The organism is uncultured Gemella sp., assembly GCF_963515875.1.
Lineage (GTDB): Bacteria > Bacillota > Bacilli > Staphylococcales > Gemellaceae > Gemella.
On record NZ_CAUPZX010000002.1, the window covers coordinates 1 to 84,123 of the forward strand.

Annotated in this window: 77 protein-coding genes, 1 other RNA gene, 1 pseudogene and 1 riboswitch; of the genes and pseudogenes, 10 read left to right on the forward strand and 69 right to left on the reverse strand. The window is 30.8% G+C overall.

The annotated features are described in order from the left end of the window. The first annotated feature begins 316 nt into the window (after positions 1 to 316). Positions 317 to 826, forward strand: coding sequence for a GNAT family N-acetyltransferase (locus RWL85_RS00680; RefSeq protein WP_314083837.1), 510 nt, complete (start codon positions 317 to 319; stop codon positions 824 to 826). A gap of 32 nt (positions 827 to 858) precedes the next feature. On the opposite strand, the gene RWL85_RS00685 is transcribed toward RWL85_RS00680, so the two are convergent. From RWL85_RS00685 to RWL85_RS00725, 9 genes are all read right to left on the reverse strand, one after another. Beyond that, entirely contained in the window at positions 859 to 3,198 is a 2,340-nt protein-coding gene (locus RWL85_RS00685; RefSeq protein ID WP_314083839.1) for an endonuclease MutS2, read from the reverse strand. Positions 3,199 to 3,360: 162 nt separating this feature from the next. Next, positions 3,361 to 3,894, reverse strand: coding sequence for a CvpA family protein (locus tag RWL85_RS00690; protein ID WP_314083841.1), 534 nt, complete (start codon positions 3,892 to 3,894; stop codon positions 3,361 to 3,363). Positions 3,895 to 4,022: 128 nt separating this feature from the next. Beyond that, entirely contained in the window at positions 4,023 to 5,672 is a 1,650-nt protein-coding gene (locus RWL85_RS00695; RefSeq protein ID WP_314083843.1) for a DAK2 domain-containing protein, read from the reverse strand. An 11-nt stretch (positions 5,673 to 5,683) separates the two neighbouring features. Continuing rightward, on the reverse strand, positions 5,684 to 6,043 hold the full coding sequence (locus RWL85_RS00700) for an Asp23/Gls24 family envelope stress response protein (protein ID WP_314083844.1): 360 nt from the start codon (positions 6,041 to 6,043) through the stop codon (positions 5,684 to 5,686). Between the two features lie 135 nt (positions 6,044 to 6,178). After that, the gene (locus tag RWL85_RS00705; RefSeq protein ID WP_314083846.1) at positions 6,179 to 7,111 is read right to left on the reverse strand and encodes a 2-dehydropantoate 2-reductase; all 933 of its coding nucleotides are present in this window, start codon (positions 7,109 to 7,111) and stop codon (positions 6,179 to 6,181) included. Between the two features lie 129 nt (positions 7,112 to 7,240). Then, complete coding sequence (locus RWL85_RS00710) at positions 7,241 to 8,287, reverse strand: PTS sugar transporter subunit IIC (RefSeq protein WP_314083848.1); 1,047 nt, start codon at positions 8,285 to 8,287, stop codon at positions 7,241 to 7,243. A 175-nt stretch (positions 8,288 to 8,462) separates the two neighbouring features. Then, positions 8,463 to 9,173, reverse strand: a complete 711-nt coding sequence (gene rsmG, locus RWL85_RS00715; RefSeq protein ID WP_314083850.1) for a 16S rRNA (guanine(527)-N(7))-methyltransferase RsmG — start codon at positions 9,171 to 9,173, stop codon at positions 8,463 to 8,465. Beyond that, positions 9,166 to 11,049, reverse strand: a complete 1,884-nt coding sequence (gene mnmG / locus RWL85_RS00720) for a tRNA uridine-5-carboxymethylaminomethyl(34) synthesis enzyme MnmG (RefSeq protein ID WP_314083852.1) — start codon at positions 11,047 to 11,049, stop codon at positions 9,166 to 9,168. The genes rsmG and mnmG overlap by 8 nt, the downstream gene beginning before the upstream one ends. Before the next feature lie 236 nt (positions 11,050 to 11,285). Next, complete coding sequence (locus tag RWL85_RS00725) at positions 11,286 to 12,686, reverse strand: cation:dicarboxylate symporter family transporter (protein WP_314083854.1); 1,401 nt, start codon at positions 12,684 to 12,686, stop codon at positions 11,286 to 11,288. 287 nt (positions 12,687 to 12,973) lie between these two features. On the opposite strand from RWL85_RS00725, the gene RWL85_RS00730 reads away from it, so the two are divergent. Then, entirely contained in the window at positions 12,974 to 13,420 is a 447-nt protein-coding gene (locus tag RWL85_RS00730) for a flavodoxin (protein WP_314083856.1), read from the forward strand. 42 nt (positions 13,421 to 13,462) lie between these two features. Here RWL85_RS00730 and RWL85_RS00735 read toward each other — a convergent pair whose 3' ends face one another. The 19 genes from RWL85_RS00735 to RWL85_RS00825 form a co-directional block, all read right to left on the reverse strand. After that, the gene (locus RWL85_RS00735) at positions 13,463 to 13,966 is read right to left on the reverse strand and encodes an Rrf2 family transcriptional regulator (RefSeq protein WP_314083858.1); all 504 of its coding nucleotides are present in this window, start codon (positions 13,964 to 13,966) and stop codon (positions 13,463 to 13,465) included. A 79-nt stretch (positions 13,967 to 14,045) separates the two neighbouring features. Continuing rightward, positions 14,046 to 15,173, reverse strand: a complete 1,128-nt coding sequence (locus tag RWL85_RS00740; protein ID WP_314083860.1) for a class I SAM-dependent RNA methyltransferase — start codon at positions 15,171 to 15,173, stop codon at positions 14,046 to 14,048. A 55-nt stretch (positions 15,174 to 15,228) separates the two neighbouring features. Continuing rightward, positions 15,229 to 15,606: RNase P RNA component class B (gene rnpB / locus RWL85_RS00745), an RNA gene on the reverse strand. 54 nt (positions 15,607 to 15,660) lie between these two features. Next, positions 15,661 to 15,858 (reverse strand): DNA-directed RNA polymerase subunit omega, encoded by a 198-nt coding sequence (gene rpoZ, locus RWL85_RS00750; RefSeq protein ID WP_314083862.1) that lies wholly within the window; start codon positions 15,856 to 15,858, stop codon positions 15,661 to 15,663. 9 nt (positions 15,859 to 15,867) lie between these two features. Beyond that, a complete protein-coding gene (gmk, locus tag RWL85_RS00755) occupies positions 15,868 to 16,488 on the reverse strand; it encodes a guanylate kinase (protein WP_314083864.1) in 621 nt (206 codons plus the stop codon). A 134-nt stretch (positions 16,489 to 16,622) separates the two neighbouring features. Further along, positions 16,623 to 17,579: an AzlC family ABC transporter permease gene (locus tag RWL85_RS00760; RefSeq protein ID WP_314083867.1), complete on the reverse strand. Its 957-nt coding sequence runs from the start codon at positions 17,577 to 17,579 to the stop codon at positions 16,623 to 16,625. A 29-nt stretch (positions 17,580 to 17,608) separates the two neighbouring features. Next, the gene (locus tag RWL85_RS00765; RefSeq protein ID WP_314083869.1) at positions 17,609 to 19,267 is read right to left on the reverse strand and encodes an NFACT RNA binding domain-containing protein; all 1,659 of its coding nucleotides are present in this window, start codon (positions 19,265 to 19,267) and stop codon (positions 17,609 to 17,611) included. 281 nt (positions 19,268 to 19,548) lie between these two features. Beyond that, positions 19,549 to 20,322, reverse strand: a complete 774-nt coding sequence (locus RWL85_RS00770) for a TerC family protein (protein WP_314083871.1) — start codon at positions 20,320 to 20,322, stop codon at positions 19,549 to 19,551. A 12-nt stretch (positions 20,323 to 20,334) separates the two neighbouring features. Continuing rightward, positions 20,335 to 21,096, reverse strand: a complete 762-nt coding sequence (locus RWL85_RS00775; protein WP_314083873.1) for an iron ABC transporter permease — start codon at positions 21,094 to 21,096, stop codon at positions 20,335 to 20,337. After that, positions 21,096 to 21,938, reverse strand: coding sequence for an ABC transporter ATP-binding protein (locus RWL85_RS00780; protein ID WP_314083875.1), 843 nt, complete (start codon positions 21,936 to 21,938; stop codon positions 21,096 to 21,098). Before RWL85_RS00780 ends, RWL85_RS00775 begins: the two co-directional genes overlap by 1 nt. A 340-nt stretch (positions 21,939 to 22,278) precedes the next feature. Beyond that, on the reverse strand, positions 22,279 to 23,616 hold the full coding sequence (gene brnQ / locus RWL85_RS00785) for a branched-chain amino acid transport system II carrier protein (protein ID WP_314083877.1): 1,338 nt from the start codon (positions 23,614 to 23,616) through the stop codon (positions 22,279 to 22,281). A 280-nt stretch (positions 23,617 to 23,896) separates the two neighbouring features. Next, positions 23,897 to 25,948 (reverse strand): type I DNA topoisomerase, encoded by a 2,052-nt coding sequence (topA, locus tag RWL85_RS00790; protein WP_314083878.1) that lies wholly within the window; start codon positions 25,946 to 25,948, stop codon positions 23,897 to 23,899. 76 nt (positions 25,949 to 26,024) lie between these two features. Beyond that, the gene (gene map, locus RWL85_RS00795; protein ID WP_314083880.1) at positions 26,025 to 26,786 is read right to left on the reverse strand and encodes a type I methionyl aminopeptidase; all 762 of its coding nucleotides are present in this window, start codon (positions 26,784 to 26,786) and stop codon (positions 26,025 to 26,027) included. Positions 26,787 to 26,797: 11 nt separating this feature from the next. Beyond that, on the reverse strand, positions 26,798 to 27,565 hold the full coding sequence (locus RWL85_RS00800) for a TIGR01457 family HAD-type hydrolase (RefSeq protein ID WP_314083882.1): 768 nt from the start codon (positions 27,563 to 27,565) through the stop codon (positions 26,798 to 26,800). 147 nt (positions 27,566 to 27,712) lie between these two features. Then, complete coding sequence (locus tag RWL85_RS00805; RefSeq protein WP_314083884.1) at positions 27,713 to 28,489, reverse strand: phosphotransferase family protein; 777 nt, start codon at positions 28,487 to 28,489, stop codon at positions 27,713 to 27,715. Positions 28,490 to 28,716: 227 nt separating this feature from the next. Beyond that, positions 28,717 to 30,114 carry a dipeptidase PepV gene (gene pepV, locus RWL85_RS00810; protein ID WP_314083886.1) on the reverse strand — a complete coding sequence of 466 codons (1,398 nt, stop codon included), beginning with the start codon at positions 30,112 to 30,114 and terminating at the stop codon, positions 28,717 to 28,719. A 19-nt stretch (positions 30,115 to 30,133) separates the two neighbouring features. Further along, positions 30,134 to 30,841 carry a 16S rRNA pseudouridine(516) synthase gene (locus RWL85_RS00815; protein ID WP_314083888.1) on the reverse strand — a complete coding sequence of 236 codons (708 nt, stop codon included), beginning with the start codon at positions 30,839 to 30,841 and terminating at the stop codon, positions 30,134 to 30,136. Between the two features lie 5 nt (positions 30,842 to 30,846). After that, positions 30,847 to 32,472, reverse strand: coding sequence for a polysaccharide biosynthesis protein (locus RWL85_RS00820; RefSeq protein WP_314083890.1), 1,626 nt, complete (start codon positions 32,470 to 32,472; stop codon positions 30,847 to 30,849). A 29-nt stretch (positions 32,473 to 32,501) separates the two neighbouring features. Beyond that, positions 32,502 to 32,684 (reverse strand): hypothetical protein, encoded by a 183-nt coding sequence (locus RWL85_RS00825; RefSeq protein ID WP_314083893.1) that lies wholly within the window; start codon positions 32,682 to 32,684, stop codon positions 32,502 to 32,504. A gap of 235 nt (positions 32,685 to 32,919) precedes the next feature. Between RWL85_RS00825 and RWL85_RS00830 the strand changes: the two genes are divergently transcribed. Both RWL85_RS00830 and glnA read left to right on the forward strand, forming a co-directional pair. Continuing rightward, positions 32,920 to 33,303 (forward strand): MerR family transcriptional regulator, encoded by a 384-nt coding sequence (locus RWL85_RS00830; protein ID WP_314083895.1) that lies wholly within the window; start codon positions 32,920 to 32,922, stop codon positions 33,301 to 33,303. A gap of 33 nt (positions 33,304 to 33,336) precedes the next feature. After that, positions 33,337 to 34,674, forward strand: a complete 1,338-nt coding sequence (glnA, locus tag RWL85_RS00835) for a type I glutamate--ammonia ligase (protein ID WP_314083898.1) — start codon at positions 33,337 to 33,339, stop codon at positions 34,672 to 34,674. Between the two features lie 97 nt (positions 34,675 to 34,771). Here glnA and trxA read toward each other — a convergent pair whose 3' ends face one another. The 3 genes from trxA to RWL85_RS00850 all read right to left on the reverse strand — a co-directional run bounded on the left by trxA (position 34,772) and on the right by RWL85_RS00850 (position 37,050). Further along, positions 34,772 to 35,077 carry a thioredoxin gene (gene trxA / locus RWL85_RS00840; protein ID WP_102170221.1) on the reverse strand — a complete coding sequence of 102 codons (306 nt, stop codon included), beginning with the start codon at positions 35,075 to 35,077 and terminating at the stop codon, positions 34,772 to 34,774. An 84-nt stretch (positions 35,078 to 35,161) separates the two neighbouring features. Continuing rightward, entirely contained in the window at positions 35,162 to 36,766 is a 1,605-nt protein-coding gene (gene groL / locus RWL85_RS00845) for a chaperonin GroEL (protein WP_314083901.1), read from the reverse strand. A gap of 8 nt (positions 36,767 to 36,774) precedes the next feature. Next, positions 36,775 to 37,050 carry a co-chaperone GroES gene (locus RWL85_RS00850; protein ID WP_314083902.1) on the reverse strand — a complete coding sequence of 92 codons (276 nt, stop codon included), beginning with the start codon at positions 37,048 to 37,050 and terminating at the stop codon, positions 36,775 to 36,777. Positions 37,051 to 37,381: 331 nt separating this feature from the next. Here RWL85_RS00850 and RWL85_RS00855 point away from each other — a divergent pair, with 331 nt between their 5' ends. Continuing rightward, positions 37,382 to 38,743 carry an FAD-dependent oxidoreductase gene (locus tag RWL85_RS00855; protein WP_314083904.1) on the forward strand — a complete coding sequence of 454 codons (1,362 nt, stop codon included), beginning with the start codon at positions 37,382 to 37,384 and terminating at the stop codon, positions 38,741 to 38,743. A 52-nt stretch (positions 38,744 to 38,795) separates the two neighbouring features. Here RWL85_RS00855 and fic read toward each other — a convergent pair whose 3' ends face one another. The 5 genes from fic to RWL85_RS00880 form a co-directional block, all read right to left on the reverse strand. Further along, entirely contained in the window at positions 38,796 to 39,404 is a 609-nt protein-coding gene (fic, locus tag RWL85_RS00860; protein ID WP_314083978.1) for a protein adenylyltransferase Fic, read from the reverse strand. A 134-nt stretch (positions 39,405 to 39,538) separates the two neighbouring features. After that, positions 39,539 to 39,742: a trp RNA-binding attenuation protein MtrB gene (gene mtrB / locus RWL85_RS00865; protein WP_314083906.1), complete on the reverse strand. Its 204-nt coding sequence runs from the start codon at positions 39,740 to 39,742 to the stop codon at positions 39,539 to 39,541. Positions 39,743 to 39,760: 18 nt separating this feature from the next. Beyond that, positions 39,761 to 40,321, reverse strand: coding sequence for a GTP cyclohydrolase I FolE (gene folE / locus RWL85_RS00870; protein WP_060914163.1), 561 nt, complete (start codon positions 40,319 to 40,321; stop codon positions 39,761 to 39,763). 70 nt (positions 40,322 to 40,391) lie between these two features. After that, entirely contained in the window at positions 40,392 to 40,664 is a 273-nt protein-coding gene (locus RWL85_RS00875; RefSeq protein WP_003144688.1) for an HU family DNA-binding protein, read from the reverse strand. A 178-nt stretch (positions 40,665 to 40,842) separates the two neighbouring features. Further along, entirely contained in the window at positions 40,843 to 41,856 is a 1,014-nt protein-coding gene (locus RWL85_RS00880) for an NAD(P)H-dependent glycerol-3-phosphate dehydrogenase (RefSeq protein WP_314083912.1), read from the reverse strand. Between the two features lie 190 nt (positions 41,857 to 42,046). Here RWL85_RS00880 and RWL85_RS00885 point away from each other — a divergent pair, with 190 nt between their 5' ends. The 3 genes from RWL85_RS00885 to RWL85_RS00895 are packed head-to-tail and all read left to right on the forward strand — an operon-like array spanning position 42,047 to position 43,081. Next, positions 42,047 to 42,250, forward strand: a complete 204-nt coding sequence (locus RWL85_RS00885; RefSeq protein WP_314083913.1) for a hypothetical protein — start codon at positions 42,047 to 42,049, stop codon at positions 42,248 to 42,250. Position 42,251: 1 nt separating this feature from the next. Next, positions 42,252 to 42,458 (forward strand): hypothetical protein, encoded by a 207-nt coding sequence (locus RWL85_RS00890; protein ID WP_314083916.1) that lies wholly within the window; start codon positions 42,252 to 42,254, stop codon positions 42,456 to 42,458. 20 nt (positions 42,459 to 42,478) lie between these two features. Further along, a complete protein-coding gene (locus tag RWL85_RS00895; protein WP_314083918.1) occupies positions 42,479 to 43,081 on the forward strand; it encodes a hypothetical protein in 603 nt (200 codons plus the stop codon). A 113-nt stretch (positions 43,082 to 43,194) separates the two neighbouring features. Here the strand turns inward: RWL85_RS00895 and typA are convergent, their stop codons facing one another. The 20 genes from typA to rpsL form a co-directional block, all read right to left on the reverse strand. Next, positions 43,195 to 45,039, reverse strand: coding sequence for a translational GTPase TypA (gene typA / locus RWL85_RS00900; protein ID WP_314083920.1), 1,845 nt, complete (start codon positions 45,037 to 45,039; stop codon positions 43,195 to 43,197). A gap of 209 nt (positions 45,040 to 45,248) precedes the next feature. Continuing rightward, positions 45,249 to 46,901, reverse strand: coding sequence for an L-lactate permease (locus tag RWL85_RS00905; RefSeq protein ID WP_314083922.1), 1,653 nt, complete (start codon positions 46,899 to 46,901; stop codon positions 45,249 to 45,251). A 535-nt stretch (positions 46,902 to 47,436) separates the two neighbouring features. Next, positions 47,437 to 47,901: an SsrA-binding protein SmpB gene (smpB, locus tag RWL85_RS00910; protein ID WP_314083923.1), complete on the reverse strand. Its 465-nt coding sequence runs from the start codon at positions 47,899 to 47,901 to the stop codon at positions 47,437 to 47,439. Positions 47,902 to 47,912: 11 nt separating this feature from the next. Continuing rightward, complete coding sequence (gene rnr / locus RWL85_RS00915) at positions 47,913 to 50,039, reverse strand: ribonuclease R (protein ID WP_314083925.1); 2,127 nt, start codon at positions 50,037 to 50,039, stop codon at positions 47,913 to 47,915. 94 nt (positions 50,040 to 50,133) lie between these two features. Next, entirely contained in the window at positions 50,134 to 50,364 is a 231-nt protein-coding gene (secG, locus tag RWL85_RS00920; RefSeq protein ID WP_314083927.1) for a preprotein translocase subunit SecG, read from the reverse strand. A gap of 76 nt (positions 50,365 to 50,440) precedes the next feature. Continuing rightward, positions 50,441 to 51,520: a TRAM domain-containing protein gene (locus RWL85_RS00925; protein ID WP_314083929.1), complete on the reverse strand. Its 1,080-nt coding sequence runs from the start codon at positions 51,518 to 51,520 to the stop codon at positions 50,441 to 50,443. Between the two features lie 387 nt (positions 51,521 to 51,907). Next, positions 51,908 to 53,290 (reverse strand): DNA repair protein RadA, encoded by a 1,383-nt coding sequence (gene radA, locus RWL85_RS00930; protein ID WP_314083931.1) that lies wholly within the window; start codon positions 53,288 to 53,290, stop codon positions 51,908 to 51,910. A gap of 2 nt (positions 53,291 to 53,292) precedes the next feature. Next, entirely contained in the window at positions 53,293 to 55,767 is a 2,475-nt protein-coding gene (locus RWL85_RS00935; protein WP_314083933.1) for an ATP-dependent Clp protease ATP-binding subunit, read from the reverse strand. Positions 55,768 to 55,771: 4 nt separating this feature from the next. Next, complete coding sequence (locus tag RWL85_RS00940; protein WP_314083935.1) at positions 55,772 to 56,290, reverse strand: CtsR family transcriptional regulator; 519 nt, start codon at positions 56,288 to 56,290, stop codon at positions 55,772 to 55,774. A 223-nt stretch (positions 56,291 to 56,513) separates the two neighbouring features. Then, positions 56,514 to 57,773, reverse strand: a complete 1,260-nt coding sequence (locus tag RWL85_RS00945) for a nucleobase:cation symporter-2 family protein (RefSeq protein WP_314083937.1) — start codon at positions 57,771 to 57,773, stop codon at positions 56,514 to 56,516. Between the two features lie 136 nt (positions 57,774 to 57,909). Further along, positions 57,910 to 58,011: riboswitch (purine riboswitch) on the reverse strand. Between the two features lie 100 nt (positions 58,012 to 58,111). Beyond that, complete coding sequence (locus RWL85_RS00950) at positions 58,112 to 59,044, reverse strand: dihydroorotate oxidase (protein WP_314083939.1); 933 nt, start codon at positions 59,042 to 59,044, stop codon at positions 58,112 to 58,114. Between the two features lie 331 nt (positions 59,045 to 59,375). After that, positions 59,376 to 59,753, reverse strand: a complete 378-nt coding sequence (locus RWL85_RS00955) for a DUF302 domain-containing protein (protein ID WP_314083941.1) — start codon at positions 59,751 to 59,753, stop codon at positions 59,376 to 59,378. 131 nt (positions 59,754 to 59,884) lie between these two features. After that, a complete protein-coding gene (locus RWL85_RS00960) occupies positions 59,885 to 60,931 on the reverse strand; it encodes an LLM class flavin-dependent oxidoreductase (protein ID WP_314083943.1) in 1,047 nt (348 codons plus the stop codon). Positions 60,932 to 60,980: 49 nt separating this feature from the next. Further along, positions 60,981 to 61,343, reverse strand: coding sequence for a TIGR02328 family protein (locus RWL85_RS00965; RefSeq protein WP_314083944.1), 363 nt, complete (start codon positions 61,341 to 61,343; stop codon positions 60,981 to 60,983). Position 61,344: 1 nt separating this feature from the next. Continuing rightward, entirely contained in the window at positions 61,345 to 61,731 is a 387-nt protein-coding gene (locus tag RWL85_RS00970; protein WP_314083946.1) for a YbgA family protein, read from the reverse strand. A gap of 191 nt (positions 61,732 to 61,922) precedes the next feature. Beyond that, on the reverse strand, positions 61,923 to 62,663 hold the full coding sequence (locus RWL85_RS00975) for a TraX family protein (protein WP_314083947.1): 741 nt from the start codon (positions 62,661 to 62,663) through the stop codon (positions 61,923 to 61,925). 505 nt (positions 62,664 to 63,168) lie between these two features. After that, entirely contained in the window at positions 63,169 to 64,356 is a 1,188-nt protein-coding gene (gene tuf, locus RWL85_RS00980) for an elongation factor Tu (RefSeq protein WP_314083949.1), read from the reverse strand. 123 nt (positions 64,357 to 64,479) lie between these two features. Continuing rightward, entirely contained in the window at positions 64,480 to 66,555 is a 2,076-nt protein-coding gene (gene fusA, locus RWL85_RS00985; RefSeq protein WP_314083951.1) for an elongation factor G, read from the reverse strand. 101 nt (positions 66,556 to 66,656) lie between these two features. After that, complete coding sequence (gene rpsG, locus RWL85_RS00990) at positions 66,657 to 67,127, reverse strand: 30S ribosomal protein S7 (RefSeq protein WP_003144697.1); 471 nt, start codon at positions 67,125 to 67,127, stop codon at positions 66,657 to 66,659. Positions 67,128 to 67,175: 48 nt separating this feature from the next. After that, entirely contained in the window at positions 67,176 to 67,595 is a 420-nt protein-coding gene (gene rpsL, locus RWL85_RS00995) for a 30S ribosomal protein S12 (protein WP_003146927.1), read from the reverse strand. Positions 67,596 to 68,022: 427 nt separating this feature from the next. Between rpsL and RWL85_RS01000 the strand changes: the two genes are divergently transcribed. Continuing rightward, positions 68,023 to 68,766, forward strand: coding sequence for an ABC transporter ATP-binding protein (locus RWL85_RS01000; RefSeq protein WP_204641495.1), 744 nt, complete (start codon positions 68,023 to 68,025; stop codon positions 68,764 to 68,766). 2 nt (positions 68,767 to 68,768) lie between these two features. After that, entirely contained in the window at positions 68,769 to 70,370 is a 1,602-nt protein-coding gene (locus tag RWL85_RS01005) for a hypothetical protein (protein WP_314083955.1), read from the forward strand. A gap of 58 nt (positions 70,371 to 70,428) precedes the next feature. Here RWL85_RS01005 and RWL85_RS01010 read toward each other — a convergent pair whose 3' ends face one another. The 13 genes and pseudogenes from RWL85_RS01010 to RWL85_RS01070 all read right to left on the reverse strand — a co-directional run. Then, on the reverse strand, positions 70,429 to 71,766 hold the full coding sequence (locus RWL85_RS01010; RefSeq protein WP_314083957.1) for a DUF438 domain-containing protein: 1,338 nt from the start codon (positions 71,764 to 71,766) through the stop codon (positions 70,429 to 70,431). Continuing rightward, complete coding sequence (locus tag RWL85_RS01015) at positions 71,766 to 71,999, reverse strand: DUF1858 domain-containing protein (RefSeq protein WP_003144696.1); 234 nt, start codon at positions 71,997 to 71,999, stop codon at positions 71,766 to 71,768. The genes RWL85_RS01010 and RWL85_RS01015 overlap by 1 nt, the downstream gene beginning before the upstream one ends. A 187-nt stretch (positions 72,000 to 72,186) precedes the next feature. Beyond that, a complete protein-coding gene (gene pyrE, locus RWL85_RS01020) occupies positions 72,187 to 72,801 on the reverse strand; it encodes an orotate phosphoribosyltransferase (RefSeq protein ID WP_314083960.1) in 615 nt (204 codons plus the stop codon). Positions 72,802 to 72,835: 34 nt separating this feature from the next. Beyond that, positions 72,836 to 73,534, reverse strand: coding sequence for an orotidine-5'-phosphate decarboxylase (gene pyrF, locus RWL85_RS01025; protein WP_314083962.1), 699 nt, complete (start codon positions 73,532 to 73,534; stop codon positions 72,836 to 72,838). 14 nt (positions 73,535 to 73,548) lie between these two features. Beyond that, positions 73,549 to 74,463 (reverse strand): dihydroorotate dehydrogenase, encoded by a 915-nt coding sequence (locus RWL85_RS01030; protein ID WP_314083963.1) that lies wholly within the window; start codon positions 74,461 to 74,463, stop codon positions 73,549 to 73,551. A 9-nt stretch (positions 74,464 to 74,472) separates the two neighbouring features. Further along, positions 74,473 to 75,237, reverse strand: a complete 765-nt coding sequence (locus tag RWL85_RS01035) for a dihydroorotate dehydrogenase electron transfer subunit (RefSeq protein WP_314083965.1) — start codon at positions 75,235 to 75,237, stop codon at positions 74,473 to 74,475. A gap of 57 nt (positions 75,238 to 75,294) precedes the next feature. Next, positions 75,295 to 78,471, reverse strand: coding sequence for a carbamoyl-phosphate synthase large subunit (gene carB, locus RWL85_RS01040; protein ID WP_314083967.1), 3,177 nt, complete (start codon positions 78,469 to 78,471; stop codon positions 75,295 to 75,297). Positions 78,472 to 78,522: 51 nt separating this feature from the next. Continuing rightward, positions 78,523 to 79,611: a glutamine-hydrolyzing carbamoyl-phosphate synthase small subunit gene (gene carA, locus RWL85_RS01045; protein WP_314083969.1), complete on the reverse strand. Its 1,089-nt coding sequence runs from the start codon at positions 79,609 to 79,611 to the stop codon at positions 78,523 to 78,525. A gap of 31 nt (positions 79,612 to 79,642) precedes the next feature. After that, entirely contained in the window at positions 79,643 to 80,923 is a 1,281-nt protein-coding gene (locus RWL85_RS01050) for a dihydroorotase (RefSeq protein ID WP_314083971.1), read from the reverse strand. Between the two features lie 13 nt (positions 80,924 to 80,936). Next, the gene (locus RWL85_RS01055) at positions 80,937 to 81,818 is read right to left on the reverse strand and encodes an aspartate carbamoyltransferase catalytic subunit (protein WP_314083973.1); all 882 of its coding nucleotides are present in this window, start codon (positions 81,816 to 81,818) and stop codon (positions 80,937 to 80,939) included. Positions 81,819 to 82,012: 194 nt separating this feature from the next. Next, positions 82,013 to 82,537: a bifunctional pyr operon transcriptional regulator/uracil phosphoribosyltransferase PyrR gene (gene pyrR / locus RWL85_RS01060; RefSeq protein ID WP_314083975.1), complete on the reverse strand. Its 525-nt coding sequence runs from the start codon at positions 82,535 to 82,537 to the stop codon at positions 82,013 to 82,015. 425 nt (positions 82,538 to 82,962) lie between these two features. Beyond that, a complete protein-coding gene (locus RWL85_RS01065) occupies positions 82,963 to 83,175 on the reverse strand; it encodes a hypothetical protein (protein WP_314083977.1) in 213 nt (70 codons plus the stop codon). 336 nt (positions 83,176 to 83,511) lie between these two features. Then, positions 83,512 to 83,774: pseudogene (locus RWL85_RS01070) on the reverse strand (sigma-70 family RNA polymerase sigma factor); the annotation flags it as partial. Positions 83,775 to 84,123: the final 349 nt, after the last annotated feature.

Sequence of the window (84,123 nt, forward strand, 5' to 3'; positions counted from 1 at the left end):
AATAGTTTGTCAAGTATTTTTCGAAACTTTTTAAAAATGTTTTTTTGCCTTCATCAGAAGACTTTCATTATTCTATCACTTCAATAAGTTTTTGTCAAGAAGTTTTTTTTATTTTCTTAACTTTAAATTATTATAAATGTTTCATTGTTCGTCTTCTTCTTGAGAAGACTTTTACTATTTTATCATCTGTTTTAGAACTTGTCAACATTATTTTCATATTTTTTCATCTTTATTTCATTATTTCTTTCCATTTACTATTTACAATAAAGTTTTATTGAGATATTATATAAATAACATAGTACAAGGAGAATTTATTATGATTATTTTTAAAGAACCTAAAGATGTTACTTTTGAACAAATATTAGATTACAAAGAAGAATTTGTTCTTAATAATGAAATCATTCAAGGTGCAGCTAATATGACTGCTTTATCTATCCCTGAATGGGTAAAATTTGTAGAAAATACTAAATATAAAGAAACAGTTACTCCTGGATTTGTTACTGCTCATACTTTCTTTGCACTAGATAATGATAAGATTGTCGGTATTATTAACGCAAGGCATGAACTTAATGACTACTTATTAAACTTCGGTGGCCATATAGGCTATAGTGTTAGAAAATCAGAGCGAAGAAAAGGTTATGGTAAGAAAATGTTAAACTACACTTCTAAATTTTTATTTTCACTCGGTCTAGAGAAAATTCTAATTACTTGCGATAAAAATAATATAGCTTCAAAACGTACTATTGAATCATGTGGCGGTATTTTAGAAAACGAAGTAGTAGAAAAATCTAGAACTACATTAAGATATTGGATATATAAAAAATAAGGTTAGGTTGGAATTTAATCCAACTTAACCTTTTATTTCATCTCAACCACAGTAGCTCCCATTCCACCTTCGTTTTGCCCACCGGTTCTATAGCTAGCTACATATCTATTATTTTTAAGATATTCTCCGATATTTTTACGAAGTATACCTGAACCTAAACCATGAATAATAGTAAATGTGTCATATCCTTGAAGTATTACTTTATCCATGTAGTTTTCAATTTCTCTTATAGCTTCTTCTGTATTTAACCCTATTACATTGATATCAATACCTACTTTTTTACTACTTACACTACTTGTGCTTACATATCGTTTGGCTACTTCTGGTTCACTATCAATTTTTCTAACTTCTTTTTTCTTGATACTTAGTTTCATAGCACCCATTTTAATTTGCAGGGTATTTCCTGAAATTTCTAATACAGTCGCTCTTTGATTGTAACTTAAGACAAGTACATCGTCACCAACTTTTATTTCACTATTATTAAACTTAGGTTCACTCTCTAATTTTCTTTGTAATTTTATGTTATTCTTACTCTTATCCATAGAATGAAGTAAATCATTAAGTTCATGTTGTTTTAAAGAAGTATTATCTTTAAATTCTCTATAAATTTCAAGCATCTCTTCTTTTTTCTCTTCTATTTCTTTATTTAACTCTATACTTAAATCATTATACAGACTTTCTTTATACTCCTCATATTTTTGTAAATTAGATTCAAGAGTTTCTTTAACTTCATCAATTTCATCTATAGATTTATTTATATATTCTAATTTATAATCATATTCTCTAATACTCTCTGAAAGTTTATCTATGAAAAGATTATTCTCTTTTATATTAACTTCTAATAACGAACTCGCTTCATCTATAATTGATTGCTCTAAACCTAATTTGGCAGAAATATTTATCGCATTAGATTTCCCTGGTAATCCTATTATGAATCTATACGTTGGTTTTAATTTTTCAAAATCAAATTCCATAGATGAATTTTTATAATACTCTGATTCAAAGCAGTAGTTTTTAATTTCTGGATAGTGCGTTGTACATAACATCGTTGCATTTAGATTCTTGAATTTTTCTAATAACGCAATTGATAGAACAGCACCTTCGCTTGGATCAGTTCCTGAACATAATTCATCTAATAGAATAATACTCTTATCATTTGTTTTATTTAATATATCAATTATATTAGTCATATGTGAAGAAAAAGTAGATAAGTTATTCTCTATAGATTGTTCATCTCCTATATCTACAAACACATCTTCAAAAAAACCAACTTTCGATTCCTCTAAAGCAGGAATATAGAATCCTAAATGAGTTAAATATACACATAAGCCTACTGTTTTTAAAATTACTGTTTTACCTCCCGTATTTGGTCCAGTAATAATTAAAGAGTTACCTTTATTATCAAGAAAAACATCATTTTTTACAACAATATCCTTATCAATTAAAGGATTATATGCTTTCTTTAAATTAAGCTCTTGTGAATTTACTATATTTTGTTTATTAAATCCATTTCTTGTACAAAAATTCATTTTTGAAAAGATAAATTCAATTTGTGAAAAATTCCATAGTGAATTTATAAGTTCATCTGCATTTTCTTTAATAACTTCTGAAGCTTCTTTTAAAATTCTAAGAATTTCTTCTTTTTCTTTACGTTTTAGTATTCCGATTTCATTATTAATCTCTACATTTTCTTTTGGTTCAACATAAAAAGTATTACCCGAAGCACTCTCATCATGGATAATTCCACCAAAATCATTTTTATATTCTGGTTTTACTAAAATAACATCACGGTCATTTCTCTTTGTAACAATTGCTTCAGTTAATTTTTTAACATTTGAACGTAAGATATTTTTTAAAATTTGATCACTTTTATTTTTTAACTTAGAAATATTTACTTTGATATTTTTCAGTTCTAATGAAGCGTCTGGTCTTATATAACCGTCCTCATCTATTATTCTATCTAGATATTTTTCAAGATCACTAAAATCGTCTAGTTTAACTACATATTTCGTTAAACTTGGATATGAAGAATGTTCTTGTAATTTAATACTCTCAAATCTTCTAGAAAATCTATCATAAGTAATAATATTTCTTAGTATATAGAAGAGTTCCTTTTCTGAAAGCACACTATCGACTTTAGCTTTCTTAACACTAGCATTATAATCAAATATTTTTAATTTAAATTCATTTGGATATTTTCTTAGTAAGTCATATCCTTCTTCATTTTCTTTATGAACTTCTACTAACTTACCATAATTTGTTATATATTCTAAATTTTTCACTTTTTCATAAGATAACTCTGAGAAACAATATTTCTCTATATCTTTTAAAACTAAGTCTAAATTAAGTTTCTTTTGAGTAATTTTATTCAATCTAATCTCACTCCTTCTATCTAATTTACATGCTTTATCTTTTTATAACACAAACTATTATACACTAAATACAAGTATTAAACAATTTCTTTCGATTAAAATCATAATCTGGTTTAAGTATATAAAAAATTCGAAGCATCTTGCGTACTCCGAATTTCTCAATTACTTATTAAAAAATAAATTAATAAACTGTTTTGATAACACTGGTGTGTTTTGTATTATATAGTCAGGTAACACCGAATCTTTAAATATAGCTATCTTCCAATCTGGAGTAGGCAATACTGTAACTAAATATAAGACTACAAAAACTATTAAATAAATTTCCACAAACCCTAATATAGCTCCTAAATATCTATCCGTTATTTTTATTAACGGTAATTTTCTTACAACTCCTAATGTTTGTGCTAGAATTTGTATTATTAATCGAATTACAATAAATAACACAATAAACGAAACCACTCGATAATATGCACTTGGTATATTTAGACCTTTATAAATTCCTTCTAAACCCTCTGTTACATCAGTTGGAATTGGAATCATGCTTGTAAATAAATATGCCAATCTTGAACTAAATAACATAGACACTATATAACCTATTACAATAGTTCCTAGATAAAAAATTTGCATAATCAACCCTCGTTTGTACCCTAAATACGCACCTGCAGCTAATAATAATGCTATAATTATATCAACCATGTTTTCTCCTTTCAATTCATATTCTATTTTACTTAAATTAATAGTATATTGATATTCTACTTTATCAACTTTAAAGTAGCATTAATCCATTTTAGACTAATGCTACTTTTTTATTTAACATTTAATTATTATTCAACTCCGATAATATATGGATATACCGGTTGTCCTGATTCAATTAGTTCTACTTCTACATCAGGATATTTTTCTTCTATTAATTGTTCTAAGAAATCAGTATATTCTTCTGTACTTTCTTCACCAAGGTATAGTGTAACAATTTCAGTATCTTCATCGATTGATTTTTCTAATAATTCTTCTAATACTGTATTAAGTGAAAGGTTAGAAACTACAATCTTACCATTTCTGATTCCCATAAATTCATCTTTCTTGATTTCAACACCTTCAATATTGGTATCACGAACAGCATGGGTTACCTCTAAAGTACTTACTGTAGATAATACCTCTTGCATATTTGCAAAATTTTCTTCAGGAGCCGTTTGAGGACTAAATACCATTACTGCTGCTAATCCTTGAGGTGCCGTTTTACTTTCAACAACAAAGACATTTTCTTCAGCTAACTCTGCAGCTTGTTTTGCTGCAAGTTGAATATTTTTATTATTAGGGAAGATAAAGATATTTTTAGCATTAACTTCTTTAATAGCCTTCATAATATCTTCAGTAGATGGGTTCATTGTTTGTCCCCCTTCTACAATATAATCAACTCCCATTGAAGTTAGAACTTTACTTAATCCAGCTCCCATAGAAATAGAAATCATTGCTTGTTCTTTAAGTTCTTTTGGAACAGTTGCTTGTTTTGCTTCTTGTTTTCTAAGTACTTCACGGTGTTGTTCTCTCATATTATCAGATTTAATTTTAATTAGTTCTCCGTATTGTTGTCCATAGTTGAACACATCTCCTGGAGTTTCTGTATGAACATGTATTTTTACATACTCGCTATCCGAAATAACTAGTAATGAATCCCCAAATTTACTCATATCGGCACGGAATTTATCTTCATCAAATTCTTTTTTCTCACCGTCAAGACGAACTGTGAATTCAGTACAGAATCCATATACGATATCTTCTGGGCTCATAAAGTCCATATCATGATCATCTTCAAATTGCATGTCAACAACATTAGTTTCTACAGCTTCCAATCCGTCGATTTTTTCACCTTTTAGTGCTGCTACAAAACCTTGATATACACATACAAGACCTTGACCACCTGAGTCTACTACACCAACTTCTTTTAATATAGGTAGTAAATCAGGAGTTCTCTTTAATGAAGCTTGAGCTTCCGCATAAATTGCTTCCATAACTTCTATTACATTATTAGTATTTTCCGCAACTTTGACACCCGCTTCTGCAGCTTCACGAGCAACAGTTAGAATTGTTCCTTCTACAGGTTTAATAATAGCCTTATAAGCAATACTAACACCATTTTGAATAGCTGCTGCAAATTCTTTTGCATCTATTTCTTTTTTATCAGCTATATACTGAGACATTCCTCTAAATAGTTGAGAAAGGATAACACCTGAGTTTCCACGTGCTCCCATTAATAATCCTTTAGAAAAAGATTTACCTAATTCACCGATGTTCTCAACAACATTTGCTGCTGTTTCTTTAGCACCTGATGACATTGAAAGGTTCATATTTGTTCCTGTATCACCGTCTGGTACAGGGAAAACGTTTAATGAATTTATTTTTTCTGCATTCTTTGCCAAGTTTTTCGATCCTAAATCGATCATTTCAGCTAAAACGAGTCCGTTAATTTTCTCCACTATCTTTCCTCCTATTTATTTACCTTGATGCCTTGAATATAAATGTTAATTTCATTTACCTTAACACCAAGAGTTTTTTCTATTTGATATTTTACTGAAGATTGAACATTGTTAGCTATTTCTGAAATCTTAGTTCCATACATAACTATAATGTATAAATCAATTACTAATCTTTCTTCGTCTTTTTTTACTACTATACCTTTTGCATAATTTTCTTTACGCAAAATTTCTGTAATTCCATCTTTAACCTGATTTTTACTAGCCATCCCTATAATTCCATAGCAACTTACAGCTGCACCACCAGCTACTGATGCAATAACATCATCACTTATAGAAACATGACCAAATTCATTATTAATTTCTAATGACATATCTTTTCCTCCTAATTAAAAATAGTCAAATGAACATACGAACTATTATACCTTTTTTATCAAAAAAATACAAGTAAAACATTGATATTTCTCTATTTAGAGCCTTTTGCAATCTCTTTTTAAAAAGTTTATTTATTACTTATTTTTATTAATATATTCTTTAGAATGAATCATTAATGTAATAACATCACAGACGGGAGTTGGAATATTGTGTTTTTTTCCTAACCTAGAAACTTCTCCATTTAAATAATCGATTTCTGTTAATCTTCCATTTTTCATATCTTGATATAACGATGGATAATGTGCTCCCCCAGTTTCTAAAGAAAATAGATTTTCTATATTTTTTTCTATAACCTCTTGTTTCACCTCTATTCCTTCTGCTTTTCCTACAGCTGTAACTTCACTTAAAACAGCTCTAGTCAATTCAATATTCTTATCAAAACTTCCATACTGATTAATATTGCAATCAATCAAAGTACAATATGTATTTAAAACACAATTTAGTCCAGCTTTATGCCAAATAGATTGATATGTGTCCTCTGAATATTTAATATTTAATCCAGAAGCATTTAATCTATTAACCAAGTCCAAAGTTTTATCTAAATTATCTTCTTTAACCTGCTTTAACTCTATTTTGCCGACTCCATGAGCACTTAGCACCCCTGGTCCTGCTAGACCACTAGTCCACACCGTTACACCTATAAGTATATTCTCTTCTTTTATGTAGTCTTTTAATGTTTGAACATGTCCTAGACCATTTAAGATACAAATGATTTTAGTATCTTTATGGAAAAGGTGTTTTACTTGCTCCAACATTGGTCTTAATTGCATAGACTTTGTTGCCACAAAAACAACATCATATTTACCAGAAACTTGGTCTGGTCTATATATTGGAATATAATAATTTCCTAAATCTTCTTCATCAATAATTACTTTTAACCCGTTATTTCTTATATTTTCAACATGTTCTTCCCAAGAATCGACAAATGTAACATCCTCGTTATTTTTAAACAACATATAGCCAAACCTTGAACCTAATGCCCCTGCTCCTGCAAATAATATTTTCATAATTCTTCTCCTTTAGTGTTTTTTATTCTACACTAATTTTATAACTATATTGAAACTTTGTCAACGTCACCTACTATTTAATTTACACAAAAAAAGATACTCGAAATACTTCGAATATCTTTAAATTTCTTATAAGTTTTCTGGCTTATATGCATCTTTAGTATATAATTTTAACACACCTGAGTAAAATCTATCTGCTACAAATGCTACAGTAAATGGAATTACAAAGAATGCTAATAAAACTGGTAGTAAATTTCCATTATTCATTGCATAAGATTTAGTAGGTCCAATTAGACCGATAATTCCAAATCCTGCACTTTCATGAGTTCCCAAGATTTTTAAGAAATATCCCGAAAGACCCGTTACTGCAGCTGTTGTTAAAATTGTAAGAAGTAGCTGTGGTTTACGTGCACAGTTAGGCATCATTAACTTAATAGCACCCAATATAATTGCAGCACTTGCACCTTTGTAATTAGCTCTATAAGTACCTATCGCTAATACTGCAGCCGCTGATACTAATCCTAATGTAGCTGCTCCTGCTCCCACATAGTTTTCATTAGTGAATAAAATTAATCCCATAGCTACTGTTGATACAGGTGTAACTATTAAGAATGAAAATGCCATTGTAATCAATACACACATTAAAACTGGTTGTAATTTTGTAAATTCAAAAATTACTGATGCTAAAAGTTTTGTTAAACTTTTTGTATAAGGTAAAGTTACTAGACCTAATGCAGCTACTAGTCCACCTGTTATCGGTAAGAAAATAATAGTAACTGCTCCGAATTTATCTTTAACAAGGTTAATTGCTAAAGCACCCACAATTGTTATTAAAATTACGTTAAATAAATCTCCCATTGGAACACCAGTCCATGCTTTAGTTTGAGCATTAAATGTTAATGATCCACTAGCTGCTAGAACTGTTGCCCCTAATACCGCTGATTCTAATGGTTTAAATTTTAAACTTTGTCCAACAATAACTCCTACTAAAACCGGAATAGAAAATTGTAATAAATACATAGCTTGTGTTAATGTTGTGAATACCCCTGGTGCAAATACTGTTCCCAAATATTTAAATAAAGTGCTTAAAACAGCGTTTGGAATTAATCCAGATACAACTCCTAGGGCCGTACCGTTTAAAATTATATTAAGAAAATCCTTTACTGATTTTGGCATAAATATCCTCCTTTTTTTATGTTTTAATGAATATAATAAATATAATAATATAAAATCGAAAAAAAGTAAAGAATTTTTTGAAAATTTGTTGTTTTTTTCTCTCTTTACGTTAATAAAGTGTATACAAAAAGAGAATACGTAGATTTTACTACAATATTCTCCCTTTATTATTCAATTATAGTGGCTTTTTATTGGGTATACCTGCTTTCCTTGGGTATTTATTTGGAGTTTCTTTAGCTTTTCTAATTTCTAGAATATGTCGCTCCTCTCCCTCAAGATCAAATTCTAAATCTCTTTCTAATTTCCCACCTAAAAGTTTAATTGCATTTATTGCTTCTTTTGTTTCCTCTTCAGCTTTTTGTGCTTTCAAGCTTAAAAAATATCCATCTTTTTTTACTAGCGGTAAGCAAAGTTCTGACAACACATTTAATCTTGCAACTGCTCTTGCAGTAACTATTTCAAAACTCTCTCTATAGTCTTTATTTTGTCCGAACTCTTCTGCTCTAGAATGAACAAAATTACAATCAGTTAAACCTAATTCATCCTTTATTAAATTTAAAAATTTTATACGTTTGTTTAACGAATCAACAATAGTAACCTTTAAATTCGGATATAATATTTTTAATGGTATAGAGGGAAATCCTGCTCCACTTCCTACATCACATATACTTTCTATATTCGAATAATCTTTATAAAATGCTAAAGAAATCGAATCAAAAAAATGTTTTGTATAGAACTCTTCTTCCTCAGTAATAGCAGTAAGGTTGATTTTTTGATTCCATTCTACTACTAGATTATAGTATTTATTATACTGTTCTTTTTGAAGTTCAGTTAATTCTATACCAACCTTCTCTTTTACCGCACTATAGAATTGTTCTTTATTCATTATTCATACCTCTTTGTTGTTCTAAATATACTAAAAGTATAGAAATATCCGCTGGATTGACACCTGATATACGAGATGCCTGACCTATAGTTAATGGTAAAACTTTTTTTAGTTTCTCCCTTGCTTCAAGAGCCAAGCTTGGTACTTCATCATAACTCAAATCAGCAGGAATTTTCATCTCATTCATTTTTTTAAGTTTTTCTACTTGTTGGATAGATTTTTTTATATACCCTTCGTATTTCACTTCAATTTCTACTTGTTCTATTACATCTTTAGGAAGAACAGTTTCATCATTTGCCAAATAAAGTACATTAGCATGAGTTAGTTCTGGTCGTCTTAGCATATCTATTGCTAGTATACCGTCACGAATTTCAGCACTATTTAATTCAACTAATTTTTCTAATGTTGCAGCTGTAGGGGTAATTCTAAAAGTTTTTAATCTTTCTATTTCATCAGCAACCATACTACGTTTTTCACAGAATTTATTATAGCGTTCTTCTGGTATAAGACCATAGTTATATGCTTTCTCTGTTAATCTCATATCCGCATTATCATGACGTAATAATAATCTATGTTCAGCTCTTGAAGTAAGAAGTCGATATGGTTCGTTTGTTCCTTTTGTTACTAAGTCATCAATAAGAACTCCAATATATGCTTCATCTCGACCAAGTATCATCGGTTCTTCACCCAGTACTTTACATGCAGCATTTATTCCCGCCATAATTCCTTGACCTGCAGCTTCTTCATAACCACTAGTACCATTAATTTGACCAGCAGTAAATAATCCATCGATTAATTTCGTCTCTAAAGTTGGCCAAAGTGTTGTTGGATTTACAGCATCGTACTCAATAGCATAGCCATTACGCATAATAACTGCATTTTCTAATCCCGCAATACTTCGAACCATTTCTCTTTGTACATCATCTGGTAAAGAAGTTGATAACCCTTGTACATAGATTTCTTTTGTATTTCTACCTTCTGGTTCTAAGAAAAGTTGATGTCTTTCTTTATCATTAAAACGCACATACTTATCTTCAATACTTGGACAATATCTTGGACCTGTTCCTTTTATTACTCCAGAGTACATTGCAGAACGACCTAAGTTTTTATCAATAATTTCATGCGTTGTTGTATTAGTATAAGTTAACCAACAAGGAACTTGATCTTTTACAAATTCTGTAGTTTCATAACTAAATGCATGCTCTTCATCATCACCAGGCTGTATAGATGTTTTTGAAAAATCTACACTATCAGCGTTAACTCTTGGCGGTGTTCCTGTTTTAAATCTAACTAAGTCAAATCCTAATTCTTCTAATTGTTTAGCAAGATCAATAGATGGCATTTGATGATTTGGACCTGAAGAATATTTAATATCACCTATTACTATTTCTCCCCTTAAGTATGTTCCTGTAGTAATTATAATTGCTTTAGCTTTATAAGCTGTACCAAGCATCGTTCTTAAACCAACCACTTTATTATTTTCAACAATTAGTTCGCGTACCATCGCTTGCTCGATATCTAAGTTTGGCGTGTTTTCTAAAACTCTCTTCATTTCAAGTTGATATTCAACTTTATCAGATTGCATCCTTAACGCCCTTACAGCTGGTCCCTTTGCAGTATTCAACATCTTACTTTGAATATTCGTTTTATCAGCTACACGCCCCATAAGTCCACCTAATGCATCGACCTCACGAACAACAATTCCTTTTGCTGGCCCCCCAACACTAGGATTACATGGCATAAAACCAATAGTATCTAAATTAATTGTAATCATTAAGGTTTTTACACCTTTTCTACTTGATGCATGAGCTGCTTCTATACCAGCATGCCCACCTCCAATTACAATAACATCATATTCTTTTAAAAATTCAGTCATAGTACCTCCATATATTTTAACGTAATTGCAAAATAATGCTTTGACCAAAATTTTGATTGATTACTAAATTTTTACTTTTATAATATTATCATATTGAGAACAAAAACACTAATAATATACATAAAAGAAAGTAAAAAAACTTACTTCACAAATTTTTGTCTTCTAAAAAATTTTATTTTCACAAAACTATATTTAATTAAAAAATCGCAGTACAACTTGCACTGCGATTAGATTATCTATTCTGAAATTTTTTCAAACTTATTAAATTCTTCTTTATTAAATAAACCTAAATGTTTATCTACCATAATTGAATTCGTCATACCTCCACTTACGTTTAAGCATGTACGTCCCATATCTAAAATTGGATCTACTGCTAAAATTGGATTAATTTGATTAAATAGCGCTCCAAAACCTACTCCATTTACAGATACCGATGCTGCTGTAATTGATGTACCAGGTACCCCAGCTATACCAACAGACCCTAATGTTACAACTATCACAGTCATAATAAATAATGTTGTATCAATTGTTATTCCATTAGCATTTGCTAAGAAAACAACTAACATAGTTGGATAAATACCAGCACATCCTTGCATTCCTGCTGTAGATGAGAATGAAGCTACAAAATTAGCTGTTGATTGGTTAACTCCCATTTCTTTAGTAAGTGTACTAATAGTAAGAGGTAACGTACCTGCACTTGAACGTGAAGTAAATGCTAAGACTAATGGTTTACTAGCTTTTTTAAAATAAGTTATAGGTGAAACACCATGAAGAGCAATAAATAACCCTTGAATTATAAATTGAATTACTACTGCTACATATAATAAACCAATAAATAATAAAACATCTTTAATCGATTTCAATCCTCTTTGTGCAATCGTGTTAGCTAATAAAGGTATTACTGCGTAAGGTAATAGTCTAATTATTAGAACAGTCATACGAGAAACAATTGCATGTAAACTAGAAATATAGTCTACAAATGTTTTAACTTTATTTTCATCTTTATTTTGAATATATCTTGCTGCCAATCCTATAAACATCGCAAAGATTACTACACCGATAACATTAAATTCAACCATTGCTTTAATCGGATTTGAAGGAATTAATTCTCGTAAAATTGTTACAACATTCTTCACTTCTTTAATTTTACTATCACCTTTTCCTAAGACGATTGAACTACTTCCAAGTTTAAATACTGCTGAAACTACAAATCCAACAATTGAACTTATTGCAACCATTCCTAACGTTATAATCAATGTTAGTCTTGTTAATTTTTTCACATCAGTGTTTGCATTAATATTTACAATGACATTAATAATCGAAACTAATACTAATGGTACGATTAACATCTTAATTAAATCAATAAATCCATTACCAAATAATGAATACCATGTAGTTGTCTCAGCAACATATTTTATCTTCATGGGTTCATCGCTAAAACCTGAGTAGGCTTGAATTCCAATCCCTAAAAGTAAACCAATTGCTGTAGATAATAACGTTCTTTTTGAAGAACTAACTCTTTTTTTTGCTAAATAATACATTAAGTAAAATAATGCAAATAGTACTACTAAAAATAATAAAGTTTCTTTTGTAGAAATCATTATAAATTTCTCAAAAAATGTAAATTTGTTTTCCATTGTCTATCCTCCAAATGAGTATATTACTCATCTTCTTTTATTTTGTAAAATTTTAGTCTTAAATTTTACTCCATCTACAGATAGAATGAAAAAGATTTAAACCTTTTTCCATATTATACCTCCGTAATGTAAAAGATACTACAATTAAACTATAATTTTCATTCATTTTCAATAGTTTTGCTCAAAAAAATATACTTTTACAGCCTTTTTTTATTTACTTAATATTTTTAATACGTTATAATTATCTTTAGTTATTATTTATTTACAAATAGAATGGAGGGATTTTTTTGAATATTAAATTAGTTTATGCGAGTCTAACTGGTAATACTGAAATGTTATCTGATTTAATTATAGAAAAATTCGAAGAAGAAAAAGGTTTAGAAATAGAAAAATTATTCATTGAAGACATGGTAGATTTTGATTTTCTTGATGACGCGGATGCTTTTATAGTTGCATCATACACATATGGTGAAGGTGAATTACCTGAAGAAATGGAAGAATTTTTTGAAGCACTTGAAGACAAAAATTATGAAGGAAAAATATACGGTGTAATTGGCACTGGTGATACTATCTATGATGAGTACTGCGTTTGTGTAGATCAATTTAATGAACAAATTGCTAAAACAGGTGCTACTAATCCAACAGAAAATCTTAAAATTGAAATCGAAGCTGATACTGATGAAGATTTTGAAAATATAGAAAAATTTATCGAAGCATTTTCTAGTGCTTTGTAATATAAAAAATCGATTATGAAACTTTCATAATCGACTTTTTTTTTATCCTTTAAAGAAGACATTTACTCTCTCAAATTCTTCTTCCCAGTTATTCCAATCTAATCTAATCTTAGAATTCTCCTCTAAAATGTCTTCTACTAGATTCTCTATTGTAATGTCTTCTAGAGAAGATTTGATTGCCTTATTAATAGTATTTACTTTTTTCAGATATTTGCTATAACGTTTATCTACTGCTAAAGCTCCCTCAAAAATTTTTGAAACATAATCTGTCTTTAGTGCAAAAATTTCTACCTCATCATTAAGGGCTACATATATATCATATAGTGTAACTTTTTTATTAGATTTATACTTATATCCTCCACCAATACCTGTATTAGCTTTCACTAAGTCATTAACAACTAGCTTTCTCATAATTTTTTTCAGATATGTTGGAGAAATATTTAAACGTTGGCTAATTTCCTTCGAATTTAAGAAAACATGCCTATCTTGAAGGTATAACATTACCATAATACAGATTGCTTGTTCAGTACTTTTAGTTAAATGCATAAACTCAACCTCTTTTCTTTTTTGTATATAACTCTACTTACATCCTTATTTTATGATATATTTTTATAATTGTCAAATGTTATTTTAATTTTTCTCCCCAGTATTGATAATAGGTACATTCAATGGAACCATTGAAAAGTTTTCTTCTTTTTGTTGCCTTTTTCCCATATAAATGTTCAAACATTTTATGAGAAGTTAAAAGGTAAAGTGACCAATGTTTTTTATTTTTAAGTTCAGTTCCTAAAAACTTATACATAGCCTCCACTTCTTTTTTCTCACCTAAACGTTCTCCATACGGAGGATTGGCAATTACGCATCCAGTTTCCTTCTTCGCTACAAAATCAAAAACTGACATCTGTTTAAACTTAATAACTCCTGCTAATCCAATTTCTTCGGCATTATTCTCTGCAGTTGCTATCATCTTAGGATCAATATCAGAACCATATAATTCTAATTCTTTATCATAATCAATAAGATCTTCTGCCTTATTTCTTTCTTCATCTACTAGACTTTTCGGCATCCATGGCCATTTTTCAAAATCAAAATTTCTATTAATACCCGGTGCCATATTTTGCGCTGCCATAGCCGCTTCTATTAATAAAGTTCCAGAACCGCAGAACAAGTCATACAAAGGCGTTTCACCTTTCCAGTTTGTTAATTTAACCATTGCAGCTGCTAATGTTTCTTTTAACGGTGCAGTACCTTGCTTCGCACGATATCCTCGTTTGTGAAGTCCATCTCCAGATGTATCTAATAAAATAGTAGCAATATCATTTAGCATTATGATTTCTAATCTATATCTTGCTCCTGTTTCTGTTAACCATCCTGTTATGCCATAACTTTTCTTCATTTTTTCTACAATTGCTTTTTTTACTATAGATTGACAGTCTGAAACACTAAACAATGTAGATTTATGACTACGTCCATCTACAGGAAATTTAGCATCAACTGGTAAATATTTATCCCATTCTATTGCTTTTGTTTTCTCAAAAAGCTCCTCAAAGGTATATGCAGGAAATTGTGCAACCACAATTTTAACTCTATCCGCACATCTTAACCATAAATTAGAACGTACTATTGCTCTTTTATCCCCTGAATAATATACTCTCCCATTTTCTACTTTTGTTTCATAACCTAATTCCTGTACTTCTTTAGCTACAATCGCTTCAATTCCCATAGGTGTTGTTGCTACTAAATTAAAATTCATTTCTTCCTCCTTAAAAAAGAGGCTCCAAAGAGCCCCTAGAACTAGTTGTTTTTCTTATCATAAGCCATATTCTGTATCTACCTTACTCAATCGAGACTAGTCTACTCTCGTAAAAATAGCTGTGATCATCTGTCTAAATATATACATATTTCCTATTCCTACATTCATTTTTGTGGAATAAGTGCTTCTACCAAAATTTGAATTGCTCACTCAAGGGGTTTACCGCGTTCCACTTCTTATATTTCTATAAGAACTCCGTCACTGTGGCACTTTCAAGACATATAACCATATAGAAACCTACTTAGGTCATATTATCTGCCGTCACCTAAAGGTGCCTAAACTTATTTTTTCGTTTAGCATTGAACACTACAGGCATCTCAGCCTGTGTGAGTATGGACTTTCCTCAGCATTACTGCCGCGATCACTCAAAGAAAACACTTATATTACTTTACACTAAAAAAATTATTTTGTAAATAAAAAATTAAAACTATTTTTCTAAAACCGAAATTTTACCTTCAGCAATTTCTTCTAATGCTTTTCCTACTTCTTTGTGTGAAGTATACTTTTCTAATTTTTTCGTTTCAGGATTAGCAAATAATTCTCTTGCTCTTTTACTTGCTAAAGATACTAGCATATACTTTGAATTTACTTTTGATTTTAATACATCTAACTTTGGATATAACATTTTTTTCTCCTACATTTCTTCTAATTCTAATAACGCTCTTCTATATTTCATCTCAATACGTTCACGTTTCAAATGTTCACTTAATATAATAGCTTTAATTCTTTCTACAGCTCTATCTACTTCATCATTTTCAACAACGTAATCATAAAGATGCATCATATTTATTTCTTTTTTAGCTTTTGCTATACGAGATTCTATGACATCATCACTTTCCGTTCCGCGACCTTTTAATCTATCTTTCAGATCTGCTATACTTGGAGGGGCTAAAAATATAAATAAAGCATCTGGTATTTTACTCTTTACTTGACCAGCACCTTGAACTTCTATTTCTAAAAATATATCTTTTCCTTTATCCATAGTCTCCCTTACATATTTAACGGGAGTTCCGTAATAATTATCAACATATTGAGCATACTCTAAAAGCTCTCCTTGTTGAATTAAATTTTCAAATTCTTCTTTTGTTTTAAAGAAATAATCAACCCCATCTACTTCGCCAGGTCTCATTCCCCTAGAAGTCATTGAAATTGAATATTCGAAGTCTACATCATTACTTTCAAAAATTCTCTTTCTAACAGTCCCCTTACCAACTCCTGAAGGTCCTGAAAGAACTATCAATAATCCTTTCTCCATTTTTCGTATCCTTTAATTATGATTTATTATCTTTTTATGATACCACAAAATAGAAAAAATTTAAACAATAAACATGTATATTTAAGTTGAAAATTAATTTACTAGTATTTTTTAAAAATTCTCAATTTTTATTTTTAAAATACAAGTCTAATAATCGCTAGTGACACTATTCCTATTAGAACTATTACTAAAAGACTTTTTGAAATAATTGCACTTAATACCATAGGTAAAGAAGCAAATAGATTTTCATAATTAATTTTAGGAAGGTATCCAATCTTTTGTATAAGTAGACTGTCAAACCACAAAGCTGACATTATTACAATCGGCACTAAGCTAAGATATTCTGTAACCGCTTTAGGTAAATCAAATTTTTTCAACAATATAAATGGAAGTATCCTGGATAACCAAGTTACAATTGCACATCCTATTAAAGTAACCACTATAATTAATACATTACTTGGAATAAAAATCATTCCAAAATACACTAAGAAGAATACAACAACAATTACTAGAAATTGTACTTTTTTCTTAATAGTAATATCTGATATAACTTGTAAGTATAATAACCCTATAAACATAGCAACTAAAGCAAAATCTAAACCTAGTGCCTTTGGATTTTTAACTATTCCTCCTAATAAGCCCCCTATCACAGAGGAAACCACCCATGTAAAATAAGATACTAAATTTACAGCATTAAACCATTCATAAGTCAATATTCCTCTTGTATAATTTTGTTTATTCATCCCTAACGCGAAGCTCTCATCTGTTAAGAGAGTACCAATAGAGATATTTTTATATATGCTATATTTTTTAAAAAATGGAGCAACCGCCATACTCATTAAAATCATTCTTGAATTAATTAGAAATGTTGCAATGATAATTGAGAGTATCGGAAAACCACTCGAAAGCATACTTACTGTTACAAATTGAGCTCCTCCGGCGTATATAAATAATGACATTGCACCTACAAAAAATGGGTTAAGTCCTATCGAACTAGCAATAATTCCGAAGGCCAATCCTATACCTATATAGCCAAAAACTGTCGGTAATGTGTCTTTTACACCTGTCTTTACATCTAATTTATCATTCATATATTCATCATCCTTGACTACCTATTGTTTTATTTTAATAAAAGCTGTCTAATAAGAACTTTATCTATCTTTTGCTTAACCGTTTTTTGCCCAGTGTAAGTCACTAAGCCAGGTTTACCACCTGATATTTTTTTTACATTTTTTATAAGTGTCCTATCGACATTAACATACTCTTCATTTTTAAACTTCGAATAATACGCAGCTAACATTGATGCAACTTCTATTGTCTCTTCACTAGGGTTATTATCAAAGATTACTACGTGACTACCAGGTATGTCTTTAGCATGAAACCATAAATAATCTCTTCTTGCTAATTTATTTGTAATAGCATCATTTTGAAGATTATTTTTTCCAACATAAATAGCCGTATTATTATGATTAACTACAAAATAATTACTCTTATTTTTTTTCTTATTTGACTTAATCTTCTCTTTCAGTATTCCATTAGCAATCAATTCCTCTTTGATTTCTGCAATATCAGTTTTATCAGCATTTTCAAGTTGGAACTTAATAGTCTCAAAATAACCTAAATCGTGCTTAGCAATCTCAATTTGCTCAATTAGATTCTCAATTGTTCTCTTATTCTTTTTATATAAACTAAAGTATTTCTCTGAATTTTTTTCAATAGTTAAATTAGGATCTAACTCTATCTCAATGTCCGTTAAATCTTCACTATAAAAGTTTTGTAATGATATAGTCTCAGGTATTTTATTTTTAAATAAATAAATATTTGAAATTAAAAGCTGTCCCTTTAATTTATAATCATCTCTATTATTAGCTTGTTCTAGTTCATTTTCTAAAATATTGATTTTTTTATTCAATCTGTTAATTTTAGAATTAATAAAGTTAAATAGTTTTCTATCAGTATTCTTATTAATTGACTCTCTGATTATATCCATATAATAATAATCAAGTAATTGTGATAATGATTCAAAGTTCTTACTATAACCATTGATATCAAAAAAGTAGAAATCCTTTTTACCATTTTCTTCTATTATGACTGGTTTATAATATTTTTCAAATTCCTTACAAAAACTTATAAAAGAATTTTTCATATCTTCTGCTGATATTTTTTTAAAATAATTATTTAACAAAGCTGAAACTCCATAGAAATTTTTCATTAAAAACTTCTTATCTTCTATAGAAAACTCAACATTAGTATAATCATTGAACTCAAAAGGATTAATTTTTTTTGCCGTTGGAGGTAATGTATATTCCATATTAGAAATAGTTGATCTCTTGTACTCTAAACTATAACTATTTTTTAGCGATTCCAAAATAATATTATCCTCATTAGTTAGTATTATATTTGAATGTTTTCCCATTAATTCTGTAATTAGATAATAGTACTTTTCATAACCTAAATCATCAAAATTTTTAATTTTTAAAATTACTATACGATCGTTATTAACCTGACTAATTTCTAATATTATTCCACCAGTTAAGTATTTTCTTAAGACAGAACAAAAATTTGAAGGTGTTGAAGGATTTTCATAACTATTATTTGTTAACTGTATTCTAGACGTATTAGAATTTGCAGATAAAAAAAGCTTTAAGTTTTTCCCTTTTCTAATAGAAAAAACAAATTCATCCGTTGATAAATTATTTATTTTATTAATTCGTCCATTAAGAATATTTTCTTCTAATTCCTCCACCATCTTTTTTACAAAAAAACCATCAAATGCCATTTTAATCCTCCTTAATATTTTTTGATGCTCAACTTAGAATTATAACACATAAAATATTATGTGTATATGAAAATAATATTGCCATTTTATAATAAAAAAAGGCGTGACTTAATAAAATCGCGATTTCATAGAAATTGATTTTATCGAGTCACTACCAATAAGTTTATTAAATTATCCAAAAAATATTTATAAAACAAATTTAGATATTAATAAACTACTGTATCTATAATTTATTATATAAACTCTTTTTATAGTTTAGGGCTGCAGGATCAACCAACATACTATTTAGATTTATCCTCTTCAAATTTTTTTGAAACCAATACTCCCCAAACTAGTAATCCTAATAATACTATCCAAAAAATAGCAGTCCAAAGAGTTGAATGTGGAAATTCATGTGGTATTAAAGCTAATTTCTCATGAGCAGCAGCAATTACAAATAATTTAATACCTACCCAGCCTACAATTAGAAATGCTGCAATTTCTAAACCTGGTTTTGTTTCTAATACTTTTATAAATACATTAGCAGCATAACGCATGATAATTACTCCTACAAAACCTCCAATCACCATAACAGCAAATTGACCAAGATTAATTCCGCCAATTGATGTCTCCGAAATATGAGGTAATGTTATTGCAATTGCAACAGCTGCTAATATTGAATCTATAGCAAATGCTATATCAGTTAGTTCTACCTTTATAACAGTAGCCCAGAATCCACTTTGCTTCTTAGGTTCAAATATTTCTTCTGTAGCTTCCCCTTCTTTTCTTTTATCAAAAAATTCTTTTATATGAACTCCAGCCATATATACCAAATACAATCCACCTAACACTTGAATCTCCCAATATTGGGCAAGAATCGTGATTAAAAATATCGCTATAACTCTAAACACTAGTGCACCAGCAAGACCATACATTAACGCGTGCTTTTGTTCTTTTGGAGGTAAATGTCTAACCATTACCGCTAGAACAATCGCATTATCTGCTGATAATAATCCTTCCAATAGTATTAAACTCAATAATACTATTACATATTGAATTAGAATCTGTGTATCCATTAAATTCTCCTTCTATCCTATTATTTTTTTCATTAATTTAACAATTAAGATAACAATTATTAAACCAGCCATATTTAATAATAAAGGTAAATAATTGCCAAAACTAAGTGTTATATTTTGATTTAAATTATTAAATGACTTCGTAAAAATTGTCAATACACTATTATCAATTCTTTCTACGGGAATAGCCACTCTATCTTTAATCATTTTGGCAATTACATCTCCTCCAATAAAGAATAATAAAGAAAATGATATTGCTAGATTAGTATTGTTAAATAAAGTTAAAGCTAATAAATAAATAATATTAGCAAATAGTAATAATAATATCAAAATTGAAGCATATGCTACTGATGTATTTACATTCATCATTATTACTTTCAATTCTTCAAAAATATCTCTTTTACGTAAGAATAAAAATCCTACTAAACACGACACTATAATAGCAAAATAAACTAAAAAATAAATTATGTTTGCTATAAGGGCAGAAATATCACGAATACTTTTCTTTTTTCTCATTTCTAAAAGAACATTGACTTTAGAAATATAATCTTCTCTGTATGAATGAATATAATTAATCCCCATTACAAAAAGAAGTAATGCTAAATTCACCTTTAAAATAATATTAAAGATAATATTGATTATCGAAATATCAAAATAGGCAGAAAGTGAATCTAATTTGTAAACAAAAACAAAGTTCATTAAAATAATTATAACTAAAAATAAATAATTAAATTTACGTCTAAATAACTTCCCAAATTCAATAGTTAAAAGCATTATAAATCAGCCTCTCCCTCATATAATTTAATTTTTTCACCTAAATTACGAATCTGATATACTTCTATATTATTTTTTAATAACGCATATACTACTTTTTCAAGACTTTCTTCTCTCACTACAATTTCATTATCGTGATAAAGGCTGTATTGATAACCTTCTAAAATCAAATCAAGATTATCCTGACTTGATACATTAATAGCAGTTAATGTTTTTAATACTAATAAATCTTCAAGATTACCAAAATATGATTTAATACCATCCGAGATTACTAATACTTTATCTGCAATACTATTATGTTTATTTAACATTGTATCTAAAATTATTACATTAGAATTATTTGATTTATCTAAAATCAGATCACTTATAGCCTCTTTATCCTCTAAAGTTAAAGATTTTTCCGTATTATCAACTATTAAAACATTCTGATCAACTAGGATTGAAAATAATGTATGATATTTAGTCACTTCATTACTTAATAACTCTTTATATTTAACTTCTGAATTTAGATTTAAAAACTCTAAATCCGCTATTAACTCTTCATCGGCATACCCAATATTAAATAAAGACAACCCTTTCTTTAAATTATTCAATAACGTTAAATCACTATAAAAACCAAAATCTCTAGAAAATAATAATGTTTGTTTATTTATATTTTCTTTATCAAAAAGTATTTCTCCTTTAAACTTTGTTCTTTGTCTAAAAGAATCCTTTAAAATATCTAAACTGGCTGTACTATTATTTACAATAGTTAAAATTTCGCCAGTATCCACTTTGAAATCTAGTTCCAAAATAGTATCCTTTTTTATTTTCTTTGTATATTCTTTAAATTCTAAAACCATTATTTCTCCTATTATAAACAATATAATTTGTTAAATCACTTCATTTTATCAAACTACTAACTTACCTTCTCTTATAAATTAATACTATATCTTATTATAATACCATTGCTTTAACTTAATGTCAAAACAATAATCATAAAAAATAAAAAGAAGGGAGTGACTCAAAAATCGTGATTTCTAAGAAATCAATTTTGTCGAGTCACTCCCGCACAGTCTATTAGATATCTTAAAAGCTTCTATAAAGCGAATTTAAATATCAATAAACCACTGCGTCTATGAGTTATCATATACACTTTTGTAAAATTTATGACTTTTAAGTAAGTCTCAATCTATATAATAATTATTTACTTTCTTTTTTCACAACAAATGTTAACACAATTCCTAGTACAAATCCCACTAGAGCGTAATTTAACCAAGCAAAATCCGCAGGTACTGGAAGGAAGTTTACTTTAGCCAATGCATTATCAACTGTAGGCACTACAAGTTTAAATGTTGAAGTTACAGTAGAGTATAAACTGAATAATCCAGTAAATAGTACTGTTGAAGTATAAACAACTTTTCTTCCACCAAAAAAATTATTTAAGAAACCAAGTAAGATTAATACCATTGTTAATGGATAAAGTAATACTAGCACTGGAACTGCACCTTGAATAATCGCTGCTAAACCATAATTACCAACTGCAAAAGAGAATAAAGTTAAAGCAATTGCATATGTTTTATAGCTAATCTTATCATATAATCTTACAAAGAATGAAGAACAAGCAGTTACTAAACCAACACTTGTAGTTAGACAAGCTAAAAATACAATAACAAATAATAATAATTTACCAACATTACCAAAATAGAATGTAGTTGCACCAGTTAATACTCCAGCACCAGTTTTTTGTAATCCTAAAACAGAAACTGATGTAGCACCAATATTAGAAATAAAAATATATACTAACGCTAATAAAACTGCTGCAATTACTGCTGATTTTGCACTATTATTAAATACCTCTTGTTTAGTCTTAGCACCGTAAAGTTTAACTGAGTTAATTACAATTATACCAAATACTAATGAAGCTAGTGCATCCATCGTATTATAACCTTCCATTAACCCATTAGTAAATGCTAGGGCTGTAGTTGCATAACCTTTTGTAGGTTCTTGTGCAGATCCCATAGGATTAACTAATGAAGCAATGATTAAAACTACCATTGATAATAGTAGAACTGGAGTAATAATTGTTCCGATTCTATCAACAAGCTTATTAGGGCTTATAGCTAACCACAGAGTTAATCCCATAAAGAAAGCTAAGAAAATGGCTTGAGCAACAAAAGTATTTTCTGGTGCTACAAAACTTGATAAACCTAATTCATAAGTTGTTGTTCCTGTTCTAGGAATAGCAAAGAAAGGCCCGATTGTTAAGTATAATAAAGTCGTAAAAGCAATACCGAATCCTTTTCCTGCTCTGCTAGATAAGTCTAATAAGTCCTCAGCTCCTGAGTACCCCATTACAATAACTCCTAATAGCGGTAATCCTACCCCCATAATTATAAATCCAATCATCGCTGTAGATAAGTTTGTTCCAGCGTTTTGTCCTAAGAATGCTGGGAAAATTAAATTACCAGCACCAAAAAACAGTGCAAATAACATAAGTCCAATTGAAATATAAGGATTTTTCTTTAAAAATTTCAACATTTCATCTCCTCCAAAATTTATTTTTTTAAGTATGTTATATACGATAATATATTTATTGATTTTTGTCAATAGATTTTTAAAAAATATTCGATTTTTTGTTGAATAATTGTGTAAAATTTTCTGATAATTAATCTAAATTATAAATAAACTGTATCGTTTACAAATTTATTATATCTATATTGGAATCACTTTCTATGTCTTTTATAATATTGCTCAATCAAATTCAAATTTTACAAAATAAGGATTTGATAATTGAAAACACTTATCAAATCCTTTCACATTATTTTTTTATTTCTTCTTTATAATCGCAATTTCCACACATAACACCTTTTTTCCCTTCATATAAAAGATGATTACATTTTGGACATTGACGATTTATTGGTTTGTCCCAAGAAACAAAGTCACAGTTAGGAAATCCTTCACAACCATAGAATAATTTCCCCTTTTTAGATTTTTTCTCTAAAATTTCATGCTTTTTACATTTCGGACAAACTACTCCTACTTTTTTCTGGATTGTATTTGTATACCTACAATCTGGGAAGTTCGAACAAGCTATAAATTTACCAAATTTCCCTAATTTAAACACTAAAGGAGATGAGCATTCTGGGCAAGATTCACCAGTAAATTCTTGTTTAATTTCAACCTTTTCCATCTCAGATTCAGCTTTTTCTACATCTTTTCTAAAATTTCTATAGAAATTATATATTGTATTTTCCCAACCAACCTTACCTTCTGCTATATCATCTAATTGACTTTCTAAATTCGCAGTGAATTTTGTGTTGATAATATCAGGGAAATATTGCTCTGTGATTTTACTAACTAGGGTTCCTAATTCAGTAGGCGTGAAAACTTTATTTTGAAGTTTTGCATAGTATCTTTTTTGTAAAGTATCTACTATTGTTGCGTAAGTTGATGGTCGACCTACTCCTAACTCTTCTAATTCAGCAATTAGTTTTGCTTCTGAGTAACGGGCAGGAGGTTGTGTAAAGTGTTGTTCTTCTTTTAATTCTTTTACTTTCGCATCTTCACCGACTTCAAATTCAGGTGCAAGTTTCACTTTTTCTTTTTCTTTTAATACTGATAAAAATCCATTAAAAAGCAATTTAGAATACGCTCCACGATACACTACATTATTATTTTCAAATGTTGTAGTACTCGTTTCGTAAACAGCAGCACTCATACGACTAGCAACAAATCTTTCCCAAATAAGTTTATAAAGTTTATATTGATCATTAGATAAATATTCTTTAATACTATCAGGTGTGAATTCTATATTTGTTGGTCTAATTCCTTCATGAGCATCTTGAACATTTTTATTGTTTTTTTTCAATTTAAATGCAGTAGCCAAGTATTCTTTTCCAAAGTTTTTAAGAATATACTCATTTGCTATTTTTATCGCTTCATCTGAAACCCTTGTTGAGTCAGTTCTCATGTAAGTTATTAATCCTGTAACTCCACCTAATTTTTTCAGATTAATACCTTCATATAATTCTTGAGCTACACTCATAGTTTTACGAGTTTTAAAGTTTATTTTTCTTGAAGCATCTTGTTGCATCGTCGATGTAATATAGACATTAGGTGCATTCCTATTTTTCTTGGTTTTAGCTACATCGATAACTTTAAATGTATCACCTTTTATAGCATTTTTTATATTTTCTACATCTTTTTTACTTTCAAGTTTTAATTTTTCACCTTTATATGAGTAAAAATTAGCAGTCAAAACTTTTCTATCTTTTATAAAATCAATAGGCATTGACCAATATTCTTGAGGTACAAACTTTTGAATTTCTTCTTCTCTGTCGACTATTAATTTTAATGCTGCATTTTGTACCCTACCAGCTGATAATTTAGGTTTTACTTTTTTCCATAATACTGGAGAAATATTATAACCTACAAGTCTATCTAAAATTCTTCTCGCTTGCTGTGATTGTACCAAATCCGTATTTATTTTTCGTGGATTTTTAATTGCTTCTTTCACAGCATCTTTCGTTATTTCATTAAAAATAATTCTATTATCGGAATTATTATCTAATCCTAAAATGTATGCAATATGCCATGCTATTGCTTCTCCTTCTCTATCGGGATCGGATGCTAGGAAAACTTTTTTTCCTTTAGCCTCTTTTTTTAAAGCTTTAATTACATCGCCCTTCCCTCTTATAGAAATATAATCAACATCTATATTTCCATTATCTAGTACTTCTACTCCCATTCTACTTTTAGGAAGGTCTCTTACATGACCTTTTGAAGATATTACTCTATATTTTTTCCCTAGATATTTTTCAATAGTTTTTGCTTTGGAAGGAGATTCGACTATTACTAAATTTTCTGCCATTTTCTTCTCTCCGTAGTTTTTTAATAAGTAGTATCTTAAAACATTTTTATTAACTTGTCAACTTTTTTCACTAAAATTAATCAATTTTTGTTAAAATTATTGGTTCTTGGTTTTCTCTAACTACTATAGTATGCTCATATTGTGCAATATACGAACCGTCCTTAGCAACCAATTCCCAATCGTCTTTATCAGTATTTGTTACTGTTTTAGCTTTTGTAGATACGAAAGGTTCTACGGCTAAACACATACCATCTTTTAAAATTAAATTGTCCCATGGATCAAAGTAATTGAATACATGTTGTGGTTCTTGATGAAGAGATGTACCAATTCCATGACCTGTAAGATTCTCAATAACTTGTAATTTATGCTCTTTTATTTTCTTATGAATATTTTTTCCTATTTGGTTTATTTTTCTTCCTGCAATAGCATGCTTAATACCTTCATAAAAAGCTTCTTTAGCAACTTCACAAACTTTCTCCTTCATTTCGTCATCAACCTTACCGACAACAAAAGAGATTCCAGTATCAGCATAATATCCATCTTTACATCCTGATACATCTATATTTAATAAATCTCCATCTTTTAATATTTTAGTACTCGATGGAATTCCATGAGCAGCCTGATAATTTAATGAAATACATGTATAACCTGGGAAATTATATTCTGTAATTGGAGCTGATTTGGCACCGTATTTTTCGAATAATTCTTTTGCTATATTGTCAAGTTCTTTTGTTGAAACACCAGGTACGGCATTTTTAACCATTTCATCTCTTATAGTTGCACAAATAAAACCTATTTCTTTCATTTTTTGTAATTGTTCTTCTGTTTTAATAATCATTTTTTCTCCTTTTATTTAACCAGTTTATTTAAATTTTCTATAGAATATGTTGGTTTTTTCTCTTTTTTATCAATATCTTTTAGACTCGTAACTCCAGTTTGAACATGAATTGTATCAATACCACTATTGATACCTGACATTATATCAGTATCATAATTATCTCCTACCATAGCTATTAGATCTTTTGAATAATTATATAATTTTATAGCACTCTCCATTATGATTCTACTAGGCTTTCCTATAACTGTAGCAATTGTCGAAGTCGCATATTCTAAATATTTGATCTGACCCCCATTACTAGGGACAAAACCTTGTGCAGTAGGTAGTAACGTATCAGGATTAGTTCCTATAAGTTCTGCTCCATTAAGAATGGCTTTAGTTGCTATTGCCAGTTTATCATACGTAAGTTCTCTATCGAGTCCAACAACTACAGCCTCAACATCTTCCTCAGTGTTTTTATGATTAAAATCACTTAAGGTATTTTTCAAGCCATTTTCTCCTATTATATACAAGTTTTTGTATCCTTTTGACTCCAAATAAATTTTGGTAGCATCACTGGATGTAAAAACATGTTCTTGAGTAGTTTCAATATCGAACTTTTTTAAATGTTCTGCTACTTCTCTTGGTTGTTTTGTAGAATTATTAGTTAAAAACAAATAATCTATATTATTTTCATTTAAATAATCAACAAATTCTTTGGCATATTTTATCTTTTTTTCACCATTATAAATAGTGCCATCCAAATCAATTAGATACAATTTATAGCTTTTTATACTCATTCTGTCACTCCATCAACTACTATTAATATAATATTTTCAACTAGTTGTCCTTTGTAAAACAAACTGAAAATATTATGTAACTATTTCTATTTTACACCGTTTATAAAAAAAATAAAAGCATTAATTAGGTTTTTCCTATTTAATGCTTTAAATAAAATCGTTAAATACACTATTTAAAAAGACTAACCAAGAATTCATCTCAGATAATTGCTTTTTCTCATGATACCATACAATCATAATTACTGACTGTAAAGTTATATACCATTTTAATCTGTTTCTATATTTAATTGTTGGTTCTTGTCCATATATTTCTAACCATTCATGCCAATCTGATTGAGGAATATATCGATATAATACAAAAGAAATATCAATTGCAGGATCACAAAGTATTGAATGTTCCCAATCTACTAAAAATAGTTTCCCTTGATCAGAGAGTAACCAATTATCTTTATGTAAATCTGTATGACAAGGCGTGTACTCTACATCGTCATCAGGTATACAATTTTCTAAATAATTTAGGGCATCTACTATATTACCGTTTTTCCAAAGTTCATCTGCTATTATAGACTTTAAATTTCTAAGCGAACTTGCAGCTGTTTCTTCACTATAACCTTGTGCTTTCATAATTTTTTTTAATTTAGTTGATCCATGAACTTTTTTCAAGATTTCCGGGATACGCTTATCAGTCATATCTTCCTTATTCAATGTTCTGCCATTCTCAAAATCTTGAGCTATTAATACATCTCCATTACTAATACGTTTAGTCCATCTTAATCTAGGCACAATACCTTCTGCCGAAAGAGTTGCAATCATAGGAGTAGTATTCTTTTTTATAAAATAACGTTGATTATCTCTTGAACAAAAATAATCTTCTTTATATGTATCATCTAAAGTCCAGCCCATCTGATAATATTCTCTAGACATATTTTATACTTCTCCTTTCTCCAATCTCTTTTTTAAAATTATAATGCACTATATATTTTACAATCTTTAACCATTTTTTTCAAGATAGTATTTTATAACAAAAATTAAAAATCTCAAAGATATTCTAATTTTATTTTTATAATACAATAAAATATCTTTGAGATTCTTTATTCATCTAATTTTTATAAAACTAAAAACTATATCAAGTAAATATTTTTATAAATATTTTATTCACAGCAAAGTTTATATATTCCTTCTGCATAAATCGCAGTTGCTAATAGTAAGTCTTCTATTTCTAAATATTCATTTGCTTGGTGCATTGTATCTTCTTTCCCTGGGAATAAAAGTCCAAATGCAACACCTTTTTTAAGGCAACGTGCGTAAGTTCCACCACCAAGTACAAAAGCATCATTCTTCGTATCACCTGTGTATTTTTTATATACATCCATTAGAGTCGTTACTAATTCATCATCTTTTGGAACGTAGTGAGCTTCTTTTGTACTAGTAACTTCAATTATAATGTTATCTACTTTAACACTACTTAACTTATCTACTAAATTGAACTTTTTAGGATGACGACAGTCTGTTGAAATCACAGCCAGTTTTTCTTCTAAATTATAATTTAATATTCCATAGTTGTAAGTTGCAGCTCCCATTTCATCATCAGAGTAGTCGATTCCTAATTTTGTACCGAATGGATCATTTGCAAGTTTTTCTACGATGTAACCTACAAAATTTTTACCATTAACGTCTAATCCTAATGTACTTAAAAATTCTGCTAATTTTGTTGCTCCATTTATCCCAAATTGTGGTGTAGAACCATGGGCTGCTTTACCTTTTAGAGTTAACTTAATAGTTTCTGCTACATTAACTTCACCTTCTAATTTCTCTTGACTTAAGAATTTTTCGAATTTTTCCTTAATATCTGCTACTTCACCAACTAATTCGGCTTCTGCACTAGCAATTACCATATTAAGTACTTGTCCACCATTAAATTTAACAAGTTTGTAATCGTATTGTTCAGAATCTTCAACAAAAATCAACTTATGATCGAATGTAGCACGTGCTTTTTCAGCATATACTAGAGGGAACATTGCATCTGGCGTAAAACCTAAAGCTGGTTGTTCTTCATGTTTAAAGTATGATTCAACACATCTAAATCCTGTTTCTTCATCACTACCAATAATTAAACGAACACGTTTATTCCATTTAACTCCTAGTTTATCTAAAAGTTTAACAGCGTAATATGCTGCCATTGTTGGTCCTTTATCATCTAGTGATCCACGAGCATAAATTCTTCCATCTCTCACTTCAGGTTTAAACGGATGACTAATCCAATCCGCTTCAACAACCGGTACTACATCAACATGTCCAAGAATACCAAATAGTTCTTCTCCTTGACCTACTTCTATGTGTCCCGCTTTATTTTCTACTATTTTAGTTTTGTATCCATCGCGTTCTCCAAAAGATAAAATTAAGTCCAAAGCTTCTCTAGGACCGCTTCCAAAAGGTGTTTCATCAGTTATATCAGTCCCTAAGATTGATCGGACGCTTAATAGATCAAAAAGGTCTTTTAGTAAATTCTCCTTGTGATTTAACACTTCTTGTTTAAAATTGATATCCATAATATATCCCTCCGTTATTTTAGTTATTTAAATTTTTTATTTCCTTATCAGTTAAATATCTATATTCTCCTAATTTTAGATTCTTATCTAACTCTAATGTTCCTATAGATAATCTTTTTAAATATGTTACTGTTGTTCCAAGAGCCTTCATCATTCTTTTAACTTGATGAAACTTGCCTTCAGTAATATAAATATACGCAATACTATTCACCTCAGATGATTCAATTATTTCCAACCTAGCGCTTTTACATTTATAACCTTCATCAATAACAAGTCCCTCTTTTACTAATACTAAATGCTCTTCTTTTAATTTTCCACTTACCTCAACATAATACTTCTTCTCTACATCTTTCTTTGGAGAAATTAATTTATGAGCAAGATCTCCATCATTTGTCAGTAACATTAATCCCTCAGTATCCTTATCAAGTCTACCTACAGGAAAGACTTTATATATACGATCTTTTTCTTCTAATAAATCAACTACAGTTTTGTCAATCGCATCATCCGTAGCTGATATAACATTTTGTGGCTTATTCATCATTATATAAACATATTTTTGATAAAATAACCTATCTCCATTTACTATAACCTGATCATTGATTTCATCAATCTTATAATCAGGACTTTTTACTAAAATATCATTAATTAATATTCCCTTTTTAATAATTTTTTTCGCTTCTGCTCTACTTAACGTTGTCGTAGTACTAATAAATTTATCCAATCTCACTATACTTATCTCCTTAGTCGTCTTATAGTTGATAATGTAATTTTTCTACCAAATAAGTACTTATCAAATTTCATTTTGCTTATACTAAAGAAGTAAACTAGCATTCCCAAAATGGCACAGATAGAAATTAGTATCATACTAGAAATTTTAGATTCAATAACAAAATTAGAAGCTATCGATTCATATACAGCCGCCACAGTAATAAACATAATGAAACAACTGCTTAATAGTATTACTAACCTCGATAAAAATTCAACAATTTTCAGTTTAACTTCTCTATTTATAATAAACAAGTTAATTACTATCATTACAATATACGTTGCTATAGAAGAAAAAATCACACCATTAGTTTCAAATGCTATTACAAGCGGAGTAATTGTTAAATATTTAACAACCAGACCAATAGAAATTGCTATAAGATTTAGTAATTGTTTATTTATAGCTTGCATTATAATACTAGTTAAACTATATATAGAATATAAAACTGCCAGAGGTAAATAAAATCTCAGCAAGTCAGCATTAATTGAACTCCTACTATAAAATGCAGAATATATAGGATCCGCTAGCACATACATACCAACTAAAGCAGGTAATACTATCATCATTAAAGATAAAATAACTTTGTTAATTTGACTACTAACAGTAATTCTATCTCCTTGGGCAAATAGTCTCGTAATAGACGGTAAAAAAGTACTAGAAAAAGCCGGTGCTATAGCAACTGCTATCATAACAACCTTATTAACTAATTGCAAAGCTGAAAACCTTCCGTCTACGATGTCTGCTTTTCCAATCTTAGTCATGCCGTGTATAAAATTATGTTGATCAATTATGTTCAATATCGGAAATAATCCCACTATAAAAATAAATGGAATTGAGACAGAGAAAAACTCCTTTACTAAATTAAATGTAGAAATATCTATTACATTCTCATCTTTTTCTTTATTGAAATCTAAATCACCTTTAAACTTAGTGTAAAAAAAGAAGAGTGTAATTAAAGAAAATACAGCACCTACTGCAGCTGCAAAAGTTGCACTAACATTCCCTTCAACTACTCCATACCCTAAAATTCTCATAATAAAATATGTAGCACCAAGCATAAACGCAATACGAGCGACTTGCTCTATAAATTGACTAAGTGCAGATGGTAACATTATCTCATGTCCTTGAAATAGTCCTCTAATTCCAGCTGAAACTAAAACTAATGGAATTCCAAAGCTTAGACTTTTTAAAACTAGTGTACCTTCTTGTGGGGTGAATTTTTGTTGATTACTTATTAAAATTTGTTCTGAAATGATTCCAGAACCAAAAAATAAGATACAAAATCCTAAAATCCCCATCACAACCAATAACCACGAGCCTAGCTTATAAATTCTTCTACTTACACTATATGCACCAATCGCATTATATTTAGCAACTAATTTTGCAATTGCTAAAGGTGTTCCCGCTCCAGATATTTCCAAAATAGTCGCATAATAACTATATCCATAATTGAAAAGCGCCATTTGTTCTTCTCCACCTATTATTTGATAAAATGGAATAAGATACACAGCACCTAAAACCTTTGTCAAAATCAAACTTATACTAAGTATTGCAGTCCCTTTAAACAAAGAATCTTTTTTCAAAATTTTCACATCCAAATCTTTTATTTAATTGTATTTTTTTATAAGTATAAAAATTGATAGCAATACACTAATGCAGCAACTAGACTATACGCAGCCACCAATTTCAATACTTTATCCATACGTCTTCTTTTTATTTTGTTGTTAGCCACCAGTACTATATATGAACCTAATAAAAGCACAAATGTAATAACAAAAACAACAACAGATAAAAATATTGCCATACTATCATCCTTTCTTTTTTATATTAACTATTATTTTATCACGATTTCAAAAAATTTTAAACATTCTTTAATATATTATACAAAAAAACTTTATAATGTATACAACTAGATTTACATAATTTTTAAAATGTAAGATTTTATGACATACACTTTATTTTCTCTATTAATTTTGTTATTATACTATATAGATATAAAATTTTTTTATTTCACAAAATCTAAACAGAGAGGTATAAGTATGGGATTTAAAGAATTACAAAAAAATCTTCCAGTTTTTTCTATAAGTGTAGTAACAAAAATTACCCAACTTACTGCACGTCAAATTAGATACTATGAAGAAAAAAAACTCTTTACTCCAAAACGTACCGAAGGTAATACTAGACTATTTTCATTTAATGATATCGATAAACTTTTAACAATAAAAGACTTACTTACTAAAGGTTTTAGTTTGAAAGCAATCGATGAAATTATTAATGAAAAAGAAGTTTCTGCTGAAACTACTCAAATTAGACAAATTATCCATAACGATATTTTTGCAGGTCCTAGTGGTTTACCTAGAGAACGCTCTATTGGACGTGGTGACTTATCAAGATTTTATAACAATAAAAAAAATAAATTTTAATGTTAGATTTTTTCACGAAAATAAGGAGACGACATGGCTAAAACTATTATTAGAGAAGAGATTATTAAAACAATCAAAGAAGAAAACGTTAAATATATCAGACTGCAATTTACTGATATTACAGGAACAATTAAAAACGTTGAAGTTCCAGTAAGTCAGATTGATAAAGTATTAGATAATAATATGATGTTTGATGGTTCATCGATTGAAGGTTTCGTAAGAATTGAAGAGAGCGATATGTATCTTTATCCAGATTTAAACACTTTCTTAGTGTTTTCATGGGATAGTGAATACGGTAAAGTAGCTCGTTTCATCTGCGACGTATATACTGCCGACAGAAAACCATTTGCTGGAGATCCTCGAGGTAATTTAAAACGTACACTTGAAAGAATGAATAAACTAGGATTTGATACATTAAATCTAGGACCAGAACCAGAATTTTTCTTATTCAGACTGAAAGAAAATGGTGAACCTAGTTTAGAATTAAATGATAACGGTGGTTATTTCGACCTTGCACCTGTAGATTTAGGCGAAAATGTACGTCGTGATATCGTACTTGAATTAGAGCGTTTAGGCTTTGATATTGAAGCTAGTCATCACGAAGTTGCTCCAGGTCAACATGAAATTGATTTTAAATACGATGACGTTGTTTCTGCCTGCGATAATATTCAAACATTTAAACTAATCGTTAAAACAATAGCACGTAAACATGGACTACATGCTACATTTATGCCAAAACCTATCTTTGGTATAAACGGATCAGGAATGCACTGTAACGTATCACTTTTCAGTAAAGGTGAAAATAGCTTCTACGATGAAAGCAGTGAGAATGGTTTAAGTGAAGTTGCAGCGCAATTTATTGCTGGAATTTTAAAACATGCTCGTAGTTTTACTGCTATATGTAACCCTACGGTTAACTCATATAAACGTCTAGTTCCTGGTTATGAAGCTCCATGTTATGTAGCATGGTCTACTTCTAATCGTTCTCCTCTAGTACGTATCCCAGCTGCTCGTGGTAAATCTACTCGTGTAGAAGTTCGATCAGTAGATCCAGCTGCAAATCCATATTTAGCTATGTCAACTATCTTAGCAGCAGGTTTAGATGGAATCGAAAATAAATTAACTCCAGCAGCTGAAGTAAGAAGTAATATTTATGTTATGACACGTGAAGAAAGAATTACAAATGGTATCGATGAATTACCTTCAACTCTTTACACTGCACTAAAAGAACTATCAGTTTCACCTATCATGAAAGAAGCTCTTGGAGATCATATTTTCTATAACTTTATTGAAGCTAAGTCAATAGAATGGGATTCATTTAGAACTCAAGTAACCGATTGGGAAATTGAGCAATATTTAAAAAATTATTAATTACAAAAAAACAAGGATGAACTAAAATTCGAGTTCATCCTTGTTTTTTATGATGTAAAAAAGACTACAGAGATAAATTCTATAGCCTTTTTACGTATTAGTATTTTGATAATAATTCTACTAATGCTTCTTTTGGTTGGTATCCAGTTTTTTCCTCTAGTACTTCTCCATTTTTCATGATCAATAGTGTAGGAATTGACATAATTCCAAATTCACCAGCAGCTTCTTGATTTTCATCAACATTAACTTTGTAGAATTCAATATTAGTTAATTCATTAGAAACTTCTTCTAATACAGGTGCTAACATTTTACATGGACCACACCATGGTGCCCAAAAGTCAAATACTTTTACGCTATCAGTTTTTGATAGTTCAAAAAATTCTTTATCTGTGATTTCTCTCATTGTTTCAATCTCCTTTAAAACTTATAAATTTATTTTATAATATCACAAAGTAATATTCAAATATTTTGTCTTACTTAATTTTTTCTACATCATTGGCATTTGTGGTTGCATAGGTTCATCTTTTGAAACATCAGCTACCACAGCTTCTGTAGACAAGAATAAACTTGATACACTTGCCGCATTTTGCAAAGCAGAACGAGTAACTTTAGTCGGATCAACTATACCTGCTTTAATCATATCAACCCATTCTTCGGTAGTAGCATTGAATCCATACCCTACTTCTACCTCTTTTAGTTTAGCGACAATAACACTACTTTCTAATCCAGCATTTTCGGCTATTTGTCGAACCGGAGCTTCAAGTGCCTTTTTAATAATATTAATTCCAGTTTGTTCATCACCCGTTGCTTCAAGTTTTTCAACTTCAGAAATTACTTGAACAAGTGCTGTTCCACCGCCAGGAACTATACCTTCTTCTACTGCAGCTCTAGTTGAGTTTAGAGCATCTTCAATTCTTAGTTTTCTTTCTTTTAATTCAGTTTCTGTTGCGGCACCAACTTTTATAACAGCTACTCCTCCAGATAGTTTCGCAAGTCTTTCTTGTAATTTTTCACGGTCAAATTCAGAACTTGATTCTGCATAAAGTGCTTTAATTTGTTGTGTTCTAGTTTCGATTTTTTCTTTATCCCCTTTACCACCAACAATAACGGTATTATCTTTAGTAACATTAACTTTAGAAGCTTTACCTAACATTGCAATATTAGCATCTTTCAAATCTAAACCTAAGTCATCGGTAATAAGTGTTCCACCTGTTAGAATAACTATATCTTCTAAGATTGCTTTTCTTCTTTCTCCAAATCCTGGAGCTTTTACTGCTACTACATTAAATGTACCACGAAGTTTATTGACAACAAGTGTAGCAACAGCTTCTTGTTCAACATCATCAGCAATAATCAACAATGGTTTTGCTGCAGCCACTACTTCTTCTAATACAGGTAAAATCTCTTGAACTGCACTAATTTTTTTATCAGTGACAAGAACATATGGATTATCCAAGTCAGCAACCATTTTTTCTGTATCACTTACCATATACGGTGATAGATATCCTCTATCAAACTGCATACCTTCTACAACTTCTAAAGTAGTATCTAATGCTTGAGATTCTTCAATAGTAATAACACCATCGTTACCTACTTTATCCATTGCTTCTGAAATGAATTTTCCTATTTCTTCATCAGCAGCTGAAATAGCTCCTACTTGCGCTATTTTATCTTTAGAATCTACTGTTACACTAATTTCACGAAGACGTTCTACTGCTACTTTCACCGCTCTTTCCATACCTTTTCTTATACCGATAGGGTTAGCTCCGCTTGTAACATTTTTTAATCCTTCCGTTATCATAGCTTGAGCTAAAATAGTTGCGGTAGTTGTACCATCCCCTGCTATTTCATTCGTTTTATTAGCAACTTCAGCCACTAATTTTGCCCCCATATTTTCATATGGGTCTTCTAATTCTATTTCCTTGGCAATAGATACACCATCATTTGTTATTAGTGGTGAGCCAAATTTTCTATCTAATACAACATTTCTTCCTTTCGGTCCTAATGTTATTTTTACAGCATTTGCCAATTTATCTACACCAACTTTCATAGATTGGCGAGCATCTTCTGAAAATTTTAATTCTTTTACCATGTTTCCTCCTATTCTTCAATAACAGCAAGAACTTCTTCTTCATTTACTAAGAAATATTCTTCGTTTTTAAAACTTACTTTTTTATATTTATCTGAAAATACTACTTTACTTCCAGCAGTTAATTCACCTTCATTATCTTTAGATAATAAGCAACTTTCTCCTAAAGCAACGACTATTGCAATATTTGAAGCTTCTTCTTTTGACGCCAACACTATTCCACTAGTTGTTGCTTTCTCTTCTTCTACTTTTTTTAATAGAACATTGTCAAATAATGGTTTAATCATATCAATAACCTCTTATAAAAATTTTCTTTATATTTATTATATTATCTTCTGAAATATATAATAAAACAAAAGTCAAAAAAAGTCAAATTATATAATTCAGAAATTAATCTATAATAGTACTCTGTAAAATTTCAAAATAAATATTTCACAAAATTGTTTATAACAAGAAACATATTTTCTTTCCTAATAAAACGATAACAAAGGCTTTCTTATCATTTTTTATAAGCATATTATTTTTATATTTTAGCATTATATGTTACAATACTACTTGTATAATCATACATTAGTAATTATACAATATAATTTTAATATTGACATAGGAGGAAAATACATGAAATATGTAGTTATTGGAACATCTCACTTCGGTTACGAAGCTGTTCAAACTATTTTAAAAAACGAACCTAACGCTGAAATTCACTTATACGAAAGAGGCGCTGGGGCATCATTTATGGGTTGAGGTAGCCAATCTTATTTAGATGGGACATCTAAAGCGTTATCTGAACTACACTTTGCAACAGAGGAATCTTACCGTTCACAAGGTATTAACATTCACTGTAACAGCGATGTTGTAGGATTAAACTCAAAAGAAAAATATGTTGTTGTTAAAACACCAGCTGGTGAAGAAAAACAATCTTACGATAAATTATTATTAAGTCCTGGTGGAGTTGCAGTTAAACCTCCATTCGAAGGAATTGAATTAGAAAATATCCACACTTTCCGTGGGCCAGAAGATACTCAAGCTGTATACGATTGTATGAAAAACAGTAAAAAAGCTGTTGTAGTTGGTGGTGGGTACATCGGTCTTGAAGTTGCAGAATCTTATGCAAAACACGGTATAGGTGTAACAATCGTTGACTTCGCACCAAGAATTTTAAATACATATTTAGACCAAGAACTTACTGATATCCTTACAGAAGAAGGGGCTAAACACAACCTTAAAGTTCGTGGTGGAGAAAAAGTTCTTTCATTCAAAGGTGAAAATGGAAAAGTTACTTCTGTAGTAACAGATAAAGGTGAGTACGAAGCAGATACTGTTATTGTTTCTGTAGGTGTTCGTCCAGACGCATCTTGGTTAAGTGAAGAATTAGAAATGACAGAACGTGGTTTTGTTGTTACTAACGAATACTTAGAAACATCTGCTAAAGATGTATATGCTGGTGGAGACTCTACTCTTCTTCCATACGCTCCAACTCGCGGAGAATTACCAATAGCTCTTGCTACTTTAGCTCGTCGTCAAGGTGTAGTTGCTGCATTAAACGCTATGGGTACTAAAACTAAAATGCCTGCGGTAAATGGTACTTCAGCATTATCATTCTTTGATTACAAATTCGTAAGTACTGGATTATCTCAAAACGGTGTTTGCCTATACGATGGTAAAGTAGCTTCTAAATATGTAGAAGAAAGAATTTACCCAGACTTCATGAGAAAAGAAAACAATCTGGTTCACATGAAAATCTACTTCGATGAAGATACGCACAGAGTTCTAGGAGCTCAATTAATGTCTAAATATGACGTATCTAGTGCTATCGCAGCTTTATCTATAGCTATCGCATCAGAGTGGACATTAGAACAATTAGCTCTTGCTGATATATTCTTCCAACCAGAATTTGACCGTCCATGGCACTTCATTAACGTACTTGCTATGGCAGCTCTAGACTACAAACTAGGTGGAGCAGATAAATTACTATTCTAGTAAAATGAAAAAAGTTCGCAGAAAAATTTCTGCGAACTTTTTTATTCGGATTTTAAAGTAAATCTTTGGAATTATAAACTATATATCCTTCATAATAATAACTTGCATCAAGCCCCTTCATGTAAATCTCCCTATCATTAATTTCACTTATAAGTGCAGCTCTTAATACATGTTTAATTTCTATATCTCTAATTGGACTGCGTTGCATTGCTAATAAATAATCCTCTTTATCAATCTTATTCCAATCAATTACCTTTTGAATTTTATTCTTTAGTATATGATCTAACCACAATCGTGTAGCGCGACCATTACCTTCACGAAAAGGATGGGCTATATTCATTTCAACATATTTTTCTACTATCTCTTCAAAAGTACCTTGCGGCATTTCATCAATATGTTTTAAAGAAGAATCTAAAAACATAACAGGCGCAAAACGAAAATCCCCTTTTGCTATATTAACATTTCTTACTTTTCCTGCAAAATCATAAATTTCTTCAAATAAACATTTATGTATAAAGGCTAAGGTAGAGAATTTACCTACTTCTTTATTTTTTAGTACCTCATCTGTAAATAATTTAATAGCTTTTTTCTTACTAAGACGTTCTTCTTCACGTGCTAAAACAGAGCTTTCTGTTATACCTAGTTTATTTTCAAGTACCATAGTTCCCCTTTTAAAATGTATTTCAGTATTATCATAATCTATTATATATAACATTTCTTCTCTTTACAATAGTTTCACTATATTTTTTAAAAAAACCTACACAAGCTACTCTTAGCCTGTGTAGGTTCTAAATTTTATTCTGAAATTACTTGATCTAAATTTGATACTATTCTCGCTCTTCCCTGTACTTTAAAGTTTACGATATTATCAAAAATATTTAGAATAATAACTTCTCCCTTATTTAGTATCTCTAGAGCTTCTTCATTATTCGTCTTTTTCGTAATTACTCTTACATTATCAACTTCAGCTCTAATAATAATATAGCTACTTTCTTTCATAATCTACTCCTGTTAATACTATAACTTAATTTTATATTGAATGTCCTTAACTAATTCTGTATCTTCTAAGAAAATACCAGTTTTCTTACTAGTCACTGTTTTTGATCCAATTTTCTTAATTCCACGCATGGCCATACACATGTGCTCAGCTTCAATAATTACATACACACCTTTTGGTTGTAGTTGTTCTTCGATTGCATTCACTAACATAAGTGTCATATCTTCTTGAATTTGAAGTCTACGGCTAGCACTTTCTACAAGACGAGCTAATTTACTAAGCCCTGTTATTTTCTTATTATTTGGAACGTATGCTATGTGACATACTCCATAGAACGGTAACATATGGTGTTCACATAGAGAATAGAACTGAATGTCCTTTACTAAAATGGGCTCGTCATTATCTGATTCAAAAAACGTATTAATTTCCTCTTTCGGGTCTACATTTGTTTTAGATAATAACTCTTCATACATTTTTACACATCTTTTAGGTGTATCTAGTAATCCAGCTCTTGAAGTGTCTTCTCCGATATTTTCTAATAGTGTTTTTATAAGTTCTTGTGATTGTTCTTTATTTTTCAAAACTATCCTCCATTTTTATAAAAAAAAGAGCTACTAAGTAGTAACTCCTCTTTTTTGAATTAAATTGTTATTATTTAACTGCGTCTTTAAGAGCTTTACCAGCTTTGAAAGCAGGAACTTTGCTTGCAGCGATTTCAATAACTTCGTTAGTTTGAGGGTTGCGTCCTTTACGAGCAGCTCTTTCTCTAACTTCAAAGTTACCAAATCCAATAATTTGGATTTTTTCACCTTTAGCTAAAGTTTCTTCAACTGTTTCTACGAATGCTTCGATAGCTGCAGTTGCTTGTTTTTTTTGTAGTCCTGATTTCTCAGCAACTTTTGAAATTAATTCTGATTTGTTCATTAATTCTTTACCTCCATTATTGAGTAACGGTTCTACCGTTTCACTTATTAAATATTACCACATAAATCGCTAATAATCAAGGTTTTATTAACGAATTTTAAAGTTTTTTAGTATTTTTTCTATATTTTTATTATTAATTTTGATTTTTATAGTTTAATTTATAATACGTAAACTCATTTTATTCAAATTTGTTTAATTCTTCAGCCGCCATTTTATTCATTAAATTGTTAACACAATCTTTAATACTTAAGCCTTCATATAAAACTTTATATATATTCTCAGTGATTGGCATATAAACATCATATTCCTTTGATAAAAAATAGCAAACTTTTGTTGTTCTTACTCCTTCAGCTACCATATCCAGTTTTTCTATAGCTTCATCAAGAGTATAGCCTTGACCAATTAAATAACCACAATTATAGTTTCTTGAATGTTTAGATGTACAGGTTACTACTAAATCACCTATTCCACCTAGACCTAAAAAAGTCATTTCATCAGCACCTAGCTTCTTCCCTAATCGTGTTATTTCGATTAATCCACGTGTCAATAACGCCGCTTTTGCATTATCTCCATAAGACATTCCATCAATCATACCACAACCAAGTGCAATTATATTTTTAAGAGCTCCACCTACTTCGACACCCACTATGTCTTTATTAACATAAATTCTAAAGTATCTATTGTGGAAAATATCCTGAGCCACTTTATTTAATTCTTCGTTTTTAGATGCAATAGCAACCACCGTAGGATTTCTTAAAATTAATTCCTCTGCATGAGAAGGTCCACTAAGTACACCAACACCTTTTAACTTATCCCCATCAATCTCATCAGCTATAACTTCTGACATTCTCTTATTAGTTTCCATCTCTAACCCTTTAGATACATGGATAATAAACTTAGGGCTATCTAAATAATTATTTATATCCCTTGCCACATCCCTCATCACTTTAGTAGGAACAGCTATAACTATTGCATCTGCAAATTCGACAGCTTCTTTTAAATTACTCGTTGCCACGACCTCTTCTGGTAAAACAGCATTTTTTAAATACCTACTATTTGTATGATTTTCATTTATTTCATCCCTTGTTTTTTCACTTCGCGAATATAAGCGCAATTCATGACCATTATCTACTACTGCTTGAGATAAAGCAGTTCCCCAACTTCCCGAACCTATCACAGATATTTTCATCATTCTGTCCTCACTAAAAATTATTCTTTATTTAATTATATCAAATTTTCTAAAATTATACATTAATTTTAATTATAAGTATCATAGCTTATTCTCTAAAATTCATTTTAAAATACTCAACAATTTTTACTTTACTATTATTTTCTTAAAAACTATGATATAATTTAATTATAATAATAAAGGAGGTAATTTTATGAATTGGTTTGAAATTACTCTAATCGATGGAAATCGTGGATTAATTAACTTAAATAATATCGTGGATATTTGGAAAGAACTAAACGCTGAATATGCGACGATTACCCAAGTAAATGGTGATGAACTGGAAGTACCAGCTTCTGAATACGATAGACTAAAACGTGCATTAGATATGAAAGGTTACGTATTAGGAGGATTCTAGTATGGCTAAATTTTTAAAAACATTTATTACTTTACTAACAATTACAATTATTGGTTTTGGTCTATATTATTACTTTAATAACAATTCTACTGATGACAATAAAGTAGATGACAAAACTAATATAGAAAATACAGTAAAAAATGAAGCAGGATCTCAAGAAAATATTGAGGGAACTGTCGTTGCCAAACGTAGTACTGAAAACAATTAATTTTGTGAAAGGATAATACGATGAAAAATAATACTATAAAAAGAATTACAAGTGTATTCCTTACTTCTGCATTAATTTTCTCTACAATTAGTGCGTCGAGTGTTAATCTAATTGAAGCTAAAGGAACAGCAGCAAGACCAAGTGCTCCGAGACCTAGTTCTAAACCTAGTACATCTAAGCCATCAAGCACTAACTCTAGTTCAAAACCTACTGCTTCTACATCAAGCAGTAAACCAACTACAAATACTACAAAAAACTCAGGTGGTTCATATAACAAAGATTATAATAGCTACAATAATCAAGGCTATAAAAAACAATATACAGATTATATAAATAATAATTATAGAAGCAGTGGATTCTTCTCAGGTAGCAACATTACTAATATGTTACTATGGTATACATTATTTAATTCAGCAACCTCACATAATCATATCCATGCTAGCGATCAACAAAAAGAATTAGTAGATAATGTAAAAGACTCAAAAGTTCCTGTATATATGTTAGAAATTAAGACTAAAGATGGAGAAACAAAATACGTATCTGTTACTAAAGAACAGTACGAAAAAGTTAAAGAAGGAGATAACATCTCTTTAAAAGACGGTAACTTAGAAATTAAAAATTAATAATAATTAATCTTGTCCAAGAGTATTCGTATACTCTTGGATATTTTTTATTTAACCATATCTTACAAAAAAACTTTCGAAATAGTTTCCTATCTCGAAAGTTCCTTTAAATTTTATTCTTCTGAATATTTAGCTTTACGAGCTGCTTTTTCACGAGCTGCTTTATCTAACTCTTTTTTACGTAGACGAATTGACTCTGGAGTTACCTCTAGGTATTCATCATCACTTAGGTATTCAAGACTTTCTTCTAAAGTCATAATACGAGCTTTTTTAAGTGTTACTGTTTGGTCTTTAGTAGAAGAACGTACGTTTGTTTGAGCTTTTGCTTTAGTAATGTTTACTGTTAAGTCATTCTCACGGCTATTTTCTCCAACAATCATACCACCATATACATCAGTACCTGGTTCAATAAATACTGTTCCACGATCTTCTAAACTTGAAATTGAATATGCTGTAGCTTGACCATTTTCTAATGCTACTAGTACCCCATTACGACGCCCACCAACACGTCCTTTTTGCATTGGTTGGTATGAATCGAATGTGTGGTTAATAATACCATATCCTTTAGTCATAGACATGAATTCTGTAGAATATCCAATAAGCCCACGAGCTGGTACATTGAAGATAAGACGTGTTTGTCCATTTCCATCGGCTTGCATATCGACCATATCACCTTTTCGTTGACCTAATGATTCAATTACTGCACCGACACTTTCATCTGGTACATCAACTTGAACACGTTCAACTGGTTCACAGTCAACTCCGTCAATGTTACGGATAATTACTTCTGGTTTAGATACTTGAAGCTCAAATCCTTCACGACGTAAGTTTTCGATAAGAATGGATAAATGTAGTTCTCCACGTCCACTAACAACCCAAGAATCACTTGTATTAGGTTCAACACGTAAAGAAACGTCAGTTTCTAATTGTTGCATTAATCTATCTTCTAATTTACGAGCCGTAACAAATTTACCTTCTTTACCTGCAAATGGTGAGTTATTTACTAAGAAAGTCATTTGAAGTGTTGGCTCATCAATGTGAAGTACTGGTAATGCTTCTTGATGATCTGTTGGACATACAGTTTCCCCAACGTTAATATCATCCATACCACTTACTGCAACGATATCACCAGCAAAAGCTTCTTGAATTTCTTCACGTTTTAATCCAAAATAACCAAAAATCTTAGTTACACGGAAGTTCTTCACTGTTCCGTCAAGTTTCATAAGAGATACTGATTCTCCCACTTTCATACTTCCACGGAACACACGTCCAATACCAATACGCCCAACATAGTCATTATAGTCTAATAATGCTACTTGGAATTGAAGTGGTTCATCTCTATTATCTTTTGGTGCTGGAACATAATCAATTACTGTTTCATATAAACATTGCATGTTTTCTTCTTGAGCACTTGGATCACTCTCTAATGAAGCTGTTCCATTAATAGCTGAAGCATAAACAACTGGGAATTCAAGTTGTTCATCATTTGCACCTAATTCGATAAATAAATCGATAACTTCATCTACTACTTCTTCTGGTCTTGCAGAGTCTTTATCAATTTTGTTAACAACAACAATTGGTTTTAAGTTTTGCTCTAAAGCTTTTTTTAGAACGAAACGTGTTTGAGGCATTGTTCCTTCATAAGCGTCTACTACTAAAAGAACACCATCTACCATTTTCATGATACGTTCTACTTCTCCACCAAAGTCTGCGTGACCTGGTGTATCTAAAATGTTAATTCTTTTACCTTTATAGTCGATTGCTGTATTTTTTGCTAAGATAGTTATCCCACGTTCTCTTTCTAAGTCGTTAGAGTCCATGGCTCTTTCTTCTACGTGCTCGTTTGAACGGAAAATTCCTGATTGTTTTAATAATTCATCAACCAGTGTAGTTTTACCGTGGTCAACGTGAGCTATAATAGCAATATTTCTAACATCATCTCTTAATTGTACTGACATTTTTTTCTCCTTGTTCTTACTTTATAAAATGTATATAATTTTCAATTCATATAATATTAAATCTAACTTATCAATAATACCATTATTTTTCTATATTGTAAACAAATATACTGTCAAAATAGCTTAATTTAAATATTTTTCTTCTTGAGGCCTTACACGAAGAAAAAGAAGACCGAGTATAACTCGATCTCCTTTTAATATTTTTCTTATTATGGGTGTACTGGAATCATCCATCCAAGTACTCCTGTAGATTGAAGTGCGATGATACCACACACGATAATCAATAGGATGAAACTATGTTTTACAGTGAATTTAAGTAATTCTGGTTCTCTTCCTACTAATCCAACCGCTGCAGCTGCTACTGCGATAGATTGTGGAGAAATCATTTTACCTACTACCCCTCCAGATGCGTTAGCTGCTACTGCTAATAGTGGATCCATTCCAACTTTACTTGCTGTAACTTGTTGCAATTTAGCAAATAGTAAGTTAGCTGATGTGTCAGAACCAGTGATGAATACTCCAATCCATCCAAGAGCTGGTGATAAAACTTTAAACGCTGCTCCTGTTGCTGCTAAAGCATATCCTAAAGTATTAGACATACCAGATGCATTCATAACATATGCAAATCCTACTACGAATGAAATAGTTAATAATGCAATTTTTACTTCCATAAATGTCTGAACAAACGTTGCTGCTGTATCTTTCCAACTAATTTTAATAATAAATTTAGAAATTAATGCTGCAACTAAAATTGCTGTACCAATTGAACCTACTAAATCTAATTTGAATACTGCTGCGATTTCTTTACCAGATACTGAACTGATAATATTATTGTGAATAATTGGTACCTTCGGATTTAAAGCGATAGTTTTGAAGAACGCTTTAGAAGATTTCATTGTCCAAATGAAAATTACAAATGTTAATACAACGAATGGTGACCAAGCTACTAACACTTCATTTAAGCTGTGTTTTGGTTGTACTGTATTTTCATCAACTTCTTTTTCATCAGCAAATCTCCAAGTTGTTTTAGGTTTCCAGAATTGAAGTAAAATAACCATTGATACTAATGATACTAATGATGAAAGAATGTCAGGTAATTGTTCTCCCATATAGTTAGAACTTACGAATTGTGCCAGTGCAAATGATCCACCTGAAACTAACAACGCAGGCCATACTTCCAATGTTTTCTTAAATCCAGCCATAATAAGTACTAGATAGAAAGGAATGAAGATAGACACTAGAGGTAATTGACGACCAATCATTGCTGCGATTTCTACTGCTGCAATAGGCGATCCATTAGCGTAAGTTGTTAATCCGTCCATTGCTGTAACCGGTGCTCCTACAGCTCCAAATGCTACCGGCGCTGTATTAGCGATTAAACAAACTCCAGCTGCATAAAGTGGTCTGAATCCTAATCCTACTAATAATGAAGCTGTGATAGCTACTGGTGCACCAAATCCTGCTGCTCCTTCTAAGAAAGCTCCGAATGAGAAAGCAATGATTAACGCTTGAATACGACGGTCATCTGTTAAAGAAGTAATACTATCTCTGATAATATCAAAGTGACCAGTTTTAACTGTCATTTTATATAAGAATACTGATGTTAAGATAATCCAACCAATTGGCATTACACCATACACCATACCATGAAACGTTGAAAATGCTGCGAATTGGAATGGCATTTTAAAGAATAAGCATGCAACTACAATTGCTACTAATAAAGTCAAAAGACCTGTTAACCACCCTTTAACTTTAAAACCTGCAAGTGCTACTAAATAAAACACAATCGGGATTAATGCAACAAGTGCAGAAACATATAAATTATCAGCCACTGGCTGTAATAACTGAGTGAATTTTTCCATAAATACACTTCTCCTTTGTATAAATATATTTTGTTTGATTTTTGAAAATCTATTATCATAAACAACAAAGTTATATATTAACTAGTAATCAAATATTGAAAAAAATCGTTTTTATTTAATCTATGAATGAATCCTTAACCTCATATTTCAGATATATAACAGTTTTTTATCTGTGTTATTTTTCTCTGTTCAACTATGAGAACTTGTTAATATTTGATAGTATTTATTTAATGATTTTCTTGTTTACATTAAATATTGTAGCACGCTTTCATTTAAATGTAAAGCGTTTTTTTAGTTATTTTTACAACATTCTTAAAAAATCCCTTTATATCAAAGAAAAAAGGATATATTTTTTTGAAAAAACATATCTCATTTTTTTATAACAGTTATTAAAAACTAATTTTATATTTACTATTTATTATTTAAATTAATATTGTATTAATACGTATTTTAAATTAATAATAAAAAATACACATCATATAAGATTTTTTATGATGTGTGTTTTTCTAGATATTATGAAATAATAAATTGTTTTTTAATATTTTTGTTTATCTTTAAGTACTCTGTTAATTTCCTTATTAGCTTCTTTTTGCTTTAATACATGACGTTTATCATAGTTTTTCTTACCTTTTGCAACACCTATTAATAGCTTTGCATAACCATTTTTAATATAAAGTTTCAACGGAACAATACTCATTCCAATTTCATTTTGAATACTACTCAGTGAGGCAATTTGTTTTTTCTTTAATAATAATTTTCTTACTCTTAATGGTTCATGATTAAATCTATTTCCTTCTTCAAAATGTGAAATGTGCATATTATAGACAAACATTTCCCCTAATCTTGTTTGGCAATATGAATCTTTTAAATTTATTCTTCCTCTTCTAATCGATTTAATTTCTGTACCAGTTAAAACTAATCCTGCTTCATATGTTTCTTCTATAAAATAATCATGATTAGCTTTTTTATTTTGAGCTATTACTTTTATTTCTTTATCCATAATCTCGTCCTCTATTTTTTACTAATTAATGATTTGTGTTTTAATATTTTAAAATCTATTTCTTGATTTTCTAAATCAACATTTTCTACTTTAACAATTACTTCATCACCAAGTCTGTATATTTTTTTCTTTCTTCGTCCTACTAATATCATATTTTTTTGATCATATGTATAGTAATCATCATTCATTGCTTTAATATGAACTAATCCCTCGATATTACTTCGCTCTAGAGTTACAAATACTCCAAAATTAGTAACGCTTGATATAATCCCCCTAAAAGTTTTTTCTTGATATTTAAGCATATATTCACATTTCTTCATTCTATCAACTTCTCTTTCACAGTCAACAGCTCTCTTTTCGTATTCAGAAGAACTTTCTGCTAAATCCGGTAATCTAGTAATAAAATTATCAATAGTTTCATCTGACACGTCACCATTAAATAAATATGTTCTAATCATTCGATGTACCAATAAGTCAGGATAACGTCTAATCGGTGAAGTAAAGTGTGTATAATACTTAGTAGCAAGTGCAAAGTGTCCTATGTTATTTACTGAATATCTTGCCTGATTCATAGTTCTAAGAAGAATCGTTGAAAGCATAGTTTCTACAACCTCTCCCTTAAATTTTCTAAGCATATTAGCTAGAATATAAGGTTCTATTTCCTCAATTTTACCTTTTGTTCTATAACCAAGACTTGCAGCAATATCAAAAAATTGTCTAAGTTTTTCTAGTTTAGGCTCTTCATGGATACGGTAAATAAATGGTACTTGCATCCAATAAAAATGCTCTCCAATTACCTCATTAGCACTTAACATGAAATCCTCAATCAGTCTTTCAGATATACCTCTTTCACGCAGTACAATATCAACAACTTCACCTTGTTCATCTACAACCACTTTAGATTCAGGTTTATCAAAATCTATAGCACCTCTTGTTTCTCTATTAGCACGAATTTTGGTTGACAATTCTAATGCTGTCTTCAACATCGGAATGTAATCTTTATATTCTTCAATTACTTCATTATTTTCTGCATAGACCTCATTAACTTTTTTATAAGTTAGACGCCCTTTAGATTTGATTACTGCTGGATATATATCATAACTTTCTGGATTACCTTTACTACTAAAATCAATATCACAACAAATTGTGTATCGCAATACGTGAGGATTTAAAGAACAAATATTATTAGACAACTTCCTTGGTAACATTGGAACAACTCTATCTGCAAGATAAACACTACATCCTCTATTAACTGCTTCTTTATCTAGCGGGCTATCTTCAGTAACATACCTACTTACATCGGCTATAAAGACCTTTAGTCTATATCCTTTTTTAGTTTTCACAACAGAAATAGCATCATCTAAGTCTTTAGCATCATCTCCATCTATTGTAACCACCATTTCATTAGTACAATCCCTATATTTATCTTCAAGCTTAATCTCTTCACTTATATTCTTAGTTTGTTCTTCTACATCTTCAGGAAATTCATGTGGAATACCGTGTTTATATATTACTGAAAGAATATCAACACCAGGATCATCTTTATGTCCTATAGATTTGATAATTATTCCTTTATGATCTTCAAAGCTAACTTTTGAATAATCTGTAATTTCTACTAATACCTTAGTTCCATCAATTAAATTAAAACTTTTTGCATTTGTTATTTTAATGTATTTTACTATATTTTTATCATCACTTTTTACAAAAGAGAAAAATTTAGCATTAGTTAGTGTACCGACTGTATACTTAGTATTTCTTTCTAAAACTTTTTGAACTACACCTTCAAGATTACGATCATCCTTATAAACACTATCAACTTTTACTAATACTACATCTCCAGTCATTGCACTTTGTGTAAATCCTTTAGGTATATACACTTCTATACCTAAATCAGCAGAATAAACAAATGCAAAACCTTTCTGATGTAATCTAATTACTCCTTCTATTTCTAATGATTCTTTAACGTAGAGAAACATTTCATTGGGAAGTTGCGTTATCGCTAGTTTTCTCTCTAATTTACCAACATTTTTTACAAGTTCCACAAAATCCTTTGCCGATTCAATGTTTAACCTTTCTTTTAAATCCTCAATACTCAATACTTTTTCTTTTTTGAATATATTTTCTATTTTTTCTAACATATAATCCTCCTTAAATTAGATTATACAACATACAATTATTTTCTATAAAAATAAACCTAAAATGAATTCCCATTTTAGGTTTACTATGTTTAGTTTATAATTTTAACCAAGTAAGACACACTAGTGATATAAAAAATATTAGTCCTAGTACTACTGTAATTCTTTGTAAAACTAATTCAGCACCTCTTACTTTTTGTTTTCCAAACAGTTCTTCTGCTCCACCAGTTAATCCAGATAAACCTCCAGATTTACTTTCTTGTAGTAATACTACTATAATTAACAGAATACTGCTCACTATTGCCATTGTCATTAAAAAAGTGTGCATACTCTCCTCCTAAAATAATCATTCGTTAATACAATACAACTTATATTACCATATTTTTTCAAAAAAAGCAAATTTATTAAATAATTTTAGTGAAGATAATTCTTCCTGAAGATGTTTGTAATACACTTTGAACTTCTACTTCAACTGTTTTTCCTACAGAACGTTTACCATTTTCTACAACTATCATTGTTCCATCTTCAGTGTAAGCTACACCTTGATTATTCTCTTTACCTTCTCTTAATACTTGAACTTTCAATCTTTCACCTGTTGTTAACATCGGCTTAACTGCATTACTTAAATCATTTACATTTAAAACTTTTATTGACTGTAATGTAGCTAGTTTGTTAAGATTGTAGTCTGTTGTGATAATTGAACATTTGTATTTTAGTGCATAATCTATTAAAAGATTATCTACTCCTTTGTGCTCATTATAGTTATATTTATTATCAATTTCAAGATCAATTTCTTTCATTTTTTGTAGCTGTTCAACACAATCTAAACCTAAACGACCCTTGGCACGTTTTAATGAATCCTCAGAATCAGAAATTAATTGAAGTTCTTTTAATACAAACTCTGGAACTATTATTTTCCCTTCTAAAAATCCTGTCTTTGCAACATCTTGAATACGAGAATCTATTAGAGCACTAGTATCTACAACCTTAGCTAAAACTTTTTTAGTTTTTGTTTTTGATTCTTTTTCCTTTGGCTTATTTCCAAATTTAAATGCTGTAAATATATTTAGAAATTCTCCTTCACGTCTATATCCCAATACTAACCCTAAATATCCAAAAACAATATAAATTACAGCTGAAATAATTCTTCCCATAATTCCAGCACCAGCAATTACATCTACTCCTGATGAAAGTAAACTGGCCAGTAATAATCCTAGAATCAATCCTATTGTTGTGAATATAATTTTTTGAATTGGTGTTTTCGATAGACGATCTTCTAGTCTTTTTAACATTGCTACAAACTTATCTGAAAATAATAAAGACATTAATACAAAAACTGTTGTAGTTCCAATTGTAACAATAACTCTTATCATCGTCTCACTCATTGATGTAAATATATTATAATATATCAATGCATTTGTCGAAAGTGTTCCTATAGTTATTCCTAGAAAAAAGGAAATAATAATTAAAACTTTTTTCAACATTAAAATCACTCCTTTTATTATTTAATTATAAATATAAAAATTATTAAAAACTCATTAATAATTTCTTATTATATATCCAATATAAAGGGATATATAACATCTCTTCTATTTATTCTACTACATATTCCTTAAAATTAACATAAGAAAATTTGAAAAATCTATTTTTTTAAAATCTCACTTAATATATACTACCCTAAAAGACGAATAAGGATGACCCAAATTAACAAAGTGTATATAAGAACTCATAGACGCAGTGATTTATTGATATCTAAATTCGCTTAATAAAAGCTTTTAGATATCTAATAAACTGTGCGGGGGTGACTCAACAAAATCGATTCCTCCGAAATCACGATTTTTGAGTCACTCCCATTCATCTATATTGTAGTATTAAAACACACTACTAAAAGCAATATCTAGACATTCTCTTATATCTTTTACCGGTATTATTTCAATTCCTTCTGGGAAATCAGAATTTTTCATATTTCCAACCGGGACTATTACACGTTTAAATCCATGTTTTTTTGCCTCATTGATTCTTTGTTCGATTCTACTAACTCTTCTGACTTCACCAGTTAATCCAACCTCACCTATAAAACAATCATTCATATCGACTGCTATATCTTTAAAGCTTGAAGCCACTGCCATAACTACGCCTAAGTCTACTGCAGGATCATCAATCTTGACTCCACCTGATACCTTAACATAAACATCTTGTTGTTGAAGTAGATACCCCGCTTTTTTCTCTAAAACTGCCATCAATAAAATTAATTTATTGTACTCTAATCCAGTTGAAATCCTCCTTGGATTATTAAAAGCTGTTGGAGTCGTTAGTGATTGGATCTCTACAAGAAGAGGTCTGCTTCCTTCCATAGTGCTAATTATCGTTGCTCCAGCTAAATTTTTACTACGTTCTTCTAAGAACATCTGCGAAGGATTAGCTAAATCTTCTAGCCCACTATGCTTCATCTCAAAAATTCCAATTTCATTTGTAGAACCAAAACGATTTTTTACTGCCCTAAGTATTCTATAGCTGTGTTGCCCCTCACCTTCAAAATACAAAACTGTGTCAACCATATGCTCAAGCATTCGAGGCCCTGCTATAGTTCCTTCCTTAGTCACATGTCCAACTATAAAAATTGCTATATTTAAACTCTTAGCAATTTTCATAAGCTGTTGAGTACATTCTCTTACTTGAGTAATACTTCCTGGTGAGTTTTCCATATTAGGGTTATAAATTGTTTGAATTGAGTCGATAACTAAAAACTGAGGTTTTATTTTTTTTACAACTTGATATATCAAATTTAAATCAGTTTGAGCATATACATAAAGTTCATCAGTATTGTTTTTCAATCTATCAGCTCTAATTTTCACCTGTCTAACAGATTCCTCACCGGTTACATATAATACATCATGTTCTTTTGCTAAATATGCTGATATTTGTAGAAGTAATGTAGATTTCCCAATACCTGGATCTCCTCCTAAAAGTACTAATGAACCTGCCACAACTCCTCCACCCAGAACTCTATTTAGTTCACTACTATCAGTAAGTGTTCGAGGAACATCCTGTGTAGAAACTGATTTTAATTTCCCAGCTTCTACACGTTCTGTATCATTTGTCTTAACTTCAAACTCTGTATGCTTAGAAGCCTTTTTTGCTTCGACTACTTCTTCCATAGATGCCCACTTTTTACAACTCGGACATCTTCCCATATATTTCAAACTCTGATAACCACAGGCATTACATTCATACTTTACACTAACCTTCGCCATAATTACCTCTTAGTCTTTTTCACAACGAATTGATCATTTTTGTAGTCGACATTGATAGTTCCAGTTAATTCAGGGTTTCTTAGTAATTCTTCACTTAATAAATCTTCAATATTTTTTTGAATACTACGTTTTAATGGGCGAGCACCGTATTCTTTTATGCTTCCGTCTTCTACAATTTTAGCCATTGCTTTTTTCGTAAGCTTAATAGTAATATTTCTATCTTCCAATCGTTTAGATAAACCATCTATTAATAATTCAGAGATTTTTTCAAGTTCTTCTTTTTCAAGAGTCTTGAAAACAATAATATCATCTATTCTGTTTAGAAATTCTGGACGATATTGTTTTTTCAATGCTTCCATCATAGTATTTTGAACATTTTTGTAATCATTTTTAATTGATTCACTTCCACCAAAACCTACGAATTTTTGATCACTTAGTTCACTTACTCCAACATTTGAAGTCATAATTATAATAGTATTTTTGAAGTCCACTACACGACCAGAAGCATCAGTTAAACGTCCATCATCTAAAACTTGTAATAAAATATTAAATATTGATGGGTGGGCTTTTTCTATTTCATCGAATAATACTACTGAATATGGTTTTTGACGAACTTGTTCAGATAATTGCCCCGCTTCTTCATAACCTACATAACCTGGAGGAGCTCCTACAAGTCTACTAATTGAGTGTGGTTCCATATACTCACTCATGTCTATTCTTATCATATTATCTTCAGAACTAAACAATGCTTCTGATAAACTTTTTGCAAGTTCTGTTTTACCTACTCCTGTAGGTCCTAAGAAAATAAAGCTTCCTATAGGTCTATTTGGTGCTTTAAATCCACTTCTCGCTCTTCTAACTGCTTTAGCTAAACTAACAACCGCCTCATCTTGCCCAATAACACGCTTATGTAAAATCTCTTCTAATTTCAGAAGTCTCTCACTCTCAGTTTCTGTTAATTTTGTTACAGGCACACCAGTCCAAGCCGCAAGAACTTCTGCTACGTGATCAGAACTAATCTTAATTTTATCTTTAGATAAACTATCTTGCCAAGAGATTTTAAATTCTTCTATTTTGCTAATTATTTGATTTACTTCATCACGTTTTTTTGCAGCAATTTCAAATTCTTGATTAATTACCGCTCTATCTTTTTCTTTATTTAAACGACTTAGTTCATCTTCATATTCTTTTAATTTTTCAGGAGATTTATAAAATCTTAATTTAACTTTTGAACATGCTTCATCTATTAAGTCTATCGCTTTATCTGGTAGACATCTATCAGTAATATAAGTTGTACTTAATTTAACTGCCGCATCTAGTGCTTCATCTAATATTTCTACATTATGATGTTCTTCGTATTTAGGACGTAACCCTTCTAGTATTTTAATAGAATCTTCCGTGCTCGGTTCTTCTACTTTAATCGGTTGGAATCTACGTTCTAATGCGGCATCTTTTTCAAAATACTTTCTGTATTCTTCAGTTGTCGTAGCCCCAATACATTGTATCAATCCACGAGATAAGGCGGGTTTTAGGATATTTGATGCATCTGCACTACCTTCTGTTCCTCCCGCACCAATAATTGTGTGAATTTCATCAATGAATAAGATAATATCTCCAGCATCTTCTATCTCAGCAATTATGTTTTTCAATCTTTCCTCAAATTCACCACGATATTTAGTACCAGCTAATAATGTTCCCATATCAAGCACCATTACCCTTTTACCTAATAAATTACTTGGAACATTTTGAGATACTATTCTTTCAGCTAATCCTTCAACTATTGCAGTTTTACCTACCCCAGGCTCACCTATTAGAACTGGATTGTTTTTTGTACGTCTATTTAAAATTTCTATCATTCTAGTAATTTCTTTATCACGTGCCAAAACAGGGTCTAATTTATTATTGAATGCATCCTTTGTTAAATCTTTTGCTAATGAATTTAATGTTTTAGTTTTTGCAGAACTATCTTCTGCCATTTCTAATTTTTTAAACCCATCAAATAATTTAGAAAGAAGTCCTTGACTTTGTTTTAATAATTCAAATAACTCAGTAATTAATGCATTAATATTAACACCTAATTTATCGGTTAATAAACGAACAGCAGTTCCTGTCTTCTCATTCAATAAAGATAATAATAAATGTTCACTAGTAACCACAAAACTAGATGTATCATCTGCAAACTGTTGACTTTTCTCTATAGTTCTAACAGCTCCATTCGTATAGTCTATCTTCATTAATACATTTCTATAAAAATCTGTACCTTCTAATTCTGCTTCATAAAAATCTACAACATTTTTTCTGAAATCATCATAATAAACACCATATTTATTAAGTGTTTTACATGCTAATGTATTGTTCATACTAAGCATAGCTAATAATAAATGTTCAGTTCCAACAGCCTTTACGCCAAAGTCATTTGCTTCTTCTTTCGCTGACGTCAGTACCATAAGGGCAGTTTCATTAAATCTTATGTACATAACCTTATCCTCTCTTATTATATTTTATATTAGTTAAAAATCTTATTGTTAAGTCTTTTAAGTTTGATTTTGTTTTAAAAATCATCTCTTCTATACAGTTTTCATCTATATGTTCTAAAAATTGATTGTGAACAGATGTTATCGCTTCAACACTATCTATAAAATGATTATAGTCAAATTTATCTATATAATCCTTTTCAAGTAAAATTTTAGCTATTCTTATAGCTTCTTCTACCTCAATTATCTCATTATCAACCGTCTCAATTAAGTAATCAATGTAATCCTTATTAGTGTGTAAGGTTATTTTTGTTATTCTAATAAACCCTCCTCCACCTCGTTTACTTTCAATTATAAATCCATGTTCGGGAGTAAATCTTGTTTTTATTACATAATTTAATTGGGATGGTACACAGTCAAACTTTTGTGCAACATTACTTCTTTTTATAATTATATGATCTTCTGAAGCCTCATTAAATAAGCTCATAATATATTGTTCAAGAATATCTGTCATATTATTATTCATGAGGGCACCTCCTTCATTGACTAAAATTGACCTTTACTTAAATTATACTACACAAAAATTATTTTGTACATAAAAAACATTGATTTTTAAATATATAAAAGCAAAAAAGGAAGCCCTTTAAACAGTGCTTCCTTGCAAATTAATTTATAAAATCATTTTTCTAAATCAGTTTAATATTAAAAATTTCCTTTAACTTTACTAATTATCAATAAAATCGTATTTTCTATTTATTTAATTTTGATTTTCTATTAAATATTAAATTCATTACTATTGCTACAACTGTTCCTAAAACAATTCCACTATCAGTAAACATACGAACAAAACTTGGTAATTGTGCGAAAGCCGTTGGTACTGTAGTAACACCAAGTCCTAATCCTACTGAACAAGCAATAATCATAAGATTTTCTTGTCTAGCAAAATCAGTATTCCCTAACATTTTAACACCGTAAGCTAGTACCATACCAAACATACTTATCATAGCTCCACCTAATACCGGTTGAGGTACAATTGTTGCTAAAGCTCCTATTTTAGGTATCGAACCGAATACCAATAATAATAGAACCATAACATACATAACTTTTTTGCTTTTAACACCTGAAATTTGAACAAGTCCTACGTTTTGAGAATATGTTGTATACGGAAAAGCATTAACTAATGAGCCTATCATAACAGCTAATCCTTCTGCCAAGTAACCTCTTCTTAAATCTGGTTCTTTTACATCTTGATTACAAATATTTCCTAGGGCATAATACACTCCTGTTGATTCTATCATACTTACAATACCAACGATTGTAAATGTTAAAATCGCACTAACATTAAATTCGAAACCAGTAAATTTAAACGGGGTTGGATGTTGGAACCATCCTGCTTGAGAAACTTCAGAAAAACTTACCATTCCCATAAAACTAGCAATAACTGTTCCTGATACTAAACCTAATAAAATTGCTATAGAGTGTATAAAACCAGTTGTAAATTTATAAATAACCAAAATAATAGCAAGTGTTATACATGCAAGTATAATATTTTTAGGATTACCAAAATCTTTAGCTCCTTGTCCTCCCGCTATATAATTCATAGCCACAGGAACTAAAGTAATACCAATAATAGTCACAACACTACCAGTAACAACTGGCGGGAATAATTTTGCAACTTTAGCAAAAAATGGTGCTATAAGAACTACAACTAATCCAGAAACAAAAATTGCTCCATACATAGTTGCTAATCCTGCACTATTACCAATTGCTATCATTGGCGCTACTGCTGTGAAAGTACATCCAAGAACAACCGGTAACCCAATTCCTGTAAATTTCCCTTTATACACTTGTAAAAATGTAGCAATCCCACACATAAAAATATCAACTGACACTAAATAAGTTGTTTGTTCTGCTGAAAGACCTAGACCTCCAGCAACAATTATCGGTACAATTACCGCTCCTGCATACATTGCTAGTACGTGCTGTAAACTTAAAATAAAAGTTTTCAAGATTCTTTTCTCCTTAGTTATATATTATTTTTGACAAATATAACTATATAAATACAAAAAATCACCTATAATTACTTATAGGCGATTTAAAATTCTACTACAAATAGTTACTTTAAAAATTAATTCAAAGTAATAACATTATAATAAAAATGCCCATAGTCATCAAATTTACGGTCTGATGGTAGAAACTTGCAAGCCTTATTCTTGCCTTTATATGTGCTATAATTTGTCTGTACATGATATAATATCAATTTTCAAAATGATTTTCAAGTGTTACCTGTTTTTTCTTTTATATTTTTATCGTTAATTTAAAATTATACTGTATGAATGATAATTACTTATTCTATTACCTTCAATTTACCTCTAAAGTCCTCTATACTTGAGTACCCTTTTTCTTTCATTACTTCTTGAAGTTCTTTAATAAGTCTAGCGAAAACTGAAACTCCTTCTTTATGAAGAGTTGTTCCCACTTGTACTAAATCAGCACCACATAGAATGTGTTCAAACACATCTTTACCATTTATAACTCCACCTGTTCCTATAATTTTAATGCTAGGATTTAAGCGTTCTCTAAATGCACGAACATTCGCTAGAGCTGTTGGTTTAATATATTCTCCACCAAGTCCTCCAAAACCACCTTTTGGTTTGATAACTACTTGTTCTTTATCTAAATCAATATATAAACCATTCCCTACACTATTTACACTATTTACATACGTTAATGGATATTTATTTAAAATTTTAGCCATTTCATCAAAATGAGCAATATCAAAATATGGAGGTAGTTTTACCCCAATAGGTTTTGTAAAGAATGTGAATACCTCAGCTAATAATTTGTCTGTAAGTTCAAAGTCATAAGCAATCTGAGGTTTACCCGGCACATTCGGACATGATAAGTTAAACTCAGTAACTCCATCATATTCACTTTCTTGAATTTTTTTTAATAATCCTATATTTTCATCATAACTCATACCAGTTACCGATAAAAACTGTAATTTTGCACCTGCTCTTTGACGTTCAATAACATAATTTAAATAATAATCTAAACCATTATTCGGCAACCCCATTGAATTAATACTTCCTAAAGTAATATCATAATATCTTGGTTCAGGATTTCCCTCTCTATAATTACGAGTGGCAGTCTTGGTAACAAATGCCCCAGCTTCACTAGCCACTAATTCATCTAGTTCCTTAGTCGTCATACAGTGAACCCCTGATGCATTCATTAATGGATTAGTTAATTCTACACCTAAAAAATTTATTTTTAACATTTTTCATACCTCCTATGTATACTAATAACAGTTTATCACAAAACACTCTTAATAACCATTGATAAAATTAGTTTTAGTATGTATGTTAATAAAAAAGAAGAAGGGGCTGACCCAAAAGTCCTAAAATTTAACAAAGTTTATATAAGAGCTCATAGACGCAGTGGTTTATTGATATCTAAATTCGCTTTATAAAAGCTTTTTAGATATCTAATAAACTGTGCGGGGGTGACTCAACAAAATCGATTTCTTCGAAATCGCGATTTTTGAGTCACTCCCAATTCTCCTTATTTAAAAGTTAGTAATTTTCTTATCTAAAATAAACAATTCTTAATTATGCTTCTAGATACTTAATAATATCCAAATACAAATTATCCATTTTAGGCAATATATCTTTTATTCTATCTGAATGCTCTTCTTTTAACCAAGAAGTAGGCTTTTCATATATTAATTCAGTTTTATCTTCTCTCTTAATCAGAAACAATTTCAACGGTAGATTAAAACTTAGATAAACATCATCTTGCATTAGTAATGTACCTACTTTAGGATTTCCAAATACTACATATTGAATATCAACTAATTCTAAATCAACATTTTTGGCATATTCACCTTGATTTATATTTAAAAATTGATGAATGTTATTTTTTTCTAAATATTCATCTACTTTTGATTTTACATTGACAAATTCGTTGTTAATTAGATACTTTTCCATAATTTACCTCTTTTTACTATTATTAAGTTTATTTGATACCATAATACACTAATTATCTACTTTTGTCATCAATTTAAGTTTTAAGAATTTTATGAGTTCTAATAAATTATATTTCTATATTCACCCATGGTCTATCCATTAATTTCATCAATAATTTCTTTTAACAATTCATATGAGTAATGTTGAGCATGTTCATCATAAATATATGAATTTATCATTAATTCATCAAACTCTACCCTACGTTTTAAATCTAAAATCTGATTTTTCACAGTTTCCTTATTACCAATAAATGAGATTTTCGTCATCTGATCAACCACAGATTTCTCATGATCAACTATCTCATCATGTTCAAATGCAATTGGTCCAAAATATGGAACTTTTGTTGTAGCGATATAATTTTTCCATACAGCTTCTTCCGATTGTACTGGTGGAACCATGCCCTGATGATTACTCGTAATAATATTTAAAAATGATTGAATCTGAGTTGTTGATAATCTTTTTGCTTCTTCATCGGTATCTGCAACAACTGCATTAGCACCTAAAATTACATACGGCTCTCTTAAAACTTCTGATGGTTTAAAGTAATGTCTATAAATTGCTACTGCATTTTCCATCATAGCTGGAGCAAAATGCGATGCAAATGAATAAGGCAATCCTAGCTCAGCAGCTACATATGCACTATCAGTACTTGAACCTAGTATATATAGTGGAACATCAAGACCAGAAGCTGGATATGCATGAACAGGTCTTGTGTCTTTAAAATACCCAGATAGTTCTACAACTTCTTTTTTAAAATCCATCTCTCTATTAGTATTCCTTCTGATAGCACGTGCAGTGTTATAATCAGTACCCGGTGCACGCCCTAAACCTAAATCAACTCTACCTGGATAAAGAGTCTCCAAAGTTCCATATTGCTCTGCAACTATATATGGACTATGATTAGGTAACATTACTCCTCCTGATCCTACTCTAATAGTACTAGTATTGTCTAAAGTACGTTGTATTAATAATTGTGTTGCACTGCTTGCTACACTTTTGGTATTATGATGTTCTGCAATCCAATACCTTTCATATCCTAGTTCATCAGCCTTTTTAGCTAATTTAACCATTGCATCAATGGCATCTTTAAAATTCTGCCCTTGTCTTAATGGAGCTAAATTTAAAATTGAAATTTTCATTGTTATCTCCTTACTTATTTTCTATTAATATTTTAATATAAATATATAGCTAGATAAAAATATTCTTCTGAGCTAAATTCTCGATACACTCATCATAGTATGCCTTATCGTGTTCTTTATAAATTGACTTATTAATTTTACACTCTTTTAGATCGTTGTGAGGCGCACAAATTTTTCCTCTATAATTTTTATCAAGCCATTCTTCACTAATATTATAGCCTCTATTCTTCATTTTCTGCATGATTAATTCATGATACTTGAAAAGTAAAAATGGTTTATGTTTAAATACATAATCTACTGTTGCATGTTTCTTACCCCAACCATTTCCTCTTAATGCACAACACTCTCTATGTTGTCCTAAAAGTTGTTGCCTTGGTAATTTTGATATAAGTTCTTCATGCCAAAGTCTCATCTTATCCTCCATTGATAAAAGTAGATTCTTCTAAATACTTATTTGGATATTTCTTTAGAAGATGTTTTACTTCTTTTATCAAATCTTCTTTTTTATATTTATTATTATGATATTCTTCAATCATTTCAAAAAAATGATCTTTTTCTTCTTTTGTCGCATATTTTTTAAAATATCCCCAGACATGATGTAGTGCGTTCGTTACTTGTCCTTTATCTTCAGGTAAACTTACAGCTTGTTTTATAAACTCACTCACTTTAACTATGGATACTTCTTCTTGCTTTAAATATGTTCTAATTTCTAAGTATATTTTACTTGAATGACTCAAAACAAGATATTTATTTTTTGCCCATAACTTTTGACATTGAACTCTTTCTTCTTTATTATTCATTTTATCCTTTCGAAAACAGTTTATTTTTAATATCCATATTATATTATATCTTATACTTTTTTACTACATATCAATATCAAACTATATAAAAAATTCCTTATTAAGTTTTATCTTAATAAGGAACCTCTATATTAGTTTTCGTTGTATTAAATTTAACCATGTTCTTTTGATTTGCTACGTCTATACTAATTCTAAAAGACCAATGGTATATTTCCGTATAATATAATTCTAAAAATACCTATAATTGCCAAATGTATTGGATAATAATAGTAGAAGAACCACTTAGAACCAGTATGCTTACCTCTAGTACCATCATATCTCATTAATAATGGTAATGAAAGTAAAGTTGCAAACTGTAATACTCCATAAAATACATCTATAAAGATAATATAAATAGCTGCATAAACACTTATCCAGATAACATAGTCAAGTACTTGTTGTTTTTTATTACCTCTATGATTATATAAGAAGAATGGCATCATAAGAGCAATTGCAGACCAATCAGCTATAAATGTTAATAAACAGAAAACAATAATAGCTAAAATCTTTAATGTATTACTTATCTTCTCACTTCTAAAGATTGCGATTAATAAAACCGACATCGCTAATGGGAATAAGACACTTGTTTTATTAAATATGCTTCCTGTAGTTATATCAAATGGTATTCCTAAACCGAAGCAAAAAGCAAAGTGACTAATAAAAGCAAAGCTCATAATTCTAAAGAAATATTTTTTAATATCTTTTGTATAATAACATCCTTCTGCGATAAAATACCACATAATCGGTGCTGTTAAACGTCCTACTATATGCATAAGTACTGGTATTGTTTCTTTAACTAAACCTGGATATAATAGCCATGCTAAATGATCAATTGTCATAGCAATTATAGCTATATATTTTAACTGAGTTCCATCAAACTTTAAATTCTTCATTTTCTTCCTTTCTATACTATTTTTACTTTATTTAAAAATATTAATCATTATATTACTCATAAATTTGGGATAATGAGAATACTATACACTAACATATATTAGCATATTAATATGGTTTATACAATTATTTATGCAAATTTCTTAAACTCAGCTACTTGAAACTTTCTCTATTAAACGTATTTTATATATTAATAATAAGAAATCGAAGTTAATCTCTTAACTTCGATTTCTTATTATTACTCAATATCCCTAGAGTAATTAAGTTTGATGTAATAATAGTCGTACATTTAATGTATTAATACTATTATTTTCCCCTATACTACCTTTAAACATATTATACACCTCTTACAGTTTTTGTGCAACAACTTTATAAAAATAGTATATTTTACTTTATATTATTCCTTTAAATATTATAAACTTAAACCATAAAATTATTAAAATATGAATCATAAATATATAAAAAAAGCAAGGTGAAAATCACCTTGCTTTCTATTTAAATTCAAAATTATTTAACGATAGATGTAACAACACCTGAACCTACAGTACGTCCACCTTCACGAATTGAGAAACGAGTTCCTTCTTCAATCGCGATTGGAGAAATAAGTTCTACGTTGATTGATACGTTATCCCCAGGCATTACCATTTCAGTACCTTCTGGTAAAGTAACTACACCAGTTACGTCAGTAGTACGGAAGTAGAATTGAGGACGGTAGTTTGTGAAGAATGGAGTGTGACGTCCACCTTCTTCTTTAGATAATACGTACACGTCAGCTACGAATTGAGTGTGTGGAGTAATTGTTTTAGGAGCTGCTAAAACTTGTCCACGTTCGATATCTTCACGAGCAACACCACGTAATAATGCACCGATGTTATCTCCTGCTTCAGCGTAATCTAATAATTTACGGAACATTTCAACACCTGTTACAGTAGTTGAAGCTGGTTCTTCAGTTAATCCAACGATTTCTACTACGTCTCCAACTTTAACTTGTCCACGTTCAACACGTCCAGTAGCAACTGTACCACGACCTGTGATTGAGAATACGTCCTCAACTGGCATCATGAATGGTTTAGCGTTGTCACGTTCTGGAGTTGGGATGTACTCGTCAACTGTTTCCATTAATTCGATGATAGCTTTTTCTGCATCAGCTTCTCCTTCAAGAGCTTTAAGAGCAGAACCTTTGATTACTGGTAGATCGTCTCCATCAAATCCGTATTCAGATAATAGTTCACGTACTTCCATTTCAACTAGTTCTAATAACTCTTCGTCATCAACCATATCACATTTGTTTAAGAATACAACAATTTTTGGTACTCCAACGTTACGAGATAATAGGATGTGCTCACGAGTTTGAGCCATTGGTCCATCTGTAGCAGCGATTACTAAGATAGCTCCGTCCATTTGCGCAGCTCCAGTGATCATGTTTTTAACATAGTCAGCGTGTCCTGGGCAGTCTACGTGTGCGTAGTGACGGTTTGGAGTTTCATACTCGATGTGAGAAGTGTTGATTGTGATACCACGTTCTCTTTCTTCTGGTGCGTTATCGATAGAAGCGTAGTCTTTAGCTTCCCCACCATAAGTTTTTGCTAATACAGTAGCGATAGCTGCTGTTAAAGTAGTTTTACCGTGGTCAACGTGACCAATTGTTCCAATGTTAGCATGTGTTTTACTACGGTCAAATTTTTCTTTTGCCATTTTAAAAATGTCTCCTTCAAGTTAATAAAATTTTGTTTTTTTTAAAATAGTCACATAGCATTCTATGATAACTATATTTTATAATGTTACAACAAAAATTGCAACTATAAAGAATAATTTTTATTATCCTTTATTTTTTTTGATAATTTCTTCAGAAATTGATTTTGGTACTTCTTCGTAGTGGTCGAATACCATTGAGTAAGTACCACGTCCTTGAGTTGCAGAACGTAGAGAAGTTGCATATCCGAACATTTCAGATAATGGTACTGAAGCACTTACTACTTGAGCGTTACCACGAGCTTCCATACCTTCAACACGTCCACGACGTGAAGTGATATCACCCATGATATCTCCTAAGTATTCCTCAGGCATAACAACTTCAACTTTCATGATTGGTTCTAAGATTACTGGGTTACATTTTTTAGCAGCTTCTTTAAGAGCTAATGACGCAGCAACTTTGAACGCCATTTCAGATGAATCGACATCGTGGTATGATCCATCGAATAATTTAGCTTTAACGTCGATTAATTCATATCCAGCTAATACCCCGTTTGCCATAGAATCTTTAAGTCCTGCTTCTACTGCTGGGATGTATTCACGAGGAACTACCCCACCAACGATAGCGTTTTCGAACTCAAATCCTGCACCTGGCTCATTTGGAGTGAACTCAATCCATACGTCCCCGTATTGTCCACGTCCACCAGATTGACGAGTGAATTTACCTTGTACTTGTGCAGCTTGTTTGAATGTTTCACGGTAAGATACCATTGGAGCACCTACAGTACATTCAACTTTGAATTCACGACGCATACGGTCAACGATGATGTCTAAGTGAAGCTCACCCATACCTGCGATGATAACTTGTCCAGTTTCTTCGTCTGTTCCAGCACGGAATGTTGGGTCTTCTTCTTGTAATTTTTGTAAAGCTGTAGACATTTTATCTTGGTCAGCTTTTGATTTTGGTTCAACTGAAAGTTGGATAACTGGTTCTGGGAATTCCATTGATTCAAGAATAACTTCGTTTTTCTCGTCACAAAGTGTGTCCCCAGTAGTAGTATCTTTAAGACCAACAGCTGCAGCAATATCACCAGCGTAAACTTCTGCGATTTCGTTACGAGTGTTAGCGTGCATTTGTAGGATACGTCCTACACGTTCACGTTTACCTTTAGTTGAGTTTTTAACGTATGAACCAGATGATAAAATACCTGAGTACACACGGAAGAAAGTAAGTTTCCCTACGAATGGGTCAGTCATAACTTTGAAAGCTAGGGCTGCGAATGGCTCTTCATCAGAAGAGTGTCTTTCTGTTTCTTCATCAGTGCTTGGATCAACACCTTTAATTGCTGGTACATCTAATGGAGATGGTAAGTAGTCAACTACAGCATCTAACATTGGTTGTACACCTTTATATTTAAAAGCTGATCCACATACTACAGGGAAGAATTCTACTGATAAAGTAGCTTTACGAATAGCAGCTTTAAGCTCGTCAATTGTAATTTCTTCTCCACCTAAGTATTTTTCCATGAAGTTTTCATCGAATTCTGCAACAGCTTCGATAAGTTTTTCACGGTATTCTTCAGCTTGATCTTGATATTCAGCTGGGATTTCTTTAACAACAAGATTTTCCCCAACGCTTCCTTCGTTATAAATAGCTTTCATTTCAACAAGGTCAATTACACCTTCGAATAAATCTTCAGCTCCGATTGGAAGTTGAATTGGGTGCGCATTAGCTTGTAATCTGTCGTGGATTGTTCCTACAGAGTATAAGAAGTCTGCTCCTGTTTTATCCATTTTGTTAACAAATACAATACGAGGAACTCCATAAGTTGTAGCTTGACGCCAAACTGTTTCTGTTTGTGGTTCAACACCTGATTGTGCATCTAATACTGCTACTGATCCATCAAGTACACGAAGTGAACGTTCAACTTCAACTGTGAAGTCTACGTGTCCCGGTGTATCAATGATGTTGATACGGTGTTTTTTCCACTCAGCAGTTGTTGCAGCAGATGTGATTGTAATACCACGTTCTTGTTCTTGTTCCATCCAGTCCATTTGTGAGTTACCATCGTGAGTATCTCCAATTTTGTGGATTTTCCCAGTGTAGAACAAAATACGCTCTGTTGCAGTAGTTTTACCTGCGTCGATATGAGCCATGATACCGATGTTACGAGTATCTTTTAAAGAAAATGCTCTAGTCATGAGTCAATTTTCTCCTTTCATAATTTTTTAAATGATTTTAGTAATTTGTCTTTTATAGTGAAAAACTCAAGCTATGAAATAGCTTGATATTCACCCTATAATTACCAACGATAGTGAGCAAATGCTTTGTTAGCTTCAGCCATTTTGTGAGTATCTTCACGTTTCTTAACAGCTGAACCAGTGTTATTTGCTGCGTCTAAAATTTCATTAGCTAAACGTTGTTCCATAGTTTTTTCTCCTCTTAAACGAGAATAGTTAACTAACCAACGTAGACCTAATGTAGTTCTTCTTTCAGCACGTACTTCTACTGGTACTTGGTAGTTAGAACCACCAACACGACGAGCACGAACTTCAAGAACAGGCATAATGTTGTTTAATGCTTCTTCGAAAACTTCCATAGCATCACGTCCTGATTTTTCTTTAATTAAATCAAACGCAGAATATAAAATTCTTTGTGCTGTACCGCGTTTCCCATCTAGCATTAATTTGTTAATCAATTTTGTAACTAATTTTGAGTTATAAATTGGATCTGGCAAAACGTCACGTTTTGCAACTGGACCTTTACGTGGCATAGTGTCTGCCTCCTTTCACGAATTCTTTTTATCAAATTTTATCTTTTATTATTTTTTCTCTTTTGGTTTTTTAGCACCGTATAGTGAACGTCCTTGTTTACGGTCGTTAACTCCTGCAGTATCTAAAGCTCCACGGATGATGTGGTAACGTACCCCTGGTAAGTCTTTTACACGTCCTCCACGAATAAGTACAACACTGTGTTCTTGTAGGTTGTGTCCGATACCTGGGATATATGCTGTTACTTCGATTTGGTTTGATAAACGAACACGTGCATATTTACGTAAAGCTGAGTTAGGTTTTTTAGGTGTCATAGTCCCAACACGAGTACAAACTCCACGTTTTTGTGGTGAAGAAATGTTAGTTTCTTTCTTTCTTTGAGAGTTGTAACCTTTGTTAAGTGCTGGTGAATCTGATTTCGATACTTTTGATTTACGAGGTTTACGAACTAATTGGTTAATAGTTGGCATTTTCCTGATTTCCTCCTTCCCTGTTTATTTGTGAATCACCTATCCAGGTGTATCACATTTTTAAATTTTTTATAAGCCTTAGTGGCTTTACACAGAGTGCCGTAACACTCACGTACTAAATAATACCACTTTTATTTTTTCTTGTCAACACTTTTTTAAAATTTTTTTATATCTTTTTTACTTGTCATTATCACATTCTATTTTCACACTTATCCAGGTGTATCATTTTTAACTTATAAACAAACACTTCCAGGTGTATCATATATATAGTTTTAGCTCACTTTTCCAGGTGTTCCATATACACACTACAAAATTATATTTTTTTATATTTTTTTATCATAATTATAGAAATAATTTATCCATCCCTCTTGTTGAGTAAATCGATTTCAAGTATAATATAGCTATAGATAACATTGGAGGGATACTTATGATAAACATTAAAAATCTTACCGTAAAATTTGATACAAAGTGTGCTGTTGATGATTTAAGTTTTACAATCAATGATGGAGAAATATTCGGGCTTATCGGGCATAACGGAGCTGGTAAGTCTACTACAATCAAATCTCTAGTTAGTATATTAGAACCTACTTCAGGAGAGATTTACTTCAATGACCTACTTTTAAAAAATAATAGATTAGAATGTAAAAAACAAATTGGCTATGTTCCCGATACTCCCGATATGTTTCTTACATTATCAGCCTTTGAATATTGGTCTTTAGTCGCTAGCATATATGAAATCGATAATAAAACAAGAGATGATATTCTTAATAGGTACTGCAAATTATTTAATATGGCAGGAGTTGAACATCAAGAAATTAGTTCTTTTTCTCACGGTATGCGACAAAAAGTATTCGTAATTGGTGCCCTATTATCAGAACCTAAATTCTGGATTATGGATGAACCGATGACTGGATTAGATCCACAAGCTGCATTTGACTTGAAAAACTTAATGAAAGAGCACGCTTCAAAAGGAAATAGTGTCTTATTCTCTACTCATGTCTTGGAGGTCGCTGAACATCTGTGCGATAGAATAGGTATCCTCAGCAAAGGAAAACTAGTTTTTATCGGTACACTTAACGAGCTTAAAGAACAATTTGAGGGAGATAATTTAGAAGAAATTTATCTTAATATAGTAAAAAATTCAAATTCAAATATTTTAGGTGGTGATTAAATATGAGATTTAGTGTAATAAAAGAGTTATTCTTAACGAATCTTCTTTATAGTTTTTCACCTCAAAGAATAAAATACAGAAAAAAATTCAGTGGAAAGAGCGATATAAGACATAATCTTTTTAGAAATGTTTTAATGCTTAATTTTTTCAATTTCTTACATATTTTATTTTTATTTTCAATATTTTCTCGTGGTTTTAACTTTTCTGGACCGGGATATCGAAATATACTTTTCTTTATTTTATTATTAGTGTTTATTCAGATTTTAAATAATTTTATCAATATGTTTTACGAAAGTGATGATACATTAGCAATTATTCACTTACCTGTTACAGGATCTGAAATATTTTTTAGTAAATTGTTTACTCTACTTTCACAAGTTATTAGTAATTTTACTCCTTTAATAGTTATAAACTTAATTATTGGATTAAATGCAGAGTTTTCAATTCAAAAATTTTTCTTCGTATTAGTATATAGTTTTGCATTTATCATTACTTTAATATGTTCTATTATGACACTACTTTCATTTATTACTTATATCCCAAATTTTAAGAAGAATAAAGGGAAAGTTAATGCAGCTACAATATTAATTGCGTTGATATTCTTCACAGGATACATATTTAATTTTGCTCATACTTTTAAAAGTTTTGATTCTGATTATTCAGGAGATTTATTTTTAAATATACTCGTATTAGATATTTCTAAGACTTATACTTACTTAATAGTAGCTATTATCTTAGCACTTATTTCTTTCTTTACTACATATATATTTGTAATAAGAAAATATATGAAAGACTTATATAGAATATCTGGTAATACATACACATCTAGTTCTAAAGCTGTAAAAATCAAAGAAAATACTAATAGTACATCAACTACACTATTTTCTAAATTAATTAAGAGAAATTTAAAATTATTGTTAAACAGTACAATTTCCACAACTGTATTTACTAATCTTATAATTACACTTGGTATATTTGTAATTCCGATTATAGAAATTAGAAAACACGGAGGTATTACACTACCTTTTCTATTTTATCCTCTAGCTATGACTATAGGATTCACGTTAGCATTATACATTAATTCTAATCCTATGAATTTTACAAGTATAGCAATATCACTAGAAAAACAAGATTACTATTTTTTAAAATCTCTTCCATTAGATTTTAAAAAATACCTAAAAATCAAATTAGCAATCGCCACTTGTTTACAACTTGGCTTTGGATTATTTGCTCTGATTGCGATGTTAATTATAACTAAAACACCAATCTTATTAGCAATTGCAACTATTATATCCTACATTATTTCAAGCCTTGTCTTTTCTTTCTATAGTTATACAAGCGACTATAGAAAATTATATCTAAATTGGAACACTATCACTGATCTAGCTAATCGTAGTTCGATAAATCAAGTACTATTAACTATTTTAGCTTTCGGAGCTATTTTCCTGTTGGTACTACTTAATGTCGTGACATTTTTCTTAATTGCTATGCTGCCATCATCAGTAAATATAGTAGGAATAATATATTCTCTAATATTAATAATACTGTTGATTCTCGCAACAAGAAAATTAAGAAAAAATGTACTTGACAAAATATACTCATAAATAATATGTAACGAGAGAGACTCAAAAAATTGATTTTTAAGTCTCTCTCTTTTTTATCTTATTCTATTCCCCTATAATAATCACTGTTTATTTCTCTATAAGGAGCTATATCCTGAACGTATTCTAGTACTCCTTGAAATTCCCCATTTTCATCATATACACCTGCATAAGTAACATGAACAAACTTTCCTCTTGATTCTGATTTAAACCACATTTCATACTTGTCTTTTTTTCTTTCTCGCAAGTTTTTCATTATAGTTTTAACTTTCTCTAGATACTTCGGTGGATGACATAGTTCAACATTTCTTCCTACTTGTCCTGGCGTACGTTTGAAAATCATCTCTTCTTCTGAACAATGATTATTATAATATTGGAAGATTTCCTCTTTATTCACAAAGGTAATCTCCATAGGCAAATAATTTAAAATTAAATCAATTTGATTTAATGATAAATACCCATTTCCAATTTTCTGAGGTGTATCTCTATTTAAAGTTTCTTCTTTAACTTCTTTTGGTTTATAGGTAATAGTGAACTCTCCTTCAGGAGTTTGAATTACTTTCGTTAATTCCCCTTCGCTTACTTCTATTACTTCACTGTCTTCACTAGTAATTTTAGTTTCAAAATCTTCTCTATGAGGTATCCACTCTTCTTGAGGTCGAATTATTGCATAACCGTATGTATCACTATCTTTAGCGATACTCAACCAATCGTCTTGAGTAAATGTTTCTAATAATATCATAAGAAGAATCGACTCTTCTTTAAAGATCATTTCCTCAAATTCTTTAACAAAAACTTCAAACTTTTCTTTAACGACAGCTATCTCTACATTTGGTAGTTTTTCCGCTTCTTCTTTTGCTAGTTTAAACAAATCTCTTATTTCATCATCAACACCCCACATAACCTTAGGTGGTGCATCATGTCCATATCTCTCCATTATAGGAAACATAAGTTCTTCTTTGCGTTTATAATGAATATCAAATTGCCCTAATAATTGCAACTGACGAAGCAATCCTTTTAAAACTGCTACTTTTGTATCACCATCATCGAGCTTAGCATAATTGTCTAAAATTCTGCGTACTCGAATAATCGCAGCTCTTAAAGCTAAATTCTCTTGTTTAAACACTTGAACAGGATGTCCTGGATGCTCACTATCTTCAACTTCTACAGTTTTTATCGCACCTTTAAATAGATTAGCATGTACATTACATAACTTCATAACATCTTCAAAAGTTACGCCAGAATCTGAATTCATAAGCTCATGCTCCATTAACGATATCTCAATCGCAGATACTCCTGAAAAATGTTCATTAAACTCCTCCTGTACCGATTCTGCAGATTCTCCATTATGAAGTCGTAATAATATATCGCGTAAAACTTCAATTCTCTTTGTAGCCATTAGTCTAATCCTACTACTTCATACCCATTAGCTTCTAATGTAGCAATAATTGTTTCAAGTTTAATTCCTGCTAGCTTCGAACCCATTCTAAGTGAAGTCTTTCTACCTACAGTATTTCTCATAATCGGATTAGCCAAAGGCTTAAACCCTAAATCTACTAAAATATCCAATACTTCTGGGTGTTTATCAACAACTTGTGCAACTGGTATACTTACATCTATAATATTATCCATTTTTTCTTTACCTCACTACCTTATATTATTAATATAATTATACCATAAGCCATTGATAATCGCTATCAAATTAAAAATGATAATGTAAAAAGATGTAACCTAAGACTTTCATCTAAGTTACATCTTTAATATTACTTTATATACTTTATTTCTTTGAAACTAATCTCAATCTGATAAAGAACTTTTACTACAAATTATTTCTCCACTCAAGAAGTTTTTCTACATCTTCTTGTTTGATATAATCACTTGCTACCGCTTCTTCGATTAAGTAGTTATAGTTAGTTAATGTATGATACTCTACCTTATCTGCTGCAAAAGCATCTTGTGCTTTTTTAAGTTCATAACTAAATATTGCCACTACTCCTAAGACTACTGCTCCTGCTTCCTCTAATGCTTTAGCTACTTTTAATGAAGATAATCCAGTTGAGATTAAGTCTTCAATAATAACAACTTTTTGCCCATCTAGTAATCTTCCTTCGATTTGATTTGTTTTCCCATGTTTTTTAGCTGAATCTCTCACGTAAATCATAGGTAAGTCCAGTACTTCACTCACCCATGCAGCGTGTGGAATACCAGCTGTCGCCGTACCAGCTACCACTTCTACTTCTGGGAATTTAGCTTTAATTACTTCACTCATTCCTGCAGCTATTTCACGACGAATCGCTGGATAAGACATTGTAATTCTGTTGTCACAGTAAATTGGTGATTTAATACCAGATGTCCAAGTGAAATAATCATTTGGTCTTAATGCCACTGCTTCAATATCTAATAAGTGTTTTGCTATTTTTCTTTCTAATACCATGTTTTTCTCCTTTACCTTAGCTGTATATCTAATATTATTTTACGAATTGACTTTTTATTAATTTATAAACTTCAAGTGGATTTTCTGATTTAGTTATAGAACGACCAACCACGATATGTGTACTTCCTTCTTCGTTAGCAACAGTTGGAGTCGCTACACGTTTTTGATCTCCTACTTCATCTGTTTCTAATCTTATTCCTGGAGTTACTTTTAAGAAGTCATCTCCACAGTTTTCTCTAATTAATCTTGCTTCCCAAACTGATGAAACTACTCCATCAAGTCCTGCTTTTTTAGCTAGTCTAGCATAATTAATTACACTATCTTCAAGAGAGACAGCAATTAGTTGCTCGTCTTTCATCGCTTCTTCTGATGTTGAAGTTAATTGTGTTATCGCTATTACATTAGTATCTACACTACCACCTTCAACCATTCCTCTTTTTGCTGCTTTTAGCATTTCATAGCCTCCTGCAGCATGTACAGTAAGAATATCAACTTTGAATTTCGCTAATCCTTTTGTCGCACCATAAACTGTATTAGGAATATCATGTAGTTTAAGATCTAAAAATATCTTATGTCCTAATTCTTTAATTTTTTCAATAACAACAGGTCCATTTTGTAGGTATAATTCCATCCCTACTTTTACAAATAGTTTTTCTTCGCCAAATTTTTCTAAAAAATTTAAAGTATCTTCCAAAGTTGGAAAGTCTAATGCTATTATTACATCTTTATTCATAATATTTCTCCTTTTTATTTATATGCACGACCACGAAGTTCTAGTATATGTTCTACACCTAGTTCATCAAGCGCCGCTTCTAACTTATCGATAATTTTTGGGCAAGCATATGGATCTGCAAAATTCGCTGTACCTACTGCTACCGCACTCGCTCCAGCAGAGATAAAGTCGATTACATCCCACTCATCCATAATTCCTCCCATACCTATAATAGGAATGTTTACAGCTTGACTCACCTGATAAACCATTCTTATAGCCACAGGTTTCACCGCTGGTCCTGATAATCCACCAGTTACATTCGCAATAATTGGTTTCCCAGTCTTTTTATCTAACCTTACACCTACTAAGGTATTTATCATTGTAATACCATCAGCTCCTCCTTCTTCGACAGCTTTTGCCATCGCTACGATATCGGTAACGTTAGGTGAAAGTTTCACATAAACAGGTACACTAGATACCTCTTTTACTTTTTTAGTTAAGTTTTTTGCTGTTTCAGGATCTGTTCCGAACTGAATTCCTCCATGCTTAACATTAGGACAAGATATATTTAACTCTAATGCATGAACATTCGGTGCTTTACTTATGTGCTCCGCTACATAGACATAATCATCTATTTCACATCCTGCCACATTAGCAATAATAGGAACATCATATTTTTCTAATTCTTTTAATTTAGTTTCTAATATCTCATGAACCCCAGGATTTTGTAGACCTATTGCATTTAACATCCCACTAGAAGTCTCTGCTACACGTGGTGTAGGATTCCCAAAACGTGGTTCTTTAGTCGCTGCCTTAATCATAATTGCTCCAAGTCTGCTTAAATCATAAAAGTTAGCATATTCTAAACCAAATGCAAAGCATCCTGATGCAGGCATTACAGGATTTTTTAAATCTAATCCTGGTAGTTTCACTCGTAATCTTTCGCTCATAAATTCCTCCTATAATGCTATTTCTTTTGAATCATAAACAGGGCCATCATAACATACTCGAGATATAGAACCATCAATTTTCTCACAAACACATGCGTAGCATGCACCTACTCCACAAGCCATTCTTTCTTCTAAAGAAATATACCCCATCTTTTCTTCATCCATCTTAGTTAATGCTTTTAACATTGCAAATGGACCACAACTATAATACTTATCATAGTCAACTTCATAATTTTTTATAACATCAGTAACAAAACCTTTTTCTCCGTAACTTCCATCAGCTGTAGCAACATAAGTCGTACCAAGCTTTGCAAATTTTTCTTCATAAAACACATCTTTCACATTATTAAAACCTAAAATATGTACTGTGTTTACCCCTTGTTTTCTAAATTGCTTTGCCAGCTCATATAACGGTGGTACTCCAATCCCTCCACCCACTAGCAATGCAGTTTGTCCTTCTTCTAGCGTATAAACATCATATCCTTTTCCTAATGGACCTAATACATCTACTAAATTACCTGTTTCTAATTCAGATATTTTCTTAGTACCTGCTCCATCTGCTCTATAAATCATCACAAATGTATTTTTTTCTTTATTAATTTCACAAATTGAAATAGGTCTTCTTAATAAAAACTCATAGCTGTTGCTTACTTTAATATTTACAAATTGTCCAGGCGTATTCATCTCTTTGACTACGTCACCTTGTAATTCAATTCTGAATATTTTATCCGCAATTTGTTCATTACTAACTACTGTTGCTAAATAAGTATCCATTCAAATGCTCCTTCTGTAAGAAGAGGGGAAAAATTTTCCCCTGCTTCATTTTTTATTTTATAGTGGTAATATATCAAATGAGATTGATTCTAGTACTTTTAGTAGCGCATCTGCTGTATCTAATGATGTTAAACATACAACCTCTTGCTCACTCGCTACACGACGAATCTTGAATCCGTCTTTTGTTACATCTTTATCTTTTGAAGTAGTGTTAACTACAACATCCACATCTCCATTATATATAGCGTCAAGTACACTGTAATCACTTTGATTAATTTTTCCTACTGGCGTAACTCTTAATCCATTTTCATCTAAGTACTTAGCTGTCCCTTCTGTAGCTAATAGGTTGTATCCTAAACCGAAGAAACGTTTTGCTATATTTAATGCTTCTTCTTTATCATCATCACTAATTGTGAATAAGATATTTCCTTGATCACTTACTTTGATTCCTGCTGCAAGAAGTCCTTTATAAAGTGATTTTTCTAGAGTTCTATCGCTTCCCATTACTTCTCCAGTTGATTTCATCTCAGGTCCAAGAGTAGTATCAACATCTTTTAGTTTTTGGAAACTAAATACCGGTACTTTAGTGTACACATTCTCTGCTTCTGGTAATAGCCCAGTTTCATAACCTTTAGATTTTAGCGTTTCTCCAATGATAGCTCCAGCAGCAAGTTTTGCCATTGGAACTCCTGTGATTTTACTTAAGAATGGCACAGTTCTTGAGCTTCGAGGGTTAACTTCTAGTACGAATACTTCACCTTTACTGATTACATATTGGATATTTAATAGTCCTACAATGTTTAATCCTTTTGCTAATTTTATTGTATATTCTATTAACTTAGCTTTTTCACCTTCTGTCAGTGTTTGAGGTGGATATACTGCTATTGAGTCTCCAGAGTGAACCCCTGCTCTTTCGATATGCTCCATAATACCTGGAATAATTACTGTTTCTCCGTCACTAATAGCATCTACTTCTATCTCACGACCAACTAAATATCTGTCAGTTAGTACTGGATGCTCTGGTGTAAGTTTTACCGCTGTTTTCATATAACGACGTAATTCAGATTCTTCATAAACTATTTCCATAGCTCGTCCACCAAGTACATATGATGGTCTTACTAATACAGGGTATCCAATTTCTTCTGCATTCTTAACCGCTGTTTCTACATCAAATGCAGTTTTTCCAAGTGGTTGTGGAATGTCTAGTTTATGTAATAATTCTTCAAATTTATCTCTATCTTCTGCATTATCAATTTCTTCTAAAGCAGTACCTAAAATTTTCACGCCGTGTTTTTCTAATTTAGCCGCTAGATTGATAGCTGTTTGTCCACCGAATTGAACTACAACACCAAGTGGATTTTCATGATTAATTATCGCCATTACATCTTCTTCAGTAAGTGGCTCAAAGTACAGTTTATCAGAGATTGTAAAGTCTGTAGAAACTGTTTCAGGGTTGTTATTAACAATGATTGCTTCATAACCTACATCTTTAATCGCCATTACCGCATGTACTGTTGCATAGTCGAACTCAACCCCTTGTCCGATTCTAATAGGTCCAGATCCTAACACAACAATTTTTTTCTTATCGCTAACGATTGATTCTTCCTCTTGCTCATAACTTGAATAGAAATAAGGTGTTTCTGATACAAACTCAGCTGCACATGTATCGACCATTTTGAATACTGGTGTTATTTTGTTTTCTTGACGAAGGTTGTAGATATCATCTTCTGTCACTCCCCATCTGTGGGCAATTACCTTATCAGAGAATCCATATTTTTTAGCATATTCTAGTAAATCTACATTTCCTACATTGTCTTTTAACTCATGTTCGATATCAATGATATTTTGCATTTTCTCTAGGAAGAACATGTCAATTTTTGTAATATCATGAATAGCTTTTGTGCTTTGTCCGCGTCTTAAAGCTTCTCCAATGAAGAATAATCTTTCATCTCCAGCTTGCTTAATCTTGTTAATAATTTCTTCTAATGTGAAATCATCTCCATTAGGTAGTCCAAGGTGATGCACACCATATTCTAATGAACGAATAGCTTTTAGTAAACTTTCTTCATAAGTTCTACCCATCGCCATTACTTCACCAGTAGCTTTCATTTGTGTTCCTAATTTTCTATCTGCATTTTCAAATTTATCAAATGGGAAACGTGGAATTTTACTTACTACATAGTCAAGTGTTGGTTCGAAACAAGCATATGAGTTTTGTGTAACTGGGTTTATAATTTCATCAAGAGTTAAACCTACAGCAATTTTCGCTGCAATTTTCGCAATCGGATATCCTGTAGCTTTTGATGCTAAAGCTGACGAACGTGATACCCTTGGGTTAACTTCGATAATATAATATTTGAATGAATTTGGATCAAGTGCAAGTTGTACGTTACATCCACCTTCAATTTTTAAAGCTCTGATAATTTTTAATGACACATTACGTAGCATGTGGTATTCTCTGTCTGTTAATGTTTGAGACGGTGCTACTACTACTGAGTCTCCTGTGTGAATTCCTACAGGATCAATATTTTCCATATTACATACAACAATCGCTGTATCATTAGAGTCACGCATTACTTCGTATTCAATTTCTTTAAATCCTGCGATTGATTTTTCTAGTAAACATTGAGTAACTGGTGAATAGTGTAATCCACTACTTACGATTTCTTCTAAGTCTTTCTCGTCGTAACAGATACCTCCACCTGTTCCTCCCATCGTAAATGCAGGACGAACGATTACTGGATAACCTATTTCAGCAACGAAATCTCTAGCTTCATCTAAATTTGTAATAATTGCTGATTCTGGAACTGGTTCATTAAGTTCATTCATTAGATTACGGAATAATTCTCTATCTTCTGCTTGCTCAATAGAACTTAGTTTTGTTCCTAATAATTCCACTCCGTACTTGTCTAAAATTCCACTTTTGTGTAGTTCAACAGCAAGGTTTAGCCCCACTTGACCTCCTAATGTTGGAAGTAATGCATCAGGTCTTTCTTTTCTAATTATTTTACTTACAAACTCAAGAGTTAAGGGTTCCATATAAACTTTATCAGCGATTTCTTTGTCAGTCATTATTGTCGCTGGGTTTGAGTTAACTAAGATAACTTCATACCCTTCTTCTCTTAAAGATAGACAGGCTTGAGTTCCTGCATAGTCAAACTCAGCTGCTTGACCTATTGTAATTGGTCCAGATCCTATTACTAATATTGTTTTTATATCATTACGTTTTGGCATTTTTATTCTCCTTAGTTTTGCATTGATACTTGATAGTTTTCAGGTTAATTCCTATTTATTTTCTTTGAATTCTCTCATATTATCTATAAATTGATCGAATAAGTAGTTAGGATCGTGCGGTCCTGGTGAAGCTTCTGGGTGATATTGTACTGAAAATACTGGATATTTTTTATGACGTACCCCTTCACATGTTTTATCATTCACTGATAAGTGCGTAAGCTCTAAATCCGTATCTTTTAACGATTCGATATCAACACTGAAACCATGGTTTTGTGAAGTAATATCAACTTTTCCTGTTATTAAGTTTTTAACTGGATGATTAGCTCCACGGTGTCCGAATTTAAGTTTATATGTTTTCGCTCCACATGCCAACGAAATAAGTTGGTGTCCCATACAAATTCCAAATACTGGAATTTTTGGCATAACTTCTTTAAGCATCTCGATTGTTTCTGGTACATCTTCTGGATCTCCAGGTCCATTACTTAACATAATTCCATCTGGATTAAGTCTGAAGATTTCCGCAGCAGTTACGTTATGAGGTACAACAACGATATCACAATTACGTTCATTTAGTTCTCTAAGTATACCTGATTTCATACCAAAGTCTACTAGTACTACTCTATATCCATTTCCTGAAGATAAGAACGCTTTTTGCGTTGAAACTTGTTCAATTTGGTTCGTTGGTAAATCAGTTTTTCTAAGATTTTCTAATTGTTCTTCTGGATCCATGCAAAGGTCTGTGATTATTCCTTTGATTGTACCGTGTTCTCTTATTTTTCTTGTTAAACTACGTGTATCAATCCCCGAAATCCCTGGAATATTAAGTTCTTTTAACACTTCATCTAAACTGTATTCTGTTCTAAAGTTAGAAGGTTTTTTACAAACTTCCCTAACGATAAGCCCTTTAATACTAGGATTAATTGTTTCAAAGTCATCTCTATTGATTCCGTAGTTTCCGATTAATGGATAAGTAAATGTTACTATTTGTCCATTGTATGATGGATCAGAAAGTGTTTCTTGATAACCCGTCATACCTGTGTTAAATACTACCTCTCCTGCTAGCGCCTTGTTAGCACCAAATCCATATCCTTTATATACTGTTCCATCTTCTAAAATTAGTTGTCTATCGTAACTGTACATCTTTGTTCTCTCTTTCTAAGTTTTTTATTTTTTAAACTTCAAATACTTCGCTATCTTTGTATGCAACTTGACCTTCACATAGTGTTAATACTGGTATTCCATAAATTTCTTCTCCTACGTACGGTGTATTTCTACCTTTAGATAAGAATTTTTCCGGATCAATTTTTAGTGACTTTTCTAAGTCAATTACTACTAAGTCTGCAAAACCACCTTCTTCTAAACGTCCATATGGTAAGTCAAAAGTATCTGCGACTTTTTCTGTCATTAGCTTAACTAGTAAGTCTAGTGAGAATACTCCAGTTTTTACAAACTTCGTATAAAGTTGACTGAATGCTGTTTCACTTCCAACAATTCCAAATGCAGCTTTTCTCATTGATAAGTCTTTTTCATGAGTAGCGTGTGGTGCGTGGTCTGTCGCTATTACATCAATTGTTCCATCTAATAAACCAGCGATTAGAGCATTTCTATCTTCACGTGCTCTTAGCGGTGGATTCATCTTCCACATTCCGTTATCTTCTGGGATATCCATTTCATCACTTATTAAATGGTGAGGACATACTTCACAAGTTACTTTAATTCCCGCTGCCTTCGCTTCTCTTACTACCCTAACTGATTCTTTAGTAGATACGTGGCATACGTGATAGTGACATCCTGCTGCTTCTGCTAAAAGAACATCACGCGCAATCTGAACACTCTCACATACTGAAGGAATTCCTGGTAAGTCTAATTCACGACTTCTACGTCCACAATGCATACATCCTCCGCGGATTAATGAGTTATCTTCACAGTGGGCTACGATTGCTTTGTTTAATTTAGCGGCAACCATCATTGATTCATACATCATGTTAGCATCCTGTACTCCTCTACCGTCATCACTGAAGGCGAAGACATGCTCAGCTAATTCTTCGAAATCAGCGTATTCTTTTCCTTCTTCCCCTTTAGTTATAGCTCCGAAAGGAATCGCTCTAATTACTGAATCACGTTCGATAATATCTAATTGTAATTTTAAATTCTCATAGCTATCTGGTACTGGATTTAAGTTTGGCATAGGCATCGCTGTAGTGAAACCACCACGCGCTGCAGCTCTTGAAGCATGATAAATGTTTTCTTTGTATTCAAATCCTGGTTCTCTCCAGTGTACGTGAACATCTATAAATCCTGGTGAAACGAATTTCCCTTCTAAGTTTAATACCTTAGCTCCACTCTCTTCGATATTCTCAGATATTTTTACGATTTTTTTATCATCAACTAAAATATCTCTTTCTACCAACACACCATTTTCTAAAATTTTACCGTTTTTTAAAAGTAACATATTCTTCTCCTCTTTATAAATTATTATCTTTAATTATTTTTTCTATCATTGCCTGTCTCATGAACATTCCATTTTTCATCTGTTCAAAGATTACCGATTTAGGTGTTTCAACTAGTTCCGAAGCTATTTCCATATCTCTATTAACAGGTGCTGGATGCATCACGATTGCAGATTCTTTTAAGCTTTCATAGCGTTCTTTAGTTAATCCAAAGTTATTATGGTATTCATCTTTACTAAGCCCCATCTTAGAATCATGTCTTTCATGTTGAACTCTTAGCAACATACAAACATCAACTTCTCCAACTACTTTATCAAAGTCTACTACTTCTCCAAGCGTCTCGTCTTTAAAAATATCAGGGCAAACAAATCTAACTTTGGCACCTAGGCGAGTTAACATATTGTAATTACTTCTTGCTACACGAGAATTTTTTATATCCCCAGCGATAATTACATTAAGATTTTCGAACGTTCCAAACTTCTCATACATCGTCATTAAGTCAAGTAAACATTGACTTGGGTGTTCTCCACTACCATCTCCCCCACTTAAAATCGGAATATTTAAGTTTGTCAGTTCATTGTAGTACGCGTCTTGACGATGTCTGATAACCAACATGTTGCAACCTAACATCTCTAATGTTTTACAAGTATCGTATAAAGTTTCACCTTTATTTACCGATGAAGTAGCTACTTCAAAATTAATTACATTCAATCTGTGTTTATGCTCAGCTACTTCAAAACTATGTTTTGTTCTAGTTGAGTTTTCAAAGAATAAGTTCGCTACATATAGGTCTTCTCTCGGCTCTACTTGCTTACCATTCTTCAACTCTAAAGCCCTTTCTATCAGTTGATAAACTTCTTCATTTGTTAAATCCGACATTTTTACTATATTTCTCATAGTAGTTCCTCCATTTTGTATAAAAAAATACCTTGTATCCATTTGGCTACAAGGTATGACTGTTCATCAACTATTAAATTCAAGTTTTTATCTGGGCATAGTTATACCTAAATATAGCTATACTCAAATAAAGTATAAACTTTAAATTCAATCCCTTGTTAGCCTCTCTGGACTACCTTAAAAAGATTTTATATTTAAATTAATAATATTTCTTCAACATCGTCTACTTCATTCAAATAAACTTTTACATTTTCTTTTTTTGAAGTAGGAATATTTTTTCCAATATGATCTGCTCTAATTGGCAGTTCTCTATGTCCTCTATCTACAAGAATAGCAAGACGAATTGCTTTTGGACGACTTGCATCAATAATAGCATCTATCGCTGCTCTTACAGTTCTTCCTGTATAAAGAACATCATCTACAATAATTACAACTTTGTTTGTCAAATCAAGTTTAAAACGTGGAACTTTTATTTCAGGTTCTTCACTTATTTTTTCTAAATCATCACGATAAAATTTTATATCAAGTGTTTCTACTGGAATATTAGTATTTTCAATTTCTTTGATTTTTTGTTTCAATCTTTTGGCGATATGAACCCCTCTAGTTTGAATACCAACTAAAACAATATCATCTAATTTATTTTGTTCGATAATTTCATTAGCAATTCTAGTAATCATTCTAGAAATCATTGTTTCGTCGAAAAGAATTCGTTTTTTCATACTTCACCTCAAAAAATAGCCTACTCTATTGAGCAGGACAGCATAAATAAACTTGGTTTTCCAATAAATAAATCTTTGCTGACCTCTCTGGATCACATTAAAGATGTGTTATTCAAATTATCAATATTATATACCATAATATGAGATTTGTCAAATTTATAATGGATTATTGGAGCAATTAAATGTCTCTTATTAATTCCCAAAGTAAAGCTTCCTATTTTTTAATTTGTATAATAAAATTTATCCAAAAATTTAATTAACATTCTTTTTACTTCTTTTTTAAAATAACATACCTAGTAATTATTTAAAAATCCATATTACTAAATAAACAGTTGTAACAAGAGGCATCAAAAACTCTTGTTACAACTGTTAATAAAACAAATTATATTTGCTAAAATAGAGTCAATCCAACTAAATATAGATAATTAGAGAATAAATCCTACTCCTACTATTACTGCTACTGCATATATCAGCCAGATTAATAGATAATAAGCATACCCTAGTGCTTTGACAATATTAGCTAGACCTAACCATAAATGTCTACCTATTGCTAGAAGAATAGAAATTACTCCACCTTCATAAACTTCATCTTCATTATCTAAATTAGCAAGTTTAAACATTGTTAATAATTTCATCATAATCACCTCCCCCTTTGGTAATTTATTTCTATCTCTACATTAATATTATAATATATATATATCAAACGATTACAATTGAATTTCTATAAATTTCTTCTCGATGTTAATTCCCAAGGTAAATTCCAGTTGAAATTATAAACTGGAATTTAACCTGAAACTAATTTTTTAACTGGAACTTAAGTTGAGACTAAGTAATCATGAAAAGATATTTGTCTAACTTTATTACATTATTTTAAATTCTCTTTATAATGTTAAACGAGCTCCAGTTTTTAAAAATCTTAATTCTATCTTTATACTTCATAAAATTAGTTTTATACTGAGAGATGATGTGGTTTCCTGTGATATAGCATTTCTGACGGTTTCAATCATCATCTGTGTTTCCACAATCTTTTCGACATCAACACTTTCATCAATGATATTATCTGCAAAGTGCCCATCCTAATCCAAGGACGAAAAAAAGAGCAAGCGGTTTTTCCTGTCCACCTGCTCTAAATACTTTCATGTTCTCTTTCCCGCCAGTAGACTTTGTATATATCCTCACTATCCTCACTGACTTTGACTTTTTGTCCACCTACATATAGATAATATTCTTTTTTCATTTTGAAGTCCTCCGTTTCTTTTGACTGACTGTTTTTCAGGCAAAAAAAGGAGGACTTCTACACTTAAGCATACGAAGTCCTCTAAAACGGAAGAATAAGAATACTTCTTTAGCTACACTTGCGTATTTCAGCTTGCATCTGAAACAATAACCTACTATAGAGATTATATAAAAGAGGAATGTTTTGTTTCTTTGGTATTTCTAACATTAGATGTTTAGATTCTTCCATATTCGTTTCCTCCATTTTATCAATAATCTAAATAGTCAGTATTTTTATCTTCTTCACACATAATTAATTTTTATTCATTTTTTAAGTTTCTATTCTATCAAATAGTTTGATAATCTCAGAA

What these genes read in the sequence shown, in the direction of transcription:
- RWL85_RS00680 (WP_314083837.1), top strand. Translation starts at nt 317, where the DNA reads ATGATTATTTTTAAAGAACCTAAAGATGTTACTTTTGAACAAATATTA.
- RWL85_RS00690 (WP_314083841.1), bottom strand. Translation starts at nt 3,894, where the DNA reads ATGGTTGATATAATTATAGCATTATTATTAGCTGCAGGTGCGTATTTA.
- RWL85_RS00700 (WP_314083844.1), bottom strand. Translation starts at nt 6,043, where the DNA reads ATGTCATTAGAAATTAATAATGAATTTGGTCATGTTTCTATAAGTGAT.
- RWL85_RS00705 (WP_314083846.1), bottom strand. Translation starts at nt 7,111, where the DNA reads ATGAAAATATTATTTGCAGGAGCAGGGGCATTAGGTTCAAGGTTTGGC.
- RWL85_RS00710 (WP_314083848.1), bottom strand. Translation starts at nt 8,287, where the DNA reads ATGCCAAAATCAGTAAAGGATTTTCTTAATATAATTTTAAACGGTACG.
- rsmG (WP_314083850.1), bottom strand. Translation starts at nt 9,173, where the DNA reads ATGAATAAAGAACAATTCTATAGTGCGGTAAAAGAGAAGGTTGGTATA.
- mnmG (WP_314083852.1), bottom strand. Translation starts at nt 11,049, where the DNA reads ATGACTGAATTTTTAAAAGAATATGATGTTATTGTAATTGGAGGTGGG.
- RWL85_RS00725 (WP_314083854.1), bottom strand. Translation starts at nt 12,686, where the DNA reads ATGGAAAACAAATTTACATTTTTTGAGAAATTTATAATGATTTCTACA.
- RWL85_RS00735 (WP_314083858.1), bottom strand. Translation starts at nt 13,966, where the DNA reads ATGCATTTAACTAAAAGTACTGAACAAGCAATCTGTATTATGGTAATG.
- RWL85_RS00740 (WP_314083860.1), bottom strand. Translation starts at nt 15,173, where the DNA reads ATGAATTTTAATTTAGTAGCAACAACACCTATGGGAATTGAAGCGATT.
- rpoZ (WP_314083862.1), bottom strand. Translation starts at nt 15,858, where the DNA reads ATGTTATATCCAAAGTTAGATGTATTAAAATCAAAAGTAAATTCAAAG.
- gmk (WP_314083864.1), bottom strand. Translation starts at nt 16,488, where the DNA reads ATGGAGAAAGGATTATTGATAGTTCTTTCAGGACCTTCAGGAGTTGGT.
- RWL85_RS00760 (WP_314083867.1), bottom strand. Translation starts at nt 17,579, where the DNA reads ATGAATGATAAATTAGATGTAAAGACAGGTGTAAAAGACACATTACCG.
- RWL85_RS00765 (WP_314083869.1), bottom strand. Translation starts at nt 19,267, where the DNA reads ATGGCATTTGATGGTTTTTTTGTAAAAAAGATGGTGGAGGAATTAGAA.
- RWL85_RS00770 (WP_314083871.1), bottom strand. Translation starts at nt 20,322, where the DNA reads ATGGATACACAGATTCTAATTCAATATGTAATAGTATTATTGAGTTTA.
- RWL85_RS00775 (WP_314083873.1), bottom strand. Translation starts at nt 21,096, where the DNA reads ATGCTTTTAACTATTGAATTTGGGAAGTTATTTAGACGTAAATTTAAT.
- RWL85_RS00780 (WP_314083875.1), bottom strand. Translation starts at nt 21,938, where the DNA reads ATGGTTTTAGAATTTAAAGAATATACAAAGAAAATAAAAAAGGATACT.
- brnQ (WP_314083877.1), bottom strand. Translation starts at nt 23,616, where the DNA reads ATGTTGAAATTTTTAAAGAAAAATCCTTATATTTCAATTGGACTTATG.
- topA (WP_314083878.1), bottom strand. Translation starts at nt 25,948, where the DNA reads ATGGCAGAAAATTTAGTAATAGTCGAATCTCCTTCCAAAGCAAAAACT.
- map (WP_314083880.1), bottom strand. Translation starts at nt 26,786, where the DNA reads ATGATTATTAAAACAGAAGAACAATTACAAAAAATGAAAGAAATAGGT.
- RWL85_RS00800 (WP_314083882.1), bottom strand. Translation starts at nt 27,565, where the DNA reads ATGAGTATAAAAAGCTATAAATTGTATCTAATTGATTTGGATGGCACT.
- RWL85_RS00805 (WP_314083884.1), bottom strand. Translation starts at nt 28,489, where the DNA reads ATGTCTAGAGAATATTATCAGATGGGCTGGACTTTAGATGATACATAT.
- pepV (WP_314083886.1), bottom strand. Translation starts at nt 30,114, where the DNA reads ATGGATATCAATTTTAAACAAGAAGTGTTAAATCACAAGGAGAATTTA.
- RWL85_RS00825 (WP_314083893.1), bottom strand. Translation starts at nt 32,684, where the DNA reads ATGGCAATATTTTTATCTGTTGTTGTTTTTGTTATTACATTTGTGCTT.
- RWL85_RS00830 (WP_314083895.1), top strand. Translation starts at nt 32,920, where the DNA reads ATGGGATTTAAAGAATTACAAAAAAATCTTCCAGTTTTTTCTATAAGT.
- glnA (WP_314083898.1), top strand. Translation starts at nt 33,337, where the DNA reads ATGGCTAAAACTATTATTAGAGAAGAGATTATTAAAACAATCAAAGAA.
- trxA (WP_102170221.1), bottom strand. Translation starts at nt 35,077, where the DNA reads ATGAGAGAAATCACAGATAAAGAATTTTTTGAACTATCAAAAACTGAT.
- groL (WP_314083901.1), bottom strand. Translation starts at nt 36,766, where the DNA reads ATGGTAAAAGAATTAAAATTTTCAGAAGATGCTCGCCAATCTATGAAA.
- RWL85_RS00850 (WP_314083902.1), bottom strand. Translation starts at nt 37,050, where the DNA reads ATGATTAAACCATTATTTGACAATGTTCTATTAAAAAAAGTAGAAGAA.
- fic (WP_314083978.1), bottom strand. Translation starts at nt 39,404, where the DNA reads ATGGTACTTGAAAATAAACTAGGTATAACAGAAAGCTCTGTTTTAGCA.
- mtrB (WP_314083906.1), bottom strand. Translation starts at nt 39,742, where the DNA reads ATGAAAGAAAGTAGCTATATTATTATTAGAGCTGAAGTTGATAATGTA.
- RWL85_RS00875 (WP_003144688.1), bottom strand. Translation starts at nt 40,664, where the DNA reads ATGAACAAATCAGAATTAATTTCAAAAGTTGCTGAGAAATCAGGACTA.
- RWL85_RS00880 (WP_314083912.1), bottom strand. Translation starts at nt 41,856, where the DNA reads ATGATGAAAATATCTGTGATAGGTTCGGGAAGTTGGGGAACTGCTTTA.
- RWL85_RS00885 (WP_314083913.1), top strand. Translation starts at nt 42,047, where the DNA reads ATGAATTGGTTTGAAATTACTCTAATCGATGGAAATCGTGGATTAATT.
- RWL85_RS00890 (WP_314083916.1), top strand. Translation starts at nt 42,252, where the DNA reads ATGGCTAAATTTTTAAAAACATTTATTACTTTACTAACAATTACAATT.
- RWL85_RS00895 (WP_314083918.1), top strand. Translation starts at nt 42,479, where the DNA reads ATGAAAAATAATACTATAAAAAGAATTACAAGTGTATTCCTTACTTCT.
- typA (WP_314083920.1), bottom strand. Translation starts at nt 45,039, where the DNA reads ATGTCAGTACAATTAAGAGATGATGTTAGAAATATTGCTATTATAGCT.
- RWL85_RS00905 (WP_314083922.1), bottom strand. Translation starts at nt 46,901, where the DNA reads ATGGAAAAATTCACTCAGTTATTACAGCCAGTGGCTGATAATTTATAT.
- smpB (WP_314083923.1), bottom strand. Translation starts at nt 47,901, where the DNA reads ATGGATAAAGAAATAAAAGTAATAGCTCAAAATAAAAAAGCTAATCAT.
- rnr (WP_314083925.1), bottom strand. Translation starts at nt 50,039, where the DNA reads ATGTTAGAAAAAATAGAAAATATATTCAAAAAAGAAAAAGTATTGAGT.
- secG (WP_314083927.1), bottom strand. Translation starts at nt 50,364, where the DNA reads ATGCACACTTTTTTAATGACAATGGCAATAGTGAGCAGTATTCTGTTA.
- RWL85_RS00925 (WP_314083929.1), bottom strand. Translation starts at nt 51,520, where the DNA reads ATGTTGAAAAAAGTTTTAATTATTATTTCCTTTTTTCTAGGAATAACT.
- radA (WP_314083931.1), bottom strand. Translation starts at nt 53,290, where the DNA reads ATGGCGAAGGTTAGTGTAAAGTATGAATGTAATGCCTGTGGTTATCAG.
- RWL85_RS00935 (WP_314083933.1), bottom strand. Translation starts at nt 55,767, where the DNA reads ATGTACATAAGATTTAATGAAACTGCCCTTATGGTACTGACGTCAGCG.
- RWL85_RS00940 (WP_314083935.1), bottom strand. Translation starts at nt 56,290, where the DNA reads ATGAATAATAATATGACAGATATTCTTGAACAATATATTATGAGCTTA.
- RWL85_RS00950 (WP_314083939.1), bottom strand. Translation starts at nt 59,044, where the DNA reads ATGTTAAAAATAAATTTTTTAGGTGTAGAATTAACTAATCCATTAATG.
- RWL85_RS00955 (WP_314083941.1), bottom strand. Translation starts at nt 59,753, where the DNA reads ATGGAAAAGTATCTAATTAACAACGAATTTGTCAATGTAAAATCAAAA.
- RWL85_RS00960 (WP_314083943.1), bottom strand. Translation starts at nt 60,931, where the DNA reads ATGAAAATTTCAATTTTAAATTTAGCTCCATTAAGACAAGGGCAGAAT.
- RWL85_RS00965 (WP_314083944.1), bottom strand. Translation starts at nt 61,343, where the DNA reads ATGAGACTTTGGCATGAAGAACTTATATCAAAATTACCAAGGCAACAA.
- RWL85_RS00970 (WP_314083946.1), bottom strand. Translation starts at nt 61,731, where the DNA reads ATGAATAATAAAGAAGAAAGAGTTCAATGTCAAAAGTTATGGGCAAAA.
- RWL85_RS00975 (WP_314083947.1), bottom strand. Translation starts at nt 62,663, where the DNA reads ATGAAGAATTTAAAGTTTGATGGAACTCAGTTAAAATATATAGCTATA.
- tuf (WP_314083949.1), bottom strand. Translation starts at nt 64,356, where the DNA reads ATGGCAAAAGAAAAATTTGACCGTAGTAAAACACATGCTAACATTGGA.
- fusA (WP_314083951.1), bottom strand. Translation starts at nt 66,555, where the DNA reads ATGACTAGAGCATTTTCTTTAAAAGATACTCGTAACATCGGTATCATG.
- rpsG (WP_003144697.1), bottom strand. Translation starts at nt 67,127, where the DNA reads ATGCCACGTAAAGGTCCAGTTGCAAAACGTGACGTTTTGCCAGATCCA.
- rpsL (WP_003146927.1), bottom strand. Translation starts at nt 67,595, where the DNA reads ATGCCAACTATTAACCAATTAGTTCGTAAACCTCGTAAATCAAAAGTA.
- RWL85_RS01000 (WP_204641495.1), top strand. Translation starts at nt 68,023, where the DNA reads ATGATAAACATTAAAAATCTTACCGTAAAATTTGATACAAAGTGTGCT.
- RWL85_RS01005 (WP_314083955.1), top strand. Translation starts at nt 68,769, where the DNA reads ATGAGATTTAGTGTAATAAAAGAGTTATTCTTAACGAATCTTCTTTAT.
- RWL85_RS01010 (WP_314083957.1), bottom strand. Translation starts at nt 71,766, where the DNA reads ATGGCTACAAAGAGAATTGAAGTTTTACGCGATATATTATTACGACTT.
- RWL85_RS01015 (WP_003144696.1), bottom strand. Translation starts at nt 71,999, where the DNA reads ATGGATAATATTATAGATGTAAGTATACCAGTTGCACAAGTTGTTGAT.
- pyrE (WP_314083960.1), bottom strand. Translation starts at nt 72,801, where the DNA reads ATGGTATTAGAAAGAAAAATAGCAAAACACTTATTAGATATTGAAGCA.
- pyrF (WP_314083962.1), bottom strand. Translation starts at nt 73,534, where the DNA reads ATGAATAAAGATGTAATAATAGCATTAGACTTTCCAACTTTGGAAGAT.
- RWL85_RS01030 (WP_314083963.1), bottom strand. Translation starts at nt 74,463, where the DNA reads ATGAGCGAAAGATTACGAGTGAAACTACCAGGATTAGATTTAAAAAAT.
- RWL85_RS01035 (WP_314083965.1), bottom strand. Translation starts at nt 75,237, where the DNA reads ATGGATACTTATTTAGCAACAGTAGTTAGTAATGAACAAATTGCGGAT.
- carB (WP_314083967.1), bottom strand. Translation starts at nt 78,471, where the DNA reads ATGCCAAAACGTAATGATATAAAAACAATATTAGTAATAGGATCTGGA.
- carA (WP_314083969.1), bottom strand. Translation starts at nt 79,611, where the DNA reads ATGTACAGTTACGATAGACAACTAATTTTAGAAGATGGAACAGTATAT.
- RWL85_RS01050 (WP_314083971.1), bottom strand. Translation starts at nt 80,923, where the DNA reads ATGTTACTTTTAAAAAACGGTAAAATTTTAGAAAATGGTGTGTTGGTA.
- RWL85_RS01055 (WP_314083973.1), bottom strand. Translation starts at nt 81,818, where the DNA reads ATGAGAAATATAGTAAAAATGTCGGATTTAACAAATGAAGAAGTTTAT.
- pyrR (WP_314083975.1), bottom strand. Translation starts at nt 82,537, where the DNA reads ATGAAAAAACGAATTCTTTTCGACGAAACAATGATTTCTAGAATGATT.
- RWL85_RS01065 (WP_314083977.1), bottom strand. Translation starts at nt 83,175, where the DNA reads ATGATGAAATTATTAACAATGTTTAAACTTGCTAATTTAGATAATGAA.